The organism is Dactylosporangium maewongense (assembly GCF_039531485.1).
In the GTDB taxonomy this organism is placed as follows: Bacteria; Actinomycetota; Actinomycetes; order Mycobacteriales; family Micromonosporaceae; genus Dactylosporangium; species Dactylosporangium maewongense.
This window is the reverse complement of record NZ_BAAAQD010000004.1, coordinates 1-115,343: the sequence shown is the minus strand read 5'-3', so window position 1 is coordinate 115,343 and position 115,343 is coordinate 1. Positions and strand designations below refer to the sequence as shown.

The following is a 115,343-nucleotide window of genomic DNA, read 5'->3' as shown; positions in this document are numbered from 1 at the left end:
TCGACGTCGTCTTCATCGCCGACAGCGACAGCTACACCGCGGCGACCGACCCGGCGTTCCTCGCCGACGCGACCGACGTCATCAAGGGCGCCTACTACGGCCAGGACTTCTTCCTCGCCAACCAGCAGCGGTTCAACTTCTGGCTGGCGGACCAGCGCGGCGACGCCGACCGGGTCGCCGCACCGACGCCGGCGAACCCGGCCAACACCAACTGCGTGCTGACCCGGCCGCCGAACTGGTCGAAGGACTACAGCTGGGCCGACACCGGCGTCATCCTGCACCGCGACACCTTCCGGGACTGCGCCAACGGGGGTGTCTTCTCCACCGAGCCGACGTCGCTGGGCACGGTGCTGCACGAGACCGGGCACGCGCCGTTCGGCCTCGCCGACGAGTACTGCTGCGACGGCGGCTACTTCGAGGCGCTGCCGAACCCGAACATGTTCGACACCCTCGCGAAGTGTCAGGCGGACGCCCCGACGCTGGGCCGCACCGCCGCCGACTGCCGGACCGTCACCGACGTCCGGCCGACCCCGGCGAAGAGCTGGTTCCTGTCCGAGCCGACGCCGAACGACCTCATGAACGCCGACCGGCGGCCACCGCAGGCCGCCGACATCAGACGCATGAACTGGTACTTCGACAACTGCGCCGCCGGAAAGTGCTGAGGGGGACGCCATGAGACTCAACCGACGCGCGCTCGCGCTGGTCACCGCATCGGCGACCGCCCTCGTCGCGGTCGCGGTCACGGTCGCGACGTCCGCCGCCGCGCCCGGCGACCCGGTCGACCCGGGGACCGCGCCGCAGCCGCAGTACGACTACGCGGACACGGCCAAGTCGTTCCTGGTCGACCTGAACTTCGCCGGACCGTCCGCGACGCTCGCCGGCGCCACCGTCGGCGAGCAGCGGTCCGTCTCCCACCTCGGCGACCCGCCGCTGCTGCGGCTCACGCTGACGGACGAGGACGGGGCACCGGCCGGCGCGTTCAACGCCTGGGATCCCCGCTGGTACTTCGATCAGACCGACGACGGCGGCGAGCGGCTCGTCGTGCGCGACGGCCCGGGGACGCTGACGGTGCCGTTCGACGCCGACACCGCGACGATGGTGGTGCGCGACGTGAACGCCGGGACGGACCTGGTGACCGTGGACCTGCGGCCCGCGGTGCACGAGTTCTGCGTGGCGCACCCGGGTGACCCCGACTGCGTCGAGGCCGACCTGGCCGTCACCGCGGCGACCGTGACCGGTGACCCGCTCGCCGTCATCGGGCTGCCGAGCACCGTCCAGGTGCGGACGGTCGTGGCGAACCTCGGCCCGGACGGGCCCGTCGACGCCGTCGTGACCCAGACCGCGACCGGGTCGCCGGGCGTCACGGTCACCCCGGCGAGCCGCACGTCCGCCGCCGGCGGGCTCGCGGTCGGCGCCCCGGCCACCCTGGACGGCGCCTACGACGTCACCTGTACCGCGCCGGGCGCCCAGACGGTCACGGTCACCACGACGGTCGCGCCCGCGAAGGCGAAGGTCGTCGACGCCGTCGCCGGCAACAACAGCCGCACGGCCACCTTCGCCGTCGACTGCGCCGTGCCGGTGACGCTGAACATCATGCCGGGCAGCCTCACCAACCCGGTCAACGTCAACCCCGGGGTGCTCCCGGCCGCGGTGCTCACCACGACCGCCGGCCAGTACGGCAACCCCCTGGCCTTCAACGCCGCGACGATCCAGCCGGCCACGGTGCGCATGGGCGTGCGCGGCCCGCTGATCGCCACCGGCGCCGGCGCGCCGGAGGACCACGGCAAGGTCCACCTGGAGGACTCGTACGAGCTCGACGAGCACACCCGCGACGGTGACAAGGACGGCGTGATCCACGCCCGCCGGGACCAGCTCGGCATCCAGCCGGGCACGGTCGAGATCTGCGTCCGCGGCCGGTTCGGCGCGGGCGCCGGCACGGCGTTCTTCGGCTGCGACCACATCACCCAGGTCCCGTGACGGACCCCTTCGAACGAGCGCCCCGGAGCCCTGGCACGCTGGGCTCCGGGGCGTCCTACAACGCTACCGCGGCGGCGCTCGCGTCCCAGAGTTTCGCGGCCGCCGCGGGGTCGCTCGCGTGCGCCGCCGGCGTGGTGAGCTTGTGCCCGACGTAGTAGCCGCCGTCCGTCAGCTCGGCCGCGGGCGTGGTGGCCAGCCACACCAGCAGCGCACCGGCCTTCTCCGGGGTGGTCAGGAACGGCGCGAACCGGTACACGAGCCGGACCGGTCCCTCGCCGAAGTTGGAGCGCACGACCCCCGGGTGGAAGGACACGCTGGTGACGTCCGGCCAGCGGCGCGCGGCCTCGGCGGCGAAGAGGATGTTCGCGGACTTCGCGGCACCGTACGCGCGGCCCCAGCGGTACGTGCCGGCGTCGCCGGTGAAGTCGTCCGGGTCCGGGCGGCCCTGCGTGTGCACCCGCGACGCGGTCGCCACCAGCCGCGCCCCGGTGAGCCGCTCCCGCAGCAGGCGCGTCAGCAGGAACGGGGCCAGGTGGTTGCCCTGGATCGTCGCCTCGTAGCCGTCCGCCGTCCGCCGGTAGCCGCCGACCATCCCGCCCGCGTTGTTGGCGAGGACGTCGATCGACGGGCACGTGTCGAGCAGGTACGCGGCGAGGTCCCGCACCTCCGCGAGCCGCTCGAAGTCGGCCCGGAAGCGCCCCGGCTCGCGGCCGCCGCCCGCGGCCCGCACCCGCGCGACCGCCGCCTCGAGGCGCCCCTCGTCGCGGCCGACGACGACCACCCGGTCGCCCTGGGCGGCGAACTGCTCCGCCGCCGCCAACCCGACACCGGAGCTCGCGCCCGTGATCACCACAGTTCGATCCATCGATGCAGTCTCCACGCCGCGCCCGGGATTCGCACGGCCGCCACGCGCACCGGATCTGGTAGCGTCGGCCGCGTGAACACCGGACCGGCGAGACGCCATGCACGGATCGGTGACCCGGTGGACGACTGACCCGCCGCGGTTCGGCGCGCGGACCTCCCAGCGATCGACGCTCGAGAAGGTCCCAGTCCACGCCGAAACCTGAAGTGAGGTCATGCCGGATGACGGCGACGTTCAACCACACCATCATCGCGTCGAAGGACCGCGCCGAGTCCGCGCGGTTCTACCGGGAGCTGCTCGAGGTGCCGGCCGCGCCCTCGTGGGGCCCGTTCACCAACGTCCAGCTCGACGGCGGCGTCCTGCTGCAGTTCGCCGAGCCGCCGGTCGAGATCCAGATGCAGCACTACGCGTTCCTGCTCGACGACGAGCGCTTCGACCGGGCGTACGCGCGGCTCACCGAGTGGGGCGTCGAGCACTGGGCCGACCCGCAGATGCGCCGCCCCGGCGAGATCAACCACGAGCACGGCGGCCGCGGCGTCTACTGCAAGGACCCCGCCGGCCACGCGGTCGAGCTCATCACCCGCCCGTACCTGTAACGGCGCCACCCCAACGCCGCGGTCCCGGTGACGCGCCGGGACCGCGGCCCGGGTTTGTCCGGCGGTACGAACTCGTGGGGGTGGAGTTGTCGTAGCGGACCAACACCGGCCGGTAGGGCCGCCCTAGGGTTGCCGCATGTCGGAACTGGGTGACATCCATCACTGGTTGCGTGAGCGTCTGCCCGCGCTGCTCGTCGAACACAAGGTGCCGGCCGCCGCGGTGGCGGTCTCGGTCGGGGGTGACGTCATCGACGTCGCCGCCGGCGTCCTGAGCCGGGCAACGGGGGTGGAAGCCACCACCGACTCGGTGTTCCAGATCGGCTCGATCACCAAGGTGTGGACGGCCACGCTGGTGATGCAGCTGGCCGACGAGGGGAAGCTCGACCTCGACGCGCCCGTCCGGCGGTACGTGCCGGAGTTCGTCATCGCCGACGGGGACGCGGCCGCCGCGATCACGGTGCGGCAGCTCCTGAGCCACACGGCCGGGTTCGAGGGTGACGTGTTCACCGACACCGGCAAGGGCGACGACTGCGTCGAGAAGTACGTCGCGACGCTCGGCGACACGCCGCAGCTGTTCGCGCCCGGCGCGATGTTCTCGTACAACAACGCCGGGTACTGCGTGCTCGGCCGGGTCGTCGAGGTGCTGCGCGGCAAGCCGTTCGACGCCTGCGTCCGGGAGCACCTGTTCGGGCCGCTCGGGCTGACCCACGCCGCCAACGGCGCCGACGAGGCGATCCTGTTCCGGGCCGCGGTCGGCCACATCCAGCCGGCGCCGGACGCCGACCCGGTGGCGGCGCCCGTCTGGGCCCTGGCCCGCTCCAACGCGCCGGCCGGCTCGATGCTCACCATGCGGGTCCGGGACCTCCTCGCGTTCGGCCGGATGCACCTCGACGGCGGGAAGGCGGCCGACGGCACCCAGGTGCTCAGCGCCGACGCCGTCGCGCAGATGCAGCGACCGGAGGTCACGCTGCCCGCGCTCGGCCTGATGGGCGACGCCTGGGGGCTCGGCTGGGAGGTGTTCGACTGGCCCGGCGGCACGGTCATCGGGCACGACGGCAACACGATCGGCCAGGCCGCGATGCTGCGCCTGGTGCCGGGCCGCGACGTCGCGGTCGCGCTGGTCTCCAACGGGGGCAACCCGTTCGCCCTGTACACCGCGATCTTCACCCGGATCCTGCGGGACCTGGCCGGCGTCGAGCTGCCGCCGCTGCCGGCGCCGCCGGAGGTCCCCGAGACCGTCGACGTCGAGCGCTACCTCGGCACGTACCGCTGCGACGTCGCCGAGCTGGTGGTGGAGCGCGACGGCGACGGCCGGCTCTGGCTGGAGCAGCGGCCCCGGGGGCTGATGGCCCAGCTCGGCGGCCAGGTCGAGCGGACCGAGCTGGTCCACCTCTCCACCGACCGGTTCGTCCCGCTCAAGGCGACGCTCGGCGTCCACCTGCCGCACGTCTTCGTCGGCGACGACGGGACCGGGCACGCCCTGTACATCCACAGCGGTCGCGCGATCCGCCGCGTCGCCAACTGACCACCGGAGGCATCCATGAGATCTGTCCGGACCATCGCTGCCCTCGGTGGTCTCGCGCTCCTGCTCGGCGCCTGCGGCGGCAACGCCGCGACCGGCGACCAGACGTTCGCCGACGGCAAGACGTTCACCATGGTGCTCGGCGCCGACCCCGGCACGCTCGACCCCCACCTCACGTCGCTGTCCGTCGCGATGGTGGTCGGCCGGTTCATGTACGACTCGCTCGTCAACATCGACCCGGACGGCAACGAGGTCGCCGGGCTGGCGCAGACCTGGCAGGGCACGACGACGTCCGCCACGTACACGCTGCGCAAGGACGTCAAGTGCGCCAACGGCAGCCCGCTCACCGCGACCATGGTCGCCGACAACATCAACTTCGTCGGCGACCCGAAGAACGCGTCGTCGCGGATCGGGGCGTTCGTCCCGGCGGGCGCCACCGCGAAGGCTGACGACGCGGCCGGCACCGTGACGGTCACGTCGCCAGCGCCGGCCTCGTTCCTCGCCCGGATGGTCGGCGGCCTGCCGATCGTGTGCGACAAGGGCATGAAGGACCGCAACCTGCTCAAGCAGGGCGGCGACGGCACCGGCATGTTCACGCTGACCGAGGCGGTGGCGAACGACCACTACACGTTCACCCGGCGCAAGGACTACGCGTGGGGCCCCGGCGACTGGAAGGCCGACCAGCGCGGCCTGCCCGACACGGCGGTCCTCAAGGTCGTCACCAACGAGTCGACCGCGGCCAACCTGCTGATGTCCAAGCAGGCGAACGCGGCGCAGCTGGTCGGTCCGGACCGGCAGCGGGTGCAGGCGGCGAACCTGCACCAGCGGCAGATCGAGGCGACGCTCGGCGAGCTGTGGTTCAACCACAAGAGCGGGCTGCCCGGCGCCGACGAGCAGGTGCGCAAGGCGCTGGTCCAGGCGCTGGACCTCACCGAGCTCGGCAAGGTCGTCAGCAGCGGCAACGGCAAGCCGCCGACCGGCCTCGTCTCGTCGGGCGGCGCGCCGTGCAAGCAGAACACGGTCGAGGGGAACCTGCCCGGGCACGACCTGGACGCGGCGAAGGCCGCGCTGGACGCCGCCGGCTGGACGGCCGGCGCGGGCGGCGTGCGCGCGAAGGGCGGGCAGAAGCTCACCATCGCGATCGCGTACCCGGCCAGCCTGGGCACCGGCTCGCAGGCCGGCGCCGAGCTCACGCAGAAGGTCTGGACGAGCGTCGGCGCGGAGGTCACCGTGAAGCCGGTGACCGACGCCGAGATCGGCACCGGCCTCCTCGGCGGGCAGCTCGCCTGGGAGGCGGCGTTCCTGCCGCTCAACACGCCACTGCCCAGCCAGGTCGTGCCCTACGTGTCCGGGCCGTCCGCGCCGAACGGCGTCAACTTCTCCAGCATCGACAACGCCGAGTACACCAAGGCGGTCACGGAGGCGTCGGCGGTCGCCGGCACGGCCGGCTGCGAGCAGTGGGCCGCCGCCGAGAAGGCCATCTTCAAGCACGTCGACGTGGTGCCGTTCGTCAACTCGACGGTGCCGATCTTCGGTCAGGGCGCGCGGTTCGAGATCGGCGACGGCGCGATGATCCCGCAGTCCATCCGGATGCTGGTGTAAGGAGGTGACCGGCGTGCGAGCCAGGACGGAAAAACTGACGGAGAAACTCACGGAGAAACTGACGGACAACGCGTGGGTGCGGTTCGCCGCACGCCGGTCGCGCAGGCTGCTGCTGTCGGTCTGGGTGCTGCTGACCGCGGCGTTCGGCATGATCCACCTGATCCCGGGTGACCCGGTGCGGGCGGCGCTCGGCGTCGCCGCACCGGCCGAGCTGGTCGCCGCGCGCCGGGAGCAGCTGGGCCTGGACGACCCGCTGTGGCGGCAGTACCTGGACTACCTGGGCGACCTGTCCGCCGGACGGTTCGGCACCTCGACGGTCTCCGGCCTGCCGGTCTCCCAGGTCATCGCGGAGCGCTACCCGGCGACGCTGGAGCTCGCCGTGTACGCGTTCCTGGTCGCCGTCGCGCTCTCGGTCCCGCTCGGGCTGACCATGGCGGTGCTGACCCGGGGCGGCCGGCGCCGGCGGCTGGAGCTCGGCTTCACCTCGACCAGCGTGTTCTTCGGCGCGGTGCCGGAGTTCCTGGTCGGCGCCGGGCTGGTGTACCTGTTCGGGGTCCAGCTCGGGCTGGTGCCGATCGCCGGGCGGGCCGGGCCGGACTCCTACGTGCTGCCGGTCCTCGCCCTTGCCCTCGGCCCGGCCGCGGTGCTCGCCCGGATCATGCGGGTGGAGACCCTGGCGGTGCTGGACGCCGACTACATCCGCACCGCCCGCGCGAAGCGGCTGCCGGACCGGCGGCTGTACCTGCGGCACGCGCTGCCCAACTCGGTGACGGCCACGGTCACCATCGCCGGGCTGCTGCTGGGCGGGCTGGTCGCGGCGACCGTCCTGGTGGAGAACGTGTTCGCGTGGCCGGGCCTGGGCAGCACCATCGTCCAGTCGATCCTGGCCAAGGACTACCCGGTGGTGCAGGGCATCGTGCTGATCTACGGCCTCGGCGTGCTCCTGGTCAACCTCGTGGTCGACGTCGGCCTCGCGCTGCTCGACCCGCGCTCGACGATCCGGGAGAGCTGAACCGTGCCGAAGCGACTGCGTACCCCGCTCGGCGTGACCGCGGCGGTCCTGCTCACGGCGGTGCTGGCCCTGGCGGTCCTGGCGCCTCTGCTCCTGCGCGGGCGGGCCGACGCCGTGGACACCGCGAACATCCTGCAGGGCCCGTCGGCGGCACACTGGGCCGGCACCGACGGGCTCGGCCGGGACATCTTCTTCCGGGTCCTGGTCGCCACCCGGCTCTCGGTGGTGCTGGCGCTGCTGTCGACCGGCCTGGGCGTCGTCATCGGGCTGCTGCTCGGCGCCGCGCCGCAGCTGATCGGCGCGCGCCTCGGCCGCCTCGTGACCGCCGGCGTGAACGTCGCGGTCGCGTTCCCCGGGCTGCTGCTCGCGCTGAGCTTCGCGGTCATCTTCGGGGTGGGCACCAAGGGCTCCGTCCTCGCGATCGGCTTCGCGGTCGCGCCCGCCTTCGCGCGGCTGACCGGCACGCTGGTCGCCTCGGTCGCCGAGCGGGACTTCGTCGCCGCCGCCCGGATCGCGGGGGTGGGCCGGCTCCGCGTCCTGGTCCGGCACGTCCTGCCCAACATCGGCGAGCCGCTCGTCGTCAACGCGACCGTCGCGGCCGGCGGCTCGCTGCTCGCCTTCGCCGGCCTGTCCTACCTCGGCCTCGGCGTGCAGGCACCGTCGTACGACTGGGGGCGGCTGCTCGGCGAGGGCCTCAACAGCCTGTACGTCCACCCGCTCGCGGCCCTGGTCCCGGGCGCCGCGGTTGTGCTCGCCGGGCTGGCGTTCAACCTCACCGGCGAGGCGGTCGCCCGGCAGATCGGCCAGAGCACGCCGCTGTTCACCGCCGTGCGCCGCTCGCCCCGGCAGGAGCCGGCCGCGCCGTCCACAGTGGACAAGGACGGCGACACCGTGCTCGCCGTGGAGAACCTCCGCGTCTCGTTCGGCGAGCTGACGCCGGTCCGCGGGCTGAGCTTCACGATCCGCCGCGGCGAGGCGGTCGGCGTGGTCGGCGAGTCCGGCTCCGGCAAGAGCCTCACCGCCCTGGCGGTCGCCCAGCTGATCGAGGCGCCCGGCGAGGTGCGCGCCGACCGGCTGGAGTTCGCCGGGGAGGACCTGCGGCACGGGCCGAGCCGGGCCCAGCGGCGCCTGCTCGGCACCTCGTTCGCGATGGTGTTCCAGGACCCGATGTCGTCGTTCAACCCGACCCAGCGCATCGGCCGGCAGCTCGCCGAGCCCGCTGTCCAGCATCAGGGCCTCAGCCGCCGGGAGGCGTTCGCGCGGGCCGTCGACCGGCTGCGCGCCGTCCGGCTGCCCGCGCCCGAGCGGCGCGCGCACCAGTTCCCGCACGAGTTCTCCGGCGGCATGCGGCAGCGGGCGATGATCGGGATGGGCCTGATGGGCACCCCCGCGCTCATCGTCGCCGACGAGCCGACCACCGCGCTGGACGTGACCGTGCAGCGGCAGGTGCTGGCGCTGCTGGAGGACATCCGGGCCGCCGACTCGGTCGCGTTGCTGCTGATCAGCCACGACATCACCGTCGTCGGCCAGGTCTGCCAGCGGGTGCTGGTGATGTACGCGGGGCGCGTCGTGGAGGACGTGGCCGCCGCGGCGCTGCCCGCCGGGGCGCGGCACCCGTACACCCGGGCGCTGCTCGCGGCGGTGCCGCACCTCGGCACCGACCGGGACCTGCCGCTGACCGTCATCCCGGGCAGGCCGGTCGAGCCCGGCGAGGTGCCCGCCGGCTGCGCGTTCGCGCCCCGCTGCGGGTACGCCGACGAGCAGTGCCGGCGCGAGGAGCCACCGTTGGAGACCGACGCCACCGGGGCGCGGGTCGCCTGCTGGCACGTGGGTGAGGTCCGGTGAACGAGCTGCGCTTCCGGGACGTGTCGGTCCGCTTCGGCGGGCGGCGGCGCGGCGTCACCGCCGTCGACCGCGTCGACCTCACCGTCCCCGCCGGCAGCGTCGTGGGGCTCGTCGGCGAGTCCGGCTCCGGCAAGTCGACCCTCGCCCGCGCGGCGGTCGGCCTCGCCCCGCTGTCCGGCGGGGAGATCCTGCTGGACAGGCGGCGGCTGCCGCGCACCCCCGGCACCGACGCCGGGCGCCGCGTGCAGATGGTGTTCCAGGACCCGTACTCGTCGCTCGACCCGCGGATGACGATCGGCGCCTCCATCGCCGAGGCGGTGCCGCGCGGCACGACCGCCGCCGCCCGGCGCGCCGAGGTCGCCCGGCTCCTCGACCTGGTCGAGCTGGCGCCGGAGCGGGCCCGGCAGTACCCGGCGCAGCTGTCCGGCGGGCAGCGGCAGCGGGTCGCCCTCGCCCGCGCCCTCGCCGCCCGCCCCGACGTGATCGTCGCCGACGAGATCACCTCCGCGCTGGACGTGTCCATCCAGGGCACCGTGCTGAACCTGGTGCGCGACCTGCAGCGCCGGCTGGGCCTGTCGATGCTGTTCATCTCGCACAACCTGGCGGTCGTCCGCTACGTCAGCGACGTCCTCGCCGTCATGTACCTCGGCCGGATCGTCGAGTGCGGGCCGGTCGACGACGTGCTCGGCGACCCGCAGCACCCGTACACCCGGCAGCTGCTCGCCTCGGCGCCGCAGCCCGGCGGCCCCCGGCCGGCGCTGCTCGGCACGCTGACCGGCACCAAGGCCGTCCTGGACGCCGCGGAGCCCACGGACCCGCACCACCCGCCGGCCGGCTGCCGGTTCCACCCCCGCTGCCCGGTCGGCCCGCTCGTGCTCCAGCGCGACGTCTGCCGCGACACCGAACCGGACGGCGCCGCCCACCGGCACCTGGCCGCCTGCCACTTCGCCGCGCCGCGACCCGGCCTTGAAAAGCAAGCCCCGCTTCCCACGAGGAGTCTGTCGTGACCCGACGCCAGCGCATCGACGACCTGCCCACCCTCGCCGCGCCGGAGCAGCCGGCGGTCGCGCCGGACGGCTCACGGGTCGTCTATGTGCTCCGCACCGTGGACGCCGGGGCGGACCGCACCCTGCACAACCTCTGGTGGGCCGGCACCCGCTCGGGCGGGCCGGAGCAGCTCACCCGGGGCGGCGCCGACACGGCGCCGGCGTGGTCGCCGGACGGCACGCGGATCGCGTTCCTGCGGGCCGGCGGCGGCACCACAGGGGGCGCGGCGCAGGTCTGGCTGCTGCCCGCCGGCGGCGGCGAGCCCGAGCAGCTGACGACGCTGCCGCTGGGCGCCGGCCGGCCGGTGTGGAGCCCGGACGGCACGGCCATCGCGTTCGCCGCGCCGGTCGACCTGCACGCCTCCGACGGCGAGGACGACGCGGCCCGGCAGCGGCGCGGCGCCGCGCCGATCGTCGCGGACCGGCTCGACTACCTCGCCGACGGCGCCGGCTACCTGCGCACCATGCGCAGCCACGTGCACGTCGTGGACGTGGCCACCAAGGCGTGCCGCCGGTTCACCGACGGCGACTGGCACGCGGGCGACCCCGCCTGGTCGCCGGACGGCACGCGGCTCGCCTACGCGGCGGCCACCGCGCCCGACGCGGACCGGACGATGCACTGCCCGGTGTACGTGCGCTCCGCCACCGACCCGGCGGCGCCGCCACGGCTCGCCGGGCTCACCGACGGCACCGGCGGCCCGGTCACCTGGGCCGCGGACGGCGGGACGCTGCTGGTCACCGGGTTCCCCGGCCCGCTCACCGGCCACGCGCACCTGCTGCGCGTGCCGCTGGACGGCGGGCCCGTCACCAGCCTGTCCGCCCCGCTGGACCGCAACGTCATGCCGGGCGGGCCGGGCTACCCGGGCGCGCTCCCGGTGACCGTCGACAGTGGACGGTCGGTGCTGTTCTGCGCCCGCGACCGCGGCGACACCCACCTCTACACCGTCCCGGTCGGCGGCGGCGACCCGCGGCCGGTCCTCGCCGGCGCCGGACGCTCGGTCGCCGGCCTGTCCGTCGCCGGCGGCACCGCGGTCGTCCTGCTGCTCACCCCGACCTCCCTCGGCTCGCTCGTCGCCCTCGACCTGAGCACCGGCGACGAGACGGTGCTGGTCCAGCGGGACGCCGAGGCCGACCTGTTCCCGCGGCTGGAGCGGGAGTTCACCATCTCCGACGGCACCGTGGTGCACGGCTGGCTGGTCCGCGACCCGGCGGCGACCGGGCCCGGCCCGCTGCTGCTGGACATCCACGGCGGCCCGCACAACGCGTGGAACGCCGCCGCCGACGACGTCCACCTGTACCACCAGGAGCTCGCCGCGCGGGGCTGGACCGTGCTGCTGCTCAACCCGCGCGGCAGCGACGGCTACGGCGAGGCCTTCTACACCGCCGCGGTCGGCGCCTGGGGCGTCGCCGACGCCAAGGACTTCCTGGAGCCCGTCGACACCCTCGTCGCGGAAGGGGTCGCCGACCCGGCCCGGCTCGCCGTCGCCGGCTACAGCTACGGCGGCTACATGACCTGCTACCTGACCGGTGTCACCGACCGGTTCGCCGCGGCAGTCGCCGGCGGCGTCGTCAGCGACCTGACCAGCGAGTCGGGCACCGCCGACGCGGGCCACTTCCTCAACGCCTTCGAGCTCGCCGGTGGCTCGGTCGCCGACATGTCCCCCATCACCCGGGTGGACCAGGTCCGCACCCCGACCCTGATCCTGCACGGCGCCGCCGACGTGCGGTGCCCCGCCGGGCAGGCGCAGCAGTGGCACACCGCGCTGCGCGAGCGGGACGTGCCGACCCGCCTCGTCCTCTACCCGGACGCCTCGCACCTGTTCATCCTCCAGGGCCGGCCGTCGCACCGGATCGACTTCAACCGCCGGATCGTCGACTGGGTCGAGCGGTTCGCCGCCGACCGCGAGCCCCGACGGCCCGCCCTGGACGCGGCGCACTGGCAGCGCCGGCTGACCGCCCTCGCCCAGCGGCACAAGGTGCCCGGCGCGACGCTCGGCATCCTGCGCCTGCGCCCTGGAGCCGACAGCGGTGGCGACGAGCTGGTGGAGGCGACGTACGGCGTCGTCAACAAGGACACCGGCGTCGGCTCCACCACCGACTCGGTGTTCCAGATCGGGTCGATCTCGAAGGTGTGGACCGCGACCGTGGTCCTGCAGCTCGTCGACGAGGGCCTGCTCGACCTGGACGCGCCGGTCGCCGACGTGCTGCCCGAGTTCCGCCTCGCCGACCCGGAGGTCACCAAGCAGGTCACCATGCGGCACCTGCTCACCCACACCAGCGGCATCGACGGCGACGTGTTCACCGACACCGGGCGCGGCGACGACTGTCTCGAGCGGTACGTGGCGCTGCTCGCCGAGCAGACCCAGAACCACCCGCTCGGCGTCACCTGGTCGTACTGCAACGCCGGTTTCTCCCTCGCCGGCCGGGTCATCGAGAAGCTGACCGGCGGCACCTGGGACGCCGCGCTACGGGCCAGGCTGTCCGGCCCGCTCGGGCTGCGCCGCACCGGCACGCTGCCGGAGGAGGCCCTCGCCCACCGGACCGCGATCGGCCACGTCGGTGAGGACCCCGACGACCTGAAGGTCGCGCCGGCGTGGGCGCTGCCCCGCTCGCTCGGGCCGGCCGGCCTGATCAACGCCACCGCCGCCGACGTGCTCGCGTTCGCCCGGCTGCACCTCACCGGCGGGCTCGCCGCCGACGGCACCCGGGTGCTGAGCGAGGCGAGCGCCGCCGCGATGGCCGCCGAGCACGCCGAGCTGCCCGACAAGTACTCCCTCGGCGACTCGTGGGGGCTCGGCTGGATCCGGTTCGGCTGGGACGGCCACCGGCTCATCGGGCACGACGGCAACACCATCGGCCAGTCCGCGTTCCTGCGCCTGCTGCCCGAGCAGGGCCTCGCCGTCACCCTGCTCACCAACGGCGGCAACGGCCGCGACCTCTACGACGAGCTCTACCGGGAGATCTTCGCCGAGGCGGCCGGCGTCGCGATGCCGCGCCCGATCGCGCCGCCCGCCGAGCCGGTCCAGGTCGACTTCCAGCGGTACCTCGGCACCTACGAGCGGGCCAGCGTCCGCATCGAGGTCTTCGAGCGCGACGGCGGGCCGGTCATGCGGAGCACCGTCACCGGCCCGATCGCCGAGCTGATCCCGGACCCGGTGAGCGAATACGCGATGGTCCCGGTCGAGGAGAACCTGTTCCTGGTCAAGGAACCGTCGGCGCAGAACTGGGCGCCGGTCACGTTCTACGCGCTGCCGACCGGCGAGCCGTACCTGCACTTCGGGGTGCGGGCGACGCCGAAGGTCCACAATGGACACTGAGCTGAACACCGTTTCCCTGCTGCGGTCGATGCGGGCGGCGCTGCCGGCGCTGCTCGCGGAGATCGAGACGCTCGTGCGGGCCGAGTCGCCGTCCACCGACCTCGCCGCCGTCGCCCGCAGCGCCGACGTGCTCGCCGGCGTCGGCGCCCGGCGCCTCGGCGTCGCGCCGGACCGGATCGTCGTCGACGGCCGCACCCACCTGCGCTGGCGGCTCGGCGCCGGACCGGACCGGGTCCTGCTGCTCGGCCACCACGACACGGTGTGGCCGGTCGGCACCCTCGCCACGCACCCGTTCGCCACGACCGGCGGGCGGCTGCGCGGCCCCGGCTGCTTCGACATGAAGGCCGGGGTCGTGATGGCGCTGCACGCGGCCGCCGCCGCGGCCGGGCGGGGCGCCGCCGTGACCGTGCTCATCACCGGCGACGAGGAGATCGGCTCGCCGAGCTCCCAGGCGCTCGTCGAGCAGGAGGCGGCCGGCGCCCGCGCCGCGCTCGTCCTCGAACCGTCCGCGGACGGCGGCGCGCTCAAGACCGCCCGCAAGGGCGCCGGGTTCTACCGGATCCGGATCGCCGGCCGGGCCGCCCACGCCGGGCTCGAGCCGGAGCGCGGGATCAACGCCGGCGTCGAGCTGGCCCACCAGGTCCTCGCCGTGCACCGGCTCGGCGACCCCGCCCTCGGCACCACCGTCACGCCGACCGCGGTGTCGGCCGGCACCACCACCAACACCGTGCCGGCCGCCGCCGAGCTCGCCGTGGACGTCCGCGTCCGCGACGAGGCCGAGCAGCACCGGGTCGCCGCCGCCCTCGCCGGGCTGCGCCCCGTGCTCGACGGCGCGACCCTCGAGGTCGAGGGCGGCGGCAACCGCCCGCCGCTGACCGCCGCCGCGTCCGCCGGGCTCTTCGCCCGCGCCGCCGCGCTCGCCGCCGGGCTGGGCCTGCCGCCGCTGACCGGGGCCGCCGTGGGCGGGGCGTCCGACGGCAACTTCACCGCCGGCGTCGGCACGCCGACGCTCGACGGGCTCGGCGCGGTCGGTGGCGGCGCGCACGCCGACGACGAGCACGTCCTCGTCGACGCGCTGCCCGGACGCACCGCCCTCGTCGCGGCCCTGGTGCTGGACGTCCTGGCCGCCGCGGGAGGTGCGTGATGGCGACCCTTGAAACCGCCGCTACCGCTGCCACCACCGGCGACGCGGCCGCCGACGCCGCCGACGCACAGGCGCGGGCCGCCGCGGACGCGGCCGGGGTGACCGTCCGCGAGACCACCGGCGACGACGGCTTCCAGGCGATGCACCGGCTGTTCGACCGGATCTGGCGGCCCGACCCGGCCAACCAGCCGGTCACCGCCGTGCTGCTGCGGGCGTTCAGCAAGGCCGACAACTACGTCGCCGGCGCGTACGACGGGGACGAGCTCGTCGGCGCGTGCGTCGCGTTCTTCGGCCCGCCGGCGCACGCGACCATGCACAGCCACATCACCGGCGTCGCGGCCGGTGGCGGGCGGCGGGCGGTCGGGTTCGCGCTCAAGACGCACCAGCGCGGCTGGGCCGTGCGCCGCGGGCTGCGGACCATCTCGTGGACCTACGACCCCCTCGTCGCCCGCAACTCCTACTTCAACCTGGCGAAGCTGGCCGCGACCCCGGCGGAGTACCTGACCAACTTCTACGGCGGCATGAACGACGGGCTCAACGGCGCCGACGACAGCGACCGGCTGCTGGTCAGCTGGGACCTGGCCGCGCCGGCCGTGGAGGCGGCGTGCGGCGGGCGGCCGGCTACCCGTACCGTCGAACACGAACTGCACCGGGGCGCGGTGGTCGGCCTGGGACGCTCCGCGGACGGCCGCCCCGCACCCGGTGACCTCGACAAGGACACAGACGGGCGGGCGATCCTGGTGGCGGTGCCGCCGGACATCGAGACGCTGCGGCGGACCGATCCGGACGCCGCCCACGCCTGGCGGATCGCGGTCCGCGAGACGCTCGGCACGCTCATGGCCAACGGCCGGCGGGTGACCGGCTTCGACCGGGCCGGCTGGTACGTGCTCACCGAAGGGAACGACGGGACATCATGAAACTCACCGGGGTCGAGCTGCGGCGCGTCAAGATGCCGCTGGTGGCGCCCTTCCGCACCTCCTTCGGCACCAGCACCGACCGGGACCTGCTGCTGCTGCGGGCGGTCACCCCCGACGCCGAGGGCTGGGGCGAGTGCGTGGCGATGGCCGACCCGCTGTACTCCTCGGAGTACGTCGAGGCCGCCATCGACGTGCTCACCCGGTTCCTCGTGCCGGCGCTCGGGGCGGCCCCGCGGCTCGACGCCAACGCGGTCGGGCCGGTGCTCGCGCCGTACAAGGGACACCGGATGGCGAAGGCGGCCCTGGAGATGGCCGTCCTCGACGCGGAGCTGCGCGCCGCCGGCCGGTCCTTCGCCCGGGAGCTCGGCGCGGTCCACGACCGCGTGCCGTGCGGGGTCTCCGTCGGGATCATGGACTCGATCGGCGAGCTGCTCGACGCGGTCGCCGGGTACGTCGCCGACGGGTACGTGCGGATCAAGCTGAAGATCGAGCCCGGCTGGGACGTCGAGCCCGTCCGGGCGGTCCGCGAGCGCTTCGGCGACGCGCTGCTGCTGCAGGTCGACGCCAACACCGCCTACACCCTCGCCGACGCCCGGCACCTGAGCCGGCTCGACCCGTTCGACCTGCTGCTCATCGAGCAGCCCCTCGACGAGGAGGACCTGCTCGGCCACGCCGCCCTGGCGAAGCTCATCCGCACCCCCGTCTGCCTCGACGAGTCGATCACGTCGGCCCGCAGCGCGGCCGCGGCGATCACGCTCGGCGCCTGCGAGATCGTGAACGTGAAGCCCGGGCGGGTCGGCGGCTACCTGGAGGCGCGCCGGATCCACGACGTCTGTGTGGCGCACGGCGTGCCGGTCTGGTGCGGCGGGATGCTGGAGACCGGCATCGGGCGGGCCGCGAACGTGGCGCTCGCCGCGCTGCCCGGTTTCACCCTGCCCGGCGACACGTCCGCCTCCGGCCGCTACTACCGCACCGACGTCACGGCGCCGTTCGTGCTCGACGACGGCCACCTGGCCGTGCCGGCCGGGCCGGGGCTCGGCGTCGAGCCGCTGCCGGACGTCCTCGCCGGGATCACCACCGAGACGACCTGGATCCGGATCTAGAATTCCTGGTGTGCGACCACAGGCCAGCCTCGGGCGTGTCCTGGACGACCTCGGCGCGACCCTGCTCGAGCTGGTCCACGGCGACCCGGACCTCCACCCGCGGCAGGCCGCCGCGATCGGCGGCGTGGTCATCCACGATCCCCTCGACGAGCCGGTGCTCCCCCAGCACGCGCTGGTCCTCGGGGTCGGCGTCGGCGACGCCGCGGAGACCGCCCGGCTGCTGCGCATGCTCGGCCGGCAGGAGGCCGTCGCGCTGGTCGTGCGGGCGCCGGTGCCGGCCGACCCCGACCTGGCCGCCGCCGCGGCGGAGTCCGGGGTGGCGCTGCTCGGGCTGACCCGCGGCGCGTCGTGGGCGCAGCTCGCCGCGCTGCTGCGCTCGCTGCTGGCCGAGGGCGACGTCGGCGACGCCGAGCCGCAGACTCTCGGCGGGGTGCCGGCCGGTGACCTGTTCGCGCTCGCCAACGCGATCGCGGCGCTGCTCGACGCGCCGGTCACCATCGAGGACCGCAGCTCCCGCGTCCTGGCCTACTCGGGCCGGCAGGACGAGGCCGACCGGTCCCGCATCGAGACGATCCTCGGCCGGCAGGTGCCTGAGCGGTACTCGCGCCAGCTCACCGACCGGGGCATCTTCCGCGACCTGTACCGCAGCGACCAACCCGTCTACGTCGAGCCCGGCGGCGACGACTTCTTCCTGCTGCCCCGGGTCGCGGTCGCGGTCCGGGCCGGCGACGAGATCCTCGGCTCGATCTGGGCGGCCGTGCAGGGGCCCCCGAACCTCGACCGGATGCAGGCGCTGCGGGACGCGGCCCGGGTCGTCGCGCTGCACATGCTGCGCATCCGGGCCGGCGCCGACGTCGAGCGCCGGCTGCGCACCGACCTGCTCAGCACCGCCCTGGAGGGTGGGCCGGGGGCGCTGGACGCGCTGACCCGCCTCGGGCTCGCCGACCGGCCGGTCGCCGTGCTCGGGCTCGCGCTCCTCCCCCGCCCCGACGACCCGTCCGGCGTCACCGCCGACGCGGGCCTCGCCACCGAGCGGCAGCGGCTGGCCGACGCGCTCGCCATGCACATCGGCGCGGTGCACCCGCGCTCGGCGGCGGCCCTCGTCGGCGACGTCGTCTACGGGCTCGTCCCGGTCGCCCGCGGCCGCGCCGACGGCGCCGTCCGCATCGCCACCGACTTCCTCGACCGGGTCGGCGAGCGCACCCCCGCGGTCGCCGGCATCGGCCCGGTCGCGCAGGACGTGGCGGGGCTCGCCGCGGCGAGGGCGGAGGCGGACCGGGCGCTGCGGGTCCTGCGCACCGGCAACACCGCCGGGCGCCGGGTCGCCCGGCTCGCCGACGTGCACGTGGAGGCGCTGCTGCTGGACCTCGCCGACGTCGTGTCGGCCCGCGGTGACCGGCCCAGCGGCGCGGTGGCGAACCTGCTCGCCTACGACGCCAAGCACAACACCAACCTCGTCGACACGCTGCGGGCCTGGCTGGACGCCTTCGGCGACGCGGTCGCCGCCGCCGCGGCGATGTACGTGCACCCGAACACCTTCCGGTACCGGCTGCGCCGGGTGGCCGAGGTCGGCCCGCTCGACCTGCACGACCCCGACGCCCGCTTCGCCGCGATGCTGGAGCTGCGCCTCGCCGCCCGCCCGACCGAGTGACCCGTCGAGGCCGGCGCCAGGTCAGGCGACGGCGGCGAGCAGGCGGTCCGGGGCCTCCAGCTGCGGCAGGTGCCCGGCGCCCGGCAGCAGCGTGAACCGGGCGCCGGGGATGGCCTTGGCGTAGGCGCGGCCGTAGTCGGGCGGGGCGATGCCGTCGGACTCGCCCCACACCACGTGCACCGGCAGGTCGACCGCGGCGAGCCGGTCCCGCAGGCCCGGGTCGGTCATCGACATCCGGGTGTACACGGCGAGCGCCGCCAGGTCGGGCTTCGGGCGGTCCGGGTCCGGCGGGAAGCGCGCCGGGTCGTGGAACGACAGCGCGGCCAGCCCGGCCGGGGTCAGGCCGGACACGTCGGTGACCGGGTGCTCCGGCACGTCGAGGCCGACCGCGTTCACCAGCACGACCCGGCCGACCCGCGGGCTGCGCAGCAGCGCCAGCTCGGCGGCGACCCAGCCGCCGATCGAGTTGCCGAGCACCGTCACGGCCCCGACGTCCAGGCGGTCGAGCAGGCCGGCGTACAGCGCGGCGAGCCCCGCGACGGTGGTGAGGCCCGCGGGCCGGGGCGTGCCCGCGAAGCCGGGGTGCGTCGGCACGATCACCCGCGCGTCCCGGGACGCGGCGAGCAGCCCGGCGAAGGGCAGCATCGAGCGCGGGCCGGCACCGCCGTGCAGGAGCAGGAACGGCTCGGCGCCCGCGCCGAGCTCGAGGTAGGTCACGTCGTCATCGGTCACCGGCCCAGGATTCGGTCCCGGAGCGGGCGGCGGGAGAGGATGGTCCATCGTGGGACCCGCACCAACACCCAGCGCCGCCCGTCGCGCCGCCCTGGCGGACTTCCTCCGGACCCGCCGCGCGGCGCTGCGCCCGCAGGACGCCGGCCTGGACCCCGGCCCGGGCCGGCGCCGCACGCCCGGCCTGCGCCGCGAGGAGGTCGCGCAGCTGTCCGGCGTGGGCCTGTCCTGGTACACGTGGCTCGAGCAGGGCCGCGACGTCGCGCCGTCCGCGCAGGTGCTGCTCGCGCTGAGCCGCGCGCTCGCGCTCACCCCGTCGGAGCGCGACCACCTGTTCCTGCTCGCCGCCGTGGCCCCGCCGCAGCCCGGGGACGGTCCGGTCGACGAGGAGACGGCCGCGTTCGTCGACGCGCTGCTGCCGCACGTCGCGTTCGTGCTGGACCCGCGGTTCGACGTGGTCGCGCACAACCGGGCCGCCGAGATCATCATGTCGGGCCTGGTCGCGCCCCCGGCGGGCGGCCGGCGCAACCTGCTGCTGTGGCTCTTCGACCCGCCGGCCTGGGACACCGGGTCGCCTGCGTGGCAGCGGACCGCCCACGCGAACCTGCTCGACTTCCGCAGCGAATACGCCCGGCACCCCGGCGACCCCGCATCCGTGGCGCTGGTCGAGGAGCTCACCGCGCGCAGCCCGGCGTTCCGGGACTGGTGGGCCGGGCACGACGTGCGGGTCCTGGAGCCGTCCCGCAAGCGGATCCCGCACCCGGTGCTCGGCGACCTCGCGTTCCTGTCGGCCCAGAGCCGCCCGGCCCATGCGCCGTGGCTGCGCCTGCGGATCCTGGTGCCCGCGGACGACCGCACCCGTGCGGCGATCGGGGACCGCCGGCTATGACGGCTGGAGGCAGGGGGTCTCGGCGGTGGCGAGCGGGGCGGCGGTCTGCGGGGCGGTGATCTCGACCGACACCGCGACGCAGCCCCGGCCGGTGCCCAGGACGTTGCCGAAGACGCTGAAGACCCTGGCGCGGGACCATGTACGGGTAGTCGAACCCGCTCGTCCCGCCGTCGGAGGGGCGGGTGGCGCGCAGCCGGATCGTGGCGCCGGTCGGGACCCGTTCGGTGGAGACGAACAGCGGCCACGCGGCGTGCGGCGAGAACCGCAGGGTGAGGCTGCCGTACGGCGGCTGGGCCGCGTCGCGGTCCGGGACGGGCACGGCGCGGGCGCTGACCGCGTCGAGCTGGCAGCGCTGCTCCTGCGGGTCGCTGCCGTCCGCGGCGGCGGACCCGGCCGCCGATGCCGCCCCGGAGGCGTTCGCGGCGGGTGTACCGGACGCGCCGGCGGACGGGGAGGTCGCCGGCCCGGACGTGAACGCGCCGGTGGTGGCGGCGACCGCGACGACCAGCGACCCGACCAGGGCGGCGATCCCGACCGTCAGCGCGAGGGGGCCACGGGCGGGGCGGTCCGGGATCCGGGCGAGGCGACCACGTCCGCCGGCCCGGACAGGGCGGCGGCGGCCCGCCGGAACTTCCGTTTTGACCCGTCATGGACGCTCCCTGCCGTGTAAAGCCTGGTGTCAACCGGCCCGTCGGCTGAACATCCGGTCCGGCCCGGGCACCGGCTACGGCTCGGTCGGCTCCGCCGCGTACGGCGCCGTCGTGAACATCACCTGCTACACCTTCGGCGAGTACGTCGGCGGCGGCTACTGGCCGTCCTCCACGTGGGACCGGATCACCAACCCGGCCACCGGCGCCACCGGCTACGCGGCCGACACGTGGATCTCCACGGCGTACGACGTCAAGACCATGGTGCCGCAGTGCTGAGGCGGGCCCTGGCCGCCCTGGCCACCGCCGCGCTGCTCGGCGCCGTCCTGGTCGCGCCGCAGCCGGCCACGGCGGCGGAGTACGTCAGCAACGGCACCTTCTCCGGCGGGACGGCGAGCTGGCTTCAAAGTCGTGGCGGTAAATATTACAATTCACAATCGACTATGTAATAGACCGTTCGGCTCCCTGGCGAATGCGCCTTTCCGCTTTGTGCGCCACGCATTCGGCAGGAATCAGGTCGATGCCGCGAGGGCGGTCCAGGCGGCGGAGACCGGGGCGAAGCCGCGCAGGTCGCCCGGGCCGCCCATCCTGTTCATGGCGTAGGCGTAGGTCGCCCGGGCGCCGAGGTCGATGACGGCCAGGGAGCCGCCGGCGCCGCCCCAGTACAGCGTGTCCGGGCCGGGCATGAACGGCCCGCCGACCGCGAAGCCGAGCCCGAAGCGCACCGGCATGCCGAGCACGAGGTCGGTGCCCTCGACCTGGACCTCCAGGGCGCTGCGGCAGGTCGCCTCGGACAGGAGGCGGCGGCCCTGGGCGACGCCGCCGCAGGCGAGGACCGTGTGCACCAGGGCGACGGACCGCGCGTTGCCGGTGCCACCGCCGGCGGGGATCTCCGCGGCCCGCCACGCCCGCGAGCCGGCCACCGCCGTGTCCAGCCGCGGGTTGTGCGCCGCGTTGTCCTGCAGCTCGGTCAGGCCGCCGGCGAACGGCTCCTCGTCCGACGGGACCAGGTCGGCGACCCGGGGCTCCTCGGACGCCGGCAGCCCGATGTGGAAGTCCGCGCCGAGCGGCTCCGCGAGCTCCTGCCGGAACACGGTGCCCAGCGTCCGCCCGGTGATCCGCCGGACGATCTCGCCGATCAGGAACCCCTGCGTGACCACGTGGTAGCCGGAGGCGGTGCCGGGCGGCCAGAACGGCTCCTGCGCCGCCAGCAGGGCGGTCACCTTCTCCCAGTCGTACAGGTCCGCGGGTGCGAGGGGCTCGCGCCAGCCGGACAGCCCGGCGGAGTGGCTCATCACCTGCGCGACGGTGACGTCACCCTTGCCGCCGGCCGCGAACTGCGGCCAGTACCGGGCGACCGGCGCGTGGAAGTCCAGCTCGCCCCGGTCGGCGACCAGCAGCGCCGTCAGTGCCGCCATCGTCTTGGTGATCGAGTAGACGTTGACGATCGTGTCCCGCTCCCAGGGCCGGGCCCCGGCCGCGTCGGCGTGCCCGCCCCACAGGTCGGCGACGATCTCACCGTCGACGGTGGCGCAGAAGGACGCCCCCGCCTCGGCGCCGTCGGCGAAGTTCCGCTCGAACGCGGCGCGGACGGCCGCCAGGTCCTGCCGCACGAACCCCCGTACGTCGGTCACGGGCCGACCGTAACGCCGCCCGCGCCCCGCCCCAACCGAAATACCGGCCCGGGCTGAACGTTTCATCGGCCGGACGGTCGGCTAGTCGACAGATACGCGTCGATATTGACGGGGCGTTCACGGGCAGTTCACGTGGCCGCCGTGGAGAAGGGTGACTTGCCACTTCTGTCCGCATCGACCAGTTGCGATGTGTTGGAAGGCTGTCGGTGCCCGGGCACGCTGCGTGCCCCACCGACGACCGCGAGGTGATGATGGACCGAAAGCGGAGAACCCGGACGGTGGTGCTCTGCGCCGTCCTGGCGCTCATGGGCGCCTGTACGCCGGACGGCGGGCCCGGCGGGCCCCATCAGGACGCCGTCAAGCTCACCGTCCCGGCGGACACCGACCGCGGCAGCGTCGTCGTCGCCGGCCGGACCTTCGCCCGCGGCGCCGTCCGCGTCGACGGCGGGGTCCTGCCGGCGACCACGTTCGCCGGGCCGGACGGGAAGTTCGCCGTCGAGGTGCTGCTGCATCCGCAGCGCGCCAACGGCCTCGACGTGCGCGCCTGGGACCCGTCGGGCGGCCGCACCGGCACGGCCCGCGCCCAGGTGCGGCAGCGGATCGCGGCCACCGCCGCCGGCCAGGTCGCCGGCCGGGTCGTCGACCCGGTCACGAAGCTGCCCGTCGCCGCCGCGGTCGTCTCGTACGGCGGCCGGACCGCCACCACCGGCGCCGACGGCGGCTACGTCCTGCGCGGCCTGCCCGACGGCGGGATCGCCCTGGTCGCGAAGAAGGCCGGCCGGCTCGGCGGCCTGAGCGTCGCCCGCGTCGACAAGGCCGCCGGGACCGCGCCGGACCTGACCGTGCAGGCGCTCGCGGCGCCGGTGCGGCTGAGCCCCGACGGCGGCGTGTTCACCGGCCCCGGCTGGCGGGTCGTGGTCCCCCGCGGCGCCGTCAGCCGGCCGACCGACCTGCACATCACGCCGCTCGGCTACAGCGGCGCCAAGGACGTGTTCGGCGCGCCGATCGTCGACCTGTCACCCGACGGGCTGCGCTTCGCCAAGCCGATCACCGTCGCCGTCGACCCGTCCGTCCTCGGCCTGGAGCCGGCGACCGCCAGGATCGTCGGCGTGAACCCGGGCGGCCCGACCGCCACGGTCATCCCGTCGCGGGTCGTCGGGCGGGAGCGGGTCGTCCAGCTGTCGGTGCTCGACGGCGAGGAGATCCGCACCGAGCCCGAGCCCGGCGTCCTCAACCAGTGGGGCGGGCCGGCCGCGTACTGCACGCCCTTCGCCACCTCCGCCGACGCCGACCGGGCCGTCGCCTACCTGCGCGCGACGCTGCTGCCGTTCCTCGGCGCGGTCATCGGCGCGACGTCGCGCGACCTGTGGACCAAGTACCTGCTCGGCGGCGTGCCGACCACGGCCCGCGAGACGATCACCGACGCCGACACGATCCGCCAGTTCCGCTGGAACGCCCCGACCATCGACGCCCGCGACAAGGTCGTCGACCAGCTCGTCGCCGCGCTCGGCACCCCGCCGCAGCTCGCCGCGCCGGCCACCCCGACCACCAAGCAGGTGTCGGACTACCCGCCGATCGGCCGCGGGGTCGACGTCAACTTCAGCTGGCCCTACGACGTGCCGGGCAACATCGCCGGCGCGGTCGGCGGGGTCCAGCTGCCGTCCGGCTACGTCCGCGACGACCGCACCTTCACCGGCGACCTGCGCTTCGTGCCGGCCGCCGACGCCAAGGGCGTCCGGACGAAGGTCGAGCTCGTCGCCGACCTCACCATGACCGTGCACGACTCGATCGACCTGTGCGACGGCGACCCCGGCGCCTGGCTGGAGACCAACGCCACGATCCCGCTCAGCCGCCTCGAGGCGACGCCGCTGCCGTCCGGCACCGGCACCTATGCAAGGCCGATCCTCTTCGAGGCCGCCGTCCCGCTGAAGGACGACCTGCTCCAGCCGAAGCGGCGCGACATCACCGCGCTGTACCCGACGAACGACAAGGACGGCGACGGCGTCCCCGACGCGCAGCCGTGGAACGGCGCCGCCTTCACCCTCGACAACTGCCCGGCGGTCGCCAACCCCACCCAGGCCGACGCCGACGGGGACGGGGCCGGCGACGCCTGTGACGAGCCCGACGACCCGGACCCGGGCGACGGCGGGCTCCCGCCCGGCGGCACCGAACCCCCGCCCGGCGGGGACGGCGGCACCACCGGCGACACCGGCGATGGCGGCGGCCGCGGCACCGGCGGCTCCTACGGCGACCCGCACCTGGTGAGCTTCGACGGCGGCTCGTTCGGCTTCCACGCCGCCGGCGACTACGTCCTCGCCGAGTCCACAGTGGACGACTTCGCGGTCCACGGCCGGTTCGTGCGCCGGCCCGGCACCACGGCGATCAGCCTCAACCGGGCCGTCGCCGCCCGCGTCGGCACCTCGGTCATCGCGTTCGGCGACACCGCGACCGGCGAACGCTTCGACCCGCTCGTCGCGACCCTCGACGGGCAACCGGTCCCGCTCACCCCCGGCATGCGCACCACGCTGCCCGGCGGCGCGGCGCTCACGTTCACCACCGCCGGCGGCGCCGTCGTCACCTGGCCCGACGGCACGAGACTCGCCGCCGGACGGTGGACCGGCGACAACATGTTCGTCACCCTCGCCGAGTCCCGCTACGGGAAGGTCCGCGGCGTGCTCGGCGACGCCGACGGCAACCCGCGCGACGACCTCACCGCCCGCGACGGCACGCTCGTGCGCGACATCCGGGACCGCGCGCAGTTGTACGGGTCGTTCGCCGCGAGCTGGCGGGTGACCGGGCAGGCCTCCCTGCTGCGCAGCGTCCTGCCGGCCGACCGGGTCACCCCGGTGGACCCGGTGGACCAGGCGTCGGTGGCGGCGCTGCCGGCCGCGGCCCGGGCGCACGCCGAGACCGTCTGCCGGGCGCTGCGGCCGGGCGCCGGGCTCGAACAGTGCGTGCTGGACGTCGGCATCACCGGCGACCACACGTTCGCCGCCGACGCCGGCGTGGTGGCGAACCGGCTGCGGTCCACGGTGGACCTCGCCGCGCTGGCGCAAACCGTGGAGACCACCACCGAGATCACCCTGGGGCAGAAGGTGACCGGGTCGCTCGACGCGCCGTTCGCGGTCGACGTCCTCACCGTCACCCTCCAGGCCGGTGACTCGGTCACGGTGTCCACGTTCGGGGTCTGCCCGGGCGACGGCACGTTCGCGGTCACGCTGGTCGCGCCGAGCGGCCGCCCGGTCGGCCGGACCCGCGGCGAGGGCTGCGGCACGCTCGGGTTCACCGGGCTGCGCGAGTCCGGCCGGTACGAGCTGCGCGTCACCGACCAGGGCGGCTTCACCGGCCGGTACGAGCTGCGGGCCGACGGCCGGCAGCTGGACCTCACCTGCAACGCCACGGAGGTCGCCCCCAACGACGACCAGTCGAGCCCGGAGGTGACCCTGCCGTTCGACCTGAACTTCCACGGCCGGACGTTCGGCTCGCTGTGGGTCAACAACAACGGCAACGTCACGTTCGACGGTCCGCTGTCGACGTTCACCGCGGTGCCGATGGACACCATCCGCACCCCGATCGTCGCGGCCTGGTTCGCCGACGTCGACACCCGCGGCGCGGGCTCCCAGCCGGTCCGCTACGGCGGCGGCACCGTCGACGGCCGGCGCGCCTTCTGCGTCGACTTCAACGGGGTCGGCTACTACGACCGGCACGACGACAAGCTCAACGCGTTCCAGCTGTACCTCGTCGACCGCGGCGACGTCGCACCCGGCGCGTTCGACATCGTGCTGCGGTACACCCGCCTCCAATGGGACAAGGGTGACCTCAGCTCCGTGCCCGCCGGGGTCGGCTACTCCAACGGCACGGGGCAGCCGGGGACGTTCGTCGAGCTGCCGGGGTCCCGCACCGACGGCGCGCTGCTGGACCCGTCGCCGACGGGGCTGACCCGCACCTCGACCGGCGGCACCCAGCCGGGCGTGCACATCCTGCCGGTCCGCCCGTAGCGGCGCGACGTCGAGGAAGCCTCAGCGCCTGACGGTGAGCCGGAGGGCGTTGAGGCGCTCGGCGGGGGTGTCGGACCACGCGCCGCCGTCCAGATCGCCGGGCGCGGTGACGCCGGCGCGGTCGAGGGCGGCGGCCACCCGGGCGGCGAGGTCGGCGGCGACGTCCCCGCCCGGGACGGTCTCCACCCGCTCGCCGAACTCGTCGGACCAGCCGAACCGGGCCGTCACCCGCTCACGGGTGAACTCGCCCTCGGCGACCATGGTCCCGCTGGTGCGGCGCAACCGCCAGCGGGCGCTGCTGGCGTACGGGTGCAGCATCGGCAGCGCGGAGCACCACGACGCGAACAGGACCCGCAGCTCGTCCACGGTCCCGTCGAGGGTCTCCGACGGCGAGTGCCAGTAGGTCATCATGCCGTGCAGGGCCTTCGCCTGCGGCGCCTCGACGTCGGGCTCGGTGAACCACAGCTCGTCCGGGGCCCAGTCGTCCGGCGTCATCATCCACTTCTGCTTGTTGTAGATGACGTTCTCGCGCGGGCCGGTCGGCTCCGCCGTCAGCCGGATGTGCCGGCCCCACAGGGCCTCGAGGGTGAGCGTGGTGTCCTCGCCGCGCCAGCGCGCGAGGGGCATCCGGCCCTCGGAGCCGACGATCGGCGGGTGGCCGAGCACCGCGACGGCGGCGGCGAGCGCCCGGCGGAAGTCGTCGGCGACGCCGGCCTCGCCGACCGGCAGCCGCGCGCTCAGCGAGCTGATCTCGCCGTGCCCGTAGTACCCGGCGTCCCAGTCGTGCGCCTCGATCCGCTCGCCGCCGGCGGCCAGGAGCTCGTCGCCGTCCGGCTGCCAGCCCTGCTCGGCGACGAGCCGGTCGAACGTGCCGCGGGACCAGTCGCCGAGCCCGCCGGCGAAGACCGCGCACAGCCGCCGCCACGCCGGTGAGGGCGCCGGCAGCAGCGTCGCCGGGTCCCGGTCGTCGGGCACCTCCTGCCCGGCCTCGGCCGCGACCGTGCGCAGCTGCGGCGCCCGCATCCCGTTGTTGTCGAACGACGTGTACGTCACCTCGGCCGGGTCGGCGAAGCCGTGCACGTCGCGCAGCGTCCGGACGATCACGTCGGCGAGCCGCCGGGCCGTGGCGGGCTCCACCGGCGCCGGGACCTCCGGGAAGCACAGGGTCTCCGCCCCGTCCTCGTCCGGCTGCCACCCCAGCGCGGCGAGGTCCGCCGCCCGCTCCGGCACGTCCCGGGTGAGCATGTACACCGACGGCACGTCCAGCCGGTAGCCGCGGGTGAAGCGGATGAACTGCACGAACCCGTCGCCGCCGGAGAGGGAGATCGCCGCCTCGGGCCGCAGCCCCGCGAGCGCCCCGACGAGCTCGTCGGCCACTTCCGGCCACCCCGCTGCTGCCATCACGCACTCCCCCCGTCGTCCGGTGACGGGTTGGAGCATAGGCGTCCGGGAGCCGGCCGCCGGTGTGAGGGCGGGTGAGGGCGGGTGAGGGCGGGTGAGGGCGTCCGGCAAAGCCGCCGGTGGTCGATGCGGTGGCGGTTAGACTCGCCGCAGCCCTGCCATCCGGGAGGCCTCATGGCCACTGCGCCGCAGATCCACGGCTACCGCGACCTGACGCTGATCAGCGCCCGGGGCGGGCAGGCGCACGTGTACCGGGCGCGCAAGGCGACCATGGACTCCTCCGCCGTCGCGATCAAGGTGTACCGGCGGGACCTCGACGACGCCGACCGGCGGCGGTTCCGCCGCGAGGTCCAGGCACTCCAGGCGCTGCAGGGCCGCCCGCACGTCGTGCGGCTGCTGGAGGCCGACTTCACCGCCGACGGCCGCGGATACGTGGTCATGGACCTCTACGCCGGGTCGGTCGCCGACCGGCTGGCGGTGGAGGGGACGCTGCCCGTCGGCGACGCGCTGCGCATCGGCGCGGAGGTGGCCGAGGCCCTCACCCACACGCACGAGGCGGCGGCGCGCATCCTGCACCGCGACATCAAACCGGGCAACATCCTGCTCACCGGCGACGGCGCGGCGGTGCTGTCCGACTTCGGCATCTCCGCGATCCACCGCGACGACGGCCGGTTCACGGCGACGGCGCGGATCGGCACGCTGGGGTACACGGCGCCGGAGGTGCACGCCGGGGACTCCGAGAGCGTCGCGTCGGACATCTACTCCCTCGGCGCCACCCTGCACACGCTGCTGACCGGCGGCCCGCCGGCCGGGCCGGGCCGGTCGGCGCTCGACGCGGTGCCCGAGCCGGCCGCCACGGTGCTGCGCCGGGCCCTGTCGCCCGACCCGGCGGACCGGCAGGAGTCCGCCCGGCGGCTGCGCGAGGACCTGCTGCGCGCCGCGGACCTCGTGACCACCCGGGAGTCGTCGTTCGCCAGTCCCGCGCCGGCGTCGACCAGGGTCCTGCCGGACGACCCGCCCGGGGCCGTCCGTCCGCGGCTGATCGAGCCGCCGACCACCGACCCGGACCTGGGCCGCAACATCGCCGCCGGCGTGCTCGCCCTGGCCGGCGGGCTCGGCGGGCTGGTGCTGCTCGACTGGGCCTGGTGGGGCGGCGCGCTGATCGTCGCGGCGCCGGTCGGCGTCGCCGCGGCCCTGCGCCGGGGGCTGGGCACCCGGCGGCTGTTCGGCCCGGCCGCCGCGGCGACGCTCGCCTGCTACGCGGTGCCGGGCGTGACCTACCTGACCCGCATCGACGAGGACCCGTTCATCAACCTCGTGATGGTCGTGTTCACGCTGGTCGCGTTCGGCGGCCAGGTCGCCGCGGTGCACGAGGTCGAGCGGTACGCCCGGCAGGACATGGCGCAGTCGGAGACCGCCCGCGCGAACCAGGAGCGCGGGCAGCTGTTCGAGCGGTTCCGCGAGCGGTACTGGCTGGACGGCGCCCATCCGCCGGACTGGCTCGACGACGTGCTCGGGCCGCTGCCCGCGGCCCGGGCGATGCCCTGGCGGGGCGGCGGCGCGCTCCGGTTCGCGGTGGTGTGCGACCGGAGCGTGGCGTTCGTGGCCGTGCTCGACGGTGTGCGCCCCGGCCGGTACGAGCTGAACCCCGCGAACGGGCACCCCTGCCGGGTGTTCGCCGACGGGCGGCCCAACACGTCCGTCGACACGCGGCTCAAGGACCTCGCCCGCGGCGTCGACGCCGCCGGCTGGGGCACCGCCGGGGTCAGCGCCGGCTGCGTCGTCGTGCTGACCACCGACGGCGCGCAGTCCGACGGCATCCGGCTCGCGCCGGCGCAGCTCGAGTCGACGAGCCTGACGGTCGTCGTGGCGCGGGACGCCGGGCCGGCGCTCGTGCGGCTGCTGGCGGGCGCGGACCCGCAGGTCATCGACCCCGTGCTCCTGCAGATGGTCACCGAGCGCGCCCAGCAGGCCTGACCCCCGCCCGGCACACACTCGGCACACGCTCGGTGTAACGCAACCCACACGTCTTGACACCCGTCGCTCCGCAACTATTCTATTCCTACCTACTAACTAGACAAGATAGGCAATGGCAGTACCGGGGGACCCGATCGGAGCACAGCGAGGTGCACATCTCTGTCCGTGCCGACTACGCGATCAGGGCGATGCTCGCGATCGCCGCGGCGGAGCCGGGCCGGATCACGGCATCGGAGCTGGCGCACAGCGAGCGGATGTCCATCGGATCCCTGCAGACGGTGCTTCTTGAACTACGCCGCGTCGGGCTCGTGCACAGCCACCGCGGCACGGAGCGGGGATACGGCCTCGCCCGACCGGCGGCAGCCATCACGGTCGGCGAGATCCTCCGCGCCATGAACGGCGCACTGACCACGGTGCGTGGCCTGCCGACCGGGCAGGCGACGTACGACGGGGTCGGCCGCGGGTTGCGCAAGGTCTGGCTGTCGGTCGACGACGCGGTCAACGCGATCGTCGACCGGGCCACCCTCGCCGACCTGCTCGCCGACCCCGGGCTGGAACTTGACGACGACCACCGCAGCACCCCCTTGAGCACAGCCGACCCCAGGAGGACAGGTTCCCCATGAAGCACCGGATCAGAGCGGCCGCCGCTCTCATGCTCACCGCCGGCTTACTGCTGTCGGCGTGCGCGGGGACCACCAAGAAGGACGACGCCGGCGCCGCCGGCGCGTCGACCACGCTCAACATCGTCGGTTTCGCGGTGCCCGAGGCCGCGAACAAGGCCATCGCCGCGGAGTGGAACAAGACCCCGGCCGGTAAGGGCGTCAAGTTCCAGACCTCCTACGGCGCCTCCGGCGACCAGAGCCGCGCGGTCGTCGCCGGCCTCAAGGCCGACTACGTGCACTTCTCGGTGTCCAGCGACGTGACCCGCCTGGTCGACGCCAAGCTGGTCGACCCGAGCTGGAACGCCGGGCCCACCAAGGGCATCGTGTCCTCGTCGGTCGTGGTCCTCGCGGTGCGCCCCGGCAACCCGAAGGGCATCAAGGGCTGGGACGACCTGGTCAAGCCCGGTATCGGCATCGTCACCCCGAACCCGGCCTCCTCGGGCGCGGCCCGCTGGAACGCCCTGGCGGCATGGGGTCACGTCACCGCCAACGGCGGCACCGACGCCCAGGCCGGCGAGTTCCTCACCAAGCTCTTCGGCAACGTCGTCGCGCTGCCCGGCAGCGGCCGCGACGCCACCACCGCGTTCCTCGGCGGCACCGGCGACGTGCTGCTCGCCTACGAGAACGAGGCCATCCTGGCCCGGCAGAGCGGCGAGAAGCTGGACTGGGTCTACCCGGACACCACGATCCTGATCGAGAACCCGGGCGCGATCCTCACCAACGCCGACCCGAAGGCGAAGGAGTGGCTCGACTTCGTGCTGAGCGTCAACGGTCAGCGCCAGTTCGCACTCAAGGGCTTCCGGCCGATCATCTCCGGGGTCGACACCAAGGGCGTCGAGGGCGCCATCGACCCCGCCAACCCGTTCCCGGCGCCGAAGAAGCTGCTCACCGTCGACAAGGACTTCGAGAGCTGGTCGAAGCTGTCCAAGAAGTTCTTCGACGAGAAAGAGGGCCTCATCGTCAAGATCATCGCCGCTTCGGGCAAGGCCAAGTGACATCCGAGACCACGGTCACGGGCCGGTCGGCGGGCAACCGCCGGCCGGCCCGGTCGGCCGTGTCCGGGCACCCCCTCACGCGCGTCTCCGGGCTCGGGCTCGGGGTCGCGATGCTGTGGTTCAGCCTCCTGGTGCTCATCCCGCTCGCCGCGGTCGTGGCCGTCGCCGGCTCCGAGGGGTGGAGCGGCTTCTGGGACGCGATCACCGCCGAGCAGACCCTCGCGTCGATCGAGCTCACCATCTTCACCTCGATCGGCGTCACGCTGGTCAACGTCGTCATGGGCACGCTCATCGCGTGGGTGCTGGTCCGGGACCGCTTCTTCGGCAAGCGCGTCCTGGAGGTCCTCGTCGACATCCCGTTCGCGCTGCCGACGATCGTCGCCGGTCTGGTGCTGCTGTCGCTGTACGGGCCGAACAGCCCCATCGGGGTCGACATCGCCAACACCAGGGTCGCGGTCTTCGTCGCGTTCCTGTTCGTGACGCTGCCGTTCATCGTGCGGACCGTGCAGCCGGTCCTCGCCGAGATCGACCAGGACGTCGAGGAGGCCGCCGCCTCGCTGGGCGCCAGCCGGTTCACGATCTTCTGGCGGGTCATCCTGCCCAGCCTCACCCCGGCGATCACCGCCGGGGCCGCGCTGTCCTTCGCCCGCGGCGTCAGCGAGTACGGCTCGCTGGTCCTGCTGTCAGGCAACCTCCCGATGCGCACCGAGGTCACCTCGGTGCGCATCTTCAGCAGCATCGAGAACGACCACCTGGAGAACGCGGCCGCCGTCGCCACCGTGCTGCTGGTGATCTCGTTCGCCGTCATCGTGATCCTCGACGTGATCCAGCGAAGGACGGTCCGCCGTGGCTGACACCGCCGTTGTGGAGAAGACCGCCGCACCCCCGGTCAGGAAGGGCGGCGGCAAGGCCTGGACCCGCCGCCGCGGCCCGGTCACCTACCTGGTCCGGCTGGTCGTCGTGGTCTACCTGTTCTTCCTGGTGGCCTGGCCGGTGTACCTCGTCGGCCAGAACACCTTCAAGAACGGCTTCGACGACCTGCAGGCCATCCTCACCGACCCGGACATCGTGCACGCGCTGCACCTGTCGGTCGAGATCGCGATCATCGCGGTGCTCATCAACACGGTCTTCGGCGTCGGCATCTCGATCCTGCTCGTGCGCTACCGCTTCCCCGGCAAGCGCCTGCTCAACGCCCTGCTCGACGTGCCGCTGTCGGTGTCGCCCGTCGTCGTCGGCCTGTCGCTGGTGCTCGTCTACGGCGGCCGCAACGGCTGGTTCGGCCCGACCCTGGAGAGCTGGGGCCTGCAGATCATCTTCGCCGAGGCCGGCATGGTGATGGCCACCGTCTTCGTGGCCCTGCCGCTGGTCATCCGCGAGGTCGTGCCGGTCCTCGAGGAGATCGGCGAGGAGCAGGAGCAGGCCGCCCGCAGCCTCGGCGCCAACGCGTGGCAGACCTTCCGCCGCATCACCCTGCCGTCGATCAAGTGGGGCATCATCTACGGCGTCGTGCTGAGCCTCGCCCGCTCGCTCGGCGAGTTCGGCGCGGTGAAGATCGTGTCCGGCAACGTGCTGGGGCTCACCCGCACCGCACCGCTCGTGGTCGAGGAGAAGTACCTCAACTTCGACAAGGGCGGCGCCTACGCGACCGCGTTCCTCCTCGCCCTCGTCGCGGTGGCGAGCATCATCGTCGTATCCGTCCTCCGGCCGAAGGAAGACCGTTGAGCATCGAAATCGCAGGGGTCGGCAAGCGCTTCGGGGACTTCGTCGCGCTCGACAACGTGTCGGTGAGCATCCCCTCGGGCCGCCTCACGGCGCTGCTCGGCCCGTCCGGCGGCGGCAAGTCCACGCTGCTGCGCATCATCGCGGGCCTCGAACGCGCCGACACCGGCCGGGTCGAGATCGAGGGCGTCGACGCGACGGACCTCCCGCCGCAGAAGCGCAACGTCGGCTTCGTGTTCCAGCACTACGCCGCGTTCAAGCACATGTCGGTGCGCCGCAACGTCGCCTTCGGCCTGCAGATCCGCAAGCGCCCGAAGGACGAGATCGCCGAGCGCGTCGACGAGCTGCTCAAGCTGGTGCACCTGCAGCAGTTCGCCGACCGGCTGCCCGCGCAGCTGTCCGGCGGCCAGCGGCAGCGCATGGCCCTGGCCCGGGCCCTCGCCATCAAGCCGACGGTGCTGCTGCTCGACGAGCCCTTCGGCGCCCTGGACGCCAAGGTCCGCAAGGAGCTGCGCGACTGGCTGCGCCGCCTGCACGACGAGGTCGAGGTCACCACCGTCTTCGTCACCCACGACCAGGAGGAGGCCCTCGAGGTCGCCGACGAGATCGTGGTCATCAACGACGGGCGGATCGAGCAGATCGGCTCGCCCGACGACCTCTACGACCGCCCCGCCAACGACTTCGTCATGCGCTTCCTCGGCCCGGTCACCCAGCTCGGCGGCCGCCTGGTGCGCCCGCACGACCTGCAGATCAGCGCCGGCCCCGCGGACCCGTCCGCCCCGGACGACGTGACCGGGCAGGTCGCGCGGATCACCCGGATCGGCTTCGAGATCCGCATCGACGTGACCACCGCCGCCGGCGAGGACGTCATCGTGACCGTGACCCGCAACGAGTTCCTCGCCCTGGGCATCGACACCGGCGCGACGGTCCACCTGCGGATCGCGCCCGGCAGCCCGACCACCCCGGTCGCGGGGAGGCCCGCCGCCGAGCCCGACCTCGCGAAGACCGGCAGCCACTGAAGCGCCGGGCCGCGCGGCGGGTGCCGCACGGCCCGGCACCCGGAAGACCGGGTCAGGACGGCTTGATCAGGACGGCGGCCTGATCCGGAAGGTGACGTAGGCCCAGTCGGAGACCGGCCCACCGTCGCTGGTGCTGCGGACGAGGAGGTCCACCCAGCCGCCGGTGACGGCCGGGTACTCCAGCGGCGTCCACCGCACCGTGGCCGTGCCGTCCGCCGCGGCGGCGACCGTCTGCTGCGGCTCCGCGCCGAACTGGTAGGTGTAGGACACGACACCGGCCGCGGTCGGGTGGAACACGAACGTGCCCTCGACGCCGGGCCCGCCGCCGCCCTGCCAGTCGCCGGGCGGGTAGTCCGCGGACGTCACGACCGGCGCGATCGACGCCGGGACGAACGAGACGCCGGTGGTCTCCGACTCGGTGCCGTCGGCGGTCCTGGAGGTGACCGTCAGCGTGTTGTAGCCCGCCCGGCCCGGGGTGAAGCGGACCGTCGCGGTGCCGTCGGCGCCGGCGGCGACCGTCCCCTGCGGCTGCTCGTCCACCTGCCCCTGGTTGAACTGGTACGTGTAGGCGACCACGCCGTGCATGTGCGGCTTCAGCGTGAAGACGCCCTCGGTGCCGACCGGCCTGCCCGGGGAGCCGTCGGTCGGGAAGTCCGCCGACTCGACGAAGGGCTCCGAGTCGACGAACAGCGTCCGCGAGCTCGTGCCCGACCGCAACCCGGACGCGGCGGTGCTGAACACCGAGACCGTGGTGCCCTCGGCGCCGGGCACCACCGTGACGCGCGCCTTGCCGTCCGCCTCCGCCGGCACCGTCTGCTGGGTGCCGCCGTCGATCTGGTACGTGTAGGCGACCGTGCCGTCCAGGTTGGCGGCGAACGTCAGGTGGTGCGGGTCGCCCAGCCACGCGTCGGGGTCGGCGTCCTCGATCGCCGGTGCCGTGTTCCGGACCAGGAACCGGTAGGACACCATCTCGGAGAGGTTGCCCGCGCGGTCGACGCTCTGCACGTACAGCGTCAGGATCCCCGCCCGGGACGGCGCGAGCTGGATCGTGACCGGCCCGCCCAGGGTGGTGGCGGCGACGCTGGTCATGCTGAAGTAGGACTCGCCGTACTGGTAGCCGGCGACGTCGGCGGTCCCGTTGGCCGTGAACGTGAAGGCGCCGGGGATCCCCGGGCCGCCGTGCGGAGGGCTGCCGGGCGGGTAGTCGGCGGAGGACACGACGGGCGGCGCCGGGTGGCTGGTGTCGACGGTGAAGCGGCACTCGGCGCTCCACGGCGACACGTCCATGTCGTCGCGGGACTGGGCGGCGACCGCGTAGGTGCCGCCGTCGGTGAGGATGCCGGCCGGGATGGTGCCCCACGACCGGGCCGGCGTGTACCCGGCGAAGTTCTCCGGCAGCTCGACCCGGTCCTGTGGCCGGTCGACCGGCCACACCGCGAACCTGCCGTAGGCGACGTCACCGCCGCCGGTGTCGTTGATGTCGGCGTCGGTGAGCAGCGCGGTCAGCTGCGGCGTGTCGGTCGTGACCCACAGCGGGCCACCCGTGTCGCAGGACCGCCCGTCGACGGTGAGCTGAGCGGGTGTGCCTGGGATGCCGTTGGCGTTGATGATCAGCGCCGGGTCGTTGCGCACGTGCCGCCCGTAGTGCAGGTTGCCCTCGAGGCGGTCGGGGACCCGCAGCTCGAACGTGACCGTGCGCCGGCCCGCGGCGAGCGCGTCGCGCACGACGGTGCCGAGGTCGACGCCGATGTAGCTGGACGGGCAGGCGTCGGCGCCGGTCACCTCGAACCGCTGCCGCTCGCGCGGCGGCCGGTTCCACGACGTCGTGGACGTGACCGGGTCCGTGCTCCACAGCTGCCAGCTGCGTTCCTTGCGGCAGTCGGTGACCTGCGTCTCGGCGAGGACGAAGCCGGCCGCGTTGATCCGCATCCCCCGGTAGGCGCTGATGTCGTAGCTGAAGTAGGACCGGGACTTGTGCTTGCCCGCGGCGTCCCGCCAGGCCCCGACGGGCGCGTCGGCGGCGCTGCCGGTGTAGGCCTTGTCGGGCGTACGGGAGTCGGTGTAGGTCCAGCTGGTCGGCCGGAGCGCCTGCTGGCTGGTGGCGGAGGCGGCCGGCGGGTGGATGAGCACCGCACCGCCGGCCGCGACGAGGACCGCGACGAGCCCGGCCCGCCGACTTCGTGATGACGCAGGGTTTCGTGACATTGGAGACCCCCCGTGACGATGGACGTCTGTCGAGGCGAACCATAGACCCGCGCCACGGTCCCCGTCGCCCCGTTATCTCCAATGTGGACAGAGGCCGCGAAGTCACCAACGCTCGGGATGCTCCAGGTCCTGGACGGGCAGGTAGCCCGCCAGGAGCTGCAGGCCGTCCTGCTCGGTGTAGCCCTTGCCGCGGTCGGTGAGGAACAGGTCGACGAGGCACGGCTGCACGAGCATCTCCAGCAGGCCGTCGCCGGCGCGGGCCACCCGGTAGGGCCCCGCGACCAGGTCGCCGGTGGTGTGCTCCATCCCCGGCGGGGTGCGCTCGGCCCGGACCGTGAGCCAGCGGTCGTGGTCGCCGATCGTGAGGGCGCCCTCGGCGAAGCCGGTCTGCCGCCCGAGCGTCAGCGAGCAGCCCAGGACGTCCGCGCCGGCGGGGAACCGCTCGATGCCGAAGGGCACCACGCAGCGGTGCGCGGTGTCGAAGGTGATCCGGGCCGCGGCGGCCGTCGCCTCGTCGCTGCCGCCGGCGTACAGGTCGAGCCTGGCCCACAGGGTGCCCACGGGCTGCCAGCGCACGGACCACAGGGCCTGGCCGCCGGCGGGTCCCGCGTCCACCCGCGCCGTCCCCGGCCGGTCGCCCACGGTCACGCCGACCGGCGCCCCCGGCGTCCCCGCCGACTCCAGCTGCGACCCCGCCGCGTCGAGCTTGTCGGCGGTGGCGGCGAGCGTGACCGTGGCGCGGCGCAGGAACTGGACGCTCTCGATGCCCGGGCCGGTGCTCCAGGTCGCGTACTCGGCGCCGGCCGCGAGGTCGTCGGCGGCGAAGTGGACGGTGCCCGGGTCGGATCCGACCGCGTCCGGCTGCTCCAGCGCGCCGGGCACGTCGGGGGCCGGCGGCAGGCCGAGCGCCACGGCCGGCGCGGCGGGCCCGTCCGGCACGGGCTTCGTCGGTACCGACGCCGCCAACGCGACGAGAACGGCACAGGCGACCGCGGCGGCCACGGCACCGGCCCTGCGCCGCAACCGGATCCGCTGCCCGCGGCGGCGGGCGTGCGCGACGATCGGCGCCGGGTCGGCGTCGCCGCCGGCGCGGTCCCGCAGCATGGTGGTGAGCCGATCGTCGAGGTTCATCGGGACCCTCCCGTGGAGATGGCAGACGGCGCGGCGCGCAGCGTGTCGAGGGCCCGTTTCGCGTGGGTGCGCACGGTGCCGGTGGAGCAGTCCAGGATCTCGGCGATCCGCGCGTCGTCCAGGTCCTCGTAGTAGCGCAGGACGATGACGGTGCGCTGCCTCTTGGGCAGCTGCCGGACCAGGCGCCACAGCGCGTCGCGCTCGGCCACCTCGGCGGCCTCGTCCCCGGTCGCGGGCCGCTCGCCGACGGCCTCGACGGTCACCTCGCGGCTGCTGCGCCTCCGCCACCACGAGTGGTGGGTGTTGACCAGCATCCGGCGCACGTAGACGTCCGGCCGGTCGGTGCGTGCGATGCGGCCCCAGCGGGCGTAGGCCTTGGCCAGGACGTCCTGCACCAGGTCCTCGGCGCGGTGCTCGTCATCGGTGAGCAGCCTGGCGAAGCGCAGCAGCGCCCCGGCGCGGGCGAACGCGTACTCCTCGAACGTCACGTCCCTATACACGCGGCGGGCCGCCCGTGCCGTAGACACGGGCGGCCACATTTCTTTCGTCAGGACTGCCGGATGACGACGTTGTCGACGCCGGCCTCGACCAGGCTGGCCGTCGACGCGTCCGCCGCCTCGAACAGGATCCGGACGCTCTGCCCGGCGTACGCGCTGAGGTTGACGCTGCCGGTCGACCAGGACGCGTCCCGGTCGGAGGCGGCGCCGGCCACCGTGGCCAGCACGGTCGTGCCGCTCGCCGTGACGACGCTGACCCGGAAGAAGTCCGCCGACGAGGCGTTGCTGCCGTGGCCGAGGTACCAGGAGTAGCTCAGCGTCAGCGTCCCGCTCGACGGCAGCGTGATGCTCGGCGAGCGCACGCTCGTCGTGCCGCCGTCGACGTCGTTGGCCCCGGCGTCGGCGCCGGCCAGGCGCGCCGTCACCAGGTCGTTGCTGCCGCTGACCGTGGTGCCGAGCTGCTTCGGGCCGCTGGAGTCGGTGGCCTCGGGGTCGCCGCGTTCCCAGGCACCGGTGGTCGCGGTGTCGGTGCCCGACGGGTTGGTGGTCCAGCCGAGGTTCGTCTCGAAGTCGTCGGACCAGACCGTGGTGCCGGGCGCGGTGCCGCAGTACTGGGCCTCCTTGCCGATCACCCGGTACGGGCAGTCGGCGTACTCGGCGATCTGCAGGCTCGCCTCCCGGTTGAGCGCGGTCTGCGCGGCGATGACCTCGTCCGGCGGGTAGAAGCCGCCGCCGCCGGAGTTGCCCGGGTACATCTCGAACGTGTAGGACCACACGCCCTGGTCGGCCCACAGCCAGTCGTCGATGGTGCCGTCGGTGATGTACAGGTCGCTGGCCTGCTCCGGGGTGTAGCCGTTGGTGGCGGCCATCTGGGTGCCGAGGGTGCGGAAGGTGAGCTCCTGGTCGGCGTCCAGGCCCGGTGCGGTGTTCGAGGTGGTGTACCCGAAGGGCCAGAGCACGAGCTTGCCGTAGGTGTGGAAGTCGATGTGCGTCTTGATCTGCTGCACCCCGCCGACGCGCCGGCTCAGCACGAGGTCGCGCACCCGCTGGGTCTCCGGCGCGGAGAACGCCGACGGCCCGCGGTAGGTCTCCGAGCTGGTCGAGCTCGACGACCCGCCGCAGCAGCCGAAGTTGTAGCCCCAGTTGCGGTTCAGGTCGGTGCCGACGTTGCTGCTGCCGCTGTTCGGCTGCCGGTTCTTGCGCCACGACCGGTAGGCGCCGGTGGCGATGTCGTACTCGCCGCCGTCGGGGTTCATGTCCGGCACGATCCAGATCTCGCGCGAGTTCACCACGTTCGTGATCCGGGTGTCGGTGCCGTAGCCGTCGGTGAGCTGCTTGATCAGGTACAGCGCCATCTCGACGGTGAGGTGCTCGCGAGCGTGCTGGTGCGCCGTGTAGAGCACCTCCGGCTCGTTCTCGTCGACCGCGACGTTGTCGGAGATCTTGATGACCGGGATGTCCCGGCCCTCGTACGACGTGCCGAGGCTGCTCTTGCGCAGGATCGCCGGGTGGTCGGCGACGGCCTGGTTGAGCTCGGCGGTCATCTCCGCGTAGTTGTGGTACATCGAGTCCGCCGACGGGAAGTCGAGGATCGTCGCGGGCCCGCCCGGCGTCGCCGGCCGCAGCGCGCGGGTGACGGTGAAGCCCAGCTGCCGCAGCCTCGCGACCTCGGACGGGGTCGCGGTGATGTCCGCGACGCCGTGGTCGATGCCGTCGATCGCGGCGCCGGTCCCGGCGACCTGGTTGCGCTGGTCGAGCGTGCCGACCCCGCTCACCAGGTAGGGAGCGGACGTCTCGGCGGTCACCGCGTCGGCCGGCGCGGCGCCGGCCGGGCTGATCGCGGCGACCACGAGCGCGACGGCACCGGCCATCGCGAGTGGGATGGTGCCCCTGCGGGGGTGGCTCATCTAGCCTCCTTGGGTGGTGGAGGTGAACGAGCTACCAGGTGACCACCCAAGGCATGGTCATATCAACATCCGTCTTTCTCCCTACCGCGCGGGCCATGCCCGCATGGCCAGATCGGCGACCGCCTCCAGGGCCTCCCGGTCGGCGCCGTCGCGGGCCTGATGGGCCATGCCCTGCACGAGCACCGTCCACCGGTCGCCGAGCCGGGCGAGGAGGTCGCGGATGCCGCAGTCGTCGTCGCACGGCCCGGCCTGCGGGGTTACCCCGGTGTTCGCGACCGACACGGAAGTGCCTCCTTCTCCGCCCGCGCACCGCCGTCGATGCTCAGGACCATGATTCCCGTCAGCGGCGCCCCCGGCGACACCACCACCGCGCCCGGCGCCGGCCCGCAGCCCACTCCGGCACTCGCCGTCACGGGCGTCGACGTGCTGGTCGGCCCCCTGGTCGGCCCCGCCGGCGTCCGGCACGCCGCGCGCGTGGACGGCCGCGCGCCGGCGCCCGGCACGGCGGTCCTGCGGTGCGCGCCCGTCGCCGAGTCCTTCGCCGCGCTCGCCGCGGCCGCGGCCGTCTCCGCCGCGGTCACCGGGATCCTCACCGCCCCGCTCGGCGACCGCCGGTGGCCACTCGTCGCCCTGCGGGACGTGACCGGCGCCGCCGCCCGCGTCGCCGCCGAATCGGCCGCGGACCTCGCCGCCGGCCGCCCGGACCGGCACGCCGGCGCCACGTACCACCTGCACGGCGACACCCTCATCGGCGGCGCGGACATCGCCGCACTGCTCGCCTGGCTGCTCGACCGTCCCGTCCGCTACGCCCCCTCCCCCGGCGACCCGCCCCGCACACGCCACCCGCCGACCCTCGGCGCCTGCTGCCCGCGCCGGCTCCCGCCCTCGACGTCATCGAGCGCGCCGTCGCCGCCGCGATCGCCTCCGCCGTCGGCGGGAGCGAGGCCCGATCTTGTGGTGGGGCGGGCCCGGCGCCTATCGTGACCCCAGGACCGTAAGGGAAACACTGTTTCCCTACCGAGGAGGCCGCCATGGGCACCGAGACCGACCGTGGCGGGACCGTGCTGGTGGAGGCGTACGCCGGGCGGCCGAAGGTGGCGGTCGAGCCCGCGCGGACCGCGCCGCTCGGGTGGTGGCCGGCGATCTGCGTGGCGCTGGTCGCGTTCGTCGACCGGGTCGAATACAACCTGCTGGCCGGGGTCGTGCCGCAGATCCAGGCGGAGTTCGGGCTCAGCGACAAGGCGGTCGGCGCCATCCCCACCGCGGGGGCGATCGCGGGCGTGGTGCTGCTGCTGCCGGCCGGCCGGCTCGCCGACACCGGCCGGCGCAACTGGATCATCGCCGGCGTCGTCGGCACGTGGGCGGTGCTGACCCTCGGGACGGGGCTGGCCACGTCCTACGCGGTCCTCTTCGCGATCCGGGTGGTGCTCGGCGCGGCGGGGCAGCTCTACAACCCGCCCGCCTCCAGCCTGCTCGCGGACTACTTCCCGCCCGGCGGCCGGGCGCGCGCGTTCGGGCTGGAGCGCCTCGGGTACTTCGTCGGGCTGCCGGTCGGGGTGCTCGTCGGCGGTTCGCTCGCACAGGCGGTCGGGTGGCGGCACGCGTTCCTGTTCGTGGCCGTGCCGGGGGCCGTCATCGCGCTGCTGTGCCTCACCGTCCGCGAGCCGGTCCGCGGCCTCGGCGACCGTATCGGCGCGCTGGCCGCCGGTGTCGCACCCGTCGAACACCCGGCGGAGGCCGCGGCGGTGCCCGTACACCGGCAGCTGCGGCAGCTCGTGCGGATCCCGACGCTGCGGTCGGTGGTCGCGGGGCTGACCATCATGTTCTTCGGCCTCGGCGGGCTGTTCTTCTGGATGCCGACGTTCTACCAGCGGGAGTTCGGCCTGGAGGAGGCGGCCGCGACCGGGATCGCGGGCGGGGTCGGCGGCGTCGGCATCGTCCTCGGGGTGATCGTCGGCGGCCGGTACGGCGACCGCTTCCACGGCCGGCGCCCCGGCTGGCGGATGGTCCTGGCCGGCACGGCCCTGTTCATCGGCGCGCTGGGCCTCGCCGTCGCCGCGCTCGTGCCGGTGCTGCCCGTGCAGATCGCCGGCTACTTCCTCGCCAACGCCGGGTTCTCCGCGGCGATCCCGAACCTGACGGCGGCCAACGCCGACGTGGTGCCCGCGCACCGGCGCGGCCTGGGCTTCGCGGTCCTCAACGCGGTCGTCACCCTCGGCGGCGCGGCCGGCCCGTTCCTCGTCGGGGCCGCCTCCGACGCGCTCGGCGGCGGCGGGTCCGGCTCGCTGCGCGGCGCGTTCACCGTGCTGCTGCTGCCGCTGGGGCTCGGCGCCTGGATCATCCTCCGGGCGCGGCGCACCTTCGACGCCGACATCCTGCGCGCCACCGGCGACCCCCGCCCGTCCGGCGATTGACGGCCGGCGGGCGGACAGCGCCGCCGGGGGTTACCCGCGACAGTTGAGTCGGCCCCTGTACCGATGACGGACCCCGGCGGGCGGCTGTGCGAGGCCTGCCCGCCGGGGTCAACAACGCTGTGCTTCGGACACCGTGATGCCGGACGGCGCCGGACGCCATGCCGTGGTCTTGCCGGACGCCCAGCGCTGGACGCGCGACCCTGGGCGTCCAGCGCTGGGACACTCAGCGCTGGACGCGGGCGCCGCCGCCGCGCACCAGGGACTCGACCTCGGCGAGGCTCGCCATCGAGGTGTCGCCGGGGGTGGTCATGGCCAGGGCGCCGTGCGCCGCGCCGTACTCGACCGCGGTGGCGATGCCGCCGTCGCGCTCGAGCAGGCCGAAGATGAGCCCGGACGCGAAGCTGTCGCCGCCGCCGACCCGGTCGAGGATCTCCAGGGCCGGCCGGTGGGTCGCCTCGGCGAACTCGCCGCCCGCCCAGGCGACGGCGCCCCAGTCGTTGACGGTGGCGCTGTGCACGGCGCGCAGCGTGGTCGCGACGACCGCGAAGTTCGGGTACTCCTCGACGACCTCCTTGATCATCGCCTTGAAGTTGCCGGCGTCGAGCGCGCCGGCGTGGATGTCGGTGTCGGGCACGGCGAAGCCGAGGCAGGCGGTGAAGTCCTCCTCGTTGCCGATCATCACGTCGACGAGGCCGGCGAGGCGGCGGTTCACCTCCTGCGCGCGGGCCTTGCCACCGACCGCCTTCCACAGCGACGGGCGGTAGTTGAGGTCGTACGAGACGACCGTGCCGTGCCTGCGCGCGGCGGTCATCGCGGCCTCGACGGTGGCCGGCGCGGTCTCCGACAGCGCCGCGTAGATGCCGCCGGTGTGCAGCCAGCGGACCCCGAGCGTGCCGAAGAGGTGATCCCAGTCCACGTCCTCGGGGCGCAGCTGGCTGGCGGCGGTGTGCCCGCGGTCGGACGTGCCGACGGCGCCGCGGACACCGAAGCCGCGCTCGGTGAAGTTGAGCCCGTTGCGGGTGGCGCGGCCGATCCCGTCATACGGCACCCAGCGCACGAACGACGTGTCGACCCCGCCCTGCAGGATGAGGTCCTCCAGGAGGCGGCCGATCTCGTTGTCGGCGAACGCGGTGACGATCGCGGTGCGCAGGCCGAAGCAGCGGCGCAGGCCGCGGGCGACGTTGTACTCCCCGCCGCCCTCCCACGCCTGGAAGGTGCGGGCGGTGCGGACCCGGCCGGCACCGGGGTCGAGGCGCAGCATCACCTCGCCGAGCGAGACGAGGTCGTAACGGCACTCGTCCTTGGGGCGCAGCGTGAGCGTCATGCCGCCGCCTCCACCGCGGCGGCGGCCCGCTCGGTCACCGTGTCCCAGCGCCCGGCCTGCAGGAGGTCGGGGGCGACGATCCAGCTCGCGCCGACCGCGAGGACCTGCGGCAGGGCGAGGTAGTCCGGCATCACCTCAGGGGTGATGCCGCCGGTGGGGATGAACCGCACCCCGCGGAACGGCGCCGCGAGAGCCTTGATCATCGATGCGCCGCCGAGCTGCTGGGCCGGGAAGAACTTCACGATGTCCAGGCCGGCGTCGAGGGCCATCTGGATCTCGGTGGCGGTGGCGGCGCCGGGCACGACGAGCACGCCGGCGTCCTGGCACGCGGCGACGACGGCAGGCGCGAAGCCCGGCGTCACCACGAACCGGGCGCCGGCGGCGATGGCCCGCTCGGCCTGCTGGGCGGTGAGCACCGTGCCGGCGCCGACGACCAGGTCGTCGCGCCCGGCGATGGCCTCGATCGCGTCGAGGCCGGCGGCGGTGCGCAGGGTGATCTCGGCGGCCTTGAGGCCGCCCTTGACGAGGGCGTCGCCGAGCGCCGCCGCGTGCCGGGCGTCCTCGAGGACCACCACCGGCACGACCCGTCCCATATCGAGCTGTTCAGCCTGTTGAACGTCAGTCACGGGTATGAACATAGTGCACGCGCGGCGTGTTCGCTACAGTGGCGCCGTGCAGGACGACTTCCAGCCGGTCAAGTCAGCGGGGCGCACCCTTGACGTGCTCGAGGTCCTCGCGGATCAGCCGCGCGCCTGGACGCTCGTCGACCTCGCCCGCGCGCTGGACATCCCGAAGAGCAGCCTGCACGGGCTCATGCGGACCATGACCGCCCGCGGCTGGGTCCGCGCCGACGAGACCGGCACCCGCTTCCGGCTCGGCATGCGCGCCCTGCAGGTCGGCGCCGCCTACCTCGACGGCGACGACAGCGTCGCGGTGATGTCGGGGGTCCTCGACGAGCTCTCCCGCCGGCTCGGCGAGACCGTCCACCTCGGCCGGATCGAGGGCGACCAGATCGTGTACCTCGCCAAGCGGGACTCCACCCACCGCCTGCGCCTCTACAGCGCCGTCGGCCGCCGGCTGCCCGCGCACGCGACGGCCCTCGGCAAGGCGCTGCTGGCCCAGCACCCCGACGCCGACGCCGACGCGATGCTCAGCTGGCCGCTGCAGCGGCTGACCGCCGGCACCATCACCGACCGCGACGTCCTCCATCGGGCCCTGGCCACGGTCCGCGAGACGGGGTACGCCGTCGACCGCGAGGAGAACGCGGACGGCATCATGTGCTTCGCGATGGCGGTGCCGCTGACGGTGCCGGCGACCGACGCCGTCTCGGTCTCGGTGCCGACCACCCGGATGACCGCCGGGGTGGAGGAGGGCGTCGTCGCCGCCCTCACCGACCTGCTCCAGCCGCTCGGTCAGGCCCGCAGCATGCTGTAGGCGTCCGTCAGCGCCGCCGTGACCGCCTCGACCGTCACGGTCTCCAGGGCACCGGCGGTGGCGGGGTCGAAGTCGTAGCCGAGCGCGGCGTAGGCGGCGGTCAGCGGCGCCCGGAGCAGGCCGGCGCCCGTCACCTGGAAGACGGAGCTGAACAGCCACCCGTCCCGGGTGACCCGCTGGGCCGAGCCGACGACCTTGACCGTGCCGCCGAGGTTGATGCTGTACTCGCCGGGGCAGTACTCGCCCGGGACGGCGCCGATCCGGGCGTCGGCGCCGAGCCCGGTGAGGACGGCGGCGTGCATGGCCGCGAACCGCCGGAACCGCCCGACCGGGTCACGGGACGCGTCCGGGGTGCGGCACACGTGGTCCACGACGACGCTGCCCTCGTGGTAGAGCGCCAGGGTGCCGCCCTGCGGGCGGATCACCGGGGTGAAGCCGGCCGCGCGCACTGCCGCCTCGGCGTCCGGGTAGCCCGGGCGCAGGGTGTCGCGCCGGCTGAACGCGGCCGTCGGCGCCGGCGAGAAGATCCGCAGGAACTCCCGGCCGGCGCCGGCCCGCAGCAGGTGCGGGCCGAGGGCGACGTCGGCGGACGGGCCGCCCCGCAGGGGCGACCCGTCGAGCAGGACGACCGTCACAGCCTGGCGATGACGGAGGCGGGCTCCTCGATGGCGTCGGCGACGCTGCGCATGAACCCGGCGGCGGTGCCGCCGTCGCACACGCGGTGGTCGAACACGAAGCTCATCTGCGCGATCTTACGGACGCACAGCTGGCCGTCGACGACCCACGGCCGGTCGATGATCCGGCCCAGGCCGAGGATCGCGACCTGCGGGTGGTTGATGATGGCCGCGCTGCCGTCGACCCGGAACGCGCCGTAGTTGTTGAGCGTGAACGTGCCCGCCGACAGCTCCTGCGCCGTCGAACGGCCCTCCCGCGCCCTGGCCGTGACCGCGCGGATCTCCTGGTCGAGCCGGGCGGTCGTCATCGCGCCGGCGTCCATGACCGCGGGCACCACGAGGCCGCGGGCGCCCTGCACGGCGATGCCGAGGTCGACCCGGTCGAGCTCGACGATCTCCTGGCGCACGGTGTCGAGGCGGGCGTTGAACACCGGGTACTCGCGCAGGGCCGCGACCACGAACCGGGCGACGTACGCGATCAGGCCCGGCCCGGCGGGGACGCTCTCGCGCAGCTGCCACAGCTTCGTCGCGTCGACGTCGACCCAGACGGTCGCCTCGGGGATCTCTGCCCGGCTGCGGCTCAGTGCCGCCGAGACGCTGCGGCGGAAGCCGCTGAGCGGGATCCGGCGCTCCCCCGGTACCGACGCGGCGACGGCTGTCGTGACGCAGGCGCGCTCCACGTCGGCGCGGGTGATGACGCCGCCCTCACCCGTCCCCTGCACGGTGCGCAGGTCCACGCCGTTGGCGCGGGCCAGGTTGCGCACCAGCGGCGAGACGACTAGGGGCACCTTCCGGGCCGCCGGCGCGGGGAACGCGGGCGCGGCCGGGCGGACGTTGGCGCGCGGGCGGCGGGTGCGGCCGGTTGTGGTGGCGCCGGTGGTGCCGTAGCCGATGAGGACGTTGCCGGAGCCGGCCCGCTCCTCCTCCCGGTAGGCCTCCTTGGCGGCCGCCGCCACGCTCACGGGCTCGCGCTCCGCGGCGGCGATCGAGATGAGCGGCTTGCCGACCTGGACCGTGGCGCCGGGCCGGGCGTGCAGGGTCTCGACCCGGCCCGCGTACGGCGACGGCACCTCCACCACGGACTTCGCCGTCTCGACCTCGACGACGCTCTGGTCGACGGTCACCGTGTCGCCCTCGGCGACGAGCCACCGCACGACCTCCGCCTCGGTGAGCCCCTCACCGAGGTCCGGCAGCAGGAACGTCGCCATCACTGCTCCCACTGCAGGTCGTCGACGGCGTCCAGGACCCGGTCCACGCCGGGCAGCTGGAAGTGCTCCAGCTTCGGCGGCGGGTACGGGATGTCGAACCCGCCGACCCGGCGGATCGGCGCGGCCAGGGCGTTGAAGCAGCGCTCGGTGACCCGGGCGACGATCTCGGCGGAGACCCCGGCGAACCCGGCGGCCTCCGCGACGACCACGGCCCGGCCGGTGGAGCGCACCGCCGCGCACACGGTCTCGTCGTCGAACGGCACGATCGAGCGCAGGTCGACCACCTGCAGGCTCCGCCCCTCCTGCGCGGCGGCCTCGGCGGCCTCCAGCGCGACGGGGACGGCGGGTCCGTAGGCGATGAGGGTCGCGTCGGTGCCGTCGCGGCGGATGACGGCGGTGCCGATGCCGGGCGCCCCGGACGGCAGCTCGACCTCCTCCTTGCTCCAGTAGAGCTTCTTCGGCTCGAGGAAGACGACCGGGTCCGGCGACGCGATCGCCGCCCGCAGCAGCGTGTAGGCGTCCGACGGCGTCGACGGCGCGACCACGTGCAGCCCGGGGGTGTGGGCGTAGTAGGCCTCCGACGAGTCGCAGTGGTGCTCGACGCCGCCGATGCCGCCGGCGTACGGGACGCGGATGACCATCGGCAGCGTCACCCGCCCGCGGGTGCGGTTGCGCATCTTCGCGACGTGGCTGACGATCTGCTCGAACGCGGGGTAGGCGAACGCGTCGAACTGCATCTCGACGACGGGACGCATCCCGTTCATCGCCATCCCCACGGCCATCCCGACGATCCCGGACTCCGCGAGCGGCGTGTCGAAGCAGCGTGCCTCGCCGAAGTCGGCGGTGATGCCGTCGGTGATCCGGAAGACGCCGCCGAGCGCGCCGACGTCCTCGCCGAACACGACCACCGTGGGGTCTGCTTCGAGCGCGTCGCGCAGGGCCCGGTTGAGCGCCTGCGCCATCGACAGCTTCTCGTGCGTGGTTGTGGTCATCGGGGGCTTCCTTCGCGGCTCAGCTCGTCCGCCACCATCGCCGCCTGCTCGCGCAGCTGGGGTGTGGGGGTCGCGTACACGTGGGCGAACAGGTCGGCGGGGTCCGGCTCGACGTCCCGGTTGAGGCCGTCGCGCAGGTGCGTGGCGACCCGCTCGGCCTCCTCGGTGAAGGCCGCGATCGTCGCGTCGTCGATCAGCCCCTGGCCGGTCAGGTACGCCCGCAGCCGGGCGATCGGGTCGCGCTCGACCCACGCCGCGACCTCGGCGTCGTCGCGGTACCGGGTGGCGTCGTCGGCGTTGGTGTGCGCCTGCATCCGGTACGTGTGCGCCTCGACCAGCTGCGGCCCGCCGCCGGACCGGGCCCGCTCGACGGCGGCGCCGAGCACGGCGAGCAGGGCGGCCATGTCGTTGCCGTCGACGCGTTCGCCCTTGATGCCGTAGCCGATCCCCTTGTGCGCCAGGGACGGCGCCGCGGTCTGCCGCGACAGCGGGACGCTGATGGCGTAGCCGTTGTTCTGGATGAAGAAGACCACCGGCGCCTGGAACACGGCGGCGAAGTTGAGCGCCTCGTGGAAGTCGCCCTCGCTGGTGCCGCCGTCGCCGCACATCGCCATGACGACGGTCGGCTCGCCGCGGAGCCTGGCCGCGTGCGCGACCCCGACCGCGTGCGGCAGCTGGGTGGCCAGCGGCGTCGCGTGCGGGGCGACGTTGTGCTCGTACGGGTCGTACCCGCAGTGCCAGTCGCCCTTGAGCAGGCTGAGCGCCTCGACGGGGTCGACGCCCTTGACGGCCGCGGCGACCGTGTCCCGGTAGGTGGGGAAGAGCCAGTCGCCGGCGTCGAGGACCTGCGCCGCGGCGACCTGGCACGCCTCCTGCCCGTGCGACGACGGGTACACGGCGAGCCGCCCCTGCCGCACGAGCGCGTAGGCCTGGTCGTTGAGCCGCCGCGCGGTGAGCAGCGCGCCGAGCGCCGTGACGAGTGCTTCGTTGTCCGGAAGCGCGTGGCGCCCTGGGTCGAGGGCCTGGCCGTGCGCGTCGATGAGGGCGACCGGTTCGTCGCCCGGTAGCAGGTGACTCGGGTCACGCGTCATGCCGCAATCCTGGGCCTCGCGCCATTCGCGTTCCACTTCCGGCGCCAAACCGAGAAGATGTTCGTGTTCAGGGCGTCGTACGATGCCAAACGTCCAACCTAAGGGCTCGTTCAGGAAGGTGGGCGAGACAGGTGGCCGCCCCGCTCGACGACATCGACCGGCGTATCCTCGTGGAGCTCAGCCGGGACGGCCGCATGTCGATGCGCACCCTGGCCGAGCTGCTGCACATCTCCCGCGCGAACGCCTACGCCCGGGTCCAGCGTCTGCGCGACACCGGGGTCATCCGCGGCTTCCACGCCGACGTCGACCACGTGGCGGCCGGCATGGGCACGTCGGCGTACGTGACGGTCAACCTGCGCCAGGCCGAGTGGCGGGTGGTCGGCGAGCGCCTGCGGGCCCTGCCGGGCGTCGTGCACATCGCCCTCGTCGGCGGCGAGTTCGACGTGATCCTCCTGGTCCGCGCCAAGGACAACGCGGACCTGCGCCGCCTCGTCCTCGACGTCATCCAGGGCATGCCCGGCGTGGTGAACACCCGCACCCTCCTGGTCTTCGAGGAGTTCGAGCCACCCACCTCGGCCTCGATGTGGGAGACCCGCTGACCGCGCGGCGCCGGGGATGACTGCGCAGTGTCGGAGATGAACGAAGTGGGTACGCAAGGTGATAGTTGGGTGATGCCGGTCACTGTCCACCCGCGCGTCGACCCGGAAGTCCTTTGTAGGATTCTTACAACGCGAGGGGTGCGGGATGCGTCGTGCGGCACAGTGGCGTACTCGGCGGTAATCACGCAGGGTGTAGCCAGGTGCAGGCGGCGCTCCGGGACCCGGACGTCGCCTGCTGCGTGTGGGGCAATTGGGAGGCTCAACCGGTGTTCAGTCGTGTCGCCATCGTCAACCGTGGTGAGGCCGCGATGCGGCTCATCCACGCCGTCCGGGATCTTTCGGCCGAAACCGGGGAGCGGATCGAGACGATCGCCCTCTACACCGACGCCGACCGCACCGCGACGTTCGTGCGGGAGGCCGACGTCGCCTACCCGCTCGGCCCCGCCTCCGCCCGGCCGTACCTGGACCACGCCGTCCTCGAACGGGCCCTCGTCGAGACCCGGGCCGACGCCGCCTGGGTCGGCTGGGGCTTCGTCGCCGAGGACCCCGCGTTCGCGGAGCTGTGCGAGAAGCTCGGGGTGACGTTCGTCGGCCCGAGCGCCGAGGCGATGCGCAAGCTCGGCGACAAGATCGGCTCGAAGCTGGTGGCCGAGGAGGTGGGGGTGCCGGTCGCGCCGTGGAGCCGCGGCGCGGTGTCCACGCTGGACGAGGCGCTGCGCGCGGGCGAGCAGATCGGCTACCCGCTGATGCTCAAGGCGACCGCCGGCGGCGGTGGGCGCGGCATCCGCAAGGTCACCTCCGCCGAGGACCTGACCGACGCCTACGAGCGGACCAGCCAGGAGGCGCTGCGCGCGTTCGGCTCCGGCGTGGTCTTCCTGGAGCGCCTCGTCACCGGCGCCCGGCACGTCGAGGTGCAGGTCATCGCCGACGGGCAGGGCACCGCCTGGGCGCTCGGCGTGCGCGACTGCTCCGTGCAGCGGCGCAACCAGAAGATCATCGAGGAGTCCGCGTCGCCGGTCCTGTCACCCTCGCAGACCGCCGACCTCAAGGCGTCCGCGGAGCGGCTCGCCGTCAGCGTCGGGTACCGCGGCGCGTGCACCGTCGAGTTCCTCTACCACCCGGGTGAGCGGCTGTTCGCGTTCCTCGAGGTCAACACCCGGCTGCAGGTCGAGCACCCGATCACCGAGATCACCACCGGCACCGACCTGGTCAAGCTGCAGCTGCACGTCGCCGGCGGCGGGCGCCTGGAAGGGCCGAAGCCGGGCGAGGCCGGCCACGCCGTCGAGGCGCGGCTCAACGCCGAGGACCCCGACCGGGACTTCGCGCCGTCACCCGGCCGCATCACCCGCCTGGTCCTGCCCGCCGGCCCCGGCATCCGCGTCGACACCGGCGTCAGCGAGGGCGACTCCATCCCCGCCGACTTCGACTCCATGATCGCGAAGATCATCGCGTACGGCCGGGACCGCGACGAGGCACTCGGCCGCCTGCGCCGCGCGATGGCCGAGACGACCGTCGTCATCGAGGGCGGCACCACGAACAAGAGCTTCGTGCTCGACCTGCTCGACCAGCCCGAGGTCATCGACGCCAGCGCCGACACCGGCTGGATCGACCGGGTCCGCGCCGAGGGCCGGCTCGTCAGCCACCGCCACTCCGCGGTCGCCCTCGCCGCCGCCGCGATCGAGGCCTACCAGGACGAGGAGGAGATCAGCCGGCACCGGCTGCTGTCCACCGCGCACGGCGGGCGCCCCCAGGTCCAGCACGAGACCGGCCGCCCCCTCGACCTGAAGCTGCGCGGCGTCGGGTATCGGGTGAGCGTCGCCCGCGTGGGACAGAAGCGCTACCGGGTCGGCGTCTCCGGCGGCGGCGACGTGCACCCCGTCGACGTCGAGATCGAGCGCTTCGACGCCCACAGCGGCCGGATCGTCGTCAACGGCCACCGCTTCCGGCTCGTCACCGCCACCCACGGCCCGGTCCACCTGGTCGAGGTCGACGGCATCACCCACCGCGTCAGCCGCGACGAGGGCGGCGTCGTGCGCTCCCCCGCGCCCGCGCTGGTCGTCGCGACCCCCCTCACGGTCGGCGACGAGGTCGAGGCCGGCGCGCCGATCCTCGTGCTGGAGAGCATGAAGATGGAGACGGTGCTGCGCGCGCCGTTCCGCGCCCGGGTCCGCGAGTGCCCCGTGTCCGTCGGCAGCCAGGTGGAGACCGGCGCGCCGCTGATGCGCCTGGAGCCCCTCGCCGACGACGCCTCCGCCGACGAGGTCGTCGAGACCCAGACGGTCGACATCGAGCTGCCGCCCGAGCGCGACGGCGTGAGAGTGGCCGAGCGGGTCGAGCGCGGCCTGCAGGACCTGTGCAGCCTGCTGCTCGGCTTCGACGTCGACCCGCAGGACGGGCGGCGGCTGCTGACCGGCTACCTCGCGGCCCGCGCCGAGCTGGGCGGGCGGCCGCTGCAGGGCGAGATCGACCTGCTCACCACGTTCGCCGACCTGTCGGAGCTCAGCCGCAACAAGCCCGGCGGCGAGTTCGAGGAGGAGCCGGGCAGCCCCGTGCACAGCCCGCGCGAGTACTTCCACAGCTACCTGCAGAGCCTCGACGTCGACCGGGCCGGCCTCCCCGACGGGTTCCAGGCCAAGCTGCGCAAGGCGCTGGGCCACTACGGCGTCACCGAGCTGGACCGCACCCCGGAGCTGGAGTCCGCGGTCTTCCGCATCTTCCTCGCCCAGCAGCGGATGTCCACCGACGTCGCCGTCGTGCTGGAGCTGCTGCGCCAGTGGCTGGCCGGCCCGCCGCCGGTGGAGTCGATGAACGAGCGGGCGGGCCTGGCCCTCGAGCACCTCGTCGAGGCCACCCAGGTGCGCTTCCCCGCCGTGTCGGACCTCGCCCGCGGTGTCGTCTTCCGCTGGTTCGCCCAGCCGCTGCTGCGCCGCAACCGCGCCAAGGTCTACGCCGCGGTCCGCGCCGACCTGCAGCACCTCGACCGCAACCCCGACGCACCCGACCGCGCCGAGCGGATCCAGGCGATGGTCGCCAGCGCCGAGCCGCTCGTGCGGCTCATCGGCCAGCGGATCGGGCGCCCCGGCCGCGACGCCTTGGCGCTGCTGGAGGTCGTGACCCGCCGGTACTACGGCAACCGGGCGCTGTCCGGCGTCACCGTGCGGGAGGCGGGCGGCTGCCGGTTCGTGACCGCGGAACGCACCGACGGATCCGGCACCGTCCGGGTCGTCACCACCGCCGTCGACATCGCCGCCCTGCCGGCCGCGATCGGGGCGGTCGGCGAGCTGGCCGCGGGCGTCGCCGAGCACGGTCTCGTCGCGGACCTCTACGTCACCTGGGAGGACCAGCCGGACGCGGACGCGATGGCCGTACGGCTGCGGCAACTGCTGACGGAGCAGCCGCTGCCCAACGGGGTCCGGCGCATCACCACCACCGTGGCCGGCACCAGCGGCGCCGTCATGCACCACCACTTCACCTTCCGCCCCTCCGCCGGTGGCTTCGATGAGGACCGGCTGCTGCGCGGGCTGCACCCGCAGATCGCGCAGCGGCTGCAGCTGCACCGGCTGCGCGAGTTCGACCTCACCCGCCTGCCGTCCGCGGATGAGGAGATCTACCTGTTCAAGGCGGTCGCGCGCAGCAACCCGGCCGACGAGCGGCTCATCGCGATGGGCCAGGTCCGTGACCTGACGCCGCTGCGCGAGGCCGACGGCCGCCTGGTCGCGCTGCCCGCCGTCGAGGACGCGATCACCGCCGGGCTCGACGCGATCCGCAACATCCAGGCGCAGCGCCCGCAGAACAAGCGGTTCGACACCAACCGGATCCTCATGTACGTGTGGCCGTCGACCGAGCTGACCGGCGACGAGCTCAACGCGCTCGTCCAGCGCATCCTGCCGACGACGGCCGGCGCCGGCCTCGAGGAGGTGCAGTTCATCGCCCGCCAGCGCACCTCGGCGGGTGACCTCAGCGAGGTCGCGGTCCGCATCACCCTCAACCACGGCCACGGCGTGCAGGTGTCCGTCGACAAGCCGTCGACCGAGCCGCTGCGGCCCCTGGACGACTACCGCCAGAAGGTCCTGCAGGCGGCCCGGCGCGGCAACGTCTACCCGTACGAGCTGACCTCGCTGCTCGGCTCCTTCGTCGAGCACGACCTCGTCGACGGTGTCCTGGTGCCGGTCGACCGGCCGAAGGGGCGCAACACCGCGGCTCTCGTCTGCGGTGTCGTCACCACGCCGACCGACCGGCACCCCGAGGGCATCACCCGCGTCGTGCTCCTCGGCGACCCGACCAAGGCGCTCGGCGCCCTCGCCGAGCCCGAGTGCTCCCGGGTGATCGCCGCCCTCGACCTCGCCGCCTCGATGCAGGTGCCCCTGGAGTGGTTCGCGCTGTCCGCGGGCGCGAAGATCTCGATGAGCTCCGGCACCGAGAACATGGACTGGGTCGCCGCCGCCCTCAAGCGGATCGTCACGTTCACCCAGGCCGGCGGTGAGATCAACATCGTGGTCGCCGGGATCAACGTCGGCGCCCAGCCGTACTGGAACGCCGAAGCGACGATGCTCATGCACACCAAGGGCATCCTGATCATGACCCCCGACTCGGCGATGGTCCTCACCGGCAAGCAGTCGCTGGACTTCTCCGGCGGCGTCTCCGCCGAGGACAACTACGGCATCGGCGGCTACGACCGGGTCATGGGCCCCAACGGCCAGGCGCAGTACTGGGCACCGCACCTGCCGGCCGCCCGGGACATCCTCATGGCGCACTACGACCACACGTACGTGGTGCCCGGCGAGTCCGGTCCGCGTAAGGCTTTGACCGCGGACGCCGTTGACCGGGACATTTCGGACTTCCCGCACAATGTCGCGGGCAGTGACTTCACCACGGTCGGGCAGATCTTCTCCACCACGCACAACCCCGACCGGAAGAAGCCCTTCGACATCCGGACCGTCATGCGGGCCGTCTCCGACCAGGACCACTTGGTCCTGGAGCGCTGGGCCGGCATGGCCGACGCGGAGACGTCCGCGGTGCAGGACGTGCACATCGGCGGCTGGCCCGTCTGCCTCATCGGCATCGAGTCCCGCTCCGTGCCGCGGCGGGGCTTCCCGCCCACCGACGGCCCCGACACGTACACCGCCGGCACGCTCTTCCCGCGCTCGTCGAAGAAGACCGCCCGCGCGATCAACGCCGCCTCCGGCAACCGCCCGCTCGTCGTCCTCGCCAACCTGTCGGGCTTCGACGGCTCCCCCGAGTCGATGCGCAAGCTGCAGCTGGAGTACGGCGCCGAGATCGGCCGCGCGATCGTCAACTTCGACGGCCCGATCGTCTTCTGCGTCATCTCCCGCTACCACGGCGGCGCGTTCGTCGTCTTCTCCAAGGCCCTCAACCCGAACATGACCGTGCTCGCTCTTGAGGGTTCGTTCGCGTCGGTACTGGGTGGCGCCCCGGCCGCCGCAGTGGTCTTCACGGGCGACGTCAACAACCGCACCGCCACCGACCCGCGGGTCACCGACCTGCAGGCCCGGGTCGCCGCCGCGACCGGCGCGGAACGGGCCGCACTCAACGCACAGCTCGCCGAGGTGCACTCAGCGGTCCGCGCCGAGAAGCTGGGCGAGGTGGCCGCCGAGTTCGACCGCGTGCACAACATCCAGCGCGCCGTCACCGTCGGCTCCGTGGACGCCATCATCAGCGCCGCCGAGCTGCGCCCCCGCATCATCGAGGCGATCGAGCACGGCATGAAGCGCTGACAACCCTGCGGACCGGCACGCCGCCCCCACGGGACGTGCCGGTCCCTTCACCTCCCGCAAGCCCCTGTCAGCCAGGCGGAGCAGCGTAGACTACGGACAGCAACGACTCCGGAGATCAATTTCCATCGCTGGGGTAAGGTTTGCTTGCAAGCGGTCCACGGCGCACCGGCCTCGACCGCTTCTCGCCTACCGCATCGACGACGACGCCCACCGACCCGGCGGCACTCACCAGCCCGGCAGCGCGCCCACCCGCGCGACAGCGTTCACCGGGCAGGCAGCGCCTATCGACCGGCGACGCTCATCAGTGCGGCGGCGCCCACCGGGGCAGCGGCGTCCACCGGCCGGCGGCATCGACGAGGCGGCGCCTACCTGCCGGCGGCATCGACGAGGCGGTGCCTACCGGGCAGCCGCGCCGACCAGCGTGGTGGCGCAGGCGGCCATGCGAGAGAAGCCACCCAGGAGGGGTAGCCAAGATCGAAAGGGCTAGCCTCGCAGGGTGACGACGCACCGGATTTCGATCGTTGAGGCGCGGCGGATCGCCGTGCGGGCGCAGCTGCTGGGCGGCGAGCGGCCGGCGGGGCTGCTCGAGACGGTGCGGCACCTGGCGCTGCTGCAGATCGACCCGACCGCCGCCATCGCGCCGACCGCGGACCTCGTGGCGTGGAGCAGGCTCGGCGCCGGCGGGTACGCGCCCTCGGAGCTGGTCGGGGCGTTGCAGCGCAGGGAGCTGATCGAGCTGGCGGCGACGGTCCGGCCGGCGGAGGACCTGGCGCTGTACACGGCGGAGATGGCGCTGCGCCGCGACGACGCGCCCGGGGCGTTCAAGTACCGGCGGCACCCGGAGTGGATGCGGGCCAACGACGCGTGCCGGAAGGACATCCTCGCCAGGCTGACGGCGGAGGGGCCGCTGCCGTCGCGGGCCATCCCCGACACGTGCGCGATGCCGTGGGCGTCGACGGGCTGGACCAACGACCAGAACGTCATCCGGCTGCTCGACCTGATGGCGGCGTGCGGTGAGGTGGCGGTCGCGGGGCGGCAGGGGCGGGACCGGCTGTGGGACCTTGCCGGGCGGGTGTACCCGGACCACCCGCCGGTGCCGGCGGAGGAGGTGGTCCGGCTGCGGGGCGAGCGGCGGCTGCGGGCGCTGGGCGTCGCGCGGGCGAAGACGACCGAGGTGCCGATCGAGCCGTGGGGCGTCGGCGACGTCGGCGAGCCGGCCGTGGTCGAGGGGGTCAAGGGCGTCTGGCGGGTCGACCCGGCGCAGCTGGAGCGCCTGGGCGAGCCCTTCGAGGGCAGGGCCGCGCTGCTGTCGCCGTTCGACCGGCTCATCCACGACCGGAAGCGGACCCTGGAGCTGTTCGGGTTCGACTACGGCCTGGAGATGTACAAGCCGGCGGCGAAACGCCGGTGGGGCTACTACGCGCTGCCGATCCTGGTCGGCGACCGGCTCGTCGGCAAGCTCGACGCCACCGCGGACCGGAAGCAGCGTGTCCTGCGGATCAACGCGGTCCACGAGGACGAGCCGTTCGACGCCGAGACGAGGGCAGCGGTCGACAAGGAGATCGAAGACCTCGCGACCTGGCAGGCCCTCGAAATCCAGCGCAGCTGAAGAAATCCAGGAAAGTTAGATCCGGGCGCCCTTGGCGAGGTTGCAGCGGCGGCACAGCAGCTGCAGGTTGCCGACGCTGGTCGCGCCGCCGCGGCTCCACGGGATGACGTGGTCGAACTCGAGGTACTCGGTGGCCTGGCACTCCACGCACGCGCCGCCGTCGCGGCGCCACACCTCGGCCCGGATCGCCGGCGACACGGAGCGGGAGTCGCGCTGCGCCGGCGCCACCGCGGTGCGTTTCGCCACGCGCAGCACCCCGGTGAGCACGGCGGCCACGTACTCGGGGTCGCCGACCTCGTACGTGCCGCCGCCCCGGGAGGTGGTCGCGGCGACGACGACGGTGCTGTACTCGGGGCGCGCCTCGATGACCTTCGCCCAGACGAGGTCGGAGCCGGCGCTGTCGCCGACGAAGCGCAGCTTGGTGTTGGTGACGATCAGCCGGCCGCCGTCGCGCTTCGTGCCGCTGGCCAGCTGCCGTACCCGCGTCGCCGGCACCTCCAGGTGCAGGATCTCCTCCGCGTCGAGGTGCAGGGTGCTGGAGGTGACCCGGGGCACCTCGCCGCCGCTGATCAGCCCGAGCTCCAGGCCGCGCCGCAGCCGGCGGCGCATCTGGCTGATCGCGGGGTCGACGACGCCGAGCGCGCGGACCGCGTCGTCGAAGGCGTCCATCTCGTGCTGCTCGATCACCTCGTCCGCGAACGCGAACGTCAGCAGCTGGTGCAGGTGGTGCAGGGCGACGGGGCGCAGCGTCTCGCGGCCGGCGTCCTCGCGCACCCGGTGGTAGCGCAGCTCGGCCCACAGCTCCGACCAGGCCGGCTCGGCCGTGCCGGTGGCGGCGAGGACCCGGGTCGCCCTGGCCCGCCACACGTTGAGCACGTTGGCGATCTCGGGGTCGCACCGGCGGCAGGTGGACGGTATGCCGGCGTAGCTGCGGTACTTCGGCCCGCCGCACCGGCCGCAGACCGCCGGCGTGTCGTGGATGAGCGGAACCGTCTGCATCGTCCACTCGGTGCCATTCCACCACCGCAGCAGCGAAGGGTCATGAGGTGCGACGTACCAGTCGGGGCGCGGGCGCTCCGCCGGCAACGCACCCGACGCCTCGGCGACGGAGTCGTCAGCGTCGACCGAGACGCCGTAGTCGGTCGCCAGGCCCGCGAGGCCGGAGGACCAGCCTTGCCCGACGGCGCGGAACTTCCACCTGCCCTGCCGCCGGTAGAACTCGCCGAACACCATCGCGGTGACCGGCTCCACGTCGCGGACGGGGAACCGCGCGACGACCTGCCCGCGGCGGCCCTTCACGGTGACCTCGAGGCCGGGCACGGTGTCGAACGTGCCGTCGTCCATCGACCCCGCGATGACGACGCTCGCCACGTCCGCGGGGACCCGGGCCAGGTCGACCGCGAGGGTCGCCGCGCGCGGGCCGTCGGCGCTGAGCGACACCGCGCCGGTGGCGTCCCGCGGCTGGTTGTAGAAGACGAAGTCGGCGTCGCCGCGCACCTTGCCGCCCTCGCCGACCAGCAGCGCGCACGCGTCGACGGTCGCGCCGGCGCGCCAGGCCACGAGGGCCGTGACCGCCGTCTCGTCGATCGCGGTGTTCGCACCGCGGGCAAGTGCTGCGGTCGTCATGCGGGGCCACCTCCGGGGCGTGAGCGTAGCGACACGGTATCTCGCAGTCGATCATCGCGTCATACTCCCGACCGTCCACTTTGGAGAAGGTAGGCTTCGCCGGCATGGAGCCGTTCCCGCTGCCGCCGTGCGAGCCCGGCGGGACGGATCCGTCCGCCGCGATCGAGGCCTGGGTCGCCTCGCCCCAGATGCGCGAGCTCGTGGCCAGGTTCGGTGGTGCGGTGCCCGACGCGCCGGCGCGGGAGGCGCTGGACCACGTCACGGAATTCTCGAAGGTCTGGGACTTCAGGGCCGGGACGAAGGAGCGGTTCGACACCGCCCGCGTCGGCTACGGCGCGGACGACGAGCGGATCCGCGACCTCATCCACGCCCTCGGCAACGGCGGCCGCCCGAAGCCCGTCCATGAGCACTACGACCACGTCGTCGTCCTCGGCGGCGGCATCCGGGTCACCCTCGGCCGCGTCGACTTCACGGCGAGGCTGCTCCGCGGCGGCACGACGGCCGCGACCGTCGCCGGGCTGGGCAGCCTGCGGCACCGCGACGACCGGGAGCACCGGGAAGGCCTCCGCCTCGGCCTCGGCGAGCTGGAGACCGAGGCCGACATGATGACGGCCGCGCTGCGCCGGTTCCTCGACCTGCCGGAGCCGGCGAGGACCGAGACCGGCGACGGCTGGTGGCACCAGACGTGGCCGGACGGCGGCATCCACGTCCTGGCGGCCGCGTCGACCCGGCTCCCGCTGCGGGCCAGCACCGCCTGCACCCTGATCGGCTGGGCCGAGCACGTCAGCAGGCCCCTGCGGACGGACCGGGTGCTGCTGGTGACCAACGACCCCTACGTGCGGCACCAGCACTGCGACGCGGTCCGGCTGCTCGGCCTCACGTACGGCTGCGGCATCGAGACCATCGGCATGGACGACCTCGCGACGGCCGAGTGGGGGCGCCCCCTGGCGACCACCGAGCTGCTCCAGGAGGTCCGGTCCTCGATCCTCGCGATGCGCAACCTGTACAGCGCAGTCAAACAGTAAACGAAAGAAATAAGTCGCGTACTAAGGCTCTGCTAAGGCTGGCTCTTGCGCACCCTCGTCGATGCCGTTATACATCTAGGACACTTTACTGTTAACTTTATTAACGGTTGGCGGAGGGTTCTATGCGACGACGCACCCTGCACCTCTTGTCCGCCGCGACGGCGGCCCTCGTGGCCGCGTCCGCGGCGTTCTTCGTGACCACCGCCAACGCGGAGGTCGACCACGCTGCCTGCCGCCCGGACGGGCTCTACCCGACCGCGGGCGTCACCGTGCCGTACTGCAAGGTCTACGACACCAACGGCCGGGAGAACCTGGGCGCCGACCACGGCCGCCGGATCATCGGCTACTTCACCAGCTGGCGGACCGGCAAGAACGGCGCGCCCGCGTACCTGGCCAGCAACATCCCGTGGGACAAGATCACCCACATCAACTACGCGTTCGCGCACGTCGACGGCGCCAACAAGATCTCGGTCGGCACGCCGACGGCGGCGAACAACGCGGCGACGAACATGACGTGGCCCGGCGTCGCCGGCGCGGAGATGGACCCGGCCTACTCCTACACCGGCCACTTCAACCTGCTCAACAAGTTCAAGAAGCAGCACCCGGCGGTCAAGACGCTGATCAGCGTCGGCGGCTGGGCCGAGACCGGCGGGTTCTTCAACGACAACGGCGACCGGGTCGACTCCGGCGGCTTCTACCGGATGACGACCAACGCCGACAACAGCATCAACACCGCCGGCATCAACACCTTCGCCGACTCGGTCGTGACGTTCCTGCGCACGTACGGCTTCGACGGCGTCGACATCGACTACGAGTACCCGACGTCGAACGCGAAGGCCGGCAACCCGCTCGACTTCGCCCAGGCGGACGCGAAGCGGGCCGGGCTCAACGCCTCCTACCACCTGCTGATGAAGACGCTGCGGGAGAAGCTCGACGCGGCCGCCGCGGCGGACGGCAAGTACTACATGGTGACCGTCGCCGCGCCCGCCTCCGGCTGGCTGCTGCGCGGCCTGGAGTCCTACCAGGCGCTGCAGTACCTCGACTACGTCAACATCATGTCCTACGACCTGCACGGCTCGTGGAACCACTTCGTCGGCCCGAACGCGGCGCTGTACGACAACGGCGACGACGCCGAGCTGTCCCAGGGCGGCGTGTACGGCGCGTACTCCAACATCGGTTACCTGAACACGGACTGGGCGTACCACTACTTCCGCGGCGCGATGCAGTCCGGCCGGATCAACATCGGCGTCCCGTACTACACCCGGGGCTGGCGCGGCGTGACAGGCGGCACCAACGGCCTGTGGGGACGCGCGGCGCTGCCCGACCAGACGAAGTGCCCGGCGGGCACCGGCGGGGCCATCGGCTCGACGACCCCGTGCGGCAACGGCGCGGTCGGCATCGACAACCTGTGGCACGACGAAGAGCTCAACGCCGAGGTGCCGGCCGGCGCCAACCCGATGTGGCACGCGAAGAACCTGCAGGAGGGGCGGGCCGGTGACTACCTGGAGGCCTACGGGCTGACCCCGGCCACCGACCCGGAGGACCGCATCACCGGCACGTACACCCGCAACTACTCCAGCGCCCTCGTCGCGCCGTGGCTGTGGAACGCGCAGAAGCAGGTGTTCCTGTCCACCGAGGACGACCAGTCGCTCGGTACCAAGGCCGACTACGTCGTGAACAAGGGCATCGGCGGCGTCATGATCTGGGAGCTCGCCGGCGACTACGCGTGGGACGCGGCCCGCAACGAGTGGTACATGGGCAACACGCTGACGAACCTGCTCTACGACAAGTTCAAGACCGCCGCACCGTACGGCGCGAAGAAGGCCAACATCACGCTGCCGACGCAGACGCTCAACGTCGGGGTGCAGATGGGCGGGTTCGCGCTGGGTGACAACAACTACCCGATCAACCCCGAGCTGCGGCTGATCAACAACACCGGTGCGGCGATCCCGGCCGGCTCGCAGCTGGAGTTCGACTACCCGACCACCGCGCCCGGCAACCTCGGCCAGCAGTCCGGCTGGGCGCTGACCACCGTGTCGACCGGCCACACCGGCAGCAACGTCGGCGGCCTCAAGGGCGACTTCCACCGGGTGCGGCTCAACGTGCCGGCGATCGCCGCGGGCTCCTACGCCGAGGTGACGCTCAACTACCAGCTGCCGATCTCGGGCCCGTCGAACTTCACGCTCACCATCGGCGGCCAGACCTACGCGCTCGCCGCCGACTACGGCCGCGGCGGCACCGCGCCGACCGTCTCCCCCACCGTCTCGGGCAACCCGTCGACCGGCACCTGCACGGCGCCGCCGTGGGCGGCGGGCACGGTGTACACCGGCGGGAACCTGGTGTCGCACAACGGCCACACGTGGAAGGCGCAGTGGTGGACGCAGGGTGACACCCCGGGCACCAACGCGGTCTGGGTCGACCAGGGCGTCTGCTCCGGCACGTCCCCGACCGCCTCGCCGAGCGCGAGCAAGAGCCCGAGCACGTCCCCGAGCACCTCGCCCAGCGCGAGCACGTCGCCGAGCAGGAGCCCGAGCACGTCGCCGAGCACGTCCACGGGCGCCGGGTGCGCGGGCCTGCCGGTGTGGAACGCGGGCGCGGCGTACAGCGGCAACACGGTCGTGCAGTACAGCGGCCGCAAGTACCGCGCGAAGTGGTGGACGCAGGGCGAGAACCCGACGACCACCGGCCAGTGGGGCGTCTGGGAGGACCAGGGCGCCTGCTGATGACCGGGTCGTGCCGGGCCCTTCGGTAAGGCCCGGCACGACCCTTCAGGCGTGCGTCATGGCGGTGGCGCCGATGAACTCCATCGTCGCCGCCACCACCTCCTTCGGGTGGGTCCACGGAATGCCGTGCGGGGCACCCCGCAGCGTGATGAGGCGGGCGTCGGGCAGCATCGGCTGCAGGCGCCCGCCCGTCGCCGCGTAGGGCAGGACGCGGTCCTGGTCGCCCTGCACGATGAGCACCGGCACGTCGATGCGCGGCAGGTCGGGGCGGAAGTCGGTCAGCCAGGCGGCGACGCAGTCGTGGGTGCCCTTCGCGGAGCCCCGCGCGCCGATCTCCCAGTGTGCCCGGAACGCCTCCTCGCTCACCAGCGTGCCCCGGTTCTCGTCCCAGTTGAAGAACGCCTCGCAGAACTTCGTGAGGTACGCGAAGCGGTCCTCCAGGATCGCGGCCTGGATGCCGTCGAACACGCTGCGGTCCACGCCCTCGGGGTTGTCGGCGGTCTTGAGCAGGAACGGCGCGAGCGGCGCGAGCAGCACCGCCCGCGCCACCCGCCGGGAGTCACGGGTGCCGAGGTAGCGGGTCACCTCCCCGGTGCCCATCGAGTGACCGATGAGCACGGCGTCGCGCAGGTCGAGCTTCGTCATCAGCGCGTCGAGGTCGGCGGCGAGCGTGTCGTAGTCGTAGCCGGTCGACGGCTGCGACGAGTTGCCGAAGCCGCGGCGGTCGTACGTGATCACCCGGTGCCCGCTCGCCAGCAGCGGGATCGACAGCTTCTCCCAGGTGGCGCCGTTGAACGGGAAGCCGTGGATCAGCACGACCGGGCGGCCGGCGCCGTGGTCCTCGTAGTACAGGTCGATGGGGCCGGCGTTCTCCGTCCCGACGGTGATGTAAGGCATGCGGGTCAGTGCCCGTTCCCGCGCGGATTACGCCACCGGCTGGCCGGCGGCGTCCACGACGAACGCCTCCATCTCGTGCAGCAGCGCCCGCAGGTCCGGCAGGGACAGGAACTGGGTCTTGACGTCGACGGTCAGCTGGACCACGTCCGGCACGTCCTCGACGACGATCATGAGCTTCGGCCCCAGGGACCGCAGCGGCTCCTCCGACAACACCCGCGTCTCGGCGGGCACCGGCGCCGCCGGGCCGGCCGGCCGGGGCGTGCGCCGGTCGTTGTAGATGCAGGTGAGGTCGAGCTCCTCGCCGCGCTCCCGGCTGACCCGCTCGGTGAGCGCCGCGCGGGCCGCCGGGTCGTAGTAGGCGTACTTCGACGCGCTCATCGACGCCGTCCGGGCCCGGGCGATCGCCTCGTCGGGGCTCACCCCGGCGACGTCGAGGACGCACAGCCCGTCCTGGGTGATCGGGCTGACCACGTCGCGCAGCGCCGGCCGGAAGCGGTTGCTGATGATGTTGATCGCGACGAACGGGCCGGTGCCGGGCCGCAGCCGTTCGAGGCCGGCGGCGAAGGCGGCGAGCAGCACCCACGCCGGGTCGGCGCCGAGCCGGGCCGACACCGCCTCGGCGGCCAGGTGCATGGCGCGGGACCGCCACCGCAGCCGGCAGAACACCGGCGCCCCGCGGTCGGCGGGGGCGTCGAACATCGACGCCGGGATGGCGCGCAGGTGCGACTCCCAGTAGCGCATCGCCGCGGCGGTCTGCCGGGTCATCGCCGGCTCCTGCTGGAGGCGGACCAGGTCGAGCGGCTGGGGCGCCTCGTAGGGGCCGGCCGGCTCGCCGGTGACCTGGTCCCGCCCGGCCAGCTCCCGCATCATCACGGCGACCCCGCCGAGGTCGGCGGCGATGTGGCACATCAGCGCCACCACGTGCGTGACGGCGCCGTGCTGCCGGACCACGCCCATGCGCAGCGGCCACTCGCGCTCGTAGTCGAACTTGCGCTCCCGCCACCGGGTGGCGAGGTCCTCGGCGACCGCCGCCGGGTCGTCGTCATCGGCCGCGTCGAGCACCACCAGGGCGGTCTCGCCGGAGCCGGACACCTCCTGCGTCACCGTCCCGTCGTCCGCGAAGCGCAGCAGCGTCCGCATCGCCGCGTAGCGGCACATGAAGAAGCGCAGCTCAGCCGCGTAGTCCTCGGCGGTCCGCCCGCCGGTGACGGGCATCGCACCGCCCATGCTCATCGACGAGTCGATCTCGACCATCGCCGCCCACACCTGCCGCTGCCCCCAGGCGAGGGGGCCGGCACCGGCGCCGGGCCCCTCGAACCGCACGACGATCCGCGTCTCAGCATCCACGGAAGTTGATGTTGGCACAGGCGGCCGGGATTGAGATCCGCCGTTCGGTGACTGATGGCCGACCGGCCGTTACAGCGTCTCCGCCTCGGCCTGCGCGATCAGCTCCAGGGAGTCCTCCCGGCCGAGGCGCTGCTCGCACAGGTACCCGAACACCGACCATGTGGTGTCGATCACCACCTGCTCCGGAAACGCGCGGATCTCGTCCTCGTGGCCGAGCTGGGCGCGGATGAGCGCCACCGCCGCGTCCTGGTCGACCTCGACGTCGCGGGCCATGACCGCGACGTAGTCGGCGATCGCGTCGGGCGGGGTGTCCTCGTCGAACAGGCTGCACACGGCGAGCCGGATCGCGGCGGCCAGGACCTCGGGGTCCTTGTCGGCGTGCCGGTCGTGCTCCTGCGACTCGTCGGCGACCTGCTCGGCCGCGTCGTGGTCCCCGTTGAGCAGCGCCGCCACCACGGCACCGACCCGCGACCGCGGCTGCCAGCCGTCGCCGTCCCCGGCGCCGTCCCCGGCGCCGTCACCGGCCCCGTCCGCCGCCGTGCTCTCCGCCGTGCCCTCGGCCGCGCCGACCGGGTCCACCGGCGTGCCCGCGGCCGTGTCACTCCCCCACTCACTCCCCATGACCATGACTGTAGCCAAGGGACGCTCGGGACCCGACCGCGCTCCGTGGCCGAGGCGCTCCCTCATCGACAAACCTCCACATAGACGGGTCTCAGGCCGTAAGCTGCCGCCATGGCCGTGACGAGCCGCCACGTGCGCCGCCTCTACCTCACACTGGTGCTGCTCAACACCCTCGCCGTCACGTTCATCTGGGGCATCAACTCGCTGCTGCTGTTCGAGGCGGGGCTGAGCAACACCGAGGCCCTCGCCGCCAACGCGTGCTTCACGCTCGGCTACGCCGTGTTCGAGATCCCCACCGGGTCGATCGCCGACACGTGGGGGCGGCGGGCGTCGTACCTGCTGGGCGGCGGCACCCTGGCGGTCACGACGCTGCTGTACTGGCTGGCCTGGCGCCTGCACGCCGGGGTGTGGGTATGGGCGGGGGTGTCGGTCGTCCTCGCGGTCGGCTTCACGTTCTTCTCCGGCGCCACCGAGGCGTGGCTGGTCGACGCGCTGCACCACCTGCGGTACGACGGCCGGCTGGAGCAGGTGTTCGCGCGGGGGCAGGTGGCGGCCGGGATCGGCACCCTCGCCGGTTCGCTCGGCGGCGCGTACGTGGCGCAGGCGACCGACGTCGGCGTCCCGTTCCTCGTCCGGGCCGCGCTGCTGCTGACGCTCACCGTGGTCGCGTGGCGGGTCATGCACGACATCGGGTTCACACCCCGGCGGGGCAGCGGGCCGGTGAAGGACGTCCGGCGGGTGCTGACGGAGTCGGTGCGGCACGGCTGGGGGCGGCCGGCGGTGCGCTGGGTCATGCTCGGCTCGATGGTCGCCGCCGGGGTCGGCTACTACGTCGCGTTCACCATGAAGCCCTACCTGCTGCAGCTCGCCGGTGACAGGCGCGCCTACGGCCTGCTCGGCATCGCGGCGGCCGCCAACGCCGCGGCGCAGACCGTCGGCGGCCTGCTCGCGATGGCGTTCCAGTCGCTGTTCCGGTGGCGGATGTCGGTGGTCATCGCCGGGGTGGCGCTCAACGGCGCGCTGCTCGCCGGGTTCGGGCTGGCGGGTGGTGTACCGCTCGCGATCGCCCTCCTCGCGCTGCACAGCATGGTGTCCGCGGCGATCCTGCCGTCGCGGCAGGCGTACCTCAACGGCCTGCTGCCGTCGGACCGGCGGGCCACTGTGCTGTCGTTCGACTCGCTCGTCGCCAGCAGCGGCGGCGTGGTGACCCAGCCGGGGCTGGGCCGGGCCGCCGACCTGTGGGGCTACCCGACCTCGTTCGTGCTGGGCGGCCTGCTGCAGGTGATGGCGCTGCCGATGCTGTTCCTGGCCCGCCGGCACGAGGTCACGGCGGCGACCCGGACCGAGCCGGCGGAGGCGGTGCCGCAGCGCTCGTGAAGGGGCGCACGCTCGGCACCCTCCGCCGCCGTCAGGTCGTGGCCGACACGACGGAGCGGACGTAGTCCTCGAACTCCACGACCGAGTCGCCGGTCCACACCATGCCGTGCTCGCGGATGATGAACCAGTTCGTCGACTTCTGCCGCAGCTCCCGGAAGAACTGCCGGCCCGCGGCGAAGCGCCCGCCCTCGATCCGCGTGTCGGAGACGAGGTCACGGTGGCGCCGCCCGCGGGTCAGCTCCCGGTGGTGGAAGTGCACGAGGAGCCGCGGCCGCCGGCCCTGCATGGCCATCAGGCCGCTCAGCATCAGGAACTCGGGCGCGTCGGAGCTCGGCAGGCGCTCCCCCGTGTAGGTGAGGCTCTGCGTCCCCTCGTCGAACGAGGTGATCAGGTCGTAGTCGGCGGCGGTCATCCGCGACTTGTCGGTGACCGTCTGGGACACCAGCCAGTGCCCGTCGTGCGTGAACATGATCGAGCCGTCGGTGTAGGGCTTGCGCTGCCACAGGTGGTGGTCGCGGTGGATGCGGGCCAGCTCCGCGACCTCCCCGGCGTGCCGCACGCGCAGCCGGTCGAGCACGGCCCGGTCGCCCGGGTCGACGCTCTGCGTCGGGTGGTACTTGACCCGGACCGTCTCACCGATCGCGTTGGCGTGCACGTCCTGCCACGTGTTGGTGCGCAGCCCCCGGGCCAGGTCGAGGTGGTCGGGGTAGATCGCGTTGATGTCGAGGGCGTCGCACAGCTGAGGCACGACGGTGCGGGCCAGGGCGTAGTCGGGCCGGTCCTCGTGCGTCTCGGTCAGCGGGTACGCCGAGATGATGTTGGTCCTGGCGCCGGTCGCGGCGAGCGCCGCGAGGTAGTGCTGCTCCTCCGGCGACATCAGCAGCGGGTTCGTCGGCCCGTAGATGACATACGTGACGCCGCCCGGCCGCTCCTGCGGCAGCTTGCCGAAGGCGAGGGGCTCGGCGGTCACGCCGTACTCGCGGTGCAGCGCGCGGAACGCCGGCTGGATGATCTCCCGCAGCGCCCAGTCGCGGTGCGGTGAGGCCGGGTTCAGGACATAGCGATAGTGCAGCTCAGCGATATTGCGCTTGTACCGGAAGTCGTAAGCACGCAGCGGCGGGGCGGAAGTCATCGAAGTGACCACCCAGTGCACTGTACATCGGCGGGCCCCTGCCGCGCTCTCCCCCGCTACTTGCGCCGCCCCGGCGGTCGCTACTCGCGCCAGCCCGACAGCTCGGCGCCCTTGGCGGTCTCGACGCGGTAGCCGAGCCGCACCGTCTGGCTCTGCCCCTCGGGCACGACCAGGCGCCACGTGAGGACGCCGAGGTCGGTGCGCTCCGCCGGCGACGGCTCCAGGACGGTCTCCCTGACGGTGATCGTGTCGTGGCGGGCGACCGGCACCTGGTCGAGCACGGTGATCCGCACCGGGCGGCCGGTGTAGTTGCCGACGGTGGTGCGGTATTCGACCTCGCGGCGCCGGCTGGAGCCCAGCGTCGCCTTGGTCGCGGTGCGGCGGGTCAGCTCCCGCTCGACCCGGACCCGGTCGTCGAGGCCGAGCGCCAGCTCCAGCTCCTCCCCGGGCGCCCACGTCGACAGGGCGGTCTTGCTGACGAAGTCGGCCTCGTGGAAGACGGCCGCCTGCCCGGGCGGCAGCGTGTGCTGCGACGTGTTGGTCACCTTCGCCCGCAGGTGCACGTCGATGGAGTGCGACGGCGCGACGACGTGGTCGAGCTGGCTGCCGAGGTCGAGCACCAGCACCGTCGCGCGGGACGTGGTGCCGTCGGCGGGCACCGGGACCGCGCGGGCCGGGCGGTAGGTGGCCGCGACCGGCCCCTCCTCGACCCTGGCCTGCGCGATCTCGACCTCCGCGAACCCGTCGAACTGCTCCTTCGCCATCGCGCGGGGCGCCGGGGCCATCGCGGGCGCGGGAGCGCCACCGGGCGCGGCGCCGTAAGCCGCGAACGACTGCATCGGCGGCCTCGGCGGTGGCGGCATCAGCAGGTCGAGGTACCAGGGCTGCAGCTCGGGGATCCCGACGACGCCGGACGGGCGGGCCGTCGACAGCGCCAGCTCGCACTCCGGCCAGTCCTCGCCGGTGTGCTGCTCGACCAGGCCGAACCAGGTCAGGCGCAGCGTCTCGCCAGTGAGCCGCACGTCGTAGGTGGAGCGCCAGCCGGCGTCGGGCACCTGGTACGACAGGTCCAGCTGGACCGGCCCGGCCGCCGACACGGCGAGCGCGACGACCGCGTAGTGCGCGTCCGGCTCCCGCTTGCCCGACAGGTCCAGCAGCTGCCGGTCCAGGGCGGCGATCCGGTCGGCGGCCCGGGTGCGCCGGCGCTGCAGGTCGCGGACGCCGGCCAGGACCGACGACAGCTCACCGCCCATCGTGGCGGTGAACGCGGTGACCGTCTCCGCGGCGGCGTCGCCGGTGGCGAGGGCCCGCGCGTAGGCGCCGCTGGCCCGCTCGCCGAGGGTCGTCAGGAACGCCTGCCGCTGCCGCAGGACCGTCTCGGTGTCCGCGATCTCGGCCAGCTCGTCCTCGAGCGCGCGCCGCTCCTCCTGGACGGCCGTCACGGTGCCGTCGGACGGCTCGGCGTGGCGCTTGAGCACCACGTCGACGCCGAGGACGGTCGCCGGGCCGCGCCCGCTGACCCGGACCGAGTCGGTGTCCATGCCCATCGGCAGCGGGCCGATCTCGACGAGCTGCTCGCCGGCCTCGAGGGTGGCCTGGCCGCGCCGGGTGACGCGGGCCTGCCGGGGATAGACGGTGACCGCGACGATCTCGTTCTGCACCTCCCGCACGGTAACGCATGCCGTCACCACCGCCACCGCCGTTCGGGGCATGGCGGGTGACCGTTCCGCCCGCCGGCGCGCCACCGTTCGGCGCGGGTCGGCGACACGCCGCGCGGTGCGGCCGGGTTCCGCGGCGCGGTGGGTTCACAATCGCCTCCCGCCCACCGGAAGGACCCTGTTGTGACGGTCATGCTGACCCTGCCGGCCAGCGCGGCGACGCGGTACCCGCTGCGGTACGCCGTCGTCGACGTGGAGACGACCGGCCTGCACGCGCCCGGCGACCGGGTGCTGCAGATCGCCGTCACGCAGATGGAGTCCGACGGGACCCTCGGGCAGGTCTGGTCGACCCTGGTCGACCCCGGGCGCGACCCCGGCCCGGTGCACGTCCACGGGATCACGCGCGAGCGCCTCGCCGGCGCGCCCCGCTTCGACGCGGTCGTCGGGCACCTCGCGCGGCTGCTCGACGGGCGGGTGCTGGTCGCGCACAACGCCGCGTTCGACTGGAAGTTCCTGGCCGCGGAGGCGCACCGGGCCGTGCACCGCCTCCCGGTCAGCCAGCGGCTGTGCACGCTCGCGCTGAGCCGCCGCCTCGACCTGCCGACGGCGAGCCTGTCCCTGGCGGCGCTCGCCGCGCACTGGGGCGTGACGCAGGCCCGGCCGCACGACGCCGAGGACGACACCCGGGTCCTCACCGAGATCCTCCGGCACAGCCTCGCCGCCGCCGACACCCTCGCGGTCGAGCTGCCGCTGAGCGCCTGCGACCCGGCCGCCGCCGACCCGGTCTACCCGGCCCGGCTGCCGCGACCCGTCTGCCCGTGGGCGTGGCCGGGCCGCTGGACGCAGGGCCGCCGCCTGATCCAGGGCGCGAAGGTCGCCATCACCGGGAGCACCGCGACGGCCCGGGACGCCCTCGCGGCCCGCGCGACCGAGGCGGGGCTCGACGTGATGAACACCGTCAGCGGCAGGACCGGCCTGCTCGTCACCAACGACGCGACCGCCGCCACCTCGAAGCTGCGCGCCGCCGCCATGTACGCCGTGCCGGTCGTCTCCGAGGCCACGTTCGCGTCGCTGCTGGCGGACGTGGAGCCCGGGACGCCGAAGCCGGCGGACCGCCCCCGGGCCGGCGTGCCGTCGCAGCGGGCCGCCGCACCGGCGGGGCCGCTCGCCGGGCGGTGCCTGCTCGTGCTCGGCGGCACCCACGCCGAGGCGGCGGAGGTCCGCAACCGGATCGCCGACCTGGGCGGGATCGCCGCGGTCAACCTGACGGCCCGGGTCAACGGCGTCGTGGCCCTCCCCGGCGCGGACAACGACCGCCGCTGGGCCACCGCCACCGCCCTCGCCCTGCCCGTCCGCACCCCGGACGCCCTCGAACCGCCGGCCGCCGCACCCGACGCCGCGGTGGTCGAGCCGCCGCCGGCCGCGGCAGTGGTCCTGTCCCGGGGCGCCGTCATCGACCTGCCCGACGACGTCGAGGACTGGACGGTCGCCGTCAGCTGGCCGGCGGGCGCGGGCGCCGAGGTGGACGTGGTCGCGTTCCTCACCGACCAGGACGAGCAGGTCCGCGCCGACGCCGACTTCGTCTTCTACAACCAGCCCGCCGCGGCGGACGGGTCGGTGGAGCTGACCCTCGACGTGCCGCACGAGGCGCTCGTCGACGTCCGGCTCGGCCGGATCCCCGAGGACGTCACCCGGATCGTGCTCGCCGCCGCCATCACCGGCACGCACACGTTCGGGGACCTCGGACCCGTCGAGTTCGTCGCGCGGGCCGGTGACGGCGCCACCCACGCCCGCGCCACCCTCGACGCGGCCACCACCGAACGCAGCCTGCTGCTCGCCACCGTCTACCGGCGCGACGGCCGGTGGCGGCTGCGGGCGATCGGTCAGGGGTACGACCACGGCCTCGCCGGACTCGCCACCCTGCACGGCGTCGCCGTCGACGACGACTGACCCCCGCGTCGACGACGGCAACAGGGCGGCACCACCCCGGACGGTCGGGTCCGGGGCGGTGCCGCCGCTGCCGTTCGCGGCCTTCCTGGTCAGTGCGACCCGGCCGGCGCCTCCTGGCGCTTGCCGAGGTCGACGGCGGCGGTCCGGGCGGCGTCGCCGTGCCCCGGCCACCAGGCGGCGTGCCCGAGCAGCGCGGTCAGCGCCGGCACCAGGAACATCGACATCACGAACGCCGACAGCAGGATGCCGGCCGCCACCGAGAACCCGATCTGCCGCAGGAACGACACCGGGGCGAGGGCGAGGACCGCGAACGTGCCGGCGAGGATCAGGCCGGCCGCGGCGACGGACGGGCCGGCGTGCCGGACGGCGAGCGCCGCGGCGGCCCGGGGCTCGTTGCCGGCCCGCGCCTCCTCCCGCAGGCGGGCGATCATCAGGATGTTGTAGTCGGTGCCGATCGCCAGGACGAACAGGTAGAGCACGATCGGCAGCTGGAACGTCACCCCCGGCCGCCCGGCGAGGCTCTGGAACAGGTAGATCGCGGCGCCGAGGGTGGCGGCGAAGTTGAGCAGCACCGCGACCACCAGGTAGAGCGGCGCGACGACGCTGCGCAGCAGCAGGCCGAGGATGACCGCGATGAGCAGGGCCGCGACGGGCAGGATCACCGACAGGTCGCGATTGTTGGCCGCGTTGATGTCCGCGTAGATCGCCGTGGTGCCGCCGACGAGGACCTTCGTGCCGGGCGGCGCGACGGCGTGCAGGTCGGCGCGGAGGTGGTCGTGGACCAGGTCGATCGCCTCGTTGGAGGCCGGGTTGACCGACAGCAGCAGGGCGAAGCGGGCCACGGTCCCGCCGGCCGCGGTGACCGGTGGCTGGACGCCGCCGACCCCGGCGACCTTGGCGGCGGCGGCGCCGAACTGGTCGAGCTGCGCGGGGGTGAGCCGGCTGCCGTCGCCGGTGGTGAGGTACGCCTCGGTCGGGTCCAGCGCGCCCTGCGGAAAGCCGCGCTCCAGGTCGGCGGCGGCCTTCGCCGACTCGGTCGTGCTCGGGAAGCCGGCCGCGAAGTCGTAGTCCGCCTTGTACAGCAGGACCCCGCCGGCGAGCGCGACCAGCACGGCGCCGGAGGCGATCGCCGCGACCGCGGGCCGGCGGCCGAGCGCCGCGCCGATGCGCAGGAACGCGGTGCCCTTCGGCTCGCGCCGCCACGCCTTCGACGGCCAGAACGTCGCCGGGCCGATCAGGCTCACCAGGGCCGGGATCAGGGTCAGGCCGGTGACCAGCATGACGAAGACGGCGATGGCGAGCGCCGGGCCGAGCGAGCCGAACCCGCCGAAGCTCGCCAGCAGCAGCACCAGGAAGGCGACGATGACGGCGGCCGCGGCCGAGGTGATGACCTCACCGACCCGGGCGACGGCGTGCACCATCGCGGTCTTGCGGTCCTCGCCGGCGCGCAGCCGTTCGCGGTACCGGAAGAGCAGGAACAGCAGGTAGTCGGTGCCGATGCCGTACAGGACGATCAGCAGCAGCGTCTGCAGGCTCTGGTCGACGTTGAAGCCGAACGCCTTGCCGGCGGCCGCGATCAGGTTCGACGACACCTGCAGCACCACGCTGATGACGACGATCGGCAGCAGCGCGGCGATCGGGCTGCGGAAGATGATGAGGATCAGCACGATGATCAGCGCGAACGTGGCGGCGCCGACGACCGCGAACGCGGTGTTGAACGTGTCGTTGTTGTCGACGACCTGGGCCACCTGCCCGGCGACGCCGGCGCTGAGCCCGGTGCCGGCGAGGTCGGCCTTGATGACGTCGCGGGTCCCGGTCACCGCGTCCAGCTGCCCCTGCGCGTCGGTCAGGGCGGCGGTGATGGGCACGGTGACGAGCTGCACCAGGCCGTTGGGCGCGACGGCCTGCGGGCCGGTCTGCGCCTTGCCGATCCCGGCGACGTGCGCGCCGTCGATCGCGGTGGCGAGGGCGCCGACCCGGGTCTGGTCGGCGGCGGTCAGCGGCCCGCCGTCGGCGCGCTTCACCACGACGATCGCGGTGGACGTGGCCTGCTCCGGGAACGCGGCCTTGGCCAGGTTGATCGCCTGCACGGACTCGTAGCTGTCGGGCAGGAAGCTGCCCTGGTCGCCGCTGGTGATGTCGGAGAGGCCGGGCAGCAGGCCGATGATCAGCGCCGCGCCCACGAGCCAGCCGGCGATGACCCACCAGGCGCGCCGGACGACGAACTTGCCCCATCTGTCGAACATGGCGGTTCCTCCATTTGCGAAAGAGGTCAGGAGCGGCGGACGGTGATGTCGCCGTACGTGGTGCGGCCGCGGACCTCGACCGTCTCGTCGGTGGGCTCGGGCTTGGTGGCGCTGTCGAGCAGGTTGTGCACGCGGCCGAAGCCGGTGGTGACGTCGAGCCACGCGGCCGTGCCCTCGGCGATCCCGATCTCCAGGTCGCCCATCGCGGTGCCGAGGACGACCGAGCCGCGGGCGATCTCGCCGAGGCGGATGGCGCCGTTGGAGGTCTTCGCGTCGACGCCCGCGCCGGCCCGCTCGACGGCGATGTCGCCGTTGGCGTTGCGCACCCGTACGTCACCCGCGGCGGACGCGATCGTGGTGTCGCCGTTGGAGTTCTTGACCACGGCGGTGCCCCGCACGTCGCCGACGCGGACCTTGCCGGTGCCGGTGTGGATCTCGGCGTTGCCGGCGACCCCGCCGACGGTGACGTGCCCGGCCGCCGTGTCCAGGCGCAGCGGGCCGGTGTCCGCGAGCGAGACGTTGCCGGCGCCGGTCCGCACGCGGCACTCGCCGAGCCGGCCGTCGCCGCGGACGCCGCCGACCTGGAGCTCGGTGGACACCTGCGAGCCGCTGGGCAGCTCGATCGACACGTCGACCGACCTGGTCCGGCGGGAGAAGTCGAACAGCCGCGACCTCGGGCCGGTCACCCGCAGCACGCCGTCGGCGTAGTCGACCCGGACCTGCTTGGAGGCCTGCACGTCGGACTCGTCGGCGTCGTTGCTCGGGCGGACCTCGACGACGGTGTCGGTGCGGTCGCTCGCGACGATGCGCACGTCGCCGACGCCCAGCTCGACAGTGACAGAGATCGATTCGGGGGTACTGAATTCAGGCATGGTGGTCCCCACATCATGGGTAGGTGAGCCGTTTACGCAGCTCAGTGGTGGTGGAGCGCGGGTGATGACGAAACGGTGCGGGCTACCGCACCCAGCCGGTGAGCGCCTGCCTGGCCTGCGGCGCGGCCGCGGTGGGCTCGGCGCGCGGGTCGGACCGCTGGAGCGCGGCGGCGGCGGCCCGGCTCAGCCAGGCGTTGACCGAGCGGCCCTCCTTCGCGGCGGCCTCCTCGATCGCGGCCTTGAGCTGCTCGGGCAGCCGGACGTTGATCCGTGCGGCCGGGCCGTCCTCGGCGAGGAGCGGCTCGGCCGCCGCCAGGTCCGCCGCCGCCGTCGTGGTCTTGGCGTCCACCGGGGCCGGGGCCGGGGCGGGCGGCAGGGTCACGACGAAGTTCGGGTCGCGGCCCCGCAGCCGCAGCTCCACCGAGCCCGGCGCGAGGTCGAGGGTGATCTCGTCGGCGGCCGCGGACAGCGCCTCGAGCAGCGTCATGCGGATCGCCGACTCGAGCGGCCCGGTCAGCCGCTCGACCACCGCACGCGCCTCCTCCCCGCCGGCTTCGGCGAGGGTGGCGAACTCACGCCCGAGGTTGGCCACATACGAGTTCAGGTCCATGGCACCACTATGGCACGCACGTGGCACACGAGCAAGCCATCGTGTGCCAAAGTGGCACACTCAGGCGTCGCGCGGTGCCATGAGGGCCGTGAACATGTCGGTGAGGGGGCCGACGAGGTCGTCCTGGCCGGCGGAGGCGAGCGGCTCGAGAGCGGTCGAGGCGCGCAGCAGCGCGATGCCGATGGACGCGGCCAGGGCCAGCTGGGCCCGCAGGATCCCGGCGTCGTCGGGTCGCAGGCCGGCGGCCGCCGTCATCTTCTCGGCGAAGCGGCGCAGGATGTCGACCCGGATCGCCTCGGCCTTCTCGTCGCCAGAGGAGCGCAGCAGCAGGAGCAGCTGCGCGCGGTGCTGGGCGGCGTGCGGGCCGGCGAGGCGGGCCGCGATGTCGTGCGGGATCCGGTCCAGCGTCACGTCGCGGACGGTGCGGCCGAGCTCGTCGCCAACCCCCGTCAGGCACGCCTCGAACAGGCCTTCCTTCGACGTGAAGTACCGGTTGATGAGCGCGACGTTGACGCCCGCGTCGGTGGCGATGTCCCGCACGGTGGCGGCCGTGTACCCGTCCGCGGCGAACCGGCGGCGGGCCGCCTCCAGCAGCAGCCGGCGGGTCGCCGCGGCGTCCCGGCGGCGCACCCCGGTCGCGTCCTCACTCGTCACGCCACCAGGGTAGACGCCGTCCGGTGTGACGTAAACGATTGTTGACTTAGCTCGCGCGCCGCCCATACTTGGCAAGTCAGCAATCGTTTACATAGCTCCGCGAGGACCTCATGACGCGAACCCTGGAACCGCCGGCCACCGCCCGGCACGCCAACAGCACGCTGCTGGTGGTCTACCTGTCGCTGGGCGGCCTGGCCTTCGCGGTGCTCCAGTCGCTGGTGGCGCCCGCGATGTCGACCATCGCCCGCGACCTGAACGCCTCGACCGCGGACATCAGCTGGATCCTGACCGCATACCTGCTGTCGGCCTCCGTGCTGACCCCGATCCTCGGCCGCCTCGGCGACATGGCCGGCAAGCGCCGCGTCCTCATCGGCGTCCTGGCCGTGCTCGCTGCCGGCACCCTGCTCGCGGCGCTCGCCCCGAACCTCGCGGTGCTCATCGTCGCCCGCGCCATGCAGGGCGCCGCCGGCGCGATCCTGCCGCTGTCCATCGGCATCGTCCGCGACGAGCTCCCCCGCGAGAAGGTCGCCGTCACCGTCGGCCTGCTGTCGGCGATCTTCGGCGTCGGCGCCGGTGTCGGCATCGTCGGCGCCGGGCCGATCGTCGAGCACCTGTCGTGGCACTGGCTGTTCTGGCTGCCCCTGGTGCTGGTCGCGGTGGCGCTGCTCGGCGCGATCTTCGGGATGCCGGAGTCGCCGGTGCGCACCCCGGGCCGCCTCGACGTGCTCGGCGCCGGGATCCTGTCCGTGTCGCTGGTGTCGCTGCTGCTCGCGATCAGCAAGGGCCAGTCGTGGGGCTGGACCGACGGCAAGACCACCGGCCTGCTCGCGCTCGGCGTCGCCACCCTCGTCGGCTTCGTGCTGGTCGAGCTGCGGGTGAAGGAGCCGCTCGTCGACATGCGCCTGATGTCGATCCGCGGCGTCTGGGCCACCGACCTCGTCGCCCTGATCCTCGGCTTCGCGATGTTCGGCACGTTCCTGCTCGTGCCGACCCTGCTGCAGCTGCCCGCCGCCACCGGCTACGGCTTCGGCAAGTCGGTGTCGGAGTCCGGCCTCTTCCTGCTGCCGACGGTCCTCATGATGGTCGTCTTCGGCCCCATCGCCGGCCTGCTCAACCGCCGCTTCGGCCCGAAGGTCCCGATGTTCCTCGGCGCCGCCGCGGTCGTCGCCGCCTTCGCCCTCCCGGCCGTCGCCCACGGCGCCGTCTGGCAGGTGCTCGCCTCGGGCGTGCTCACCGGCGCCGGCATCGGCCTGTCCTTCGCCGCCATGTCCAACGCCATCATCGAGAGCGTCCCGGCCGCCCAGACCGGCGAGGCCAGCAGCGTCAACACCATCGCCCGCACCATCGGCAGCAGCATCGGCACCGCCGTCGTGGCCGCCGTCATCACGTCCAAGAGCACCCCGCGCGGGCTGCCGACCGACGCCGCCTTCACCACCGGCTTCTGGGTCTGCGCCGGCGTCGCGGTCCTCGCGGTCGTCGCCTCGCTCGCCCTGCCGTCCGCACACCGCCGCCACGAGGAGGCCGTCGCCGCCGGCGTCAAGGACCTGCCCCCGGAGCCGGCCGAGCTGCACCTGCCCCACCTGCACAGCCGCTGACCCTCAGGCGGGAGGGCCGGGCTTGTCCGCTGTCCGTTGTCCAGTACGGACGGACAGCGGACAGCAGGCTTGATCAACGTTGCGGGGGCACGACACAATGCCGCCCGTGGAGACGGAGAACGAGGGCCAGCGCAGGCAGCGGTGGTGGGACGGGTGTGAATCCCTCGGCGGCTGCGACGTGCCGGGCTGCGACGGGTGTGACGGCTGCGACGTGCCGGGCTGTGACTGCAACTTCATGCTGGGCACGATGCTGCTCGGCACGATGGCGGTCAGCGCGCCGACGCGCAAGCCGCTGCGCCGGGCCAGCGGGCCCGGGCGGGCCGGCATGGTGGCGATCCGCGGGTACCAGCGCTGGCTCTCGCCGCACCTGCCGACGCGGTGCCGGCAGATCCCGACGTGCAGCAACTATGGCATGGAGGCGGTGCGCCGCTACGGGCTCGTCGTCGGGTCGCGGCTGACCGCGGCCAGGATCCGCCGGTGCAACGCGTCGACCCCCCGAGGCACGGTCGACCAGGTGCCGTAGGCACCAGTCATGTTCGCGTTCACACGAGGAGCGCGCAAGAACACGACGACAGCGCCGGACCGTTGACAAGAGCCGATGTGAGCGCAAACATGACGTACCCCCCGCCGCCACGAGGAGTCTTCATGCGCCGCCGTCTGCTCGCGGTCCTTGCCGCCCTGATCGCCACGTCCGCCGCGCTGGTGGCCACGCTCGTGGTCACCCCAGGGCCCGCCGCCGCGTCGCCCGCCGGGCAGTTCACCAACCCGCTGGTCAACCAGCGCGCCGACAGCCAGATCGTCAAGCACACCGACGGGTACTACTACTTCACCGCGACCGTCCCCGAGTACGACCGGATCGTCCTGCGCCGGGCGACGACCCTGCAGGGGCTGTCGACCGCGGCCGAGACCGTCATCTGGCGCAAGCACTCCAGCGGCGTCATGGGCGCGCACATCTGGGCACCGGAGATCCACTTCATCGACGGCAAGTGGTACGTGTACTTCGCCGCCGGCGCGACCGACAACGTCTGGGCGATCCGCATGTACGTGCTGGAGGGCACCGGCGCGAACCCGCTCACCGCGACCTGGACCGAGAAGGGCCGCATCACCACCGCCTGGGACACGTTCGCCCTGGACGCCTCGACGTTCGTCGCGGGTGGCGTCCGGTACCTGATCTGGGCGCAGTCCGAGCCCGGCATCGCGACCAACTCCAACGTGTACATCGCGCGCATGAGCAACCCGTGGACCATCACCGGCACGCCGGTCCGGATCGCGACGCCCACCCTCGACTGGGAGAAGCGCGGGTACGCGGTCAACGAGGGCCCGACCGTCATCCAGCGCAACGGGAGGATCTTCCTCACGTACTCCGCCAGCGCCACCGACGCGAACTACTGCCTCGGCCTGCTGACGGCGTCCGCGTCGGCGAACCTGCTCAGCGCGTCGTCGTGGGTGAAGAGCCCGCAGCCGGTCTTCACCAGCAACGCGTCGACCGGCCAGTACGGCCCCGGGCACAACTCGTTCACGACGTCGGAGGACGGCCAGAGCGACATCCTCGTCTACCACGACCGCAGCTACCGCGACATCAGCGGCGACCCCCTCAACGACCCGAACCGCCGCACCCGCGTGCAGAAGCTGTACTGGAACGCCGACGGCACCCCGAACTTCGGCATCCCGGTGCCCGACGGCGTCACGCCGGTGCGGCTGCAGTCGTACAACTCCGCGGGCAGCTTCGTGCGGCACTACAACTTCCGGGCCCGCATCGAGGCGAACGTCACGCCGCTCGCCGACGCGCAGTTCCGCATCGTGACCGGCCTCAACGGCGGCGGCACCGTGTCGCTGGAGTCGACGAACTTCCCCGGCTACTTCCTGCGGCACCGGAACTTCGAGGTGTGGGTCGAGCGCAACGACGGCTCGGCCACGTTCAAGGCCGACGCCAGCTTCTTCCGCCGGGCCGGGCTCTCGACTGGCACTGGCAGCGACGCGGCGGTGTCGTTCGAGTCGCAGAACTTCCCCGGCCGGTACGTGCGGCACAGCGGCGCCGACCTGTTCGTGCAGACCGCCACCGACGCGACGAGCCGCGCCGACGCCACCTTCACCCTCGACTGAGCGCGACGCACGCCCCGGCGCTCCGGAGATCCCGGGGCGCCCGGGCGCGGGGGCACCGGGGCGCCGAAAACCGGTTGCCGCGGCCGGCGGGTTCCAACGATCATGGACGGCATGACGCGCTGACGGACATCCCGTGTTGCCATGCCCCTCCTCCCGCTGAAGCGAGGACCATGTCCGCCACCGTCTCCGTGTTCGCCGGCCCCGGCAGCTGGATCGAGTCCGACGCCGTCGCGCAGTGCCACCAGGTCGCCGCGCTCGACGGCATGCTGCACGTCGCCGGCATGCCCGACCTGCACCCCGGCAAGGGTGCGCCGATCGGCGCCGCGATGGCGTCGACGGTGCTGTACCCGCTGCTCGTCGGCTCCGACATCGGCTGCGGCATCGCCGTGTTCCCGATCGGCCTGAAGCGGCCCGTGCCGGAGAAGCTCGCCGCGAAGTTCCCCGACCCGGACGTCCCCCTGGACCCCGGCCTCGTCGACGGGGAGATCCCCGGCGGTCACGTCGAGGGGCTCGGCACCGTCGGCCGCGGCAACCACTTCGTGGAGCTGGCGAAGGTCGGCACCGTCCTCGACGAGGGGCACGCCGCCCGGCTCGGTCTCACCGCCGGCGACCTGGTGCTCGTCGTGCACAGCGGGTCCCGCGGCTTCGGCGAGCGGATCCTGCGCGCGCACACCGAGGTCCACGGCGCCGGACCGGCCGCCGACCCGGCCGCGTACCTGGCGGCGCACGACGACGCGGTGCGCTGGGGCTCGCTCAACCGGCGGCTGCTCGCGGCCCGGGTCGCCGACGCCCTCGGCGCGCAGCTGTCCGAACCCGTCGTCGACCAGTGCCACAACCTCGCCGAGGTCCGCGCCGGCGAGGACGGCGACCGCGTCTACCTGCACCGCAAGGGCGCCGCGCCCGGCGATGGGCAGGACGTGCTGGTCGCCGGCACCCGCGGCACCCCGTCGTACCTCGTCGCCGCGCACGCCGGCGCGGAGGCGAACCACTCGGTGGCGCACGGCGCCGGCCGCAAGATGTCCCGGGCCGACGCCCTGCGCCGCGGCAAGGCCAAGCACACGGTCGAGGAGCTGCGCCGCACGCCGGTCGGCTCGCTGGTCGTGTGCGGCGACCGGCAGCTGCTCTTCGAGGAGGCGCCGACCGCGTACAAGCGCATCGAGCAGGTGATCGGCGACCTGGAGGCGCACGGCCTGGCCACCCCGGTGGCCACCACGGTCCCGCTGGTCACGTACAAGACGGCCGAGGCGGGACCCCGCGAGCGCCGCAGGCGCTGAGCCGGGCGGCAGCTGAGCGACGGCATCCGGCGGCGGATCCGGGTGGGCTCCCCGTGGCGTGACGTGCCCGCCGATGATGGGCCGTGGCAGACGGTGTACTGGTTGTCCCGCCGGTGGCAGCGCGACGGCACCTGGCACCTCATCTGTTCAGGAACCTCGTACTGTTACCAACGTCCGTGGGCAGAACACCTAGATCCGGAAGCGGCCGACGGCGAGCTGGAGGTCGGCGGCGAGGCTGTTGAGCTCGGCGACGGTCGCGTCGACCTCGGTGAGGGTCGAGGTGGTGGTGTCGGCGGCGTCGGCGACACCGGCGATGTTGCCGGCGATGTTGGCCGCGCCGTGGGCGGCGTCGCCGACGCTGCGGCTCATCTCGCTGGTCGTGGCGGTCTGCTCCTCGACGGCGGAGGCGATGGTGAGCTGGTAGTCGTTGATGCGGGCGATGATCCGGCTGATCTCGCCGATGGCGTCGACGGCGTTGGCGGTGTCGGACTGGATCGCCTCGACGCGGCGGGAGATGTCCTCGGTCGCCCGGGCGGTCTCCTGCGCGAGGTCCTTCACCTCGCTGGCGACGACCGCGAACCCCTTGCCCGCCGCGCCCGCGCGGGCGGCCTCGATGGTGGCGTTGAGGGCGAGGAGGTTCGTCTGCTCGGCGATCGAGGTGATCACCTTGACCACGTTGCCGATCTCCGCCGAGGAGTCTCCGAGCTTGGACACCGTGCGGTTCGTCGACTCGGCCACGCCGACCGCCTCCGAGGCGACCCGGGCGGCGTCGTTGGCGTTCTGCGCGATCTCGCGGATCGAGGCGCCCATCTCCTCGGAGCCGGCGGCGACCGTCTGGACGTTGTGCGACACGGTCCCGGCGTCGCCCGCGACCACGTTCGCGCGGGCCGCCGCGGCCTTGGCGCTGTCGGCGATGCGGGTCGTGACGCTGGTCAGCCGGCCGGTGCTGCCGCCGAGGGTGCCGGCCGCGGCGGCGAGCGTGTGCACGGTGCGCCCGACGCTCTCGTTGGCGCGGTTCATCGCGGCCGCCATCGCGCCGAGCTCGTCGCGGGCGTACACGTCGGCGCGCAGGGTCAGGTCGCCGTCGGCGACGCCGCGCAGGGTGTCGGAGACCGACCGCAGCTGCAGGTTCATGCGGCGCGCGATGCCCAGCGCCAGCAGCAGCGCGAGCCCGAGCCCGACGATGAGCGAGCCGACCGTCCAGTTGCGCGCGCTGGTGTAGTCGTTTCGCGCCGCGGCCGCCATCGCGTCGGACTCGGTGGTCTCCTGCTGCTGCAGCTTCGCCAGCGACGCGTTCATCTGCGCCTCGAGGCTCTGCCAGAGGGTGTTCGTGGCGGCCATGTCCGACGGCACGGTCAGGCCGGGCGCCGGCTGCTTGCGGAAGACGACCACGTCGCGCAGGTTGCTGTAGTCGGTGAACGCCTTGGCGAAGTTGTTGAGGGCGGCCTCGCGGGCGGCGGAGCCGGCGAGCCGGGTGCGGTACTTCGCGATCGCCCCCTCGATCATCGCGTCGCCGCCCTCGACCGCCTGCGTCCCTCGCGGGCCGAGCGTCGGGTCGTAGGCGGACCAGGCGAACAGCGACTGGCCCCGGTAGTTCTCGCTGACGCCCTGCCGGATGACGACGAGCTGCTCGACGCTCTCGAGGTGCCGCGTCTTCAGCTGGCCGAAGCGGTCGTTGAGCCGGGCCATGCTCGTGATCGACAGGATGCCGACGCCGATCGCGACCAGTGCCACGAGCGCGATGCCGATCAGGTTCTTCGTCCCGACGGACCGGTCGGCGACCCAGCCGGCCAGCTGGCCACGCCGGACCGTCACCTGGATGGGGGTGCTGTCAGTGGTCATGCGGGGTCCTTGCCGACGACGGGAACAACCGGGCCGTCCGGTGTATCGGCGTTGCGATCGCGGTATTGAGGGTTTAGACCGCGACAGTCTCGGAAAGAGCGGCGGCCACGACCAGCGACTCGATGCCGCGCAGGCACACCTCCAGCATCGCGGGCGAGACGGCCGCGGTGTCGACCCGCCAGGTGAGGTCCACGGCGTCGGTGGCCGCGCCGGCAGCGGCGTCGATGTGCAGGAAGCAGGTCGCGTCCCACTCGTTGGAGCTCGGCCCCCACCGCAGCACGCTGCCCTCCAGCGCGGCGGTGACCTCGGCGGGCGAGGGGATCCCGCTCGGCGGCGGAGCGGAGCGGCGGCGGTCGTTGAAGTAGCAGCCGGTGTCGAGCTCCACGCCGCGTTCGGCGCCGACCCGGTCGACGAGCGCCCACAGGTCGCGCGGGTGGTAGTAGGCGTACATCCCGGCGGTCAGCTGGCTCTTGAACGTCCGCGCGATCACCTCGGCGAACGAGGCGGCGCCCGTGTCGATGACGGCGAGCCCGGCCTGGGCGAGGTTGCTGACCGACTCGGCGAAGCCCGGGCGGAAGCGGTTGCTGACCACGATCCGGAACGCGCCGACCGGCTGGCCCGACAGGCGGCCGAGCATCATGGCGTACGCGGCGAGCAGGATCGTGCCGCTGTGCACCTTCGTCCGCTCGGCCACGGCGGCGAGGGCGAGGTGCGTCGCGGGTGACGTGAGCGTCGCCTCGCACCAGCGCTCGGGCCGCGGCTCGAGCGGCACCGGGAACCGGCGGGGCTCGATCGTGCGCAGGTGCTTCTCCCAGTAGCGCAGCGACGCCTGGTGCTGCCGCCGCGCGCCGGTGCCCTGCTGGGCCGCGGCGAGCTCCAGAGGCTGGATGCCGGCGACGGGCGCGAGGTGGCGGCCGGTGGCGGGGTCGAGGTTGGCGAGGTCGGCGATGAGCGCCTCGAAGCCGTAGCCGTCGATGACCATGTGGCAGTACAGCGCGACGAACCACAGCGCGTCGCCGGTGCCGGGGCGCGCGACGACCGCCATCCGCACCGGCCAGTCGGTGTACGGGTCCCACGGCGCCGCCTCGTACCGGGCGCGGATCGTCGCGGCGAGGCGCTCCGGGTCGCCGTCGTCGTCGTACACCTCCAGGACGACGGAGCCGGAGGACGACAGCACCTGCTTCGGCGGCGCGTCGGTCCCGGGGCCGTCGGGGACGAGGCGGGTGCGCAGCGACTGGTGGCGGCTCATGATGAACCCGAGCGTGGTCGCGACGTCGCCGACGGTCGTGCCGGGGGCGAGGGCCATGGTGCCGCCGGTCCACTCGGTCGCCTCGACGACCTGCATGGACCGCCAGGCGGCGAACTGTCCCCAGGTAAGTTCCCCGATGCCGCTGCCATCCCCTTGAAAGGGCACGGTGATCCGATGTGTCACGACAGTCCCCAAAGATGGCCGGCGGCATCGAGGTCAGAGCAATACTCAGAGAGAGCGGACGGCCTTCATGGCGGTCTCCTTTCTGATAATCGCCCGTCGATCGATAATTGCCCGCGGGCAGTGCCGGGAGCGTATCGGCAGGGCCGCTCGAAGCGGAAGGGCCGGCGGTGCCGATTGCGGCGGTTGTCCGCATTCAGCGCACCCGTTAGGGGTATTGAAAGGGTCTCTTGGGCGGGAGAGATGAATTGATTTCAGTAACTGATACGCGGTTATCGTCGTCAATTCGTACTGGTCCGGAAATTTCCTGCCGACTACGACAAAGGCGCCGCGTCGCTTACTGTCGTGACCATGAAGGCGGGCATGGCGACGATCGGTGACGTGGCACGGCAGGCGGGCGTGTCCCCGAGCACCGTCTCGTACGTCCTGAGCGGCAAGCGGACGATCTCCGAGGAGACCCGCCGCAGGGTGCTCGCCGCGATCGACGTGCTCGGCTACCACCCGCACGCCGGCGCCCGGGCGCTGGCCAGCAACCGCTCCAACGTGATCGCGCTGATCATGCCGCTCTACACGGGGCTGTACGTGCCGGTGCTGATGCAGTTCGTGATCTCGGTCGTGACGGCGGCCCGCCGCCACGACCACGACGTGCTGCTGCTCACCCAGGACGAGGGCGTGCAGGGCCTGGAGCGGGTCGCCGCCAGCTCGCTCGCCGACGCGCTCATCGTGATGGACGTCGAGCTGCACGACCGGCGGCTGCCCCGGCTCCGGACGCTCGGCCGGCCGTCGGTGCTCATCGGGTTCCCCGCCGACGCCGACGGGCTCACCTGCATCGACCTGGACTTCGCGGCGGCCGGCGCGGCGTGCGTCGAGCACCTCGCCGACCTCGGTCATGCCTGTGTGGCACTCGTCGGGTCGCCGCCGGAGGTGTACGAGCGGGAGCTCGGCTTCGCCAGCCGCACCGCCGCCGGGTTCGACGAGGCGCTGCGGCGGCGTGGCCTGCGCGGCACGACCGTCCCGTGCGAGCCGACCCCGGACGCGGTCCTGTCGACGGTGCGCGGCCTGCTGGACCGCCACCCGGACCTGACCGGGGTGGTGGTGCACAACGAGCCGACCGTGCCGCCGCTGCTGGACGCGTTCGCGGCGCTCGGCCGGCGGGTGCCGCGGGACGTGTCGGTGGTGGCGATCTGCCCCGACGAGGTCGCCGAGCGGGGCAAGCCGCGCCTCACGTCGGTGAGCATCCCGGCGGAGGAGGTGGGCCGGCGGGCGGTCGACCTGCTCATGGCGAAGCTCGACGGCCGCCAGGTCCCCGAGGCGACCCTGCTCCCGCCGGCCCTGACGGTCCGCGACAGCGCCGCCCCGGCCCGCCGGCCCTGAACCACGGCCCGGCGCTGCCCGCGCGGCTCGTCCGGCCGGCGTCTCCCGCGGCCCGGCGCTGCCCTCGCGGCTCGTCCGGCCAGCATCTTCCGCGGCCCGGCGCTGCCCTCGCGGCTCGTCCGGCCGGGGGGACCGCGCAACGGTGCCGCCGCGGCCGGGAACACTCGATCCGGACCGCGGCGGCGCCGCTCCACACCCCTGGGAAGTCGCTAGGCGAGCCTGACGGTCAGCCGGTCCACCTCGGCGTCCACGGCGATCAGCACGCCGGAGGGGTCGCGAGTGAGCCGGCCGGCATCGACGGCCGCCACCGTGTCGATGCCGGCCAGCTGCACCCGCCAGGGCGCCGGGCTCCCGTTGTCCCGGCGCACCTCGACGGTCGTCCCGGCCCTGCGCACCGTGAAGCTCGCTCCGGCGGTGCCGCTGAGCCGGCCCTGCGGCGAGGGGATGTCCACGGTCGTGCCCGCGCCGTCGGGCAGCTCGTGGACCCGCAGGGTGACGCCGTCGGCGTATGGGTAGTCGGGGCGGTCGTCGCACGCGCCGAGCGGCACGACCGAGCCGGGACGGGCGAGCACCGGCAGGTCGCCCATGCCGTACCGGCGGCGGATCCAGCCGGGCCCGCTCAGCACCTCGCCGCTGCGCAGGTCGGTCCACCGTCCCGCCGGCAGGTAGAAGCTGACGTCGCCGTCGGCGCTGAACACCGGCGCGACGAGGATCGAGCCGCCCAGCATGTACTGCCGGTCCAGGTGCGCGCAGGCGGGGTCGTCGGGGAACTCCAGCGCGAGCGGCCGCAGCACCGGCAGGCCCTCGCGGTGCGCGGTGACGGCCGCGCCGTACAGGTAGGGCATGAGCCGCGCCTTGAGCCGCGTGTAGTCGCGCAGGATGGCGACCGCCTCGTCGCCGAAGTGCCACGGCACCCGGTAGGACTCGTTGCCGTGCAGCCGGCTGTGCGAGGACAGCAGCCCGAACGGGATCCAGCGCATGAAGACGGCCGGATCCGGCGTACCTTCGAAGCCGCCGATGTCGTGGCTCCAGAACCCGAACCCCGACATGGCCAGCGACAGCCCGCCGCGGAGGCTCTCGGCCATCGACTCGAAGGTGGCGCTGCAGTCACCGCCCCAGTGGACCGGGAACTGCTGCCCGCCGGCGGTCGCGGACCTGGCGAAGAGCACCGCCTCGCCGTCGCCGCGGCGCTCCCGCAGCAGCTCGAAGACGGCCTCGTTGTACAGGTGCGTGTAGTAGTTGTGCATCCGCAGCGGGTCGGCGCCGTCGGACCAGACGACGTCGGTGGGGATGCGCTCGCCGAAGTCGGACTTGAAACAGTCGACGCCCAGGTCGAGCACGTGCTTCAGCTTGTCCTGGAACCAGGCCCGCGCGGCCGGGTTCGTGAAGTCGACGAGGCCCATCCCGGCCTGCCACTGGTCCCACTGCCACACGTCGCCGTCGCTCTTCCTCACCAGGTACCCGGCGGCCGTCGCCTCCTCGAACAGCGCGGAGCGTTGCGCGATGTACGGGTTGATCCACACGCAGATCCGCAGCCCCTTCGCCTTGAGCCGGGCCAGCATGCCGGCCGGGTCGGGGAAGGTCACCGGGTCCCACTCGAAGTCGCACCAGTGGAACTCGCGCATCCAGAACGTGTCGAAGTGGAAGACCGACAGCGGCAGCCCGCGCTCGGCCATCCCGTCCACGATGGACGTCACGGTCGCCTCGTCGTAGGACGTGGTGAACGACGTGGACAGCCACAGGCCGAACGACCACGCCGGTGGCAGCGCGGGCCGGCCGGTGAGCGCGGTGTACTTGCGCAGCACGTCGCGCGGCGTCGGCCCGTAGATGACGAGGTACGACAGGACCTGCCCGGGGACGCTGAACTGCACCCGCGACACGGCCTCCGAGGCGACCTCGAACGACACCGGGCCCGGGTCGTCGACGAACACCCCGTAGCCGGCGCTGGTCAGGTAGAACGGGACGTTCTTGTACGCCTGCTCGCTGCTGGTGCCGCCGTCGGCGTTCCAGACGTCGACGGTCTGGCCGTTCTTGACCAGCGGACCGAAGCGCTCGCCCAGCCCGTACACCACCTCGCCGACGCCAAGGTTGAGCTGCTCGCGCAGGAAGTGGCCGTCCGCGGTGCGCAGGGCGGCGAGCGCCTTCGGAGCGCTGCTGGTGAGGACCCGCCCCTCGGCGATGAAGTCGAGCCGCCACTGCCCGCTTTGGCTGTTGCCTTGGTTGTGGGGTCCGTCCAGTGCGAAGCGGGCGCTGAGGGCGCCGGCGGTGAACGTGACGGCGTCGTCGTCGCGGGTCACCTTCGCATCGGCGGCCGGGTCGGCGTCGATCCGGAACCGCGGCCCCCGCGGCGCGCCGCCGGTGTGCCGGCTGACCCGCACCGCGATCACGTCGGGCGCCGGCGTGGTGCACTCGATGGTGAACAGCGGCGTGTTGAGCGTGTCGCCACGGCCGGTGACCCGGCGGGTCGGCGCGTACACCGACAGGCTGTTCGCGCCGACGGCCACATCCCGGACGTGCACCGGGTACAGGGGGTGCACCCCTTCACGCAGCTGCCAGTACCCGTCGCTGAACTTCATGCACGACCCAATCCCTGTCGAAGCGCTTCGACAGGTGACGGTACGAACCCCTCACCGGCGTGTCAATCGGCCCGGCCCCCGCCGTGGACGCCGCCGGGCGGGGCTGTGAAACTTCCATCGTGGCTGTACCGGATGCGCAGTTCCTCGCGATGGTGGACCGGCTCGCCGAGGTCGAGCGGGCACATGCCGCGGACTACACGTCGTTCAGCGTGCGCGGCAAGCGGTTCGGCTATTACTGGCCCCGCACGCACACGACCGGCCTGAAGCAGACGCTGTCGGAGCAGATCGCCCTTGTCGCGGAGCGCCCCGACGTGTTCGAGGTGCAGTTCACCTCCGGCGGTTTCGGCTGGGTCGTCGTGTACCTGGAGCGGATCGACGCCGACGAGCTGACCGAGCTGCTCTACGAGGCGTGGCAGCTTTCCGCCCCCGAGTCGCTCGTCCAGGATCACCCGCTGCGCTTGTAGGCTTCGGGGCATGTCCCTCACCGCGGAGTTCGAGCAGGCCCAGATCGACGTCAAGCAGCTCGACCAGCGCCCCGGCAACGACGTCCTGCTGCGGCTCTACGCCCTCTACAAGCAGGGCACCCACGGCGACGCCACCGGCAAGCGCCCCGGCGTCTTCGACATGGTCGGCCGCGCCAAGTACGACGCGTGGCACGCCTTGGCCGGCACCGCCCAGGAGGACGCCCAGCGCCAGTACGTAGCCCTGGTCGCCGACCTACGCTCCTAGGGCTCCGGTACCGCCGGCGTCAACCCCTTCTTCTTCGCGTACCGCCACCAGCGCATCACGTTCACGCCCTGACAGCGCCCGCCCCACCCATACGTTGATCGATGCCCCAAAATGTCCCCAATCCGGCATCGACGCTGCGCAGTCGACCCCGGATTCAAAGATCGTTTTTGTAGGTGGCCCACGCAACGCCTATTCCACAAATGCCGCATTCCAGGGCATTGACCAACGTCTGCGTGCAAGCCCGAGTCCATGTAGCGCCAGGAGGGCCACGCGCCGTCGGCAGTGCGAACGCCCCACATCGGTCCGTGCCGTGCGTCGGTTCGTGCCGTGCGTCGGTTCGTGCCGCGCATCAGTCCGTGCCGCGCGTCAGTCCGTGCCGCGCGTCCGTTCGTGCCGCGCATCGGTTCGTGCCGTGCCGCGGGCACGGCCCCCGAGTGTGAGTCGTCTGTGCCGCACGTGCGTTCCGGTCGCGCGTCGGACCGCGCCGTGGTCCGGCCGTGCCCCGTGACCGTCCCGCCGCATGTCCGTGCCGTGCCGCGGCCCGGCGCGCCGCGTGCTCGCCCTCACTTCGTGTCTTCCTGCTCCGCGGGCTCGCACTCGGGGTGGGCCGGCAGTGCATCACGTTCACAGCCTGCCGGTGAGCGCCTCACGCAGACGTTGGTCAATGCCCCGAAATGTTCATAATTTGGCATCGACGTTGCGCGATCTACCCCCAATTTGGAGATCGTTTTGTGGGTGGATCGCGCAACGTCGATTGCGCAAAAGCCGCATTTGCTGGCATTGACCAACGTCTGTGGCGCGAGGCGGGGGTCATGTAGTGCCGGAGCGGGGCGTGCTGCGGGCCAGCCCCGGTGCTTGCGGGCTTCGCCGCCACCCCGGGTCGGGCGCCGACGTCCGGGCAAGGGGCGGCGGGGCGGCAGGGGTAGGCCATGTCGGCCTGGCGCACGGATTGCCGGCCCGTGCTGTGCCCGCCTGGAATCCAGGGGTGGTCTGGGCTCGCCGCGCCGGTGGTCGGCGGGGTGGTCAAGGGGGCGCGGTGCTGGTTGTGGTCCGGGCGCGTCCGTGGGGGCGTCCACTGAGAGCGCTCTCTTGACCGCGGTCGCCTGGGTGTATAGGTTCGACCGGGGTCGATCTGTTAAGTAACCGTACGGACTCCGCCAGGTCCTCGGGAGGCCACATGCACGTGAAGCTCATCAAGGCTCGCACCCTGGTCATGCTGGGCGCGACCGTCCTGTCGTTCCTCACCGCGGTCGCGGTGCGGGACGCCGCCAGCAACCCGGCCGCCGCCGCCATCGGAGGACTCACCTGGTCCGACGAGTTCGACGGCGCGGCCGGCAGCGCACCCAACGGCAGCAAGTGGAAGTACGACGTCGGCGGGGGCGGCTGGGGCAACAACGAGCAGCAGTACTACACCACCAGCACGAGCAACGCGGCGCTCAACGGTGCCGGGCAGCTCGTGATCACCGCCCGCAAGGAGAACCCGGCCAACTACCAGTGTCACTACGGCCGGTGTGTCTACACCTCGGCCCGGCTGCTGACCGCGGACCGGTTCACCCAGGCGTACGGCCGCTTCGAGGCAAGGATGAAGCTGCCGCGCGGCCAGGGCATCTGGCCCGCGTTCTGGATGCTGGGCGCCGACATCGGCAGCAACCCGTGGCCGAACAGCGGCGAGATCGACATCATGGAGAACATCGGCAAGGAGCCGAACACGGTGCACGGCACGATCCACGGGCCGGGGTACTCCGGTGCGGAGGGCATCGGTGCCGGGTACACGATCGGGGCGCCGTTCGCGGACGCGTTCCACACGTTCTCGGTCGAGTGGGAGCCGAACGTGCTGCGCTGGTACGTCGACGGCAACCTGTACCAGACCCGGACCCCCGCGGACTTGGGTGGGGACCGGTGGGTGTTCGACCACCCGTTCTTCATGCTGCTGAACCTCGCGGTCGGCGGCTACTGGCCCGGCTACCCGGACGGCACCACCCAGTTCCCGCAGACGCTCACGGTCGACTACGTGCGGGTCTACGGGTACAGCGGCGGCGGTGGCGGCGGGAGCGCCGGACCGATCATCGGCAACGGCAGCAACCGGTGCATCGACGTGCCCAGCTCCAACGCGGCCGACGGCAACCGGCTGCAGATCTGGGACTGCAACGGCACCGGCGCGCAGCAGTGGACGATCAACGCCGACGGCTCGATCCGCGCGCTCGGCAAGTGCATGGACGTCTCCGGCGGCTCCACCGCCGACGGCGCGGCCGTGCAGCTGTGGACCTGCAACGGCAGCGGCGCGCAGAAGTTCACGCTCAACGCCGCGGGCGACCTGGTGAACATCCAGGCCAACAAGTGCGTCGACGTGCAGAACGCGGCCACCGCCAACGGCTCCAAGCTGCAGCTGTGGACCTGCGGCGGCGGCAGCAACCAGAAGTGGCACCGCTGATCAGGTAGGTCAGGTCCGGCGCCACCGGAGCACCTCGAGGGCTGCTCCCACGCTCACCACGTTTTCGGACAGGGGGCGGGGGAGCAGCTCGTCGGCGCGGGCCAGGCGGCGCAGCACGGTGTTGCGGTGGGTGTACAGCCGTTCCGCGGCCCGGGTGGTGCTGCACTGCTCCCGCACGTAGGTGAGGACCGTCTCGTGGGTGGCCGCGTCGGCGTGCAGGAGGTCGCCGAGCGTGTCGGCGAGGAACTCGTCGGCCTGCGTCGGCTCGGCGGTGAGCAGCGCGACGAGCTGCACGTCCTCGTAGCGGGCGACCTGCTGCGGTGAGGTGAGCCGGGTCAGCATCCGCTGCACCGCCGCCGCGTCCAGGTGGCTGCGGCGGAAACCGGCGACGTCCGTGCCCGGCCGGCCCAGGGCGACCCGCACGTCGGGATGGCCCGGCAACGACGGCAGCGGCGCGGTCCGGGACGGGAACCAGACCCACAGCGCGGCCGTCCCGGCCACCACGGTCAGGCGGTGCGTGGCGCCGGCCGCCCGCATCACCGTCTCCGCGGCGCCCTCCAGGTGCTCGGTCGCGCCCCACACGATCGCGGCGGTGTGCGGACCGGCCAGCCCGTACCCGAGCTGCGCCTCGGCCCGCGACCGGCTGATCGGCGCGCCCTCCAGCAGCAGCGTCACCGCCGCCCGGCGCTCCGCCGACGCGCCCCGGGTGAGCTCGGCCCGCTCGGCCTCCATCCGCCGCGACACGGCGGCGACGGTGTCGTCGATGAACGTGGAGATCGACAGCGCCGACGCGTCCAGCAGCTCCCGCAGTCGCACGGGGTCGGAGGTCAGCTCGAAGCAGATCTCCATCCACCGCCGCCACGCGACGCTCTGCGCCGTGCGGTACGCGTCCAGCCCGCGCTCGTCGAGCCCGCGGCGCACCATGTCCCGGGCCGCGTCGAGGGCCTCGGCGCCGGTGTTCGCCGGCACCCGCCGCCCCGGATGCCGCACGTTCTGCTCCGCCCAGTGCAGCAGGTTGGCGAGATTGGCCCGCTTCGTCGCCTCCGCCAGGACCGGGTCCGCGGCGACGGGCCGCATCCGGTCCCCGCCGAGCGCCGCCGCGTGCAGCTCCTCGATCCACTCCGCCCGCGGGTCGAGGGCGATCTCCGCACCCCGGCGGAAGAGCTCCGCGACGTCGGGTGACAGCGGCGGCCACGGTACCGACGCAGCATTCTGCACCATGCGGCGAGTATTTCGGTGCACGTTGGACTGGCGCAAGGCCATGGTCGAGGCGCATCGTCGTGGTCATGGGCGAGGATCTCGATGTTGTGATCGTCGGGGCGGGCATCTCCGGCATCGGGGCGGGGCGCTACCTGACCACGCAGTTGCCGGGCAAGACGTTCGCGATCCTGGAGGCCCGGGCCGCGTCCGGCGGCACGTGGGACCTGTTCCGCTACCCAGGCATCCGGTCCGACTCCGACCTGCACACGTTCGGCTACGAGTTCAAGCCGTGGCGGGACGAGGAGTCCATCGCCTCCGCGCCCAGGATCCTGCGGTACGTGCGGGAGACCGCCACCGAGAACGGCCTCGACGCCCACATCCGCTACCACCACAAGGTGCTCGGCGCGGCGTGGTCGAGCGACGAGGCCCGGTGGATCCTCGACGTCGAGCGCACCGACACCGGGACGCGGACGCGGCTGACCGCCGGCTGGCTGTTCTGCGCCGGCGGCTATTACCGGTACGACGCCGGCCACACCCCGCACTTCGAGGGCCGCGAGCGGTTCGCGGGCCCGATCGTGCACCCGCAGCAGTGGCCCGAGGACCTCGACTACGCCGGCAAGCGCGTCGTCGTCATCGGCAGCGGCGCCACCGCCGTCACGCTGGTGCCCGCCATGGCCGCCGGCGCCGCCCACGTGACGATGCTGCAGCGCACGCCGACGTACGTGATGCCGGTGCCGAAGAAGGACCCGATCGCCAACGCGCTGCGCCGGTGGCTCGGCGACGAGCGCGGCTACCGGGCGGCGCGCCGCAAGAACATCGCCCAGCAGCGCGCGGTCTGGCGCTTCTGCCAGAAGCACCCCCGCCTCGCCCGGCGGATCATCCGGCGGATCAACGTCAAGCAGCTGCCGCCCGGGTTCCCCGTCGACGAGCACTTCAACCCGCCCTACGGCCCCTGGGACCAGCGGCTGTGCGCGGTGCCCGACGGCGACCTGTTCCGGGCGATCCGTCGCGGCACGGCGAGCGTCGTCACCGACCGGATCGCCACCTTCACCGAGCGCGGCGTCCTGCTCGAGTCCGGGCGGGAGCTGGCGGCGGACATCATCGTCACCGCGACCGGCCTGCAGGTGCAGGCGCTCGGCGGGCTGCGGCTGACCGTCGACGGCGCGCCGGTGCACCTGCCGGACACGGTCGCGTACAAAGGCATGATGCTGTCCGGCGTGCCCAACCTCGCCTTCGCGATCGGCTACACCAACTCGTCGTGGACGCTGAAGGTCGGGCTGCTGTGCGAGCACTTCTGCCGGCTCCTCGCGTACATGGACGCCCACGGCCACGACGTCTGCCGCCCATCGCTGGGCGACACGCCGATGCCGACCCGGCCGTTCCTCGACTTCGCCGCCGGCTACATCCAGCGCGCCGTGGACCAGCTGCCCCGGCAGGGAGACCGCATGCCCTGGCTCACCTCCATGGACTACCACTCCGACGTGAAGCTGCTGCGCGACGGCCGCGTCGACGACCCCGCCCTGCACTTCTCCGAGGCTCCCGTGAAGGTGACCGCATGACCGAGGACCTGTTCGCCGAGCTGCCCGGCGGCACGACCATCTGCCACCGCGTCGAAGGCCCGGCCGACGGGCCGGCGCTGCTGCTGGTCGCCGGGCTCGGGCTGGACCTCACCTCGTGGCCGCGGCGGATGGTCGACGGGTTCACCGGCCGCGGGCTGCGGGTGATCACGCTCGACAACCGCGACACCGGCCGCTCCACGCGCGTCCGGGCCCGCCCGCCGGGCATGCTGCGGCAGCTGCTCGCCCGGCCCGTGCCCGGCGCGTACGACCTCGGCGACATGGCCGCCGACGTGGACGGGCTCCTCGGGCACCTCGGCGCCGGCCCGGTGCACGTGCTCGGCATGTCGATGGGCGGGATGATCGCGCAGACCCTCGCCGCCCGCCACCCCGCCCGCGTCGCCACGCTCACCTCGGTGTTCTCCACCACCGGCGACCGGCGGGTCGGGCAGCCGGCCCGCTCGACGCTGCTGCGGATGGCGAAGCGGCCGGCCCGCACCGCCGAGGAGGCCGTCGAACGGCACCTGTCGCTGCTGCGGCACATCGGCTCCACCACCGACTTCCCGCCCGACGTGGCGCTCGAACGCGCGTGGGTCACCGGCGTGTGGGACCGCGCCGAGGGGCGGCCCAACCCGGCCGGCGTCGCCCGGCAGATCGGCGCCATCCAGGCCTCCGGCGACCGCACCGCGGAGCTGCGCTCGATCACCGCCCCGACGCTCGTCATCCACGGCGACACCGACCGCATGGTGCACCCCAGCGGCGGCCGGGCGACCGCCGCCGCGATCCCCGGCGCCCGGCACGTCGAGATCGCCGGCATGCGCCACCACTTCGCCCCCGGCGTCATCGACCGCGTCGTCGACCTGACCGCCGACCACATCACCGCCACGGCAGGGGTCCGCGAATGAGCAAGGTCTCCGGCAAGGTCGCCGTCGTCACCGGCGCTGGCTCCGGCATCGGGCGGCAGCTCGCCGCCGAGCTCGCCCGGCGCGGCGCGCGGCTCGCCGTCAGCGACGTCGACGAGGCCGGGCTCGCCGCCACCGTCGAGGAGGTCAAGGCTCTCGGCGCGGAGGTGCACGCGGCGCCGCTCGACGTCGCCGACCGCGCCGCGGTGCTCGCCCACGCCGCCGCCGTCGCCACGCACTTCGGCGTGGTGCACCAGGTGTACAACAACGCCGGCGTCGCGGGCGGCGGGCGCAGCGTCCTGGACAGCGACTGGGCCGCGTACGAGCGGACCATCACCGTCGACCTGTTCGGCGTCATCCACGGCACCAAGGCGTTCCTGCCGCACCTGATCGCCTCCGGCGACGGCCACGTCGTCAACGTCTCCAGCCTCAACGGGATCATGGCGCAGCCGGCGCTCAGCGACTACTGCGCCGCCAAGTTCGGCGTGCGCGGCTTCACCGAGGCGCTGCGCGGCGAGCTGCTCGCCGCCGGGCACCCGGTCCGCGTCAGCGTCGTGCACCCCGGCGGCGTCCGGACCAACATCGCCACCGCCGCCCTGGCGCACGCCCGCGGCCAGGGCGCCGACGTCACCGCCCGCGACGAGGCCCGCACCCGCCTCTACAACGAGAAGCTGCTGACGATGCCCGCGGACCGCGCCGCCCGCATCATCGTCGCCGGCGTCGAGGCGAACCGGCCGCGGATCCTCGTCGGCAACGACGCCAGGTCCGCCGACCTCCTCGTGCGGTGGTTGCCGCGCTGGTACCCGAGGCTGACCGCCCGCCTGGAGCGTCGCCTTTCCGCCGCCACCTGACCGCGGTTGCGCCGGGGTGGCAGAGTGCGAGCGTGCACGAGATCGTCACCTGGCTGCGGGACCTGCCCACCGGCTGGTTCGCGCTCCTGGCCCTGGCCGAGAACGCGGCGCTGGTCGGGGTCACCGCCCTGCTCGGGCACTGGGCGCTGAAGCTGCCCGGCGCGCACCGGGTCACCCCGCCGCCCGGCCCCGTCAGCCGCCTCGAGCTGGCGCTGGTCGCCGTCGCGACGGTGCTCAACGCGGCGGTCACCGTCGCCGGCTGGTGGCTGTGGCGCGCCGGGATCATCACGTTCACGCTGCCGCTCACCTGGCGGGCGCTGCCGGACCTCATAGTGCTGCTGGTGGTCATGGACGTGTTCCTGTACGTCAGCCACGCGACCGCGCACGTGCGGTGGCTGTTTCCGCTCGCCCACCGGCTGCACCACGTCTTCGCCGACCCGCGGCCGATCACCCTGTTCGCGCTGCACCCGGTGGAGGTCGCCGGGTTCGGCGGGGCGTGGCTGGCGATCCTCGCCGTGCACCCGTTCTCGGCGTGGGCGGTCGCCGCGTACACCCTGCTCAACCTGCTCTTCGGGATCCTCGGGCACCTCGGGGTGGAGCCGCTGCCGCCGCGGGTGCGGGCCTCCGCGGTCTTCAAGTGGGTGGCCACGCCGGCCATGCACGCGGGGCACCACGCGACGCCGCGGTACAACCTCGGCTTCTACACGACGGTGTGGGACCGGCTCTTCGGCACGCTCGAACCCGGCTACGACGCCCGCCGCACGGGCGCTCCGCCCAGAACGCCTGTAGGCGACACAACGGGCATCGGCATCCCGACAGCGCCGTCCGCCGGATGATCCAGAATAGGTGCTCCACCCCCCTGAGACGGAAGAAGCGAACAGCCATGCGAGCCACCCGATCGATCGTCGCCGCCACGACCATGCTGCTCCTCGGCGTGGGGCTCGCCGCCTGCTCGTCGCAGTCCGACGACCTGGAGAAGCAGCTGACCAAGGCCGGCTACACGAACGTGTCCGCCGAGGCCGACTACGACACCGTGTACGACAAGAAAAAGAAGAAGAACGTCAAGAAGCTCGACGACTACGAGGCCGACGCGAAGGCCGGCAGCTGCAGCGTCGAGATCGAGCAGGACTCCGGCGACCACGACTACGTCATCGAGACCGTGAACGGCAAGGACGTCAACTTCAGCAACCTCACCGCCAGCGCCCTCATCGCCGAGCTCGCCAAGCAGAACGTCCGGTGCTGACCCGGGCGTTCCGCCCACCGGCGTATGGTCCGCCGCCGCCACACCGTGAGCGGCCGCGGCGGCTCGTCACGTGAGCCGCCGCGGCCGTTGCGCCGGTTCGGTTACTTGCTGCAGTACAGGGAGACCCCTGCGTACTGGGTGCCGCTGGAGTTCCAGTTGGTGAACGTGGTCCAGATGCGGCGCGTCTCGGGTCCGTAGGACAGCACTGTCACGCCGGCGTCGCTGTTGTTGGAGGCGCCGCGCTGGAACGGGTAGGCGTCGGGGCGCACCCGCAGCGAGGAGGCCACGTTGTCGCCCGGGGGCGTCGTGCGCATGTCGGCGAGGTGTTCGTGCCGGCCAAGGCGCCTGTCGTGGTCAGCGTCGCTGCCACGTGCACGTCCTTGTGGGTGTCCACGCCGAGGATCACCTCCGCAGCGCGGGGATCGTGACTGAGGGCGATGTCCTCGGGCTACTGGTCCGGGCGCTGGGAGCGTTCGCCGAGGACGGTCCGGTAAAGGGCCTCGCGGAGGGCGAGCTCACGCGGGTCGTCCCAGAGGTGGAAGCCGGCGCGGTTCATGGCGTACGCGAAGCCCACGCCCGTCTCCGGGTCGGCGAAGCCGAACGACCCGCCGGCGCCCGGGGTGCCGAACGCCCGGTCGCCGGCGGCGCCGAACCGCAGGCGCGGGAACGGTTTCAGGTAGCCGAGCGAGAACGCGGTGTCCACGCGCAGCACCACGTCGCGCACGCCAGGAACGCGATCCGGTCCGGGTCGACGGAGTCCGGCACGCCGACGTGGAACTCGACGCCGAGCGGCGCGGCGATCTCCTCGGCGAAGAACCGGCCGAGCTCGGCCGGAACGTCCACCGTGAACACCATCGCGGGCCTCCTGTGGGCTGACAGTACACCTGTTTCGGCACAATGGGTGCAAGAAGTTTGCGCCTAGGTTGACAGGGGTGGAGCACTTCCCGGGGCTGACGCCGTTCGACACGCTGCGCACCCACGCCGCGGCGCGCGGGCACATCACCACGACCTGGTTCGCGACGGCATCCCCTCCGGCCGAGGTGTCGCTCTGGTACGAACAGCGCCTCCTCGACCACACGGTCCAGGCCCCCGGCGACTGGACCCGGGTCGAGGTCCGTGACGGGCTGCGCCGGCTCCACGGGGTCACCGTGCACCCTCCGGAGGCGCTCCCGGCCGGCCCGCGCCCGACCGCCCCGGTCCCACCGGCCACGCGGACGGTGGTGCGGGTCGACGAGGGCGCGTTCCCCACGACGACGGCATCGGTCCAGCCGGTCGTACACCTCTCGCTGCTGCAACGGATCAAGGCCAGGCTCACCACGCTGCGTTGACCGGCCGCTCGTACTTTCGGTCAGACCTGCCAAGTGGCCGATCCACCCTGCGGGTGTATGCCGCTTGCGTCCGAATGGTGCGTGTTGCCGCACTGGGAGTTTGCTGGGAGATTCCCCAGGTCCGTCGTCGATCACAGAAGAGGACCGCATGAAGCTCCGGGGAATCGCCAGGCTCGCCGCCACGGCTGCCGCCGCCACCGCACTGCTCGTCGGCGGGCTCGCCGCCCCCTCGTCCGCCGCGGCTGGCGACGACCTCGGCGACATCGACTTCCCCGGCGCGGCGCTCGTGTTCGAGGAGCCCGTCTACGCCGCCACCGCGCCGACCAAGGGCTGCGCCGGCATCGACACCGGCAAGGCCGTCGCCGACAAGGACGGCTGGCTGTTCGACAAGCCCGAGGGCCGGTGGACGGACCTGCAGTACATCTTCCTGTTCATCAAGAACGGCGGCCAGACCTTCGACGACATCGTCCCGATCGTGCTCGACGCCGACGGCGTCTACACGTTCGTCGAGAGCGACCCGACCGCGCTGGCCAAGAAGCTGACGACCAAGGCCCTCAACGGCAAGACCGCGAAGGTCGACCTGCCGACCGCACCGGCCCCGGCCGGCGTCTCCGGCTCGCTGGTCGACGGCGGCGGCTGGCTGAAGACCCCCGCCGGCTGGGCCCTCGCCGTCGGCATCGCGCTCACCGACCCGCTGCAGCAGGGCACGTTCAACCTGGTCCGGGCCTGCGCCGCCGCCGCGGAGCCCACCAGCCCGGCCTCCCCGAGCCCGGTCGTCCCCAGCTCCCCGGCCCCCGGCGCCGGCCCGCAGCTGCCGGTCACCGGCACGAACGTCTGGGTCCTCACCGGCGCGGGTGCCGCGCTCGTCGCCACCGGCGCGTTCCTCTTCGTCGCGTACCGCCGCCGCCAGCGGGTCAAGTTCGTCGCGTAACGCCAGTCAGTCCAGGGCCGTCGTGCGGGGTCGACCCCGCACGACGGCCCTGTCCGTCGCGGCGCACACCGCGGTCAGCGCGGTGAGGAAGAGGGCCGCGGCGAGCAGGATCCGCACCTCGGGGTAGGTCGGCGGGGGCAGCAGCGCGGCGCTCGCCGCGACGAGGCCGGCCAGGACCGCCACCGACATCCGCGCCAGCCACCGCCCGGCGCCGGCCCGGTCCACCACGTCGCGCACCGTCACCACGAGGGCCGCGCCGGCGACGACGGACGCGCCGGCGATGGTGAGCCACGGGGTGCCGAGGTCCATGGCGTACCGGATGGGCAGCGCCGGCACGAAGAACAGCGCCGCGAACCAGGCCAGCCCCGCCGAGACGGTCCGGATCCCGGGGCCCGGCTCGCGGGGCGTCCCGGCCCGGCGGGTCAGCCCGCGGGCGAGCGCGAGGACGCCACCCGCCGCGGCCGCGACCGGCAGCAGGCGCGGCAGGTGGCCGAGGTTGTAGAGCAGCGCGGTGTCGTACACCACCAGCACCAGCACACCGAGCGCGGCGGCGGACCCGACCGCGAGGAGCACCTCCACCCCCGACGCCGGCGCCCTGCCGGTGAGTCGCGGCGGCCGGCGGGTGAGCAGCGCCGCCGTCACGACGCAGGAGGCGGCCCGCAGCACGAGGTCGTCCGTCGTGTACGGGTTGCGCAGCCCCCACTCGACGAGCCCGAACACCACGGAGTACGCGACGCAGGCTGCCCACAGCACCGCGGGCGCGGTCAACGCCCTGGCCCGGACGGGGTCCAGCCACCGGCACACGCACAGGTAGGCGAGGATCACGAACGGCAGCTCGAGGAACGCCTGCACGCGCAGCACGCTGAACTCGAGGACCTCCGGCGCGGGGAACGCGTCCGCGACGGCCCGCACCGCCGCACCGCCGGCGAGGTCGAACCAGCCGGGCGGCAGGTGGCGGGCGATGAAGGCCGGGTCGCCGCGGTGGACGCGCAGCACGTACACCGTGAACAGCGCCTGATTGAGATAGATGGCCGCCACCGTGAGCGCCAGCCAGAAGCCCGGGCCACGGCCGCCGCCGGGGCGGGGCCCCGGCTTCCGACCGGCGCGGGGCCCCGGCTTCCGACCGGCGCGGGGCCCCGGCTTCCGACCGGCGCGCAGGACCAGGGGCACGCCGGCGAGGACGGACGCGGCGACGAGCAGGTCGACCCCGGCGCCGACGGTGATCATGTCCGTACGGTAGCCGAACGGAGGTTCACCGGCGAACACCGGTGATTTCGCCGATACGGACGGGGCCGGGAGCTGCACACACTGACACCCATCGAAGTTACGAAGGTGTTTCGAGAGGAGTGCAGCGTTGCGAACCATCCTGCTCAGGCTGGCCGTCGTCCTCACGCTCATGGGTGGTGGGGTCGCGGCGGTCGCCAGTCCGGCGGTCGCTGACGAGATCGGCCAGGCACCCACCGCCGCCAACATCACCGGCAACGGCAGCTTCGCGACCACGTCCGAGAGCATCTCCAGCCTGGTCTCCGGGTTCGGCGGCGGCCGGGTGTACTACCCGACGGCCTCCGGCAAGTACCCGGTGATCGCCGTGTCGCCCGGGTTCACCGCCACCTGGTCGAGCCTCGCGTGGATCGGCCCGCGGCTGTCGTCGTGGGGCTTCGTGGTCGTCGGCATCGAGACGAACAGCATCTACGACCAGCCCGGCAGCCGCGGCAACCAGCTCCTCGCCGCGCTGAACTGGGCCGTCAACTCCTCGTCCTCCGCCGTGCGGGCCCGCGCCGACGGCAGCCGCCGTGGCGTCGCCGGCCACTCGATGGGTGGCGGCGGCACGCTGGAGGCGCTCGCCGCCGACACCAGCGGGCTGGTCAAGGCCGGGGTGCCGCTCGCGCCCTGGAACAGCGACAAGACGTGGAACAACGTCAGCGAGCCGGTCCTGATCGTGGGCGGCCAGTCCGACACCATCGCGCCGGTCTCCAGCCACTCGCTGCCGTTCTACTCGACCCTGGCCGGGCCGAAGACGTACGTCGAGCTGACGGGGGCGAGTCACTTCTTCCCACAGTCGACGAACGCGACGACGTCCCGCGCGCTGGTCTCCTGGTTCAAGCGCTGGCTCAACCAGGACTCCCGGTTCACGCCGTACACCTGCGGCTTCTCCGGGCTGGCGGTGTCGGACTTCCGCAGCAACGCCTGCTGAAATCCGGCACGACAGGAGCCCTCGCCGGTGCCGGCGGGGGCTCCCGTCTGCTCAACCGCCGGCCATCGCGCCGATGATGAGCAGCGGTTCGCTGCCGCTGGCGACCCGGTCCGGCAGCGGCGCGTCCGGGGACTCGTTGGAGAGGTCCTCCTCGCAGCCGTACAGGCGGACGAACGCGCGACGCCGGCCGCTGGCCCGGTCCCGGATGGTGCCGCGCAGCACCGGGAAACGCTCCTCCAGGGCGTCCAGGACGAGGCGCTGGGTGACCGGCCCGTCGAGGTCGAAGCGCACCTCGCCGTCGACCTTCGCCAGCTGCCGCAGGTGCGCGGGGAGCACAACGCGGATCATGGCAGCGTCTGCACCTCCACCGACAGCACCGCCGGAAGGTCCCGCACGATCGCCGACCAGCTGTCACCGCCGTCCGGCGACACGTACACCTGCCCGCCGGTCGTGCCGAAGTAGATGCCGCCGTCGTCGAGGGTGTCCACGGCCATCGCGTCGCGGAGCACGTTGACGTAGCAGTGCTCCTGCGGCAGGCCCTTACCGAGCGGCTGCCACTCGTCGCCGCCGGTGCGGCTGCGGTACACCCGGAGCCTGCCGTCGGGCACGTAGTGCTCCGAGTCGCTGGTGATCGGCACGACGTAGACCGTCTCGGGCTCGTGCGCGTGCACCGCGATCGGGAAGCCGAAGTCCGTCGGCAGGTCGCCGCTGATCTCGCGCCACTGCCCGCCGGCGTCGTCGGTGCGCAGCACGTCCCAGTGCTTCTGCATGAACAGCACGTCGGGGCGGGACGGGTGCATCGCCAGCCGGTGGACGCAGTGCCCCACCTCGGCGTCCGGGTCGGGGATCTGCCCCGACACGAGACCGCGGTTGATCGGCTGCCATGTCGCGCCGGCGTCGTCGGAGCGGAACGCCCCGGCCGCCGAGATCGCCACGAAGATCCGGTCCCGGTTGACCGGGTCGAGGATGATCGTGTGCAGGCACATGCCGCCGGCGCCGGGCTGCCAGCGCGGGCCGGACTCGTGCGTGCGCAGGCCCGTCAGCTCCTGCCACTGGTGCCCGCCGTCGGTCGAGCGGAAGAGGGCGGCGTCCTCGGCGCCGGCGTAGACCGTGTCGGGGTCGTCCCGGGACGGCTCCAGGTGCCAGATCCGCTTGAACTCCCACGGGCGCGGGGTGCCGTCGTACCAGAGATGATCGCCGACCTTGCCCTCGTAGGTGAAGTCGTTGCCGACCGGCTCCCAGGTGGCGCCGCCGTCGTCGGAGCGCTGGATCAGCTGGCCGAACCAGCCGCCTGACTGCGACGCCCACAGCCGGTCGGGGTCCGCGGGTGAACCGTTGACGTGGTAGACCTCCCAGCCGCCGAAGTGCGGCCCGTCGATCCTCCAGTCGCGTCGCGCGCCGTCCGCGGTCAGGACGAACGCACCTTTGCGTGTTCCCACCAGCACTCTGACACCGGTCATGGTTCGCATCCTGCCACCAACGACGGCTCCCGCAAGCGGGGTTCACCCACTTGCGGGAGCCGTATCGCGAGGGTCAGCAGACCGGGGTGCCGTTGCACATCCGGCTGGCCGCCTTCCGGGCCAGCGCCGTGCCCTGGTCGGCGAGGGACGGGCCGCCGAAGGTGAACTGGGTGACCAGGTCGCCCTGCCGGACGACGATGAGATCGCCGACCCAGCCGTCGCCGAAGTTGTACTCGATCCGCAGCGAGTCCTGCCCGGCGAAGCGTTGCGCCTTGATCCTGATCCCCTTGCCGTTGCCGGGCTGGCACGCCGCGATCTTCGCCCGCAGGTCGTCGAAGTACTGGGCGGCGGTGCCGGGCTTGTGCCGGGCCACGTACTGGCCGACGCTCTCCGCGCTCTGCCCGGTGCCCTTGTGCACACTGCGGTCGCGCCGTTCGATCTGCCCCGGCACCCGGCTGCCGCTGCAGCCGATCGCCGAGAACACGAACTCGGTCGTCCAGTCGCCGGAGCCCAGGTCGGTCTCGGGCGCCACCTTGAAACCGGTGCCGAGGTCGGACGGCTGCAGGAACAGGCTGTCGATCAGCGCCGTCGGCTCGACGGCAGGCTGCGACGACGCGCTCGTCGAGGACGCGCCGGTCGACGGGGCGGCCGGCGTCGTCGGTGCCGGCTGCGACGGCGTCGCCGACGGTGCGGCAGTGGGCGAGATGCCGGGCTGGACGTGCTTCTCCGGGCCGCGGCCGGCGAGCGCCACGCCGCCGACGACCATCACCACCGCGACCGTCGCGGCCGCGAGGGCCGCGGCCCGGGTCCGGCGGGTCCGGGCGCGGGCCCGGTCACGCACGACGCCGCTCGGCGCCCACGGGACGGCTTCGGTGTCGTCGAACAGTGTCTGGAACAGCGGGTCAGGCATTGGTGTAGTCCCCCGTCAGATCCGTGCCGAGCAGCCCGGCGAGCGCCTTGCGACCCCGGACGAGCCGCGTCTTGATCGTGTTGGCGGGCACGCCCGTGTGGGCGGACACGTCCGCGACCGTCAGGTCCAGCAGGTGGTGCAGGACGATCGCCTCGCGGTCCGCCGCCGGCAGCTGCCGCAGCGCCCGCACGAGCGCGACGGTGTTCTCGCTCGGCGGCTCCGCCGGTGCGTCGGTGCCGTGGCGCCGGTGGGCGGTGATCGCGTTGCGGGCCTTGCGCCAGCGGCTCACGCACAGCCGGTACCCGACGGTGCGGACCCACGCCTCCGGGTCGTCGTAGCCGCGGATGGTGCTCCACCGCTGCCACGCCCGGACGTACGCCTCCTGCGCCGCGTCCTGTGCTTCGACGCGGTCGCCGGTCATGGCGTACAGAAATGTCATGACCCGTTGCCGGGTCCCCCGATAGAACTCTTCGAAGCCGTCTTCCTCGGCCAACCCCGTGTCCCCTTCCGGCATCCACTTGAAGGCAACACCCGCCGGAGACCGGCACGGTTGACCCCCGCGCCGTCAAATTTGAGCAAACGCAAACCCGGGCACGCACGTCGATGTGCGTACCCGGGCTGTCAGCCCATCCTGGCGCCCGCGGCACGGCCGGACATCGGCGAAATCACCGGCCTACGAGACGACCTTGGCGAGCTCGGTGCGGGAGCGGACGCCGAGCCGGGTGAAGATGTTGCGCAGGTGGTGGTCGACGGTGCGCGGGCTCAGGAACAGCACCTCGGCGACCTCGCGGTTGGTGGCGCCGCCCGCGACCAGCTCCGCGATGCGGGCCTGCTGCGCGGTGAGCGCCGCCCTGGTGTCCTCCGGCGCCGCCGCGGCCACGTGGTCGCCGGCGGCCCGCAGCTCGGCGGCGGTGCGCTGGGCCCACGGCACCGCGCCGAACTGCTCGAACGTCGCCAGGGCGCGGCGCAGGTGCTCGCGGGCCGCGGCCGGGTGGCGGCGCCGGCGCAGCTCCTCGCCGTAGAGCAGCTCGGTGCGGGCCCGGGCGAACGGCGAGTCCCCCGCCAGGTGCAGCCGGATCGCCTCGCGGAAGCGGTCGTCGGCCTCGTCGTCGGTGTCGGCGAGCAGGGCGTGGCAGCGGGCCGAGAGGGCGAGCCAGGTGGGGTTCGCGGTGCTGGAGGCCCAGACGTCGTACGCGCGCAGGATCTCCCGCGCGGGGGCCCGGTCGCCGCAGCGGGCGACCGCCTCGATCAGTGTCGGCGTCGCGGGGATCTGCACGCCGAGGTGCCCGCGGCCGCCCGCGGTGCGCATGACGCCCCAGAGCCGGCCGGCGGCGTCGGCGTACCGGCCCTCCGCGACGTCGAGCAGCGCCGCGGCCCACACGCACATCGCCCGGGCCTGGCTGTCGACGTCGACACCCGCCCTGGCCCGGCACCTGCGCGCCCACGCCTGGCTGGCCGGCCCGTCGCCGAGCATGCCGAGCACGACGGCGAGCATGCCGCGGCAGTTGTCGGCGACCGTGTCCTGCCCGGTGGCGGCGGCGAGCCGCTGCCCCTCGGTCGCGGTCGCCACGGCGAGGTCCAGGTCGCCGAGCGCGAACGCGGCCGTCGCGGCGAGGTCGAGCGCGTGCGGCACGGTGACCCGGTCGCCGGCCCCGCCTGCGAGCCGGGCGGCGCGGACCGCGAGCCGGTACGCCTGCTGGTCCTCGCCAATCAGGATCCCGGCGTCGGCCGCGCGGACCAGCGTCGGCGGGTCGTCGACCGCGGCGGCCAGGTGCAGGACCCGCCGCATCGGCTCACCGGCCCGCGCCGGCTCACCGGCGAAGATCGCGGCGAGCCCGGTGAGATGTTCGAAGAGCAGCACGGCGCCGGCCGGGTCGCCGGGCCTCCTCAGCCGCAGCGCCCGCTCGGCGAGCGCGCCGAACTGGTCGTGCCGCCCGGTGGCGAGCAGCGCCTCCCCGGCCAGCATGAGCGCCCCGAGGCTGCGCTGCCGGTCGCGCGCGATGAGCCGCCCCGCCGCGGCGATGAGGGTGTGCTGCTCCCCGCCGCTCGCCCCGGTGCGCAGGTCGATCTCGCCGAGCAGCAGCTCCCGCTCCGCGTGCAGGTGCTCCGGCACCCCCGGCCCGAACACCGACCGCAGCAGCATCCTCGCCTGGTGCGGCTCCCCGCCCCGCCACGCGAGCCTGGCCGCCGCCAGGGTCCGCTCGGCCGCCAGCACCGCCCCGCTGGTGAGCACCGCCGCATGCCGCAGCGCCGTGGCCGCGAGCGCCGGCGGGACTCCTTCAGCGGCAGCGGCGAGTGTACCGGCCAGCCCATCGTCAAACCCGTCGGCGACAGCGGCCCGGTGCAACGCGGCAGTCAGAACGCCGAGCGCCGCAGCGGCCGTGGAATCGGCCGGCGCCGCAACAGACGCGGAAGCGGACGGCATCACGGCGGATGGCGGCGCGGCCGAACCAGCGGCCGTTGGCGGCGCAGCTGACGTGGAAGCGAGTGGCGACGCGGTGGATGTGCGGACCGGCGTCACGGCAGCCGCGGTGGCGGGCGGGGCCGCTTCGGATGTGGAAGCGGTGGGCGTGGCGACGGGTGACGGCGCTGGCGGAGTGGCGACCGGTGACGGCGCGGTGAGTGTTGGAGCGGGTGGCGGCCCGCTGCAGGTTGGGGCGGGTGGCGGCCCGCTGCAGGTTGGGGCGGGTGGCGGGGCGAGGGTCAGGGCGGCGAGGCGGTGGTGGGCGGTGTGGCGGTCGGTGAGGGTGGCCTCGGCGTAGAGGACCTGGGCGAACAGGGGCGGCGCGAAGCGGATGAGGTCGGCGTCGATGTGGATGAGCTCGGCGTCTTCGGCAGGGGTGAGGTCGGCGGGGTGGTGGCCGGCGGCGAGCAGCGGGGCAACGGGGCAGGTGGGTGCGCCGGCGGTGGGGTCCTGAGGGCCGGTGAGGGCCGCGGTGGCGGCCAGCAGCAGGGCGCGGCGGGTCGGCGCGGGCAGGGTGCGGAGCACGGCGCGGTACTCACGGCGCAGCGGGCTGTCCCGGGGCAGCGTGGCGGGCGGGGTGGCCTGCCCGCGGCGCTGCTCGGCGGTGAGGGCGGCGGCCAGCTCGGCGAGGGCGCGGGGGTTGCCGGACGCCATCCCGGCCAGGACGCCCGCCACGTCGCCGGCGAGGTCGGGCAGGGCGGCGGTGAGCAGGTCGCGGCTGTCGCGCAGGTCCAGGGGCGCCGGCCGCCGGACCGGCAGGCCGGCGAGGGACGCCTCGGCGCCCGGGCACGCGGGGGTGTCGCGCAGCGCGAACAGGAACGCGATCCGGTCCCCGCCCGCCCGCCGGGCCGCCACCGCCAGGGCGTCCAGCGACGGCTTGTCCAGCCACTGAGCGTCGTCGATCCGGCACAGCACGGGTCCGCGCGCCTTCGCCGCCAGGGCCCGCAGCGCGGCCAGGGTCGCCATCCCCGCGGCAAGCTGGTCCGGCACCGCGCCGCCCTGCCGGCCCGCATCCCCGCGCCCCAAACCCGGCGCCGAGCCCAGCCTCGAAGCCGAAGCCGAAGCCAGCGCCAAACCCGAAGCGGAAGCCGGTCGGCAGCCATCGCGCGACGCCGGATGCGGCGGGCGCCCGTCGAGCGGTGGCCGGTGGGACGGCGGGCAGCCGGCGAGCAGGCGGTGCAGGCCGGCGTACGGCAGCGCCGCCTCCGCCGGGCAGCCCGTCACCGCCAGCGCGACGGCGGCATCGTCAGGGGCGTCCGCGAGCAGGGCGGTCCTGCCGATGCCGGCCGGGCCGGCGACGACGAGGGCGCCGCCGTGCCCAGCGGCCGCGGCGGTCAGCAGGGCGGCGACGGCGGCACGGTCGGCGTCCCGGCCTCGCAACGAAACTTTCTGCACGGTCGATGCACTAACCATGTCAGCCAGTGTTACGCCTCGGTAACACCAATGGAAGAGGCAACGACGGCCTTGCGCAGTTCCCGTTTCAGGACCTTGTGGCTCGGGCCGAGCGGCAGTGACTCCACGAACCTGACCTGGCGCGGGTACTTGTGCCGGCCGAGACGCTCCTTCGACCAGGCGATGAGCTCGTCCCCCGACGGCGCGGGAGACCCCGGCACGACCACCGCGCAGATCTCCTCACCGTGCACCGGGTCGGGCACGCCGATCACCGCCACCTGCGCGACCCCGGGATGGCGGGCCAGGACCTCCTCGACCTCCCGCGGGTACACGTTGAACCCGCCCCGGATCACGAGGTCCTTCTTCCGGTCGACGATCGTGACGAACCCGTCCTCGTCGACCGTGCCCAGGTCGCCGGTGCGGAACCAGCCGTCCACGACCGCCAGGGCGGTGTCCCCGGGCCGGTCGAGGTAGCCGGAGAAGACGTTGTGCCCGCGCACGACGAGCTCGCCGAGCGCGCCGGGCGGCAGCAGCTCGATCCGCTCGTCGACGGCGGCGTCGGCGACCTGGACCTCCACGCCCCAGACCGCGTGGCCGACGGTGCCGGCCCGCGTGCCGAAGTGCGGCTGGTTGGTGGTGGCGGTCGGTGAGGTCTCCGACAGCCCGTACCCCTCGAAGATCGACGTCGCGAAGGCCTCGTTGAACCGCTCCAGCACCGCGACCGGCAGCGACGCGCCGCCGGAGACGCACAGCCGCAGCCGTGGCAGGTCGGTGCGTCCCGCGGCGGCGTCGAGCAGCGCCAGGTACATGGTCGGCACGCCGTGGAACACGTCCACACCCTCGGCCACCATGAGGTCGAGGGCCGCCGGGCCCGTGAAGCGGGCCAGCATGACGAGGGTGGCGCCGAGGCGGAAGGTGCCGTTCATGCCGACGGTCTGCCCGAACGTGTGGAACAGCGGCAGGCACCCGAGCACCACGTCGGAGGGGCGGGCGTCGTTGGCGTCGAAGACGTTGACGGTCGCGTTCATGACGAGGTTCAGGTGGGACAGCACGGCGCCCTTCGGCTGTCCCGTGGTGCCGCTGGTGTACAGCACGACCGCCGGGTCCGACGGGTCCCGCGACGCGTAGGAGCGCAGCGGCTCGGCGTCCAGGAGCGACGAGGGCGCCACGACCGGGATGTCGAAGTCCCCGGCGGCGACGGCCGGGTGCGCGATGAGCAGCCGCGCGCCGCTGTCCCGCAGCGTGTACGCCACCTCCGCCGGCGTCAGCAGCAGGTGCACCGGCACGACGACGGCGCCGAGGGCGAGGATGCCGTAGTACGCCCGCGGGAAGTCCACCGTGTTCGGGCACTGCAGCGCGACCCGGTCGCCGGGCCGCACCCCGAGGTCCCGCAGGGCGCCCGCGACGGTCAGCGCCTCGCGCCACAGCTGCGCGTACGTGACCCGGAGGTCCCCGTCCACGACGGCCGTGCGCCGCGGGTACCGGCGAGACGACTCGGCAAGGATCGCCGCGACCGACAGCGTCGCGGTCATTCCGCCGCCTCCGGCGTCGGCCTGACCCAACACTGCATCCATGATGAGCGGCCCGAGCCGCTTCGCTGGCTGCTCATGCGAGATGCCCGCCGATCTGGGTGTAGCCGCGCAGCAGGTCCCGCGCGATGATCATGCGCTGCATCTCGTCGGTGCCCTCGAAGATGCGCAGGAGCCGCACGGAGCGGTACCAGCGCTCGATCGGCAGTTCGCGGGTGTACCCCATGCCGCCGTGGATCTGCATGACCCGGTCGACGACGTTGTTGACCATGTTCGCGCCGTACAGCTTGGCCATCGACGACGTGTGGCGCGGGTCGATCCCCTGGTCGACGGTCCACGCGGCGCGGAGCACGAGCCAGCGGGCCGCCTCCAGCTCGACCTCCGAGTCCGCGATCATCCACTGGATCGCCTGGTTCTGCCCGATCGGCCGGCCGAAGGTGTGGCGGGTGTTGGCGTGCTCGATCGCCATGCGCAGCGCGCGTTCGGCGATGCCGAGGGCGTGCGAGGGGATGATGTAGCGGCCCTTGCCGATCCAGCGCATCGCGAGGTCGAAGCCCTGCCCGATCTCGCCGAGCACGTTGCGGCCGGGCACGCGGACGTCGTCGAAGACCAGCGACGCCGGCCCGCCCTCGCCCATCGTCTGGATGAACCCGGAGCGCCAGCCCATCGCCCGGTCGACGAGGAACGCGGTCGCGCCGCCCTTGCGGACGTCCTTGTCGCGGTCGGTGACGGCGATGACGATCGTGAAGTCGGCGTCGTTGCCGTTGGTGATGAACGTCTTCTCGCCGTTGAGCACCCAGTCGTCGCCGTCGCGGCGGGCGGTGAACCTGATGTTCGCCGCGTCGGAGCCCGCGCCGGGCTCGGTGATCGCGAAGCAGGAGATCCGCTCGCCCTCGATGGTCGGCACGAGGTACTCGCGGCGCTGCTCGTCGTTGGCGAAGTACAGGATGTTGTCGGCCTCGCCGCCGAAGCGGAACGGCACGAACGACCGGCCGACCTCGGTCCAGACGAGCGACTGCAGCACCGCCGGCAGGTCCATCCCGCCGTGCTCCTGTGGCGTCGACAGCCCCCAGAACCCGAACTGCTTCGCCTTGAGCTGCAGCTCGCGCAGCTCGCTGCGGTCCAGGCCGGTCCGGTGCTCGCGCTCGCGGCGCAGCACCTCCTGCTCGAGGGGCTCGACCTCCTTGTGGATGAAGGTCCGGGCGGTGTCCCGGACCGCCTTCTCCTCGTCGCTGAGCGAGAAATCCATCGCTTTCCTCTCCTATTTGCACTTCGAGTGCACTAATCTTCGCCGACATGGAGCGGTTCACTTCGTTTGACGGCACCGGCATCGCCTACCAGGTGTGGGGCGAGCCTTCCGAGGCGCCACCCGTGGTGCTGCACCACGGTTTCGTGGTCGACGCCACCACCAACTTCGCCGTCCCCGGCGTCGTCGGCGCGCTGGTCGCGGCCGGCCGGCGGGTCGTCGCACCCGACGCGCGCGGGCACGGCGCCTCCGACAAGCCGCACGACCCGGCCCGGTACGGCGAGCCCGCCATGGCCCGCGACCTCGGCTGCCTGCTCGACACCCTCGGCCTCGGCACGGTGGACCTGGTCGGGTACTCGATGGGCGCGGTCGTGTCGGCCATCTTCGCCGCCGGCAACGGCCCGCGGGTGCGGCGGCTGGTGCTGTCCGGGGTCGGCGCGGGGGTCGTCGAGCTCGGTGGCCTCGACACCCGGGTCATGCCGCCGGCCGAGGTCGCCGCGGTGCTGCTCACGTCGTCGCCGGCGGCGGTCGAGGCGTCCCCGGCCGCCGCGTTCCGCATGCTCGCCGACGCCGTCGGCGCGGACCGGGCCGCCCTCGCCGCGCAGGTCCACGCCGCGCACCGCACGCCGATCGCGCTCGACCGGATCACCGCGCCGACGCTCGTCCTGGTCGGGCAGGACGACGTCCTCGCCGCGCGCCCCGAGGTGCTCGCCGCCGCGATCCCGGACGCGCGCTGGAAGGCGGTGAGCGGCGACCACATGACCGCGCTGCGGTCCCCCGCGTACGCGCCGGCCCTCGTCGACTTCCTCAAGAGCTGACCCACCGGCGCAGCTCGCGGCGGGCGAGCGAGCGCCGGTGCACCTCGTCGGGCCCGTCGGCGATGCGGATCGTGCGGGCCTTCGCCCACAGCCCGGCCAGCGGCGTGTCCTGGCTGACGCCGGCCGCGCCGTGCGCCTGGACCGCCTTGTCCACGATCCATTCCACAGTGGACGGCACCGCGATCTTGATGGCCTGGATCTCGGTGTGGGCGCCCTGGTTGCCGACGCGGTCCATCAGCCACGCGGTCTTGAGCACCAGCAGCCGGGCCTGCTCGATGCGGACCCGCGACTCCGCGATCCAGTCCCGCACGACGCCCTGCTCCGCGAGGGGCCGGCCGAACGCGACCCGGGCCGTGACCCGCCGGCACATGAGCTCCAGGGCGCGTTCGGCCATGCCGATGAGCCGCATGCAGTGGTGGATGCGGCCCGGGCCGAGGCGCGCCTGGGCGATCGCGAAGCCGTCGCCCTCGCCGCCGATCAGATGGCCGGCCGGGACCCGTACACCGGCGAAATCGATCTCGGCGTGACCGCCGTGGTCGCCGTCGTCGTAGCCGAAGGTGCGCAGGCCGCGGCGGATGACGACGCCGGGGGTGTCGCGCGGCACCAGGATCATGCTCTGCTGCCGGTGCCGGTCGGCCGCCGGATCCGACTTGCCCATCACGATCAGCAGCTCGCAGTGCGGGCTCATCGCGCCGGTGGCGAACCATTTCCGGCCGTTGATGACGTACGAGTCGCCGTCGCACTAGATGCGGGTGGCGATGTTCGTGGCGTCCGAGGAGGCGACGTCGGGCTCCGTCATGCAGAACGCGGACCGGATCCGGGCGTCCAGCAACGGTTTCAGCCACCGGTCGCGCTGCTCCCCGGTGCCGAACCCGGCGAGGAGCTCCATGTTGCCCGTGTCGGGGGCGGCGCAGTTGAGGGCGGCGGGGGCCAGCGACGGGCTGCGACCCATGATCTCGGCGAGGGGCGCGTACTGCAGGTTCGTCAGCCCGGGGCCGTGCTCGCCGGTCAGGAACAGGTTCCACAGCCCGCGCCGGCGGGCCTCCAGCCGCAGCTCGTCGAGGGCCTCCGCGTGCGGGCGCGCCTCCGCCGGGTACACGTGCTCGTCCATGAACGCCAGGAGCCGCTCGCGGTAGCCCTGCGTCACGGCGTCGAATTCGAAGTCCATCACAGCCTGCCCTGGTCGATCTTCTGCTGGAGCCGGTTCATGCCGTTGAGCCACCGGTCGGGGTCCTCGGCGCGGCGGGCGTAGTACGTAGCCACCTCGGGGTGCGGCAGGATCAGGAACTCCTCGCCCGCGAGCCCCTCGACGACCCGGTCCGCGACCTGCTCCGGGGTGAGCGCCGACCGGTCCAGCAGGCCGCGGCTGGGGCCCTCGCCGCGGGCCAGCATCGGCGTCTTCACCCCTTGCGGGCACAGTGCCTGCACGACGATGCCGCGGTGGGCGTACGTGACGCGCAGCCACTCCGCGTAGGCGAACGCGGCGTGCTTGGTGACCGCGTACGGCGCCTTGCCGAGCAGCGTCAGCATGCCCGCCGCGGACACGGTGGCGAGGAGCCGGCCGCGGCCCTTGGCGAGCCAGCGGGGCAGCAGCGCCCGGGAGGCGTACACGTGCGCCATCACGTTCACCTGCCAGGCCTGCTGCCAGGCGGCGTCGGGGGCGGTCGCGTCGCCGCCGGGAGCGACGCCGGCGTTGGCGCAGAACAGGTCGAGGGCGCCGAGCTTGTCCCAGGCGAAGTCGACGAGCCGGTCGACCTCGTCGGGGTCGGCGACGTCGCCGGAGAACGCGAGGCCGTCGATCTCGTACGCGACGCGGCGGGCGGCGGCGGCGTCGAGGTCGTTGACGACGATCTGCGCACCGAGGCCGGCGAGCCGGCGGGCGAGGGCGGCGCCGATCCCGGACCCTCCCCCGGTGATGACGACCGCGGCACCGTTGAGCTGCAGCCCGCTCATCCGGCCCGCCTCGCCAGGGTGACGCCGCCGTCGACGACGAGGGTCTGGCCGGTGACCCAGCCCGCCTCGTCGGAGGCCAGGTACGCCACGGCACCCGCCACGTCGTCCGGCACACCGAGCCTGCGCATCGGGTACAGCGCGGCGACGTCCTCCTCGCGCCCCTCGTACAGCGCGGCGGCGAAGCGCGTCTTCACCACCGCCGGCGCGACCGCGTTGACCCGCACCGCCGGCGCCAGCTCGGCGGCCAGGCACGATGTCAGGTGGTTGAGCGCCGCCTTGGTGACGCCGTAGAACGCGATCCCGGCCGGCGGGTGGATCGCCGACACCGACGACACGTTCACGACCGCCCCGCCCCGCGGCGGCGGCTTGCGGAACACCTCCTGCACCCAGCCGAGCGCGCTGACCACGTTGACCTCGAAGATCTTGCGGGCGGCGTCGAGGTCGAGCTCCAGCAGCGACCCGTAGACGGGGTTGATCCCGGTGTTGTTGACGAGGATGTCCGGCGGCCCGAACAGGTCCGCGGCGCGCCGGACCGTCTCGGCGCGGTGCTCCGGGTCGTCGGCGCGGCCCGCCACGGCGACCGCGTTGACCGGCCCGCCGAGCGCGCCGACCGCCTCCTCCAGGGCGTCCGGCTTGCGGGCGGTGATGCAGACCTTGGCGCCTTCCTCCACGAACCGCCGGGCGATGCCAAAGCCGATGCCCCGGCTCGCACCGGTGACGACGGCGACCCGTCCCGCCAGCCGCCCCACATGTTCGCTCATGCCCCTCCTTCGATCCCAGCGGAGTATATGCACTTGGAGTGTATGTTTTTCGGGACGGCCGTCAACCGTCGAGCGGCTATGCTGCTGCTCTCCGATGCACGACGAAGGGGGTGACGCCATGGAGCGCGCCTGCCACCGCCCGGGCGTCACCGTCCGCCGCTGAGCCCTGCTCGCGGCACCACGCACGCCCGGGTCTGCGACCACCTGTGACCTGAAGTGCGAAGGGATCCACCCATGCAACTGCTCACCGACGTGCTCGACCTCGTCCGGCAGCACTACATCTTCCCGTCCGTCGCCGCGGAGGTCGTCACCGCGATCGAGGCCCGCGCCGCGGCCGGCGAGTTCGACGACCTCGGCGACGACGACCTCGCCGCCCGGGTGACCGAGTGCTTCCACGCGGTCAGCGGCGACAAGCACCTGCGGCTGCTCGTCCGCTCACCCGACCACCGCGCCGCCGTCACGCCGGAGGAGGCCGAGGCCGCCTGGCTGGAGGCGCAGCGGCTCGCCGCACACCACATCGCCGCCGTGCAGCGGCTCGACGGCAACGTCGGCTACATCGACCTGCGCGGCGTCGCGTCACCGGGCACCGCCGGCGCCGCGATCACCGCCGCGATGGAGCTCGTCGCCCACACCGGCGCCCTCGTCTTCGACCTGCGCCGCAACAAGGGCGGCGACCCCGAAGGCGTCCAGCTGTGGCTCAGCTACCTGTTCCCCGACTCCGACACGCACCTCAACGACATCTACGACGGCGGCACGGCCCGCACCCGCCAGTTCTGGACCCTCGCGTACGTGCCGGGCAGCCGCTACCTCGACCGCCCCGTCTACGTGCTGACCAGCGCCTTCACCTTCTCCGGCGGGGAGGAGTTCGCCTACAACCTGAAGGCCCTGGGCCGGGCCACGCTCATCGGCGAGGTGACCCGGGGCGGCGCGCACCCGACCGAGCGCTTCCCCGTCTCGCCGACGCTGGAGGTCGCGGTGCCCAACGCCCGCTCGGTCAACCCGGTCACCGGCACCAACTGGGAAGGCACCGGCGTCGTCCCCGACATCGCCGTCGCGGCCGGCGACGCGCTCACCGTCGCGCACCGCAAGGCCCTCGAGCACATCCTGACCACCTCGACATCGCACGCCGTGCTCACCGAGGCACGGGAAGCGCTCGTTTTCTCATCCAACTCTTAAGGTCGCGGACCGGCGCTCTTAGGTGCGGGGCCGATGCTGGCAGCGTCGGCCCCACACCGCCCCGCACCGGAGGACCACTGATGAGCGACACGAAACCACTCCCGGACGACCCGGACCGGCCCGCCGCCGACCCGACCCGGGACGCCCCGACGGTGAGCACCCCCGCCCACAGCGACCCGGCCGCCGCGCCCCTGGCCGCTCCTGCCGCCGTCGCGCCCGCTGCCACCCCGGCCGCTGCTGCCCCGGCCGCCGCC

General features: G+C 73.5%; 93 protein-coding genes and 2 pseudogenes (1 of these 95 running past the window's edge). 52 read left to right on the top strand and 43 right to left on the bottom strand.

Annotated elements, in window-relative coordinates; all coding sequences use genetic code 11:
• Together ABD332_RS12625 and ABD332_RS12620 are read left to right on the top strand one after the other, a co-directional pair.
• A protein-coding gene (locus tag ABD332_RS12625; protein WP_344502012.1) for a hypothetical protein crosses the window boundary here: on the top strand, positions 1–662 show its 3' portion. It extends 925 nt beyond the left edge of the window; the window shows 662 of its 1,587 coding nt (coding positions 926–1,587); its start codon lies off the left edge, out of view; the stop codon is at positions 660–662.
• A 10-nt stretch (positions 663–672) separates the two neighbouring features.
• Positions 673–1,977 (top strand): hypothetical protein, encoded by a 1,305-nt coding sequence (locus ABD332_RS12620; protein ID WP_344502011.1) that lies wholly within the window; start codon positions 673–675, stop codon positions 1,975–1,977.
• A 55-nt stretch (positions 1,978–2,032) separates the two neighbouring features.
• On the opposite strand, the gene ABD332_RS12615 is transcribed toward ABD332_RS12620, so the two are convergent.
• Positions 2,033–2,842, bottom strand: a complete 810-nt coding sequence (locus ABD332_RS12615) for an SDR family NAD(P)-dependent oxidoreductase (RefSeq protein WP_344502010.1) — start codon at positions 2,840–2,842, stop codon at positions 2,033–2,035.
• A 218-nt stretch (positions 2,843–3,060) separates the two neighbouring features.
• On the opposite strand from ABD332_RS12615, the gene ABD332_RS12610 reads away from it, so the two are divergent.
• From ABD332_RS12610 to ABD332_RS12560, 11 genes are all read left to right on the top strand, one after another.
• On the top strand, positions 3,061–3,435 hold the full coding sequence (locus tag ABD332_RS12610; RefSeq protein ID WP_344502009.1) for a VOC family protein: 375 nt from the start codon (positions 3,061–3,063) through the stop codon (positions 3,433–3,435).
• A 136-nt stretch (positions 3,436–3,571) separates the two neighbouring features.
• Positions 3,572–4,960: a serine hydrolase domain-containing protein gene (locus ABD332_RS12605; RefSeq protein WP_344502008.1), complete on the top strand. Its 1,389-nt coding sequence runs from the start codon at positions 3,572–3,574 to the stop codon at positions 4,958–4,960.
• 15 nt (positions 4,961–4,975) lie between these two features.
• Positions 4,976–6,559, top strand: coding sequence for an ABC transporter substrate-binding protein (locus ABD332_RS12600; RefSeq protein WP_344502007.1), 1,584 nt, complete (start codon positions 4,976–4,978; stop codon positions 6,557–6,559).
• Positions 6,560–6,572: 13 nt separating this feature from the next.
• Complete coding sequence (locus tag ABD332_RS12595; protein ID WP_344502006.1) at positions 6,573–7,571, top strand: ABC transporter permease; 999 nt, start codon at positions 6,573–6,575, stop codon at positions 7,569–7,571.
• Between the two features lie 3 nt (positions 7,572–7,574).
• The gene (locus ABD332_RS12590; protein WP_344502005.1) at positions 7,575–9,416 is read left to right on the top strand and encodes a dipeptide/oligopeptide/nickel ABC transporter permease/ATP-binding protein; all 1,842 of its coding nucleotides are present in this window, start codon (positions 7,575–7,577) and stop codon (positions 9,414–9,416) included.
• On the top strand, positions 9,413–10,423 hold the full coding sequence (locus tag ABD332_RS12585) for an ABC transporter ATP-binding protein (RefSeq protein ID WP_344502004.1): 1,011 nt from the start codon (positions 9,413–9,415) through the stop codon (positions 10,421–10,423). The genes ABD332_RS12590 and ABD332_RS12585 overlap by 4 nt, the downstream gene beginning before the upstream one ends.
• The gene (locus tag ABD332_RS12580; protein WP_344502003.1) at positions 10,420–13,779 is read left to right on the top strand and encodes a serine hydrolase; all 3,360 of its coding nucleotides are present in this window, start codon (positions 10,420–10,422) and stop codon (positions 13,777–13,779) included. The genes ABD332_RS12585 and ABD332_RS12580 overlap by 4 nt, the downstream gene beginning before the upstream one ends.
• Positions 13,769–14,923 carry a M20 family metallopeptidase gene (locus ABD332_RS12575; RefSeq protein WP_344502002.1) on the top strand — a complete coding sequence of 385 codons (1,155 nt, stop codon included), beginning with the start codon at positions 13,769–13,771 and terminating at the stop codon, positions 14,921–14,923. Before ABD332_RS12580 ends, ABD332_RS12575 begins: the two co-directional genes overlap by 11 nt.
• On the top strand, positions 14,923–15,840 hold the full coding sequence (locus ABD332_RS12570) for a GNAT family N-acetyltransferase (protein WP_344502001.1): 918 nt from the start codon (positions 14,923–14,925) through the stop codon (positions 15,838–15,840). The genes ABD332_RS12575 and ABD332_RS12570 overlap by 1 nt, the downstream gene beginning before the upstream one ends.
• Positions 15,837–16,943 carry an o-succinylbenzoate synthase gene (menC, locus tag ABD332_RS12565; RefSeq protein ID WP_344502000.1) on the top strand — a complete coding sequence of 369 codons (1,107 nt, stop codon included), beginning with the start codon at positions 15,837–15,839 and terminating at the stop codon, positions 16,941–16,943. Before ABD332_RS12570 ends, menC begins: the two co-directional genes overlap by 4 nt.
• A 10-nt stretch (positions 16,944–16,953) precedes the next feature.
• Positions 16,954–18,594, top strand: a complete 1,641-nt coding sequence (locus ABD332_RS12560; protein WP_344501999.1) for a PucR family transcriptional regulator — start codon at positions 16,954–16,956, stop codon at positions 18,592–18,594.
• Between the two features lie 21 nt (positions 18,595–18,615).
• Here ABD332_RS12560 and ABD332_RS12555 read toward each other — a convergent pair whose 3' ends face one another.
• Positions 18,616–19,326: an alpha/beta fold hydrolase gene (locus tag ABD332_RS12555; protein ID WP_344501998.1), complete on the bottom strand. Its 711-nt coding sequence runs from the start codon at positions 19,324–19,326 to the stop codon at positions 18,616–18,618.
• Between the two features lie 49 nt (positions 19,327–19,375).
• Between ABD332_RS12555 and ABD332_RS12550 the strand changes: the two genes are divergently transcribed.
• From ABD332_RS12550 to ABD332_RS12540, 3 genes are all read left to right on the top strand, one after another.
• A complete protein-coding gene (locus ABD332_RS12550; protein ID WP_344501997.1) occupies positions 19,376–20,212 on the top strand; it encodes a helix-turn-helix transcriptional regulator in 837 nt (278 codons plus the stop codon).
• 182 nt (positions 20,213–20,394) lie between these two features.
• Entirely contained in the window at positions 20,395–21,138 is a 744-nt protein-coding gene (locus ABD332_RS12545) for a hypothetical protein (protein ID WP_344501996.1), read from the top strand.
• Positions 21,132–21,308, top strand: coding sequence for a hypothetical protein (locus ABD332_RS12540; RefSeq protein WP_344501995.1), 177 nt, complete (start codon positions 21,132–21,134; stop codon positions 21,306–21,308). Before ABD332_RS12545 ends, ABD332_RS12540 begins: the two co-directional genes overlap by 7 nt.
• Before the next feature lie 63 nt (positions 21,309–21,371).
• Here ABD332_RS12540 and ABD332_RS12535 read toward each other — a convergent pair whose 3' ends face one another.
• Positions 21,372–22,493 carry a serine hydrolase domain-containing protein gene (locus tag ABD332_RS12535; RefSeq protein WP_344501994.1) on the bottom strand — a complete coding sequence of 374 codons (1,122 nt, stop codon included), beginning with the start codon at positions 22,491–22,493 and terminating at the stop codon, positions 21,372–21,374.
• Positions 22,494–22,771: 278 nt separating this feature from the next.
• On the opposite strand from ABD332_RS12535, the gene ABD332_RS12530 reads away from it, so the two are divergent.
• Positions 22,772–26,491, top strand: a complete 3,720-nt coding sequence (locus ABD332_RS12530) for a nidogen-like domain-containing protein (protein WP_344501993.1) — start codon at positions 22,772–22,774, stop codon at positions 26,489–26,491.
• 21 nt (positions 26,492–26,512) lie between these two features.
• Here ABD332_RS12530 and ABD332_RS12525 read toward each other — a convergent pair whose 3' ends face one another.
• Entirely contained in the window at positions 26,513–27,892 is a 1,380-nt protein-coding gene (locus ABD332_RS12525) for a TY-Chap domain-containing protein (RefSeq protein ID WP_344501992.1), read from the bottom strand.
• Between the two features lie 174 nt (positions 27,893–28,066).
• Here ABD332_RS12525 and ABD332_RS12520 point away from each other — a divergent pair, with 174 nt between their 5' ends.
• The 6 genes from ABD332_RS12520 (at position 28,067) to ABD332_RS12495 (ending at position 34,264) form a co-directional block, all read left to right on the top strand.
• On the top strand, positions 28,067–29,869 hold the full coding sequence (locus ABD332_RS12520; RefSeq protein ID WP_344501991.1) for a serine/threonine-protein kinase: 1,803 nt from the start codon (positions 28,067–28,069) through the stop codon (positions 29,867–29,869).
• 149 nt (positions 29,870–30,018) lie between these two features.
• Positions 30,019–30,492, top strand: coding sequence for an RrF2 family transcriptional regulator (locus tag ABD332_RS12515; protein ID WP_344501990.1), 474 nt, complete (start codon positions 30,019–30,021; stop codon positions 30,490–30,492).
• Complete coding sequence (locus ABD332_RS12510; RefSeq protein ID WP_344501989.1) at positions 30,489–31,526, top strand: sulfate ABC transporter substrate-binding protein; 1,038 nt, start codon at positions 30,489–30,491, stop codon at positions 31,524–31,526. The genes ABD332_RS12515 and ABD332_RS12510 overlap by 4 nt, the downstream gene beginning before the upstream one ends.
• On the top strand, positions 31,523–32,380 hold the full coding sequence (gene cysT / locus ABD332_RS12505; protein ID WP_344501988.1) for a sulfate ABC transporter permease subunit CysT: 858 nt from the start codon (positions 31,523–31,525) through the stop codon (positions 32,378–32,380). Before ABD332_RS12510 ends, cysT begins: the two co-directional genes overlap by 4 nt.
• Entirely contained in the window at positions 32,373–33,248 is an 876-nt protein-coding gene (locus ABD332_RS12500; RefSeq protein ID WP_344501987.1) for a sulfate ABC transporter permease subunit, read from the top strand. The genes cysT and ABD332_RS12500 overlap by 8 nt, the downstream gene beginning before the upstream one ends.
• Positions 33,245–34,264 carry a sulfate/molybdate ABC transporter ATP-binding protein gene (locus ABD332_RS12495; RefSeq protein WP_344501986.1) on the top strand — a complete coding sequence of 340 codons (1,020 nt, stop codon included), beginning with the start codon at positions 33,245–33,247 and terminating at the stop codon, positions 34,262–34,264. The genes ABD332_RS12500 and ABD332_RS12495 overlap by 4 nt, the downstream gene beginning before the upstream one ends.
• 66 nt (positions 34,265–34,330) lie before the next feature.
• Here the strand turns inward: ABD332_RS12495 and ABD332_RS12490 are convergent, their stop codons facing one another.
• The 5 genes from ABD332_RS12490 to ABD332_RS12470 form a co-directional block, all read right to left on the bottom strand.
• Positions 34,331–36,469 carry a hypothetical protein gene (locus tag ABD332_RS12490; RefSeq protein WP_344501985.1) on the bottom strand — a complete coding sequence of 713 codons (2,139 nt, stop codon included), beginning with the start codon at positions 36,467–36,469 and terminating at the stop codon, positions 34,331–34,333.
• 102 nt (positions 36,470–36,571) lie between these two features.
• Positions 36,572–37,600 (bottom strand): hypothetical protein, encoded by a 1,029-nt coding sequence (locus tag ABD332_RS12485; RefSeq protein ID WP_344501984.1) that lies wholly within the window; start codon positions 37,598–37,600, stop codon positions 36,572–36,574.
• On the bottom strand, positions 37,597–38,088 hold the full coding sequence (locus tag ABD332_RS12480; RefSeq protein WP_344502337.1) for a SigE family RNA polymerase sigma factor: 492 nt from the start codon (positions 38,086–38,088) through the stop codon (positions 37,597–37,599). Before ABD332_RS12480 ends, ABD332_RS12485 begins: the two co-directional genes overlap by 4 nt.
• Positions 38,089–38,147: 59 nt before the next feature.
• A complete protein-coding gene (locus ABD332_RS12475) occupies positions 38,148–40,004 on the bottom strand; it encodes a M14 family metallopeptidase (RefSeq protein ID WP_344501983.1) in 1,857 nt (618 codons plus the stop codon).
• An 81-nt stretch (positions 40,005–40,085) separates the two neighbouring features.
• Complete coding sequence (locus ABD332_RS12470) at positions 40,086–40,286, bottom strand: hypothetical protein (RefSeq protein ID WP_344501982.1); 201 nt, start codon at positions 40,284–40,286, stop codon at positions 40,086–40,088.
• A gap of 48 nt (positions 40,287–40,334) precedes the next feature.
• Between ABD332_RS12470 and ABD332_RS12465 the strand changes: the two genes are divergently transcribed.
• Positions 40,335–40,988 (top strand): hypothetical protein, encoded by a 654-nt coding sequence (locus ABD332_RS12465; protein WP_344501981.1) that lies wholly within the window; start codon positions 40,335–40,337, stop codon positions 40,986–40,988.
• A 47-nt stretch (positions 40,989–41,035) separates the two neighbouring features.
• The gene (locus tag ABD332_RS12460; RefSeq protein WP_344501980.1) at positions 41,036–42,418 is read left to right on the top strand and encodes an MFS transporter; all 1,383 of its coding nucleotides are present in this window, start codon (positions 41,036–41,038) and stop codon (positions 42,416–42,418) included.
• A gap of 223 nt (positions 42,419–42,641) precedes the next feature.
• On the opposite strand, the gene ABD332_RS12455 is transcribed toward ABD332_RS12460, so the two are convergent.
• Positions 42,642–43,742 carry a sugar kinase gene (locus ABD332_RS12455; protein ID WP_344501979.1) on the bottom strand — a complete coding sequence of 367 codons (1,101 nt, stop codon included), beginning with the start codon at positions 43,740–43,742 and terminating at the stop codon, positions 42,642–42,644.
• Positions 43,739–44,368, bottom strand: coding sequence for a bifunctional 4-hydroxy-2-oxoglutarate aldolase/2-dehydro-3-deoxy-phosphogluconate aldolase (locus tag ABD332_RS12450; RefSeq protein ID WP_344501978.1), 630 nt, complete (start codon positions 44,366–44,368; stop codon positions 43,739–43,741). The genes ABD332_RS12455 and ABD332_RS12450 overlap by 4 nt, the downstream gene beginning before the upstream one ends.
• A gap of 46 nt (positions 44,369–44,414) precedes the next feature.
• Between ABD332_RS12450 and ABD332_RS12445 the strand changes: the two genes are divergently transcribed.
• The gene (locus tag ABD332_RS12445; protein WP_344501977.1) at positions 44,415–45,176 is read left to right on the top strand and encodes an IclR family transcriptional regulator; all 762 of its coding nucleotides are present in this window, start codon (positions 44,415–44,417) and stop codon (positions 45,174–45,176) included.
• On the opposite strand, the gene ABD332_RS12440 is transcribed toward ABD332_RS12445, so the two are convergent.
• Genes ABD332_RS12440 through pdhA form a run of 4 tightly spaced genes read right to left on the bottom strand, consistent with a single transcriptional unit; the run spans position 45,155 to position 49,141 of the window.
• A complete protein-coding gene (locus ABD332_RS12440; protein WP_344501976.1) occupies positions 45,155–45,811 on the bottom strand; it encodes a lipoyl protein ligase domain-containing protein in 657 nt (218 codons plus the stop codon). The two genes, ABD332_RS12445 and ABD332_RS12440, sit on opposite strands and share 22 nt — an antisense overlap.
• A complete protein-coding gene (locus ABD332_RS12435) occupies positions 45,808–47,058 on the bottom strand; it encodes a dihydrolipoamide acetyltransferase family protein (RefSeq protein ID WP_344501974.1) in 1,251 nt (416 codons plus the stop codon). The genes ABD332_RS12440 and ABD332_RS12435 overlap by 4 nt, the downstream gene beginning before the upstream one ends.
• Positions 47,058–48,050, bottom strand: a complete 993-nt coding sequence (locus tag ABD332_RS12430; protein WP_344501973.1) for an alpha-ketoacid dehydrogenase subunit beta — start codon at positions 48,048–48,050, stop codon at positions 47,058–47,060. Before ABD332_RS12430 ends, ABD332_RS12435 begins: the two co-directional genes overlap by 1 nt.
• Complete coding sequence (gene pdhA / locus ABD332_RS12425; protein WP_344501972.1) at positions 48,047–49,141, bottom strand: pyruvate dehydrogenase (acetyl-transferring) E1 component subunit alpha; 1,095 nt, start codon at positions 49,139–49,141, stop codon at positions 48,047–48,049. Before pdhA ends, ABD332_RS12430 begins: the two co-directional genes overlap by 4 nt.
• A gap of 131 nt (positions 49,142–49,272) precedes the next feature.
• Between pdhA and ABD332_RS12420 the strand changes: the two genes are divergently transcribed.
• From ABD332_RS12420 to ABD332_RS12410, 3 genes are all read left to right on the top strand, one after another.
• Positions 49,273–49,740, top strand: coding sequence for an Lrp/AsnC family transcriptional regulator (locus ABD332_RS12420; protein WP_344501971.1), 468 nt, complete (start codon positions 49,273–49,275; stop codon positions 49,738–49,740).
• A 266-nt stretch (positions 49,741–50,006) separates the two neighbouring features.
• The gene (locus ABD332_RS12415; RefSeq protein ID WP_344501970.1) at positions 50,007–55,475 is read left to right on the top strand and encodes an ATP-binding protein; all 5,469 of its coding nucleotides are present in this window, start codon (positions 50,007–50,009) and stop codon (positions 55,473–55,475) included.
• Positions 55,476–55,971: 496 nt separating this feature from the next.
• Entirely contained in the window at positions 55,972–57,084 is a 1,113-nt protein-coding gene (locus tag ABD332_RS12410) for a DNA glycosylase AlkZ-like family protein (RefSeq protein WP_344501969.1), read from the top strand.
• Positions 57,085–57,099: 15 nt separating this feature from the next.
• Here the strand turns inward: ABD332_RS12410 and ABD332_RS12405 are convergent, their stop codons facing one another.
• Entirely contained in the window at positions 57,100–58,710 is a 1,611-nt protein-coding gene (locus ABD332_RS12405; protein WP_344501968.1) for a TerD family protein, read from the bottom strand.
• 104 nt (positions 58,711–58,814) lie between these two features.
• Here ABD332_RS12405 and ABD332_RS12400 point away from each other — a divergent pair, with 104 nt between their 5' ends.
• Together ABD332_RS12400 and ABD332_RS12395 are read left to right on the top strand one after the other, a co-directional pair.
• Positions 58,815–59,735 (top strand): hypothetical protein, encoded by a 921-nt coding sequence (locus ABD332_RS12400; protein ID WP_344501967.1) that lies wholly within the window; start codon positions 58,815–58,817, stop codon positions 59,733–59,735.
• A gap of 122 nt (positions 59,736–59,857) precedes the next feature.
• Positions 59,858–62,458, top strand: coding sequence for a glycosyl hydrolase family 18 protein (locus ABD332_RS12395; RefSeq protein ID WP_344501966.1), 2,601 nt, complete (start codon positions 59,858–59,860; stop codon positions 62,456–62,458).
• Between the two features lie 45 nt (positions 62,459–62,503).
• Here ABD332_RS12395 and ABD332_RS12390 read toward each other — a convergent pair whose 3' ends face one another.
• The 3 genes from ABD332_RS12390 to ABD332_RS12380 form a co-directional block, all read right to left on the bottom strand.
• Positions 62,504–63,355 carry an alpha/beta fold hydrolase gene (locus ABD332_RS12390; protein ID WP_344501965.1) on the bottom strand — a complete coding sequence of 284 codons (852 nt, stop codon included), beginning with the start codon at positions 63,353–63,355 and terminating at the stop codon, positions 62,504–62,506.
• A gap of 27 nt (positions 63,356–63,382) precedes the next feature.
• Positions 63,383–64,702 (bottom strand): condensation domain-containing protein, encoded by a 1,320-nt coding sequence (locus ABD332_RS12385; protein ID WP_344501964.1) that lies wholly within the window; start codon positions 64,700–64,702, stop codon positions 63,383–63,385.
• Between the two features lie 69 nt (positions 64,703–64,771).
• The gene (locus ABD332_RS12380) at positions 64,772–65,323 is read right to left on the bottom strand and encodes a hypothetical protein (RefSeq protein ID WP_344501963.1); all 552 of its coding nucleotides are present in this window, start codon (positions 65,321–65,323) and stop codon (positions 64,772–64,774) included.
• Between the two features lie 111 nt (positions 65,324–65,434).
• Between ABD332_RS12380 and ABD332_RS12375 the strand changes: the two genes are divergently transcribed.
• Complete coding sequence (locus ABD332_RS12375) at positions 65,435–66,700, top strand: MFS transporter (RefSeq protein ID WP_344501962.1); 1,266 nt, start codon at positions 65,435–65,437, stop codon at positions 66,698–66,700.
• A 31-nt stretch (positions 66,701–66,731) separates the two neighbouring features.
• Here ABD332_RS12375 and ABD332_RS12370 read toward each other — a convergent pair whose 3' ends face one another.
• Together ABD332_RS12370 and ABD332_RS12365 are read right to left on the bottom strand one after the other, a co-directional pair.
• Complete coding sequence (locus ABD332_RS12370; protein WP_344501961.1) at positions 66,732–67,844, bottom strand: hypothetical protein; 1,113 nt, start codon at positions 67,842–67,844, stop codon at positions 66,732–66,734.
• 68 nt (positions 67,845–67,912) lie between these two features.
• Positions 67,913–69,493 carry a DUF4139 domain-containing protein gene (locus ABD332_RS12365; protein ID WP_344501960.1) on the bottom strand — a complete coding sequence of 527 codons (1,581 nt, stop codon included), beginning with the start codon at positions 69,491–69,493 and terminating at the stop codon, positions 67,913–67,915.
• Between the two features lie 189 nt (positions 69,494–69,682).
• On the opposite strand from ABD332_RS12365, the gene ABD332_RS12360 reads away from it, so the two are divergent.
• Entirely contained in the window at positions 69,683–71,440 is a 1,758-nt protein-coding gene (locus ABD332_RS12360) for a TerD family protein (RefSeq protein ID WP_344502336.1), read from the top strand.
• Positions 71,441–71,529: 89 nt separating this feature from the next.
• Here ABD332_RS12360 and ABD332_RS12355 read toward each other — a convergent pair whose 3' ends face one another.
• From ABD332_RS12355 to ABD332_RS12340, 4 genes are all read right to left on the bottom strand, one after another.
• Positions 71,530–73,686: an MMPL family transporter gene (locus tag ABD332_RS12355; RefSeq protein ID WP_344501959.1), complete on the bottom strand. Its 2,157-nt coding sequence runs from the start codon at positions 73,684–73,686 to the stop codon at positions 71,530–71,532.
• 26 nt (positions 73,687–73,712) lie between these two features.
• Positions 73,713–74,558 carry a DUF4097 family beta strand repeat-containing protein gene (locus ABD332_RS12350; RefSeq protein WP_344501958.1) on the bottom strand — a complete coding sequence of 282 codons (846 nt, stop codon included), beginning with the start codon at positions 74,556–74,558 and terminating at the stop codon, positions 73,713–73,715.
• A gap of 82 nt (positions 74,559–74,640) precedes the next feature.
• A complete protein-coding gene (locus ABD332_RS12345) occupies positions 74,641–75,168 on the bottom strand; it encodes a ribbon-helix-helix protein, CopG family (protein WP_344501957.1) in 528 nt (175 codons plus the stop codon).
• A gap of 60 nt (positions 75,169–75,228) precedes the next feature.
• Positions 75,229–75,822 (bottom strand): TetR/AcrR family transcriptional regulator, encoded by a 594-nt coding sequence (locus ABD332_RS12340; RefSeq protein ID WP_344501956.1) that lies wholly within the window; start codon positions 75,820–75,822, stop codon positions 75,229–75,231.
• A gap of 110 nt (positions 75,823–75,932) precedes the next feature.
• Between ABD332_RS12340 and ABD332_RS12335 the strand changes: the two genes are divergently transcribed.
• From ABD332_RS12335 to ABD332_RS12315, 5 genes and pseudogenes are all read left to right on the top strand, one after another.
• Positions 75,933–77,417 (top strand): MFS transporter, encoded by a 1,485-nt coding sequence (locus ABD332_RS12335; protein ID WP_344501955.1) that lies wholly within the window; start codon positions 75,933–75,935, stop codon positions 77,415–77,417.
• Between the two features lie 106 nt (positions 77,418–77,523).
• Positions 77,524–77,940 carry a membrane protein insertion efficiency factor YidD gene (gene yidD, locus ABD332_RS12330; RefSeq protein WP_344501954.1) on the top strand — a complete coding sequence of 139 codons (417 nt, stop codon included), beginning with the start codon at positions 77,524–77,526 and terminating at the stop codon, positions 77,938–77,940.
• A gap of 122 nt (positions 77,941–78,062) precedes the next feature.
• On the top strand, positions 78,063–79,520 hold the full coding sequence (locus ABD332_RS12325; protein WP_344501953.1) for a family 43 glycosylhydrolase: 1,458 nt from the start codon (positions 78,063–78,065) through the stop codon (positions 79,518–79,520).
• Positions 79,521–79,690: 170 nt separating this feature from the next.
• Positions 79,691–80,794 carry an RNA ligase RtcB family protein gene (locus ABD332_RS12320; RefSeq protein ID WP_344501952.1) on the top strand — a complete coding sequence of 368 codons (1,104 nt, stop codon included), beginning with the start codon at positions 79,691–79,693 and terminating at the stop codon, positions 80,792–80,794.
• A gap of 6 nt (positions 80,795–80,800) precedes the next feature.
• Positions 80,801–80,950: pseudogene (locus ABD332_RS12315) on the top strand (transposase); the annotation flags it as partial.
• 33 nt (positions 80,951–80,983) lie between these two features.
• Here ABD332_RS12315 and ABD332_RS12310 read toward each other — a convergent pair.
• Positions 80,984–82,636, bottom strand: a complete 1,653-nt coding sequence (locus ABD332_RS12310; RefSeq protein ID WP_344501951.1) for a methyl-accepting chemotaxis protein — start codon at positions 82,634–82,636, stop codon at positions 80,984–80,986.
• 73 nt (positions 82,637–82,709) lie between these two features.
• Entirely contained in the window at positions 82,710–84,068 is a 1,359-nt protein-coding gene (locus tag ABD332_RS12305; protein ID WP_344501950.1) for a condensation domain-containing protein, read from the bottom strand.
• 348 nt (positions 84,069–84,416) lie between these two features.
• On the opposite strand from ABD332_RS12305, the gene ABD332_RS12300 reads away from it, so the two are divergent.
• Entirely contained in the window at positions 84,417–85,439 is a 1,023-nt protein-coding gene (locus tag ABD332_RS12300; protein WP_344501949.1) for a LacI family DNA-binding transcriptional regulator, read from the top strand.
• Between the two features lie 209 nt (positions 85,440–85,648).
• Here ABD332_RS12300 and yicI read toward each other — a convergent pair whose 3' ends face one another.
• Complete coding sequence (yicI, locus tag ABD332_RS12295) at positions 85,649–88,015, bottom strand: alpha-xylosidase (protein ID WP_344501948.1); 2,367 nt, start codon at positions 88,013–88,015, stop codon at positions 85,649–85,651.
• Positions 88,016–88,134: 119 nt separating this feature from the next.
• Here yicI and ABD332_RS12290 point away from each other — a divergent pair, with 119 nt between their 5' ends.
• The 3 genes from ABD332_RS12290 to ABD332_RS12280 all read left to right on the top strand — a co-directional run bounded on the left by ABD332_RS12290 (position 88,135) and on the right by ABD332_RS12280 (position 91,175).
• Positions 88,135–88,479, top strand: a complete 345-nt coding sequence (locus ABD332_RS12290; RefSeq protein ID WP_344501947.1) for an MmcQ/YjbR family DNA-binding protein — start codon at positions 88,135–88,137, stop codon at positions 88,477–88,479.
• 10 nt (positions 88,480–88,489) lie between these two features.
• Complete coding sequence (locus ABD332_RS12285) at positions 88,490–88,744, top strand: acyl-CoA-binding protein (protein WP_344501946.1); 255 nt, start codon at positions 88,490–88,492, stop codon at positions 88,742–88,744.
• Between the two features lie 1,177 nt (positions 88,745–89,921).
• Entirely contained in the window at positions 89,922–91,175 is a 1,254-nt protein-coding gene (locus ABD332_RS12280) for a ricin-type beta-trefoil lectin domain protein (RefSeq protein WP_425552188.1), read from the top strand.
• 9 nt (positions 91,176–91,184) lie between these two features.
• On the opposite strand, the gene ABD332_RS12275 is transcribed toward ABD332_RS12280, so the two are convergent.
• On the bottom strand, positions 91,185–92,396 hold the full coding sequence (locus tag ABD332_RS12275; RefSeq protein WP_344501945.1) for a PucR family transcriptional regulator: 1,212 nt from the start codon (positions 92,394–92,396) through the stop codon (positions 91,185–91,187).
• 59 nt (positions 92,397–92,455) lie between these two features.
• Here ABD332_RS12275 and ABD332_RS12270 point away from each other — a divergent pair, with 59 nt between their 5' ends.
• From ABD332_RS12270 to ABD332_RS12250, 5 genes are read left to right on the top strand one after another with little or no spacing between them, the layout of a single operon-like run.
• The gene (locus ABD332_RS12270) at positions 92,456–93,934 is read left to right on the top strand and encodes a flavin-containing monooxygenase (RefSeq protein WP_344501944.1); all 1,479 of its coding nucleotides are present in this window, start codon (positions 92,456–92,458) and stop codon (positions 93,932–93,934) included.
• The gene (locus ABD332_RS12265; RefSeq protein ID WP_344501943.1) at positions 93,931–94,836 is read left to right on the top strand and encodes an alpha/beta fold hydrolase; all 906 of its coding nucleotides are present in this window, start codon (positions 93,931–93,933) and stop codon (positions 94,834–94,836) included. The genes ABD332_RS12270 and ABD332_RS12265 overlap by 4 nt, the downstream gene beginning before the upstream one ends.
• Positions 94,833–95,684 carry an SDR family NAD(P)-dependent oxidoreductase gene (locus ABD332_RS12260; protein ID WP_344501942.1) on the top strand — a complete coding sequence of 284 codons (852 nt, stop codon included), beginning with the start codon at positions 94,833–94,835 and terminating at the stop codon, positions 95,682–95,684. Before ABD332_RS12265 ends, ABD332_RS12260 begins: the two co-directional genes overlap by 4 nt.
• A 32-nt stretch (positions 95,685–95,716) precedes the next feature.
• Positions 95,717–96,520: a sterol desaturase family protein gene (locus ABD332_RS12255; RefSeq protein WP_344501941.1), complete on the top strand. Its 804-nt coding sequence runs from the start codon at positions 95,717–95,719 to the stop codon at positions 96,518–96,520.
• Positions 96,521–96,567: 47 nt separating this feature from the next.
• Positions 96,568–96,927: a hypothetical protein gene (locus ABD332_RS12250; protein ID WP_344501940.1), complete on the top strand. Its 360-nt coding sequence runs from the start codon at positions 96,568–96,570 to the stop codon at positions 96,925–96,927.
• A gap of 101 nt (positions 96,928–97,028) precedes the next feature.
• Here ABD332_RS12250 and ABD332_RS12245 read toward each other — a convergent pair whose 3' ends face one another.
• The 3 genes from ABD332_RS12245 to ABD332_RS12235 all read right to left on the bottom strand — a co-directional run bounded on the left by ABD332_RS12245 (position 97,029) and on the right by ABD332_RS12235 (position 97,782).
• Positions 97,029–97,241 carry a hypothetical protein gene (locus tag ABD332_RS12245; RefSeq protein ID WP_344501939.1) on the bottom strand — a complete coding sequence of 71 codons (213 nt, stop codon included), beginning with the start codon at positions 97,239–97,241 and terminating at the stop codon, positions 97,029–97,031.
• A 134-nt stretch (positions 97,242–97,375) separates the two neighbouring features.
• A complete protein-coding gene (locus ABD332_RS12240; RefSeq protein WP_344501938.1) occupies positions 97,376–97,630 on the bottom strand; it encodes a serine hydrolase family protein in 255 nt (84 codons plus the stop codon).
• Positions 97,600–97,782, bottom strand: coding sequence for a hypothetical protein (locus tag ABD332_RS12235; RefSeq protein ID WP_344501937.1), 183 nt, complete (start codon positions 97,780–97,782; stop codon positions 97,600–97,602). The genes ABD332_RS12240 and ABD332_RS12235 overlap by 31 nt, the downstream gene beginning before the upstream one ends.
• A gap of 77 nt (positions 97,783–97,859) precedes the next feature.
• Here ABD332_RS12235 and ABD332_RS12230 point away from each other — a divergent pair, with 77 nt between their 5' ends.
• Both ABD332_RS12230 and ABD332_RS12225 read left to right on the top strand, forming a co-directional pair.
• The gene (locus ABD332_RS12230; protein ID WP_344501936.1) at positions 97,860–98,255 is read left to right on the top strand and encodes a hypothetical protein; all 396 of its coding nucleotides are present in this window, start codon (positions 97,860–97,862) and stop codon (positions 98,253–98,255) included.
• 148 nt (positions 98,256–98,403) lie between these two features.
• Complete coding sequence (locus ABD332_RS12225) at positions 98,404–99,186, top strand: LPXTG cell wall anchor domain-containing protein (RefSeq protein WP_344501935.1); 783 nt, start codon at positions 98,404–98,406, stop codon at positions 99,184–99,186.
• Positions 99,187–99,192: 6 nt separating this feature from the next.
• Here the strand turns inward: ABD332_RS12225 and ABD332_RS12220 are convergent, their stop codons facing one another.
• On the bottom strand, positions 99,193–100,413 hold the full coding sequence (locus tag ABD332_RS12220) for a hypothetical protein (RefSeq protein ID WP_344501934.1): 1,221 nt from the start codon (positions 100,411–100,413) through the stop codon (positions 99,193–99,195).
• A 127-nt stretch (positions 100,414–100,540) separates the two neighbouring features.
• Between ABD332_RS12220 and ABD332_RS12215 the strand changes: the two genes are divergently transcribed.
• The gene (locus tag ABD332_RS12215; RefSeq protein ID WP_344501933.1) at positions 100,541–101,380 is read left to right on the top strand and encodes an alpha/beta hydrolase family protein; all 840 of its coding nucleotides are present in this window, start codon (positions 100,541–100,543) and stop codon (positions 101,378–101,380) included.
• Between the two features lie 51 nt (positions 101,381–101,431).
• On the opposite strand, the gene ABD332_RS12210 is transcribed toward ABD332_RS12215, so the two are convergent.
• The 7 genes from ABD332_RS12210 to ABD332_RS12180 all read right to left on the bottom strand — a co-directional run bounded on the left by ABD332_RS12210 (position 101,432) and on the right by ABD332_RS12180 (position 110,384).
• Positions 101,432–101,728 carry a MoaD/ThiS family protein gene (locus tag ABD332_RS12210; protein WP_344501932.1) on the bottom strand — a complete coding sequence of 99 codons (297 nt, stop codon included), beginning with the start codon at positions 101,726–101,728 and terminating at the stop codon, positions 101,432–101,434.
• Positions 101,725–102,840, bottom strand: coding sequence for a WD40/YVTN/BNR-like repeat-containing protein (locus tag ABD332_RS12205; protein WP_344501931.1), 1,116 nt, complete (start codon positions 102,838–102,840; stop codon positions 101,725–101,727). The genes ABD332_RS12210 and ABD332_RS12205 overlap by 4 nt, the downstream gene beginning before the upstream one ends.
• Before the next feature lie 73 nt (positions 102,841–102,913).
• On the bottom strand, positions 102,914–103,750 hold the full coding sequence (locus ABD332_RS12200; protein WP_344501930.1) for a hypothetical protein: 837 nt from the start codon (positions 103,748–103,750) through the stop codon (positions 102,914–102,916).
• The gene (locus tag ABD332_RS12195; RefSeq protein WP_344501929.1) at positions 103,743–104,243 is read right to left on the bottom strand and encodes a SigE family RNA polymerase sigma factor; all 501 of its coding nucleotides are present in this window, start codon (positions 104,241–104,243) and stop codon (positions 103,743–103,745) included. Before ABD332_RS12195 ends, ABD332_RS12200 begins: the two co-directional genes overlap by 8 nt.
• 180 nt (positions 104,244–104,423) lie before the next feature.
• On the bottom strand, positions 104,424–107,627 hold the full coding sequence (locus tag ABD332_RS12190; protein WP_344501928.1) for a helix-turn-helix transcriptional regulator: 3,204 nt from the start codon (positions 107,625–107,627) through the stop codon (positions 104,424–104,426).
• A gap of 11 nt (positions 107,628–107,638) precedes the next feature.
• A complete protein-coding gene (locus ABD332_RS12185; RefSeq protein WP_344501927.1) occupies positions 107,639–109,138 on the bottom strand; it encodes a long-chain-fatty-acid--CoA ligase in 1,500 nt (499 codons plus the stop codon).
• Positions 109,139–109,211: 73 nt separating this feature from the next.
• Positions 109,212–110,384, bottom strand: coding sequence for an acyl-CoA dehydrogenase family protein (locus ABD332_RS12180; protein ID WP_344501926.1), 1,173 nt, complete (start codon positions 110,382–110,384; stop codon positions 109,212–109,214).
• A gap of 47 nt (positions 110,385–110,431) precedes the next feature.
• Between ABD332_RS12180 and ABD332_RS12175 the strand changes: the two genes are divergently transcribed.
• Positions 110,432–111,199 (top strand): alpha/beta fold hydrolase, encoded by a 768-nt coding sequence (locus ABD332_RS12175; RefSeq protein WP_344501925.1) that lies wholly within the window; start codon positions 110,432–110,434, stop codon positions 111,197–111,199.
• On the opposite strand, the pseudogene ABD332_RS12170 reads toward ABD332_RS12175, so the two are convergent.
• The 3 genes and pseudogenes from ABD332_RS12170 to ABD332_RS12160 all read right to left on the bottom strand — a co-directional run bounded on the left by ABD332_RS12170 (position 111,189) and on the right by ABD332_RS12160 (position 113,913).
• Positions 111,189–112,367, bottom strand: a pseudogene (locus ABD332_RS12170) (acyl-CoA dehydrogenase family protein). The gene ABD332_RS12175 and the pseudogene ABD332_RS12170 overlap by 11 nt on opposite strands.
• Complete coding sequence (locus tag ABD332_RS12165; RefSeq protein WP_425552191.1) at positions 112,367–113,143, bottom strand: SDR family NAD(P)-dependent oxidoreductase; 777 nt, start codon at positions 113,141–113,143, stop codon at positions 112,367–112,369. The pseudogene ABD332_RS12170 and the gene ABD332_RS12165 overlap by 1 nt, the downstream one beginning before the upstream one ends.
• Before the next feature lie 5 nt (positions 113,144–113,148).
• Positions 113,149–113,913, bottom strand: coding sequence for an SDR family oxidoreductase (locus tag ABD332_RS12160; protein ID WP_344501923.1), 765 nt, complete (start codon positions 113,911–113,913; stop codon positions 113,149–113,151).
• A 234-nt stretch (positions 113,914–114,147) separates the two neighbouring features.
• Here ABD332_RS12160 and ABD332_RS12155 point away from each other — a divergent pair, with 234 nt between their 5' ends.
• A complete protein-coding gene (locus ABD332_RS12155; protein ID WP_344501922.1) occupies positions 114,148–115,089 on the top strand; it encodes a S41 family peptidase in 942 nt (313 codons plus the stop codon).
• Positions 115,090–115,343 lie beyond the last annotated feature (254 nt).

Bases quoted from the DNA above. Each gene is read 5' to 3' on its own strand.
- ABD332_RS12620 (WP_344502011.1), top strand. From the start codon at position 673: ATGAGACTCAACCGACGCGCGCTCGCGCTGGTCACCGCATCGGCGACC.
- ABD332_RS12615 (WP_344502010.1), bottom strand. From the start codon at position 2,842: ATGGATCGAACTGTGGTGATCACGGGCGCGAGCTCCGGTGTCGGGTTG.
- ABD332_RS12610 (WP_344502009.1), top strand. From the start codon at position 3,061: ATGACGGCGACGTTCAACCACACCATCATCGCGTCGAAGGACCGCGCC.
- ABD332_RS12605 (WP_344502008.1), top strand. From the start codon at position 3,572: ATGTCGGAACTGGGTGACATCCATCACTGGTTGCGTGAGCGTCTGCCC.
- ABD332_RS12600 (WP_344502007.1), top strand. From the start codon at position 4,976: ATGAGATCTGTCCGGACCATCGCTGCCCTCGGTGGTCTCGCGCTCCTG.
- ABD332_RS12575 (WP_344502002.1), top strand. From the start codon at position 13,769: ATGGACACTGAGCTGAACACCGTTTCCCTGCTGCGGTCGATGCGGGCG.
- ABD332_RS12570 (WP_344502001.1), top strand. From the start codon at position 14,923: ATGGCGACCCTTGAAACCGCCGCTACCGCTGCCACCACCGGCGACGCG.
- menC (WP_344502000.1), top strand. From the start codon at position 15,837: ATGAAACTCACCGGGGTCGAGCTGCGGCGCGTCAAGATGCCGCTGGTG.
- ABD332_RS12525 (WP_344501992.1), bottom strand. From the start codon at position 27,892: ATGGCAGCAGCGGGGTGGCCGGAAGTGGCCGACGAGCTCGTCGGGGCG.
- ABD332_RS12520 (WP_344501991.1), top strand. From the start codon at position 28,067: ATGGCCACTGCGCCGCAGATCCACGGCTACCGCGACCTGACGCTGATC.
- ABD332_RS12510 (WP_344501989.1), top strand. From the start codon at position 30,489: ATGAAGCACCGGATCAGAGCGGCCGCCGCTCTCATGCTCACCGCCGGC.
- ABD332_RS12490 (WP_344501985.1), bottom strand. From the start codon at position 36,469: ATGTCACGAAACCCTGCGTCATCACGAAGTCGGCGGGCCGGGCTCGTC.
- ABD332_RS12485 (WP_344501984.1), bottom strand. From the start codon at position 37,600: ATGAACCTCGACGATCGGCTCACCACCATGCTGCGGGACCGCGCCGGC.
- ABD332_RS12475 (WP_344501983.1), bottom strand. From the start codon at position 40,004: ATGAGCCACCCCCGCAGGGGCACCATCCCACTCGCGATGGCCGGTGCC.
- ABD332_RS12465 (WP_344501981.1), top strand. From the start codon at position 40,335: ATGATTCCCGTCAGCGGCGCCCCCGGCGACACCACCACCGCGCCCGGC.
- ABD332_RS12460 (WP_344501980.1), top strand. From the start codon at position 41,036: ATGGGCACCGAGACCGACCGTGGCGGGACCGTGCTGGTGGAGGCGTAC.
- ABD332_RS12455 (WP_344501979.1), bottom strand. From the start codon at position 43,742: ATGACGCTCACGCTGCGCCCCAAGGACGAGTGCCGTTACGACCTCGTC.
- ABD332_RS12435 (WP_344501974.1), bottom strand. From the start codon at position 47,058: ATGGCGACGTTCCTGCTGCCGGACCTCGGTGAGGGGCTCACCGAGGCG.
- ABD332_RS12430 (WP_344501973.1), bottom strand. From the start codon at position 48,050: ATGACCACAACCACGCACGAGAAGCTGTCGATGGCGCAGGCGCTCAAC.
- pdhA (WP_344501972.1), bottom strand. From the start codon at position 49,141: ATGACGCGTGACCCGAGTCACCTGCTACCGGGCGACGAACCGGTCGCC.
- ABD332_RS12405 (WP_344501968.1), bottom strand. From the start codon at position 58,710: ATGACGACCGCAGCACTTGCCCGCGGTGCGAACACCGCGATCGACGAG.
- ABD332_RS12400 (WP_344501967.1), top strand. From the start codon at position 58,815: ATGGAGCCGTTCCCGCTGCCGCCGTGCGAGCCCGGCGGGACGGATCCG.
- ABD332_RS12395 (WP_344501966.1), top strand. From the start codon at position 59,858: ATGCGACGACGCACCCTGCACCTCTTGTCCGCCGCGACGGCGGCCCTC.
- ABD332_RS12390 (WP_344501965.1), bottom strand. From the start codon at position 63,355: ATGCCTTACATCACCGTCGGGACGGAGAACGCCGGCCCCATCGACCTG.
- ABD332_RS12380 (WP_344501963.1), bottom strand. From the start codon at position 65,323: ATGGGGAGTGAGTGGGGGAGTGACACGGCCGCGGGCACGCCGGTGGAC.
- ABD332_RS12375 (WP_344501962.1), top strand. From the start codon at position 65,435: ATGGCCGTGACGAGCCGCCACGTGCGCCGCCTCTACCTCACACTGGTG.
- ABD332_RS12360 (WP_344502336.1), top strand. From the start codon at position 69,683: ATGCTGACCCTGCCGGCCAGCGCGGCGACGCGGTACCCGCTGCGGTAC.
- ABD332_RS12355 (WP_344501959.1), bottom strand. From the start codon at position 73,686: ATGTTCGACAGATGGGGCAAGTTCGTCGTCCGGCGCGCCTGGTGGGTC.
- ABD332_RS12350 (WP_344501958.1), bottom strand. From the start codon at position 74,558: ATGCCTGAATTCAGTACCCCCGAATCGATCTCTGTCACTGTCGAGCTG.
- ABD332_RS12345 (WP_344501957.1), bottom strand. From the start codon at position 75,168: ATGGACCTGAACTCGTATGTGGCCAACCTCGGGCGTGAGTTCGCCACC.
- ABD332_RS12335 (WP_344501955.1), top strand. From the start codon at position 75,933: ATGACGCGAACCCTGGAACCGCCGGCCACCGCCCGGCACGCCAACAGC.
- ABD332_RS12325 (WP_344501953.1), top strand. From the start codon at position 78,063: ATGCGCCGCCGTCTGCTCGCGGTCCTTGCCGCCCTGATCGCCACGTCC.
- ABD332_RS12320 (WP_344501952.1), top strand. From the start codon at position 79,691: ATGTCCGCCACCGTCTCCGTGTTCGCCGGCCCCGGCAGCTGGATCGAG.
- ABD332_RS12310 (WP_344501951.1), bottom strand. From the start codon at position 82,636: ATGACCACTGACAGCACCCCCATCCAGGTGACGGTCCGGCGTGGCCAG.
- ABD332_RS12300 (WP_344501949.1), top strand. From the start codon at position 84,417: ATGAAGGCGGGCATGGCGACGATCGGTGACGTGGCACGGCAGGCGGGC.
- yicI (WP_344501948.1), bottom strand. From the start codon at position 88,015: ATGAAGTTCAGCGACGGGTACTGGCAGCTGCGTGAAGGGGTGCACCCC.
- ABD332_RS12285 (WP_344501946.1), top strand. From the start codon at position 88,490: ATGTCCCTCACCGCGGAGTTCGAGCAGGCCCAGATCGACGTCAAGCAG.
- ABD332_RS12280 (WP_425552188.1), top strand. From the start codon at position 89,922: ATGCACGTGAAGCTCATCAAGGCTCGCACCCTGGTCATGCTGGGCGCG.
- ABD332_RS12275 (WP_344501945.1), bottom strand. From the start codon at position 92,396: ATGGTGCAGAATGCTGCGTCGGTACCGTGGCCGCCGCTGTCACCCGAC.
- ABD332_RS12265 (WP_344501943.1), top strand. From the start codon at position 93,931: ATGACCGAGGACCTGTTCGCCGAGCTGCCCGGCGGCACGACCATCTGC.
- ABD332_RS12260 (WP_344501942.1), top strand. From the start codon at position 94,833: ATGAGCAAGGTCTCCGGCAAGGTCGCCGTCGTCACCGGCGCTGGCTCC.
- ABD332_RS12250 (WP_344501940.1), top strand. From the start codon at position 96,568: ATGCGAGCCACCCGATCGATCGTCGCCGCCACGACCATGCTGCTCCTC.
- ABD332_RS12245 (WP_344501939.1), bottom strand. From the start codon at position 97,241: ATGCGCACGACGCCCCCGGGCGACAACGTGGCCTCCTCGCTGCGGGTG.
- ABD332_RS12235 (WP_344501937.1), bottom strand. From the start codon at position 97,782: ATGGTGTTCACGGTGGACGTTCCGGCCGAGCTCGGCCGGTTCTTCGCC.
- ABD332_RS12225 (WP_344501935.1), top strand. From the start codon at position 98,404: ATGAAGCTCCGGGGAATCGCCAGGCTCGCCGCCACGGCTGCCGCCGCC.
- ABD332_RS12220 (WP_344501934.1), bottom strand. From the start codon at position 100,413: ATGATCACCGTCGGCGCCGGGGTCGACCTGCTCGTCGCCGCGTCCGTC.
- ABD332_RS12210 (WP_344501932.1), bottom strand. From the start codon at position 101,728: ATGATCCGCGTTGTGCTCCCCGCGCACCTGCGGCAGCTGGCGAAGGTC.
- ABD332_RS12205 (WP_344501931.1), bottom strand. From the start codon at position 102,840: ATGACCGGTGTCAGAGTGCTGGTGGGAACACGCAAAGGTGCGTTCGTC.
- ABD332_RS12200 (WP_344501930.1), bottom strand. From the start codon at position 103,750: ATGCCTGACCCGCTGTTCCAGACACTGTTCGACGACACCGAAGCCGTC.
- ABD332_RS12190 (WP_344501928.1), bottom strand. From the start codon at position 107,627: ATGGTTAGTGCATCGACCGTGCAGAAAGTTTCGTTGCGAGGCCGGGAC.
- ABD332_RS12185 (WP_344501927.1), bottom strand. From the start codon at position 109,138: ATGACCGCGACGCTGTCGGTCGCGGCGATCCTTGCCGAGTCGTCTCGC.
- ABD332_RS12180 (WP_344501926.1), bottom strand. From the start codon at position 110,384: ATGGATTTCTCGCTCAGCGACGAGGAGAAGGCGGTCCGGGACACCGCC.
- ABD332_RS12175 (WP_344501925.1), top strand. From the start codon at position 110,432: ATGGAGCGGTTCACTTCGTTTGACGGCACCGGCATCGCCTACCAGGTG.
- ABD332_RS12160 (WP_344501923.1), bottom strand. From the start codon at position 113,913: ATGAGCGAACATGTGGGGCGGCTGGCGGGACGGGTCGCCGTCGTCACC.
- ABD332_RS12155 (WP_344501922.1), top strand. From the start codon at position 114,148: ATGCAACTGCTCACCGACGTGCTCGACCTCGTCCGGCAGCACTACATC.